We start from the raw sequence: 89,749 nt of genomic DNA, 5'->3' as shown, positions 1-89,749 counted from the left end.
TCGAGGTAACAGGAGAAAGCTACAGAAAGAAAACGTCGAAAGCAGTAACCCAGCAGTCAGTTAAGAAGTAACTGAAAGGCGGCCAGAATAGTTGACGCGTACCGGCCTGAGTAGTTGACGTCTAATAGCCCCTATCTGGGGAAATCCCTGTGAATGTATCTGAGGGTGCAACGCCAGAGGGTAAGATGAATGCAGAACACGATAACGCTATCAACGCTATATAAATCGGTAAGTTACCTTGATTTTTTTACTAATATTTAGCTGCCATTACACCATAAATCACCCGGTTTTGTTACCGCTGCGGCGGCCTGCGTATAGGTGACTGCTGTCATTTTGCAGGCTGAATCAGTGAGACTAAGACAGTTTGAAACCTGGTCGTGGGAGATAGTGAGGCAGGTAGAATAGCTCAGCAGTCAGTTTGAGCTATTTTACCCGTTAGAAGGAAGGTTTCTGGCTGAATAAGGCGCAGACCAACAGATATACGCGCTACCAGCCGTTGTTCAGTCTGCGGGCAATGGCTTACCCGCACATCTTGTCAGGCTTATTGATACGGTTTTATCGCCGTATAACCATAAACATTAACTTTATCTATCTGGCACTATGAGTATTGCTTCGCTCAGGCCCGCAATTTTTTGTAATGGGGGTGGGTATTCACGCCCCAGAATCCACAGACGCTGCTTATAATAGCGCCAATCAGCAATCCAACGAATGACCAGAAAGCAATGCGAGCCATCGCTTTAACTGCTGCATCCGCTTTTTCTTTTGCCTGCTGTTTCATTTCGGCATAATTCGCTTTCGCAGCACGGATATCCTGCTCTAATTTATCAAGACGCTGCGTAACCTGATTAATCGTTTTATCTCTGGCTGCAATAAAGTTATCTGCGGCCTGCCGTGCCTGTTGCGAATCCATCAGGTCATTGGCGGTTAATGCCTCCGTGACCTGTTTCTTGTCAATTGAAGTGGCGATTTTCTGACTACGTTGTTTTAAATTTTCCAATAGTTGCGCAATAATTGTATCGCTTTGCTCCGGAGATACCGCAATCTCTTTTATTGCCCCGGCGGTATCGTCTTTAGCGGCCTGAAGCTGAGATTTGAGATAATCTGGTTGCAGGGTCTCAATATGGCTTTTCTTCAGCGCATTAGTTATCTTTTGGTCTGTATTCATCTCATCAACATCGGTGTTAATACTCAGCTGATTAAAAACATTGTCAGTCAGTGAGGAAAGGCCTTTACCACCCGCCTGAGCAGCTGAGCTGGCAACATTCCCGCTAAAGGAAGCGACAGAACCAATGGCGCTGCCAGCCATACTGATAATTCCGCCAATAGCGGCAAAGCCAAGAACGGCAGCAATAATAAGTGAAGTGGACCAGACGAGGAAACCGTGAATTATTCCGTCTACGCCGGCAAGCCGACCGGTAATAAAAGCCCCGCAGGCCAGACTGATAAGTAATGAGACCAGCGTCCAGATTAATGCCGTGGTATCAGCACCGTTAACAATATCATCCGACTTTGGTGATATCATCGCCATACCTAAACTGGTACCGAGTAATGATAACAACAATGACACCGCCATAACGGTAAAAATACCAGCAATAATGCTGCCCCAGGAAATTCGTCTTGTTAATGCCATATCAGAAGTAAGTTCCATTTTATTCCCTCGATTAATTAATTAGCCCTATTTACCAATAGCAACTGGATTATAGTCCGTTTTATAAAACTGATAGTAAAAGTGTGGGAACTACGCTTAAATAATAGCTAATTTATTGTTTTTAAAAATATTATTTTAAATAAAAATTAAAATAGCAATCAGCATAATATTTATTGCATTAATAATAATCAGGCTATTTAAATGATCATTAAATCAATATTTCTCACATAAGATGATTCCTGCATGAGTATAAATTAATAAAGTTCCATCTCAGCAATACACTTAGTTCATGAGTAATGAAATGCCATCGCCCCATATAATGGGGCGATGGCAATCAGCTCAGATATGAAGATTTAGCGGTCTTTTACCGCGCCTTCTGTTGGCGGTTCGCTGCGCGTCGATGACGCCAGATTTCAATAACACCCGGCAGTACCGATATCAGGATAATCGCGACAATCAGATAGTGAATATTTTCCTGAACGCCCGGCAGGTTGCCAAAGAAATAACCGGCATAAGAAAACAGCACCACCCACAGAATGCCGCCGGTGACGTTATACAGCGCAAAGTGGCGGTAGGTCATTTTACCCATTCCGGCGACAAATGGCGCAAAGGTCCGGACGATCGGCACAAAGCGAGCCAGGATGATGGTTTTACCACCGTGGCGTTCATAAAACTGATGAGTTTTATCCAGATAGCTGCGGCGAAAGATTTTTGAGTCGGGATTACTGAACAGCCGCTCACCAAACAGGCGGCCAATGGTGTAATTGACCGCATCGCCAATGATAGCAGCAACGCACAGTAAAAACACCATCAGATGGACGTCCAGCGTACTATTTGGCACTGCTGCCAGTGCGCCGGCGACAAACAATAGTGAGTCTCCCGGCAAAAATGGCGTCACGACCAACCCGGTCTCACAAAACAGGATCAGAAACAAAATGGCGTAAATCCAGATGCCATACTGCGCCACCATGGCCTGTAAATGGACATCGATGTGCAATATAAAATCTATCAACTGATGAATCAGTTCCATGCGAACATCCTTCTTACCCTCTGGCGTTAATCTTCGAGGAACAGCGGCCCCATTGGGGAGTGTGGTAATGCAAACTGCTGAGGATAATCAACCGCGACAAGATAAAGCCCTGCGGCTGACGCTGTCGCCGCCGCCAGCGTGCGATCTTTTGCCGCCAGCAGCTCTGCCATCCAGCCTTCATGCTGATTACCACAGCCAATTTCCAGCAAGCTGCCAACAATATTGCGCACCATATGATGCACAAAGGCATTGGCTTTAATATCCACCACCACGTAGCTGCCGTAGCGGCGGACATTGATGAACATCAGATTACGCCAGGGTGTGCGTGACTGGCACTGAACCGCGCGGAAAGAAGTGAAATCATTTTCTCCCAGCAGGCATTGTGCCGCACGGTGCATTTTTTCTGCATCCAGAGGATGATAGAAATGCGTTACACCACGCCCCAGCACCGCCGGGCGCAGCCTGTGATTATAAATAATGTAGCGGTAACGACGTGCGGTAGCGCTGAAGCGGGCATGAAAATTCGGGTCCACCGGCTTCATCCAGCGCACGGCGATATCCTGCGGCAAATTTGCATTCACCCCTAACGTCCATGCGCCATCAGCCCGCTGCGACTGCGTTTCAAAGTGTACTACCTGCCCGGTGCCATGCACGCCGGCATCGGTACGCCCGGCACAAAACACCGTGACCGGATGATTAGCCACTTTTGATAGCGCCTGCTCAAGGCAGGCCTGTACGCTGGCCACTTCCTGCTGACGCTGCCAGCCATAATAATGGCTGCCATCGTATTCCACTCCCAGCGCGATTTTATAGCCTGTCGGCGCTGCGGTTTCCCGCACTTCAGCTATCAATACAGATACTCCTGAACCAGCTTCTCAGCTGTTTTTACCGCCATCAGCGCGCCCCCGAACACAACGTTGTCCGCCACCGTCCACATCTGCAACAGTTCCGGCATACCGTAATCGTTGCGTAGATTACCAATACTTAGCTGTGCATTGCCTGAAGCATCTGTTACCTGGGTAGGATAATCAGACTCTTCCGACAGCCCGATCTCTTCGCTGCGCAGCAAAAGCTCGCGCGCTTCCGCAGCGGACAGCGGGCGCAGGCTTTCCAGATGAACAATCTGCGCGTTACCATAAAACACCGGCGCCTGCACGGTGCTGGTCGCGATCGGCAGGCCTTCGTCCTGTAATACTTTGCGCACCTGCTCAACGATAATGCGCTCATAGCGCACGCTGCCTTCCGCATCCGGCGCCAGCGGCAGCATATTAAAGGCCAGCTGGCGGCCAAAAAAATGCGCCTCTGCTGGCACGCCATTCAGCAAGCGGGCACTCTCCCCGGCCAGCGAATCCAGCGCCGCTTTGCCATGCGCCGAAGCGGCAAGCAGGCTGGTCACCTGCAGGCGTCCCAGCCCGGCCTCATCGATCAGCGGCTTTATTGCGCTGAGCAGCTGGCAGGTCAGACTGTCGGCCACGCTGATGATGTTACGATTGCGGTAATCAGCCAGCGCCTGCGGGTTGACATCCGGCACCACCAACGGCACGTCGGGTTCAAGGGCAAACAGCCCGCTACTGTCGATGACCAGACAGCCAGCCTCGGCTGCCTCTTCGGCATAGCGCGCCGAGGCTTCGCTGCCGGCGACAAAAAAGGCCAGCTGTGCTTGCGACCAGTCAAATCCTTGCACATCGCTGACCCGCAGCGTACGCCCGTCAAAACGTATCGTTTCACCGGCGCTGCGCTCGCTGGCCAGCAGCCAGAGTTCACCTACTGGAAATTGACGTTCAGCAAGTTGCTCAATTAACGCTCTTCCTACGGCGCCCGTGGCGCCCAACAGCGCGATATTCCAGCCGTCAGACATGGTAATAACTCCAGACAGTAACTTAAAAACAGAAGGCGGTGATATTCACCGCCCTGGATTCAGACTTTTCCCGGCACCCGGCCGGTATAATTTAGCGCGCAGCCGCGCTGAAGCCTAAGGCTCTGAGCTGCGAAGCAATATGTTCATTATCGCACGTTACGTGCAATGACGACCACTCGCGGCGCTCCTGATAGTTCTTGCGCAAGCGGTCAAACTCGCCGGGGATAGCGGCCACTTTGCGTAGCGGCGCGTCATCGCGGCGCACATCATACACCAGATGGACCAAACGTTTCAGCGTTGACTGTTCGAGAGGGCCGTGCAGCTCAATAGTCGAGAAATCAGCAACCGGCAGCAGCGAATCCAGCGCCACCGGATCCGGTTTGCCAAGATATGCGCTCCAGGCCTCATAGACTTGGGTGGTACCACGCGCTTTGCCTTCAAGGGTATAGCCCGCAATATGCGCGGTCGCAATATCCACGCGCGCCAGCAGCGCTACCGATAACGCCGGCTCCGGCTCCCAGACGTCAAGCACGACGCTGAGATCGCGGCGCTGTTGCAATACCCGCAGCAGCGCCGCATTATCCACCACCGGCCCGCGGCAGGCGTTAATCAGAATAGCGCCGGGCTTCAGCGCCTGCAGACGCGCTTCATCCATCAGATGCCAGCTACGGTAAGGCCCCTCTTTATAGAGCGGCGTATGGAAAGTCAGAATGTCAGCAGCGCCAATCAGGCTATCAAGATCCTGAAAGCTTTCACTGTCACCGCGGTCTGCCCGTGGCGGATCGCAAAGCAAAGTGCGGATCCCCAATGCTTGCAGACGCTGCTGCAAGCGCGCACCGACGTTGCCAACGCCCACAATGCCAACGGTGCGATCGGTTAGTGCAAAGCCGTCGCGTTCGGCCAGCAGTAACAGCGCGGAAAACACGTATTCAACCACCGCGATGGCGTTACAGCCCGGCGCGGCGGAAAACGCCACGCCCAGCTGCGCCAGTGCCGATTCATCAATATGATCGGTTCCGGCCGTTGCGGTGCCGACAAACTTCACCGGCGTACCCGCCAGCAGTGCCTGATTAACTTTCGTTACCGAGCGCACCATCAGCCCGTCGGCATGCTGAAGCGCGTCCTCGGGGATTGAACGTCCGGGAACTGCTGTCACCTCGCCGCTGCGACTAAACAGTTCACGGGCGTAAGGCATATTTTCATCAACCAAAATTTTCACAGATTGCGTCCTGATGGTGGAAAACAGGTGGCGGATAATGCCACACAGGCAGGATTAGTTAACCCTACAGTCGTTACTCAATTTCTTTTTGCGTCCGGCACCGGTAGCGTTCGGGCGTGGTACCTGCCTGCTGCTGAAACATGACGATCAGCGCTGATGCGGAACTATAACCCAACTCCAGCGCCGTATCCTGTACGGTTAATCCCCGCTCCAGCAGTGAAATCGCGTGCAAAAAACGCAGCCGCTGGCGCCACTCGCTAAAGCCCATGGCCAGCTCAGACTGACAGCGGCGCGCCAGGGTGCGCTCGGTTGTGAACACCTTTTTTGCCCACTGCGCCAGGGTGGTACTGTCGGCAGGATTGGCCTCCAATGCCTTTAATACCGGCGCCAGCAGCTTATCCTGGCTGGTTGGCAAGTAGCTTTTTTGCGGGAGCGCGCGCTGCAGCTGATCGCACAGCACCAGGCAAAGCCGCTGCTCCTCCGCCGTCTGCGGGGTAAGCATATGACGTGCGGAGCACTCATCAATAATCGCCGTGACAACCTCGTTAACCTTCAGCAAACAGGGCTGCGGCGGCATCTGACGGCAAAGTTCTGACGGCATGTTGAAAGTGCGAAAATGTGCCTGTTTACGATTATAACTGGCGTGTTCCATATCAGGTGGCACCCATACCGGATAACCTGCCGGCGTGAGCAAACGCTGGCCGGCGATGAAAATCTCCAGAATATTATCGCGCACGAAAATCACCTGCCCCCAGGGATGGTGATGAGGAAGATATTCAGTTTGCGCGTTAACGCGCTCGTAGCGGAAAAAGACCGTTTGCGCTTCATCCGCCGCGACGGCGTGAAAGGTACGTTGCTCAGCCATTGTCATATTCAGCGTTGATTTTGTCTGATTTTAATTATCTACAGATAATAAGACAAGTTAGAATGCAGGCTGATAAACGTTGTATCAGGTGACCCATGAACTTTCTTTTTCCCCTGCTGGCGGTTTTTATCTGGTCGATAAACGCGATTGTCAGCAAACTGTCCGCGACGGCGATTGACCCGGCCGCCATCTCATTTTATCGCTGGCTACTGGCGCTGATTGCATTAACGCCCGTCGCGCTTCCCGGCGTCTGGCGCCATCGCCATGAAATTCGCCGGGTTTGGTGGCGGCTGTTTGTTCTGGGGCTACTGGGCATGGTGCTCTATCAGAGCCTGGCCTACTACGCCGCCCATAGCGTCAGTGCGCTGTTTATGGGGATTCTGAACGCGTTGATTCCGCTGCTGACCGTCTTGCTGAGCGTCGTGGTACTGCGCCTGGCGCCGACGCGCGGCATCGCCTTTGGCAGCGTCATCTCCTTCGCCGGGTTAGTGTGGCTGGTCAGCGCCGGCGACCCGCTGCGTTTATTACAACACGGATTAGGTAAAGGCGAGATGATGATGTTTGTTGCCTCAGCCTCATATGCTCTGTACGGGGTGTTGACTAAGCGCTGGTCGCTAACGCTGCCAAACTGGCAAAGTTTGTATATGCAAATTTTTTTCGGCGTACTGCTGCTGCTGCCCGGCTTTCTACGGGCGCCTGATGTCAGCCTGAACGCTGATAATATCCCACTGGTATTGTTTGCCGGGCTTGGCGCGTCGCTTATTGCCCCTTATCTTTGGATTCAGGGCGTAATGCGCCTCGGCGCCAGTAATACCTCGCTGTTTATGAATCTGATGCCGATCATTACCGCCGTCATCGCCGTCATCTTTTTGCACGAACAGCTGCACAGCTACCACTTTATCGGCGGCGGTCTGACGCTGTTTGGCGTCTGGCTGGCGCAAACGCTAAAAACCCCGCTGCGCCGCCAGGTATTAAAAACCTCAGCGGAAGCTGAATAAAACCCTTCGCTCACCCCAACGACGGCGCTGAAATCTTTTAACCTTCACCTCAGCGCCGCCTCTGTATCTTACCCAACGGGATTGCTATCATAGCGCCCTCTGTTTTGTTTGTCCGGCGCGCCCCGGATACCGCCCCATTTTCTGAGGATCCTGCCATGCAACCATTGAGTGGCCCTGGTGCGCCATTGCCGGGCAATCGCCCTCAGCTTGACGGGCAGACCCCCGCGTCGCGTACTGGCAATCAAACCGCCGTCGGCGATCAGCCGATGAGCCCCGCTCAACGTACCTCGCTGGAACGTCTGGTCGTCAAGCTGCTGGCGATCAGCTCACTGAAGCCAGCGGAAATCTGGGCAGGTATTCGCCATCAGGTTGGGGTGAAGAATGACAATGAATTGCTGTCGCGTCACTTTCCGGCGGCGGAGCAATTTCTCAACGCGCGCCTCAACGAGGCGCAAACCAGCCACGGCACCCGCCAGCTGTTGCAGCAGCTGACGGCCATGCTGCCGCAGGGCAATAATCGCCAGGCGGTAAGCGATTTTATCCGTCACCAGTTCGGTCACACCGTGCTGAGCGCATTAACGCCGGACCAGCTGCGTCAGGTGCTGACCATGTTGCAAAACGGCCAGATGGCTATTCCACAGCCAAAGCTCAACAGCCCGACCGACCGCTCTTTGCTGCCTGCCGAGCATCAGGCATTAAACCAGCAAATCGCCAAACTGGCGGCAACGACCGGTGAGCCTGCGGCTAAAATCTGGACCAGCATGCTGAAGATGGTCAACCTGCAAAGCGGCGATCCGGTACCTTCGCGTCTTTATCCGCTGTTGACGCAATACCTGCAAACACATCAGGCGCTCAGCCAGCACGGCGCGCCAACGCTCAACCTGCTGGTAGCGTCCCTGAAACAGCCGCCGGCGCCGGAGGAGCATCGGCTGCTGGAAAATACCCTGAGCCAACAATTTCAGCTGACGCCGCAGTCGCCGCTGAGCAGCGCACAAGCACAAATTTTGCTGGAGCTACTGTTTAGCCAGCGGGCAGGACGCTTGCGTGAGCAGCGGCTGGCCGACAGCGCGATCGCGCCGCAGCCGATCGTGGCCCCGATATGGAGCTACCTTCCCGGCTTTATGCAGCCGGCGACACAGCGCCCGCTACTCAGCCTCTTTATCGCTGTGGCCGTCGTTGTTCTGCTCTTCTGGATACTGCTCTAACAGCCGCAATCCGGCGCGGCCGTTTGCGGCCAGCTGCCGGGTTCAGCTCCCTGCGCCATCGGATGATTATCCCGCCGCCAGAAATCCAGCCCGCCAATCAGCTCTTTGACCTTAAAGCCGTTTGACGCCAGCTTTAATGCCCCACGGGTCGAACCGTTACAGCCTATGCCATCGCAGTAGGTAACATAAACGTGGCCGGCGTTAAGACGACTCAGGGTTTCCTCGGTCATTTCGCGGTGGGGAAAGCTTATCGCGCCGCAAATATGGCCGGCCTGATACTGTGCGGCAGAACGCGTATCGATCACCACCAGCGTTTCAATACCGGCGGCAAGATCCTGCGCCAGATCCGATGAGTCGGCATAGTAACTTAGCTTATGGCGCAGCCGGGCCGCATTTTCCTGAGCGTCCGGCGGAAGATATTGCAACACGATCGATGATTGAGACATAGCGGTTTCCTGTTGTTGATTACCCCGTCATATTACGGCACATTGGTCTTAACAATAAGACCATTTTCGCTAGCAAGATAAGACCAATGATAAACGCATCCCGCTCCCCACTGCTGGGCCTATTCCGCAGCCAACAGGCGACCAGCCGCCGCGAACAGCTGTGTGCCACCCTGCGTCTGGCGATCGCCAACGGCAGTCTGCGGCTAAATGAAAAGCTGCCATCCTCACGTCAGCTGGCAGCCGACCTGGCGCTTTCACGCGTCACCGTGGAAGCAGCCTATGCCCGCCTGGAAAGTGAAGGTTATTTGCGCCGCCAAACCGGTCGCGGCACCTTTGTCGCCATTACCCTGCCACCAGCCAGAGCCGCTGCCGCGATCAGAAATACGGGTACCTTGCCGCTCTCCGCCCGTGGAGAAAAAATCAGTCTGGCGGGAGGCTGTCAGGATCCGCCGCTTCCTGTTGCCTTTGCCGCTGGCTCGCCGGATCTCCGCACCTTTCCCCACGATCAGTGGAGAAAGCTAAGTACGCAGGTGATGCGCAGTACGCCATCTGGCTGGCAAGGTTACGGCGATCCGCAGGGGCTGCTGGCTCTGCGTGAGGCCCTTGCCCGCCATCTCAACCAGTCCCGCGGTCTGCGTTGCGCTCCGCAGCACATCGTCATCCTCACCAGTTCCCAGCAAGCGTTGCAGATGCTTTCCCTACTGCTGCTCGACCCGGACGACCGCGTCTGGCTGGAAGACCCAGGCTATCCGGGCGCCCGGCAGGCTTTTTACTGTGCAGGCGCCCGCCTTGAGGGGCTCAGGCTGGACGATGAAGGCGCACAAATCCTCGCAGCGCGCAGTGCGCCGCGTCTGGTTTATCTCACCCCCTCGCATCAATACCCCACCGGCGTGGCCCTGACGTTGACGCGCCGGCTGGCCTGGCTGGACTATGCTCGTCTCAACCACTGCTGGTTGATTGAAGATGATTACGACAGTGAATTCTGGTTCGATGAAATGCCGATGCCGGCGATGCAGGGACTGGACCGAAGTGAACGGGTGATCACCCTCGGTACTTTCTCTAAAAGTCTGTTTCCCTCGCTAAGACTGGCCTGGATGGTGGTGCCAGACGCCCTGGTTGAGCCGCTGTGCCGCTTACGCAGCGTCCTTGACGGCCACAGCGCTCAGCTAATGCAGGCCGTGACCGCCGAATTTATCAACCGGGGATATTATTCGGCCCATCTGCGCTATATGCGCCAGCTTTATGCCAGCCGGCAACGTCATCTGTGCCGGTTACTGACGGAAAAATGCGGTGATTTGCTGGCAATCGATCCCCATCACGGTGGATTACAGCTAAGCGTCACGCTGAAATTCAACGCCGACGATCGACAGCTCAGCCAGCGGGCGGCGGCGGCAGGATTGAGCCTGATACCGCTTTCCCCGCTGGCGCTAGAGCACGAAAACCGGCGTCAGGGGTTTATTTTGGGCTATGCCGCCCTGACGCCAGCGGAGATCGGCGTCGCGGTCAGCCTGCTGGCGACGCTGCTGGAGTCTGCACGATCAGCCTGATAGCGAGCAGCACGCCTGCGGCGGCGCAAACGGCGCTGGCAAGATACACCGAGCCATAGCCCAGCGAAGTAGCCAGTACGCCGGTCAACGGGCCGCTGGCGCCGTAAGCGATATCCTGAAATGCGGCAAACGCTCCCAGCGCGGTGCCTCGCACCTGCGGCGCCACCCGCTTGACCACCTCAACGCCCAGCGCCGGAAACACCAGAGAGCAGCCGCAGCCGGTCAGCGCCGCGCCCAGTAGCGCCATTAAACCGCTGCTGGCAAACCCCAGCAGCAGCAGCCCGGCGGTTTCGACCAGCAGCGAAACCAGTGCCACTTTGCCGCCGCCTAATTTATCCGGCAGACCGCCAAACAGAATACGCATCAGCACGAACGCCATGCCAAAAGCCGTCAGGGTAAAGCCGGCGTTATCCCAGTGCTGCGCGGCGAAATAGAGCGAGGTAAAGGTATTGATAACGGCAAAGCCCGTCCCTTGCAAAGCCAGCCCCAGGCCCGGCGTCATAATCTGACCAACCACGCGCCAGAGCGACGGACGCTGACCACCGTGCGGGGCAACGGCTGGCACCCGCAGGTTAAACAACAGGGCCAACAGCGGCAATACCAGACAGCCCGCGCTGAGTGCCATAAAGCCGCCCATCGCGTGCAGCCACAGGCCTATTGGCGCGCCGGCGGCCAGGGCGCCGTAAATCGCCATCCCGTTCCACGACATAACCTTGCCGGAGCGCGATGGACCAACCAGCCCCAGTCCCCAGGCGAGATTGCCGGTCAGCAGCTGGCTTTCACCGAAGCCGAGCAGTAGCCGACCGGCAACCAGCAGCGCAAATTTACCCGCAACGGGCAGCGGCAGCAGTCCGGCGAGCAGATAAGCAATACCCACCAGCAGAAAGCTGAATATTCCCTGTATTACCGAACGCTTTGCCCCGTACTGATCGGCAATACGCCCGGCATAGCCGCGGGTAAGTAAGGTTGCGAAAAACTGGATCCCGACGGCGACGCCAACCATAACGTTGTTCAGGCCAAGTTCCTGATGAACAAACAGCGGTATTACCGGCAACGCCAATCCGGCGGTCAGATAGGTAAGAAATACGGCAAATGAAATGCGTGCAAGATGGGCGTTGCCCGCCCTGCCGGGGGAAAAGCGGTTGATGACATCAGTCACATACTCCTTGTTGTGAAGGCGGCGCCATAGGGTTAATTATGACTGTCACGCAGAATACCCACGCGCCCGCCTTACTGCCCTTACGGGCTTAAAGTGGGTGCGTTGGTTAACGTGAACGCTTACGCAACACCGGGAGTGTTGTGAAATCAGAATCAGAACGGTATCAGCGCCGCTCAAACTGCGAGGCACCTGATAGCGACGGCCTGCACCATATACTGTCAAACGCCCGCAAGCAAGCGGAGATGTAAAAAAGGGAACGCCGCTGCGCTCCCTTAATATTTCCGGCGGCGCTTCTGCTACTGCAGTTTACGCATCACCAGGGTGGCGTTAGTACCGCCAAAGCCGAAGCTGTTAGACATGACGGTGGTCAGCTCACGCTCAGTCGGCTGGGTGATAACGCTCATGCCTTTGGCCTGATCATCGAGCGCTTCGATATTAATACTCGGTGCGATAAAACTGTGCTTTAGCATCAGCAGCGAGTAAATAGCTTCCTGTACGCCCGCCGCGCCCAGCGAGTGGCCGGTCATCGCTTTAGTCGCGGACAGCGCCGGGGTGTTATCGCCGAAAACCTCACGAATGGCGCCAAGCTCTTTCACATCGCCAACCGGCGTAGAGGTGCCATGGGTATTCAGGTAGTCAATCGGCGTATCCAGATCCTGCATTGCCATCTTCATACAGCGCACCGCCCCCTCACCCGACGGCGCCACCATATCGGCACCGTCTGACGTTGCGCCATAGCCGACGATCTCGGCATAAATATGCGCGCCGCGCGCCAGCGCGTGCTCCAGTTCTTCAACCACAACCATTCCGCCGCCGCCGGCGATGACAAAGCCGTCCCGGTCATTGTCGTAGGTACGCGATGCTTTAGCAGGCTCGTCGTTGTACTTCGTTGAGAGCGCGCCCATCGCGTCAAACTCGCAGGCCATCTCCCAGCATAGTTCTTCGCCGCCGCCAGCAAACACGATGTCCTGTTTGCCGAGCTGGATCTGCTCCACCGCATTACCAATACAGTGGGCGGAAGTGGCGCAGGCAGAACTGATGGAGTAGTTGACGCCGTGAATTTTAAACGGCGTTGCCAGGCAGGCTGATACCCCTGAAGCCATCGCTTTGGTCACCACATAGGGACCAACGGCCTTAAGGCCGCGCGGACCGCGCATCGCATCGGCACCGAAAACCTGAAACCTCGGCGAGCCGCCGCCGGAACCGGCAATCAAACCAACGCGCGGATTGTTCTGGTACTGCTCGTCAGAAAGGCCTGAATCCTCAATAGCCTGCTGCATGGAGAGGTAAGCATAAACCGAGGCATCACTCATAAAGCGCACGATCTTACGATCGATAAGACCCGTGGTATCAAGTTTGATATTGCCCCATACGTGACTACGCATACCGGAATCTTTCAGCTCCTGAGAGAAAGTAATACCTGAGCGCCCTTCACGCAGGGAAGCCAGTACTTCCTCCTGGTTATTACCAATGCTGGAAACGATACCCAGGCCAGTAATCACTGCACGTTTCATTCAATACCTCATCCACAACTAGTTAGGTTCTGTGACGCACTCTAGCGTACAGTTGTACGCTGAACAAGTCCGATCTGCTGTTATTGCGTAAATTTGCACGCGTTAGTTCACATAGATAGAATCACGCCAGTACCTGACAACAGAGTCAATTTTGTGAATAAGCTTTCTGTCGAACAGGCATCGCTTAGCTGGAATGAACAAGGTACACCTGTTTCCCGAGCTTTCGGCGACGTCTATTTTTCCAATCAAAACGGCCTTGAGGAAACGCGCTATGTGTTTCTCGGCGGAAATCAGCTGCCGGCGCGCTTTGCCAGCCATCCTCATTCGCTGTTTACCGTTGCCGAAACTGGCTTTGGCACCGGCCTTAACTTCCTCACCCTTTGCCAGTCATTTGCTGATTTTAGCCAGCACCATCCTCAAGCCAGGTTACAGCGTCTGCATTTTATTAGCTGTGAGAAGTTTCCGTTAACTGCGGCTGATATGGCGCAGGCTCATCAGTCCTGGCCGGAACTGGCCGTCTGGAGCAAAGCGTTACTCAGCCAGTGGCCGCCAGCGCTGCCGGGCTGTCATCGCCTGCTACTGGATGACGGCCGCATAACGTTGGATCTCTGGTATGGAGATGTTAACCAGCTAATTGATACTTTTGATGACAGTTTGCAGCATCAGGTTGATGCCTGGTTTCTTGACGGCTTTGCGCCGGCGAAAAATCCGCAAATGTGGACGCCAGCCCTGTTCGACTGTATGGCGCGCCTGGCACGAGAAGGCGCCACTCTGGCAACCTTTACCGCTGCCGGCTTCGTGCGGCGCGGCCTGCAGCAGGCCGGCTTCACGGTAGAAAAGCGCAAAGGCTTTGGCCACAAGCGGGAAATGCTGTGCGGTATGCTAAGCCAGCTGCGCCCGGCGCGACAGCGTACGCCCTGGTATCAGCGCCCTGCCGCCCGCGAGGGCGATATCGCGATTATCGGCGGCGGCATTGCCAGCGCTCTGCTGTCGCTGGCGCTGCTGCGTCGGGGACGGCGCGTTACTATCTACAGCGACGCCAGCGCGCCGGCAGAAGGCGCTTCCGGCAACCGTCAGGGCGCGCTATACCCGCTGCTTAACCCGCAGGATGAGGCGTCCGGACAATTCTTTCCGGCCGCGTTTACCTTTGCCCGTCGCTGTTTTGACGCGCTGGATTTTTCCTTTGAACACCAGTGGTGCGGCGTAACGCAGCTCGGCTGGGATGAAAAAAGCCAGCGTAAGATCGATAAAATGCTGGAAATGGCGCTACCCGCTGCGGTGGCTCAGGCCGTGAACGCCGGGCAGGTAGACCAACTGGCGGGGCTACCCATCGGCTGCGGCGGCATGCATTATCCGGCTGGCGGCTGGCTGTGTCCGGCCGAGCTGACCGCCGGATTAATCAACAGCGCCCAACAAAAGGGGCTGTTAGTACGCTGGCGGCACAGCCTGACAAGGCTGGAGGATGAAGGCGCGCGCTGGCTGCTGCATTTTGCCGATGGCGGCCAGGCTCGGCACGCTAACCTGGTGCTGACTAACGGCGCCGGCCTCAACCAGCTGGCGCAAAGTGAAATGCTCCCCGTCTATCCGGTTGCCGGACAGGTCAGCCACGTGCCGACCAACCCACAGCTAAGCCAGCTAAAGCAGGTGCTCTGCTACGATGGCTATCTGACGCCGGTCAGCCCGCAGCACCAACAGCATTGTATCGGCGCCAGCTATCATCGCGGCAGCCGGCAAACCGGATACAGCGCCGAAGACCAGTTGGATAATATCGCCCGACTGGAGAAATGCCTGCCGCAGGCCGGGTGGACGCAAACGCTGGACGCCAGCGCGGGCGAGGCGCGCTGCGGCGTGCGCTGCGCTACCCGCGATCATCTGCCAATGCTGGGAGCGCTGCCGGATTATGCACGCACGCTGCGCCAGTACGCCGATCTGGCGCAGCTGGACAACCAGCGCCAGGCCGGGCCGGCACCGTGGCACGCAGGGGCTTTCGTGCTGGGCGCCCTGGGATCAAGAGGATTATGCAGCGGACCACTGGCGGCGGAAATCCTGGCGGCGCAGCTCTGCCATGAGCCAATACCGCTCGACGCGCAAACGCTGGCGGCCCTTAATCCGAACCGCTACTGGCTGCGAAAATTACTGAAAGGTAAACCGGTGGTTCATCGCTAAAACGCCGGCGCCGCTCTGCGGGCAATAAAAATCCGCCTGGAGTGAAACGCCGCAGCGCCCCACCCGCAGGCGGAAAGATGACGTCTTTGAAGTATCAGGCGATCTGACGCGCCTGAGCAAACAGATTGTCCCACATACCGATGACTAACGCCTGGTCGCGCGGTGAAAGCTCACCGGCATGGATAGCGTTCTGCAGGCTGTTTTGCACCTGAATCTGCAGCGCTTCCGGCGTATGTTCGCCTGACTGCTCAAGCTCTGCGACGGCCAGCGTTAAATGACCACGCAGGTAGCCACTGGCAAAAAGTTCGTCGTCGCTGGCATGCTCAACCATGTCATCAATCAGAGCAAGAATGCGCGCCTCAAATTCATCAATCATGAAATGTCCTCAGTTCAGTTCTTCACACCCAGCTCAACACAACTCTTCCGGCCAGGGAAACTGCGTCGCCGTCAGCGTGGGTGTCTTGTAATATGCGCGAAGCGCGGCAATAAAGCGAGCCGGACGCGCCGGAATCCCTTTTTCCAGATAATTCATTACTTGCTGATGAACCCGGCGCTGAAACGCAATGCGGTCTGGTTCACATTCACCGTCAAGATTGTCACAGCTGACGTTAAAAGGAAAACCGGCGGCAACGCAAAATAACCATTCCAGCGCCTGTGGTTTAATTTCAACCGATTCAAATTCGTTTTGCGTACCGGCATCACGCCCGTCCGGGCAATACCAGTAACCAAAATCTACCAGCTTGCGCCGCGCTTCCCCGGCGATACACCAGTGGGAAATCTCATGTAGCGCGCTGGCATAGAAACCGTGGGCGAATACCACCCGGTTCCAGATGGAGGTTTCATCCGCAGGAAGATAAATCGGCTCATCCTCTCCCTTAATGAGACGGGTCTGAAAATCGTCCTGAAAGCAGCTGTCGAAAAGCATAATCAGCTGTTGGTAATGATGGTCGGTTTGCATCTGTGTGTTCTCAAAATCGCCCCGTCGCCCGAGGCTGACGGGTACTTCCGTGCATAATAAAGGTTCTTTTACTGAAACAGGCGATGTAAAAAGGTCGCCACCACGCCGCCATGGCTGTCATAAAGCAGCTTGGCGCTCATCAGCGCCGAAACTATCACCACCATCGGTCGGATCAGAGACTGCCCTTTACTCAACACCATGCCGGCGCCAAGGCGCGCGCCAATCACCTGGCCGCAAAGCATCACCAGGCCAACGCCCCATACCACCTTGCCGCCCAGCATAAATAGCAGCAGGCCGCCAACGTTGGAGGTAAAATTAAGCACCTTGGCATGGGCAGTGGCTTTGGCCAGGTTAAAACCGGCCAGCGTAACAAAAGCCAGGGCATAGAATGAACCGGCGCCGGGGCCGAAGAAGCCGTCGTAGAAGCCCACGCAGCCGCCAGCGACTAACGCGAAAGGCACGCCGGACAGCCGGTGCTGGCGGTCTTCACTGCCAAGGCGCGGCATCAGCAGGAAGTAAAAGCCAATGCCCATGACCAGCAGCGGCAATATCTGACGCAGTATGGCGGAGTCCACATGCTGCACCAGTAAAGCGCCGGAAACCGATCCTATTAAGGTCAGTAGAATATTGCGTTTTTGCGTCGCCAGGCTAACCACGCCGCTGCGAACAAAATAGAGGCTGGCAGAAAAGGATCCACCCACCGCCTGCAGCTTGTTGGTCGCCAGCGACTGCGCGGGAGACAAACCCGCACTCAGCAGCGCAGGAATGGTTATCAGCCCGCCGCCGCCGGCGATCGAGTCGATAAAGCCGGCCAGTACCGCCACGGCAAACAATCCTGCCAGTAAGGCAGGTCCGACAATGAACCATTCCATCTGCGCTGTTTTTCCTTAGAGAAGATGTTTATCCAGCAGAGCCTGACATGACGGAGGCAGCGGCGGCGGCTGACGTTTCACCGGCTTTGCAGCGCCCGGCTTCGGCGGCGCGAACCAGCTATCCAGCTCGGCGCCGCAGCCATCGCCCGCAGGAGGCGGCTGCTGTTCCTGACATTCGCGGCTATCGGGCGGGCAGCGTAAGCGCACGTGCATATGGGCACGATGACCGAACCACGGGCGTACTTTATGCAGCCAGTCGCGATCGCCCCCCGCTTCGGCGCATAGCTGCTTTTTAATTGCCGGCGCCACGAAAATACGCGTTACCTCGCTATCCTGCGCCGCCAGTTTGACCAGGCTGCCAAGCTGTGGCTGCCAGTTGCGGTTAACGGAACGTCCGTCCGCACTCACCAAATCGAGCGGCTGCGGCTTCAGCAGCATCGCCTCACTCCAGCGCGATTTCGGTAACTGTAGCCAGATGTCAACGTCAAGCCCGCTCTGATGACTGGCATGGCCGCTGCTGAAGCGTCCGCCTGCTGCCATACCCATATCGCCGATCAATACCTCGCCAAGCTGTAGCCCTTTCACCTGATTACTCAAACGCTGAATAAACAAAATCAGGTCGGGATGACCGAAGTAGCGCCGCTGATCCTGGCGCATTACCTGATAGTTACTGGACTTCAGCGGCAGCTGCTGCGCGCCGATGATGCAGCCGTTAGCGAACGCCCCTATCGACTGGGCCGGCCCGCTGACGGGTTGCCGGATATTTTGCCATGGCGTGGCCGCCAGCAGCGAAGTGCTGAACAGTAACGCGGCGAGTACGGACAGCGATTTCTTCATAGGGTTACCAGCGCGGCACCGAAGAATTAACCTCGGCATTCTGCGCCCGATGCCGCAATAAATGATCCATCAGGACGATGGCCATCATCGCTTCGGCGATCGGCACAGCGCGAATGCCTACGCAGGGATCGTGACGACCTTTGGTGATCATCTCAACCTCTTCACCTGTGCGGGTGATGGTTTTCCCCGGCACGGTAATGCTGGATGTCGGCTTCATCGCCAGATGGGCAATAACCGGCTGTCCGCTGCTGATACCGCCGAGAATGCCGCCGGCATGGTTGCTTTGAAAACCGCTGGCGCGGATCTCATCGCGATGCTGACTGCCGCGCTGGCCGATTACCGCAAAGCCGTCGCCAATCTCAACGCCCTTAACGGCATTGATGCTCATCAGCGCATGGGCCAGATCGGCATCAAGGCGATCGAATACCGGCTCGCCCAGGCCTGGCGGTACGTTCTCCGCCATCACCGTCACCTTCGCGCCGATCGAGTCGCCCTCTTTTTTCAGCGCCCGCATCAGCGCATCCAGCGCCTCAAGCTTGTCGGGATCGGGGCAGAAAAACGGATTTTGCTCCACCTGGTCCCAGTCTTTCAGCTCGCAGGCGACGTCACCAATTTGTGCCAGATAACCGCGCACCTGAACGCCAAAACGCACTGCCAGATATTTTTTGGCGATAGCGCCCGCCGCGACGCGCATTGCGGTTTCACGCGCCGAAGAGCGCCCGCCGCCGCGGTAATCGCGCAGGCCGTATTTCTGTTCGTAGGTATAATCAGCGTGCCCCGGCCGGAACAGATCTTTGATCGCGCTGTAATCCTGCGAGCGCTGATCGGTATTCTCAATCAGCAGACCGATGCTGGTGCCGGTGGTGACGCCTTCAAAAACGCCAGAAAGGATTTTGACCCGATCGTCTTCCCGACGCTGCGTGGTATAGCGCGAGGTGCCGGGACGACGCCTGTCCAGATCGTGCTGCAAATCCGCTTCGCTTAAAGGGATGCCCGGCGGTACGCCATCTACGATGGCCCCCAGCGCCACACCATGAGACTCACCAAAGGTCGTCACGCGAAACAGTTGCCCTAATGTATTACCAGCCATTCAAGCCTCAGTTATTTTTTTGATTACGCTTTAAATGCAGCAAAGTGATGCTGCGCGGCAACAATCTGGTCGCGCGTCAACATGAAAACACCGTCGCCGCCATTTTCAAATTCCAGCCAGCTAAAGGGAATATCGGGATACTGATCGATCATATGCACCATGCTGTTGCCGACTTCGCAAATCAGCACGCCCTGCGCGCTAAGATAATCCGGCGCCTGCGCCAGGATGCGCTTCACCAGATCGAGTCCGTCCTGCCCGGCAGCCAGCCCTATTTCAGGTTCATGGCTATATTCATCCGGCAGGTCGTCCATATCTTCAGCATCGACATACGGGGGATTGCTGACGATTAAATCGTAAGGAAGCGTTGTGAGCGAGCGAAAAAGGTCGGAGCGTATCGGCGTCACCTGGTGCTGCATTTCGTGCTGATGGATATTCAGCTCGGCAACTGCCAGCGCATCAGCGGAGAGGTCGACGGCGTCAACCTGCGCCTCAGGAAAGGCATAGGCGCAGGCAATGGCGATGCAGCCGCTACCGGTACACATATCGAGAATATGCGTGGGAGACTCAGGCAGCAGTCCGGCAAAATTCTGCGCTATCAATTCGCCGATCGGCGAACGCGGCACCAGCACCCGCTCATCAACGTAAAATTCGTGGCCGCAAAACCAGGCTTTATTGGTCAGATAGGCGACGGGAATAAATTCTTTTACCCGGCGGATAATACGTTCAACGACCCGCTGACGCTCGCTGATTGTCAGGCGAGAACGATACATGTCTTCCGGAATGTCGAGCGGCAGATAAAGCGTTGGCAATACCAGCTGTACCGCTTCATCCCAGGGATTATCGGTACCGTGACCGTACCAGAGGCCGGCGGCGGAAAAACGACTAACGGCCCAGCGCAACATATCCTGAATGCTATGCAGTTCGCTGACTGCTTCCTCGACAAAAATTTTGTCCAAATTGCCCTCCACAGGCCGGTCAATCAAGCTGGGCGTTAGTTTGCCATGAAGGGAACGCTATTTCATCGCATCTGAATTAAAAAGCTGATATTTGTTGAACGCGAACGCGCTTTTTACGGGTAAACTTAAAGGCCATCGCCACCGGGCGGCAGCGGCAAACACAAGGCATTAAGGGCGAAAATACAGTTACTGATGAGCAAAAAAAATCCTCTGAGCGCCGAAGATCGGGCTCTGTTTAACCAGCTGGTGCGCGGCACCACCAAAATGAAACAGGACACCGTTCTGCACAAGCCCGCGCCTAAGGTCAGCAAAGCGCCTTCGGCAAAGCGATTGTTGTCAGAGCAGATTGATGCCAGCCACTATTTTTCCGATGAGTTCCAGCCGCTGCTGGCAGCGGAAGGGCCAGTGCGTTATGTCCGCGCCGACGTTGACGCCTATGAGCTGAAAAAGCTGCGCCGCGGCGACTATGCGCCTGAGATATTTCTCGATTTGCACGGCCTGACCCAGCTACAGGCCAAACAGGAGCTGGGGGCGCTGATTGCCGCCTGCCGACGCGAACATCTGTTTTGCGCCAGCGTGATGCATGGCCACGGCAAGCATATCCTGAAGCAGCAGACCCCGCTCTGGCTGGCGCAGCATCCGGACGTGTGTGCCTTCCATCAGGCCCCGAAAATGTTCGGCGGCGACGCCGCGCTGCTGGTATTGATTGAGCTTGAAGAGTGGCAACCGCCCGCGCTGCTGTAGACGCTAAAGCCAAAACGCCGACGCGATAGCGTCGGCGCTGAGAGTCTGAATCAGGCGGTTATATTGCTTTTGCCAGCTTAGCCGGACTAACCTGCCACAGCAGTTTCCCCTGCGCGTACCCGGCGTCATATTCAACGCAGGCAATCGCCGAGGTGGCGAACATCGGCGGCGTCTCCTGCGGACAGAGTTCAGAAACCAGATAGCCGACCAGCGGCAGATGAGAAATAACAATGACCGATTTCACCCCTTCTGCGGCCAGCGACTGCAGGTAGCAGGCCACCAGCGCCGGATCGCCTCCCGGCGTCAGCTCGGGCAGCACCTCCCGCCCTTCCGGCAGAGGTAATATTTCACGAACTGTTTGCTGAGTCTGTTCAGCGCGCAGATAGGGACTAACCAGAACCCGCTCGATGTTCACGTGCTGATTTTTCAACCAGCCTGCCATCTGACGGGATTCGTCACAGCCGCAATGCGTAAGAGGTCTGACGGAATCACTCGCTGCATCTAACGCTGCATCACCATGACGCATAATGAAAACTTGCATATTGCACCGCTGTTGTTAAATAAAAACGCCGGTAAAGTGTTTCAAAACCGACCCTTCATTTTACAAATGAACGCTGTGTTGTACCTTAACGCCTTCATTATAGTCAACAAGCCGTTCACTTATTAAACGCTTTTCTCCCTGCTGACGCCAGGCGTCAGCAGGGCACATTTCGCTAACCCGCTGAAGCGGCATGGGTATTGTCTGACGAAGAAGTTTTGTAAAATTTTTCATCATTGCTCAGCATTGCCTGAAGACGCTGGCAGGGGGTAAATCGTGGACCATGCTGTTGCGTTAACAATGTTAACATATTGACAATATCTGAAATTCCGCACTGATCCAGATAGCGGAAAGGTCCGCCGAGAAACGGTGGAAAACCGATGCCAAAGATAGCGCCGATATCACCATCTCGCGGACTTTTAATCACCCCTTCATCCAGCGCGCGTACCGCTTCATTTAGCATCATCATCACGCAGCGCTCGGCAATCTGCTGCGGCGTTTGATGTGCTCCCGGCGTAACCTGCAGCAGCTTATAAACCTGTTCATCGCCCTTTTTCCGACCCCGGCCGCCGGCAGGATAAAGATAAAATCCGCGTCGATTCTTTTTACCTTTGCGACCGTCAGCCAGCACCCGTTCAAAGGCCTCCGGCGCAGCAAAACGTTCACCGAACGCTTCAGCCATAATTGGCAGGATCTTACTGCCCACATCAATGCCAACCTCATCCAGCAGCTGAATCGGGCCGACCGGAAAGCCAAACTTAACCAGAGCGTCATCCACCCGATCAATTGCTTCGCCTTCCAGTACGCAGCGCAGCGCCTCATTAATATAGGGAGCCAGAATGCGGTTGACATAAAAACCGGCGCTGTCCGCCACCACGATCGGCGTCTTGCCCATTTTGCGTGCCAGCGCAACGGTGGTCGCCACGGTCTGCTCTGACGTTGCTTTATGGGGAATGATTTCCACCAGCGGCATCTTATCAACCGGGCTGAAAAAGTGCAGACCGATAACCTGCTGCGGGCGCGCTGCCTGTGCCGCAATATCGCCGATCGGTAAAGAGGAGGTATTTGAGGCAAAAATAGTCTGCGCGCCGCAGCGGCTTTCAACGTCATTAACCATCTGCTGCTTGAGCGCCAGATCTTCGAACACCGCTTCCATCACCAGGTCAATTCCGGCGAATCCCCGATAGTCGGTGCCGCCGGAGATGAGCGCCATCTGCTTATTACGCTGCGCCGGGGTGATATGACGCCGCTTAACTTTACGGCTCAGCAAATCCCAGCTGTATTTCAATGCATGGTTAATTCCCTGAGTATTAATATCTTTAATACGTACCGGTAGCCCCGCTTTGGCAGCCGCTACGCTGGCAATCCCGCCGCCCATTAATCCGCCGCCAAGCACCCCGACCTTATGCAGTGGCTGAATATTGTCATCGTTTGCCTGCTCGCGTTTCATTTCACCGGTCGCAAAAAAGATGCTGCGCAGCGCGGCTGACTCCGGGGTCATAGCCAGTTCGCCAAAGGCGCGGGCCTCGGCGATATAGCCGCTACGATTTTTTTGCGCCAGTCCGGTTTCGACTACCGCAAGAATGCGCTCAATCGCCGGGTAGTTATCCTGCGCCTTAGCCTGGGCTTTTTTCGCGGCGATGTGGAATAAAACCTGACGGCCCAGCGGCGCGTTCAGCACGCGCTCGCGCAGCGGCCAGGGCTGGCGTTTTACCGCCCCTTTCAACACCATCGTCACGGCGGTTTCCAGCAGAATGCTATCGGCAACCACATCGTCGACCAGTCCCATCTTCAGCGCCTGACGTGGACGAAGCGTCTTACCCGTCAGGATCATATCCAGCGCGCGCGACGGACCAATAAGCTGCGGCAAGCGTTGAGTACCACCGGAGCCAGGCAGTAACCCCAGCTGCACCTCCGGCAGGCCGAGTCGGGTTTTATCGTTAGCGGTACAGACGCGTTTATCGCAGGCCAGCGCCAGTTCCAGTCCGCCGCCCAGGCAGGCGCCGTGGATAGCCGCCACCACCGGAAAAGGTAAATCAGCCAGCTCCTGCATAATAAGCTGCCCCTGCTCCGCCAGCGCCTGAGCCTGCTGTGCGGTTTGGCATTCAGCAATCATGTTGATATCAGCGCCAGCAATAAATGAATCACGCTTGCCGGAAATCAGCACGATGCCCGCCAGCTGTTGATGACTGCGCGCTTCGCGTATCACCGCCTGCAGCTGCGGCGCGAACGCCGCTTTCAGGGTATTCATCTTCTCGCCAGGCACGTCGATAGTGATCACCGCTACGTGGTCCAAACGGTAGTTGAGGGTAAAAGCCGATGTGGTTGTCATGAATAGCTCTCCAGCACCATCGCCGCGCCCAGGCCGCCGGCTGCGCATGCGGTAACCAGTCCCAAACCGCCGCCGCGGCGCTGCAATTCGCGCAGCGTCTGGGTAATCATCCTTGCCCCTGTGGCGGCAAAAGGATGCCCGTAGGCAATCGAGCCGCCCAGCACGTTAAACTGCTCTTCGTTAACTTCACCCAGCGCATGGGGACGATTAAGCATCTCGCGGGCAAAGCGCTCGTCGGCAAAAAGCTTGAGGTTAGCAAGGGTCTGGGCGGCGAAAGCTTCGTGCATATCAATCAGCGTCAAATCGCTGAGCGTAATGCCCGCGCGATCCAGCGCCAGCGGTGAGGCGTAAGTCGGGCCCAGCAGCATATCCTGCCAGACATCAATCGCGCTGAAGGCATAGCTCCTGAGATAGCCGAGCGGCGTAATGCCCAGCGCCTTCGCCCGTCCTTCAGTCATCAGCATTACAGCTGCCGCGCCGTCGGTGAGCGGCGTGCTGTTGGCGGCGGTAACGCTACCGTGTTTGCGGTCAAATGCCGGCCGCAGGCGGCTGTAACTTTCCATACTGGAATTGTGGCGGACATTATTATCCTGTTCTATCGCCTCGCGAAACGGCGCGGTATAGGCGGTCATCACTTCATCGTTCAGCAATCCCTGCTGCCAGGCGCGCGCGGCGCGCTCATGGGAGCGATGGGCCAGGCTGTCCTGCGCTTCACGCGTAATGCCATGGGTTTTAGCCATCTGTTCTGCGGTATCGCCCATGCGTAAGCCGGTGGAATATTCGGCGACTGCCGGAGGCACCGGCAGCAAATCGCGCGGACGCAGCTGCCTGAGCAACGAAAGTTTTTGTCCCAGTGAGCGGGCCTTGTTGAGATCAACCAGCATACGCGCCAGCTTTTTACTGACGCCAATCGGCAATACCGAGCTGGAATCGGCCCCGCCAGCGATAGCCACCTGCGCCGTGCCGGCCAGCAGACTCTCCGCCGCGTTGGCTACCGCCTGAAAGCTGGTTGCGCAGGCGCGGCTCACGCTGTAGGCATCGGTATTGACGCTCATTCCGCTGCCAAGAACGATTTCACGGGCGATATTCGGCGCCTCAGGCATCTGGACCACCTGACCAAAGACCAGCAGATCAATCACTTCTGGCGGTAACTCGCTACGCACCAGCAGTTCGCTCACCACCATCCTGCCCAGTTCCACAGCCGGAATGCCGTGGAAGGCCGTGGCCTGGCGGACAAAGGGGGTACGAAGTCCATGAGTAATAACAATCCGTTCACCGGGCTGGGAGAGTCGCGTCTGCTGGCTCATCAGTTCACCTGTTGCAATTAAAAGACCGACGGCATGGTTGCCTTAGTGGTCAGACCTGATCCTAAGTTTTATCGATAACGGGGAATTTCGCCAAGCGGCAGAAGAAAAAATTGAGAGTAAAAACACGCTTTAACAGAAAAAACGGCAGCCGGAAGCTGCCGGTTGCAGAATCAGACAGCCTAACGTAAACCCAGCTGGAAAATCAGCGCCTCAGCCTGGCAGCTAAAGGTAAAATCAACATTAAGCCATACGCCTGCGGCGTCTTGTTCAAAGCGGGGCGAAATGACGCAAGGCTCAGATTCCGCCGCCCGTGCTTTTGCCGTCAGCGCCGCCAGCGACGCTTCGGCTTGCTGACGGTCGTCATAGCGCTGGCGCCAGGAAGCGCTGCAATCAGAATTGTCCATCACGGTGCCGACATCCACACAGCAACAGGCAGCGGTCTCATTTGCGCTGCATTTATTCAGAGAATTTTTCAAATCTGGCTCCTTGACGTTACGACAGGTTAAATACTTTCTCACTGCCCTGCAGTTTACTCCTGTATTAACGAACAGGTAGCGCCCCCGCGTTTTATCGGCAAAAAAATTGATCTGCCGCATATCCGGCAAATGAATTGAAATCAAAAAGAAAGATTTTGTTAAGCGGATCGCTTTTTTAAAATCATTTGCGAAATATTTGCTAAACAATATTGCAACTTTAGCACAGGTCGGACCTATACTTGGGCCACTGGTCTGATTTGTCAGATGTATTCCAGTCCCTACAATCCGCGATCCATTGTTACCTGATGTAACATACGTTTAAAAATTAGATAAATGAGGTTGTGGTCATGAACCATAAAAACCTGTTTGCAAAGTCTGCACTGGCAGCAGCAGTGGCACTTGTTACAACAAACGTTTCAGCCGCGGGCTTTCAGCTCAATGAATTTTCCGCTGTCGGCCTGGGGCGCGCTTATTCAGGCGAAGGTGCAATAGGGGACACGGCGGCTTCCGCCAGTCGTAACCCGGCCACCATGGCGCTAATGGATCGCCCAATGTTTTCAATTGGCGCGGTTTACGTCGACCCAAGCGTAGATATTTCTGGCCGTACCGCTTCAGGCAACAGCCTGGACGCCAAGAATATTGCACCTAATCAGTGGATCCCCAATATTCACTATGTTCAGCCGATCAACGATCAATGGTGGATTGGCGCATCGGCAACCAGCAACTACGGTCTGGCGACAGAATACAGCAACAGTTATGCTGCCGGCGGCTACGGCGGTAAAACCGACCTGATGACCACCAACCTCAACCTGAGCACCGCCTATCGTCTTAACAGCCACTTCAGCTTCGGCGTTGGCTTTGACGCGGTTTACGCCCGGGCTAAAATTGAGCGCTATGCTGGCGAGCTGGGCTCGCAGCTGCCTGCGGTCGGCCTGCCTGCCGCACCGGCGGATACGCAAGTAGCACACCTTAAAGGGGATAAATGGGGTTACGGCTGGAATGCCGGTATCCTGTACGAAGTCGATGAAAATAACCGCTTCGGCTTTACCTACCGTTCAGAAGTTAAAATCGACTTTGACGGCGACTATAAGAGTAATATCCCCAGTCAGCTGAATCCGGTGGCCGGTCAGTTCGGGCTGCCATACGGCACCAGCGGCAGCACGATCCCTGGCTCTCTGACGCTCAATCTGCCTGAAATGTGGGAGCTTTCTGGCTACCATAAAGTGGCGCCGAAATGGGCTGTCCACTACAGCATGGCTTATACCAGCTGGAGTCAGTTCCAGGAGCTGAAAGCGACGGGCTCTAACGGACAGACGCTGTTCTACAAGGAAGAAGGCTACCGGGATGCTTACCGCATCGCGCTGGGAACCTCCTATTTCTACGATGATAACTGGACCTTCCGTGGCGGTATCGCCTTTGATGACAGCCCGGTTCCTTCGGATAAGCGTTCAATTTCCATTCCGGATCAGGACCGTCTGTGGCTGAGCCTCGGCACCACCTACGCCTTCAATGAAAATGCCTCAGTCGACCTGGGCGTATCTTACATGCACGGTCAGAAAGTGACGGTTAAAGAAGGTACCGACCTTGCCGCAACGCGGGCTAACGGCGGCAGACCAGTGCCTTATACCTTCAATTCTGACGGTAAAGCCTGGCTGTACGGCGCGGAATTTAACTATAAGTTCTGATCGTTTTCCGGGTAAAAAAAGACCACGTAATGTGGTCTTTTTTATTGCCGGCGATTTAATCTCCGGAGTCGATTTCTTTCAGATCGCCCTGAATAGCTGCCGCATTCGGGTTGATCTGCGGCTTCAGCTTGCCGCCGTTGGCGAGGAAATCGTTATGCTGGAAATAGGCCTCGCGCACAAAGATATAGGGATCTTTCGAATTGCGCAGAATGGCATCGGAATCCAGCAGTTCAGCACGGGTTTCAACGCCCTGCAACGCCCACTTACCTGCCGACATCCAGAAAGTCAGCCAGCTCAGCACCGGGTAAAGGTCGTCGACATAGTCGCCGCCGTCCTGACGCAGGGTAAAGCTCCCATAGAAAGGCAGCTGCGCATAAGGCCCATAGCCGACACCGTAGGAGCCAAGCGTGGTGCCAAAGCGTTCAGCGCCGGTGCGCGCGAGCTGCGGATTGGCTTTGCCGGCAACGTCAATGAATCCGCCCAGGCCGAGCACGGTGTTAAGGAAGAACCGGGTAAAGTGAATACCGGCATCGTTAGCATTACCTTTCAGGATGCTGTTAATCATGCTGGCAGATTCATCAAGGTTGCTGAGAAAATTACTGACGCCGGTGCGCGCCGGAACCGGTACATAATCGCGCCAGGCAACGGCAACCGGTCGCAACACGTAAGGATCCATCACGTTATAGTTAAAATCAAACATCACGCGGTTAAAACCTTCCAGAGGATCGGAACGGCCCTGGGGTTCATCCGCCGGTTTGGAGCTGGCGCAACCGACCAGTAAGACGCTGGCCAGCGCCAGGCCAGTCAGGCGAAAATTCATAGGGGTCTCCCTGTGCTTTAAGTCGTGTATCACTCTCACGGCTGCTGCTGATTTATCTCTACAGCCAGCTGTTGATGACCATCAAAAGGCGTTATTGCACTAATACCAATCCAGTCGCCCGGCTGCGGATTGGCGCTGCCATCACGAGAAATGCGGGCCCGAACCTGTATCTGATGCTGAGCGGAAAGCAGGCGCTCGGGCATCATGGCATTACTGTCATCAAGCGTCAGCGATAAAGGAAAATGACTCAGAGGCATTTTCTTTACTGCCACCGGAACAGGTGAAACGCCATCTGAAACGGAAATATACAATACTCCGCCCGCCGGTAACATTTTTTTGGCATCGGCGGCTAAAGAAACCCTCAACGACAGCTGATTAGCTTGCTGGCCGGCCTGGGTTCTCGCCTGCTCAATACTACGTTGAATCATCGCGGCCCGTTTATCATTCTCTGGCAATAAAGTTAACATTTTCTGCCAGGCGCCAATCGCACGATCGTATTGCTGTTGAGCGTAGGCATTAACGGCATCCAGCCCTAACAGCGCAATATTATTACCATCCTGCTGCAGCATATCGTGCAACATTACGCTGGCTTCGCGGTTATCCTGCGGGTCGGGAGAACGCACCAGCACTTCGACATAATTCAGCTTCAGCTGGCGATTTTCCGGCTGCAGCCGTAGCGCTTTTTCAAACGCCTGCCGCGCGGTTTGTCCATCGTTAAGCACCATGCCAATTCGCCCCAGCAGCATCCAGTCGTTAACGTTTTGCGGCTCCCGCTGCAAAGCGCTGCGGATACCGAGTCCGAGTTCACTGAGCTGCGCCATGGTCAGCGGCCGGGCATCGGGGTCCATCAGCTGCGCGCGCAGCGCGGGCAAATCATCCTGAACCTGTTTCCACTGCATCAGCTGCAGCAGACCGCCGGTTTTCAGATAAAAGCCCGCGCTTACCACCACCAGCAGCAGTACGCCAGGCAGCAGAACCCAGCGCGACAGGCTGTGTGCCGACGGGCGATCTTCCTGCGGGATATCGCTCAGCAACGTTTGCTGCAGTTCTGCCACCATATCCTGACGGCTGGCAATTAAACCTTCCGACTCATCTTGTTCTAATTCCCGCAGACGCTGATGATAAAAGGTGGTATTCAGCTTATCGCGATCGGTTTGCTGCTGAGGCTGGCGCTGCCAACCGGCAAACACAAATAGCGCTGCCGCTGCCAGCAATAATAACAGCAGCGTTAGCCAGAATACGCTCATGATTGTTTCCTGTTGCTTAATAGCTTATCGAGGCGACGCTGCTGCTCAGCGTCCAGCGTCGTTTCCAACTGAGATCGGCGCATACGACGACCGCGCAGGACAATCATCCCACCGCCGGCCAGCAGGAAAAACAGCGGTCCGGCCCACAGGATAAGCGTGGAAAACTCCAGCGGCGGCTGATAGCTAACGAAGTTGCCGTAGCGAGCAATCATATACTCCCTGACTTGCTGCGGCGTTTTGCCCTGCTGTAGCAGCTGATAGACTTTCAGCCGCATATCGCTGGCAATCATCGCGTTAGAATCAGCAATATTATTGTTCTGACATTTAGGGCAGCGCAGCGACTGAGTTAGCTGGCGGTATTGCTCTTCCTGCTGCGCAGAGCTGAAGTGTCGGGCATCAATGGCCGCCAGCGCGCTGACGCTAACCAGCGACGTCAGCATCAGCACGATCAATACCTTCATGTTCCCGCCTCCTGACTGTATTTTTGCCATAGCGGTTTCACCTCACTGTTCCAGACGCGCGGCGTCATATCCCCGGCGTGGCGATAACGGATGATGCCTTTGCCATCAATCAGGAAGGTTTCTGGCGCGCCGTAAACCCCCAGATCCAGGCCTAACATACCGTTGCCGTCAAACAGGCTCAGCGCGTAAGGATTGCCAAGATTGTTGAGCCAGTTAACCGCCTTAGTGCGATCGTCTTTATAGTTAAGGCCCACAACCCGCACCCCATCGGCCGCCAGCTGATTAAGGTATTGATGCTCGGCACGGCAGGTTGGGCACCAGGTCGCCCAGACGTTCAGCAGCAGCGGCTTACCGTCTATCAGCGCCGACCTGCCATATATTTTCCCGGGCTGCTCCAGCGCCTCAAGCTGAAACCGCGGCAGCGGCTTGCCAACCAGCGCTGACTCCAGGGTGGTCGGGTCATCACCGTCGGCATTACGCGTAAGCTGCCACATCAGCGCAACGGCCAGCAGCATAAACAGCACCAGCGGCAGCCAAAGAAGTTTTTTATTCATGCCGCCTCCCTGGCGACTTTTTTACGCGAGCGATAGCGCGGATCGAGCAGGCAAAGCACGCCGCCGACCGCCATAAACACGCCGCCAAGCCAAATCCAGCGAACGAAGGGTTTGTAATAGACGCGCACCGCCCAACTATCCCCGGCTATTTCTTCGCCCAGCGCAGCATAAAGATCGCGCGTCAGGCCGCCGCTGATGGCGGCTTCCGTCATCATGGTGCGCGAGGCGCTGTAAAAACGCTTTTCCGCCCGCAGCGTCGCTTCCGGTTTGCCGCCGCGGGTAACGGTAATAATCCCCACGCCACCGCTGTAGTTTGGTCCCTGCAGGTTCTGCACTCCCTGGAAGGTGAAATGGTAATTATGGATATCAACGCTGTCGCCAGCACGCATACGCACATCGCGCTCAACGCTGTAACTGGTACTAAAAGCAATACCGATCACGGTAACTGCCACGCCAAGGTGGCCCAGCACCATTCCCCAGTGGCTGCGCGATAAATGACGCAGTCCGCGCCAGAAACCGTGACGATGCGTGGCGCGCTCATGCAGCTCCATCAGCGTCAGAATAATCACCCACAGCGACATCATCAGCCCGACCACGGTCATGGCTTTAATGCGGTCTTGCATCAGCCACGGCAGCAAAATGGAAAGTAACAAGGTTGCCACCAGCGCCAGCGCCAGGCGTTTCCATAACTTCTGCGGTTCGTCGCGGCGCCAGCGCACCAGCGGGCCAATACCCAGCATCAGGGCAAACGGCGCCATCAGCCAGGTAAACATGGTATTGAAAAAGGGTTCGCCGACGGAAATGCTGCCCAAGCCCAGTTGCTTATGCACCAGCGGCAGCAGCGTACCCAGCAACACCACCAGCATGGCGGCAATCAGCAGAACGTTGTTACCCAATAAGAAGGACTCGCGCGACCAGACTTCATTTTGCACCCGACTGCGCACCTTGCCGCCTTTCAGGGCATACAGCAGCAGCGAACTGCCGATGACGATCACCAGAAATGCGAGAATAAACATGCCTCGAGCCGGGTCGGACGCGAAGGCATGAACCGAAACCAGCACCCCGGATCGAACGAGGAAAGTGCCCAGCAGGCTGAGCGAAAACGCCGTAATCGCCAGTAGCACCGTCCACGCCTTAAAGCTGCCGCGCTTTTCCGTCACCGCCAGCGAATGCATCAGCGCCGTTCCGGCCAGCCAGGGCATCAGGGAAGCATTTTCTACCGGATCCCAAAACCACCAGCCGCCCCAGCCAAGCACGTAATAGGACCAGGCCGAGCCAAGGACGATACCGCAGGTGAGAAACACCCAGGCGGCGGTGGTCCAGGGGCGCGACCAGCGCGCCCATGCGGTATCCAGCCTGCCGGTCATCAGCGAAGCAATAGCAAAGGCAAAGGCAACGGAGAAACCGACATACCCCATATAAAGCAGCGGTGGATGGACGATCAGGCCGGGGTCTTGCAGCATGGGATTCAGGTCGTGGCCGTCAATCGGATAGGTCGGCAGCGTACGGGTAAACGGGTTTGAGGTCAGCGTGATAAACAGCAGAAAGCCGAAATTAATCATCCCCATTACCGCCAGCACGCGGGCAATAGCATCCTGCGGCATCGCCCGGCTGAACAAGGCCACCAGCAGCGTCCAGGCGCTTAGCAGCAGCACCCACAGCAGCAAAGAGCCTTCGTGGGCGCCCCAGGTTGCAGCGATGCGATAGTAAACCGGTAGCAGGGAGTTGGAATTATTAACCACGTAGTCGACGCTGAAATCATTCACCACAAAAGCATGGATCAGGATGACAAAGGCCGCAGCAATGCAAACAAACAGTCCGTAGGCCAGCGGGCGCGCGGTCGCCATCAGCCGGCCGTCCTGGCGACTGGCGCCCCACAGAGGATAAATGCTTAATAGCAGCGAAAGCCCCAGCGCCAGGCAGAGCAGGAAACTGCCGATTTCTGGCATCATGAGCCTTCCCTCCCGGCGGATGATGCCTGGTAAACCGGCGTCGTGCCGTTAGGCTTTTTATTCATCGCATCTTTAATTTCCGGCGGCGTATATTTTTCGTCGTGCTTAGCCAGCACCTCTTTGGCGTTCACCAGGGTGGCGTTTTCCAGCACGCCCTGAGCGACAACCCCCTGCCCTTCACGGAACAGGTCGGGCAGGATGCCAACATACTGCACGCTGACGACGCCGTTACCGTCATAAAGTTGAAAGCTCACCGCCAGGGTTTTGGCATCGCGCTTGACGCTACCCGGCAGTACCATGCCACCCACGCGCAAACGCTGGCCGGCCTCGGGTTTCTCATGGGCGGCGCCTTTGCCATTGATAATTTCGCTGGGCGTATAGAAAAGATCGATATTAGAACGCAGCGCATACATCACCAGCGCGGTGGCCAGGCTCAGGCCAATCAATACCGCGAGGACCATTATCAGACGATTTTTACGACGGCTGTTCACGCGTTATTCTCCTGCCACTGCCGGGGGGATGCTGTTTTTTCTTTGCGCACGGCGAATGCGGCGCGCGCGCTGCTGACGCTGCTGAATTTCTTTTAGCAGCCGACGGTGAGCCAGCAAAGTGTGCGTGAGCAGAGCAAGCAGCGGTAACAGGGTAAAAGCAACCGCCAGCCAGACGTAGAAAGCGTAACCGCCCATGGCAAAAAAATCATGCCAGCTGGAAAATGCGGGAGTCATTGTCCTCGACCTCCTTTAACCAGCAGTGCAGCCACCCACGGACGACTGCACTCGCTTTGCAAAATAAGATTGCGTAGCCGCATCAGCGTCAGGGTAATAAATACCAGCAAATAGCCCAGAATCGACCAGCGCAGCGGCGAACGCATGCTGGGATCAATTGATTGCTGCAACATCCCGGAATTAGCCTGATGCAGCGTATTCCACCACTGCACCGAATAATGGATGACAGGAAGATTAACCACGCCGACCAGAATCAGAATGCCGGCAGCGCGCCCGGCGGTACGCCGATCGTCAAAGGCGTTATACAGGGCAATAACCCCCATATACAGGAACAACAGCACCAGCTCAGAGGTGAGGCGGGCATCCCAAATCCACCAGGTTCCCCACATGGGCTTACCCCAGGCGGAACCGGTTACCAGGGCGATAAAGGTAAAAATGGCCCCCACCGGCGCCATTGCGCCAGCCACTAAATCTGCCATTTTCATCTGCCAGACCAGGCCGGTAAAGGCGGCAACCGCCATCGCACCGTATACGCCCATCGACCACATGGCCGCCGGGACGTGGATATACATAATGCGATAGCTATTTCCCTGCTGATAATCGGCTGGCGCAAAGCCAAAGCCCCAGACCCAGCCCAGCAGCAGTGTTGCGACGGCCAGCAGCCCCAGCCATGGGACGAAACGCCCGCATAACTGATAAAGCCGCTCAGGCTTAGCCAGTTGATGGAACCATTTCCACATCTTTTTGCTCACATAATTATTAAATTAAAAGGGGTATTCCATTCCCTACTGACGGAGAGACGTCTGTCTGCTCCCGTTGTTTCAATGCAAACTGATGCGCAGCGCGGCGGCAATCGCAAAGGGCGATAGCGTCGCGCTCGCCAGCAAAAAAGCGCCAAGGATCGCCAGGTAGCCGCTTAGCGGCAGCCCCATGGCGGCGGCATCAATCGCCGCCGTAGCAAAAATAAGCACCGGTATCGCCAGCGGCAATACCAGCAGGCTTAACAACAGGCCGCCACGGCGAAGCCCTACGGTCAGCGCGACGCCAATCGCGCCGAGAAAGCTGAGCGTCGGCGTGCCCAGTAGCAGCGTCAGCGCTAATGCGCACCAGCTATTAAAATCTAAAGACAGCAGCAGAGCAGCCAGTGGTGATAACACAATTAATGGCAGCCCGGTTATTATCCAGTGCGCTGTCACTTTCCCCAGCGCCATAGCCGGCAGCGGCAGCGGCAGCAACAGCAGCTGTTCCAGCGAACCATCGCTAAAGTCATCGCGGAAAAGGCGTTCCAGCGCCAGCAGCGAAGCCAGCAGCGCGGCGACCCAGACCACGCCCGGCGCAATACGCGCCAGAAGCTGCGGCTGCGTGCCTATCCCCAGCGGGAATAGCGTAATAACAATCAAAAAAAACCACAGAGGATTAATGATGTCCGCGCCGCTACGAAACGCGCTGCGCAGTTCGCGCTGTACAATCAGCCAGAACATTACTCCGCCTCCGCTGGCTGCAGACGAATTTTACGCAGCGGGTAATCATCATCCGGCAAGTCCTGATGGGTGGTGAGAATCACCATTCCCCCCTCGCGGGCATGATCAACCAAACGCTGCATAAGAAAGCCCACTCCGGCTTTATCGATAGCCGTCAGCGGTTCATCCAGAATCCATAATTTCACCTGGCTTAACCACAGGCGCGCCAGCGCCACCCGCCGCTGCTGACCGGCGGACAGCGCAGCCACCGCCAGCTCCTCATAGCCCAGCAAACCAACCGACTCCAGCGCATCCCAGACGGCCTGAGTTTGCTGACCATGATGATAAAAGCGCAGGTTTTCCAGCGGCGTCAGCAGCGCTTTTATCCCCGGCAGATGACCAAGAAACAGCAGCTGATGATGAAACGCTTCCCGCTGGCGGCGAATATCCTGCTGCAGCCAGCGTACGCTCCCCTGCTCGCTACGATGCAAACCAGCAAGAATGCGCAGTAATGAGGTTTTTCCCGCGCCATTTGGCCCTTCAATCTGCAAAATATCGCCCGGATTGACGGTGAAACTCAAATTGCTAAACAGGGTACGTTCATCGCGAACGCAGGTCAGGCTGCGGGCTTCCAGCATCAAACGACATCACATTTATTAACGTTGCGCGCAACTATATCACAAGCGATTCCCCAGCCGTAGCGCTCAACCCCCTTGCTAATAGCAGCTTCATCGCTCTCCGGCCGGTCAAAGCAGTAATAAAGCTAAGAAAATGCATCTGTTATGATTTTGTTACTTTTTTGCACCAGCATTCGTTACCCAGGGCTGAGATAATCGTCACAACGCTTCAGCAAAAATTTCGCTGACCCAGTTCAAAAAAACATCCAGCCGACGCGATGCCTGTCGTTCACCGGCATAAATCGCATTGACCTGCATCGGGGTGGGTGGATAACCCGCCAGAACCTCCACCAGCTCGCCTCTTTGCAGCTGCTCTTCAAAGCGATAGCGCGGAGCCTGAATCAACCCCAACCCTTCTGCGGCCAGCGCGCCCGCGGTATCAGAGTTATCGGTCATTACCTGGGCAGGCAGCAGGCGGATTTCGCTGCGTCCGTCGCGAACAAATTCCAGCGGCATCACGTCGCCGGTTTGCGAAGAAACAAAACCCACCATTTTGTGACCATCAAGGTCGTCAATGCTGTACGGCGTACCGTGCTTCGCCAGGTAAGTCGGGCTGGCACAGGTGATCTCCTGCAGCGTACCGAGACGCCGCAGCCGCAGGCTGCTGTCTTCCGGCACGCCGACGCGGATCACGCAATCCACGCCCTCACGCACCAGATTTACAAAGCGGTCGGTCTGACCGAAGGTAATAACGATATCAGGATAGCGCTGTAAAAAGGCCGGCAGGCGCGGGACCAGAAAGGTGCGCGTCATCAGACCGGAGGCATTAATGCGCAGATGGCCGCCCGGCGCCGCTTTGCGAAACACCGTCCAGGTATCCTCAATATCGCCCAGCACCGCTCGTGCCCGACGGTAAAACTCCTCCCCCTCCGGCGTCGCTTTCACCGCACGGGTGGTACGCGCCAGCAGCTGCACGCCCGTTTCCAGCTCCAGCTGTTTGATGGCATTAGTGGCCGTGGAGCGGGCAATACCCAAATCGCGCGCCGCCTGAAAAAAGCTGCCGCCGTCCACAATCCGTACGTAAAGCTGGAGCTGCTGAACCTTATCCACGCATTTTTCCTCTGTCTGCACCGCTCGCAATTATTATTGATAGATGAATTATCATGTCAATTTCCAGACGATTATTTTTATTTTTACGACAGGTATAGTTGTTCTCAACGGTTAAACACCAACGGGAGCACTATCATGAAACACAACAAAGTAGCGATTGTTACAGGCGCATCTCGCGGGATTGGCGCGGATATCGCTCGCGGCCTCGCCGCTGACGGTATTGCCGTGCTGGTCAATTATTCACGCAGCCCTGAGCAGGCTGATGCTGTGGTGGCGGACATTATCGCCGCCGGCGGCAAGGCCGTCGCCCGGCAGAGCAACATCGCTGAAGCCTCAGCGGCGGCCAGCCTGTTCGATGAGGCAGAAGCGGCCTTCGGTAAGAAGGTGGATATCCTGGTAAACAATGCCGGGGTTATGAGCCTGTCAGCCATCGCCAACACCGACGATGAAAGTTTCGAACAGCAGATGGCTATCAACCTGGCCGCGCCTTTTCGCCTGATGCGCGAAGCAGCAACCCGGCTGAATGATAGCGGCCGTATCATCAACTTTTCGTCCAGCGTGGTTGGGCTGTATCAGCCACAGTATGGCGTATACGCCGCCACCAAAGCTGCCGTTGAGGCGCTTACTCATATACTGGCAAAAGAGCTGGGACCGCGCGCCATTACGGTTAACGCCATCGCCCCCGGACCGGTTGCAACCGAACTGTTCCTGAACGGCAAAAGCGACGATCTTATCGCGCGTATTAAGGGGATGAATCCGCTGGGCCGCCTCGGCGAACCACAGGATATTATGCAGGTCGTGCGCTTCCTGGCGAGCAATGAAAGCGGTTGGATTAACGGCCAGACTATCCGGGCAAATGGCGGGGTAATCTGATGGCCAGAATTTTAATTACTGGCGCCTCCAGCGGATTTGGCGCCATGACCGCAGAAGCGCTGGCGCGCAGCGGACACCAAGTTTTTGCCACAATGCGCAGCGTTAGCGGCCACGGCGGCGTTCCGGCGCAGAAGGTCGCCACGCTGGCCGCCGAAGGGCTGGCAATAGAAGCGATTGAGCTGGATGTTACCCGCGAGTCGTCGGTAGACGCGGCGGTAAAGCAGATTATCGCACACGCCGGCGGCATCGACGTGCTGATCCATAACGCCGGTCATATGGTGTTTGGTCCGGCAGAAGCGTTTACGCCTGAGCAGCTGGCGCAGCTGTATGACGTCAATGTCCTTGGCACGCAGCGCGTTAACCGCGCAGTGCTGCCCGGCATGAGGGCCGCTGGCGATGGGCTGGTCATCTGGGTCGGCTCCACCTCCACCCGTGGCGGCACTCCGCCTTTCCTCTCGCCCTACTTTGCCGCCAAGGCCGCAATGGATGCGCTGGCGCAAAGTTATGCGCTGGAGCTTTCCCGCTTCGGCATTGAAACCAGCATCGTCGTCCCCGGCGCCTTCACCGGCGGAACCGAGCATTTCGCCAATGCCGGCCAGCCTGCCGATAGCGATCGGGCCGATCTCTGGTGGCAGGGACCGTACGCCGGCGTTGACCAGCAAGCTCTGAAAGGGCTGGCGGCACTGGAACCGGCAGATGCTGACCCTGCCAGCATCGCCAGCGAAATTGTACGCATCGTTGCGTTACCTAAAGGCCAGCGCCCGTTCCGCAGTCATCTCGATCCGTCTCAGGACGGCGCTGAAATAGTGAATGCCGTAGCGGACCGCGTCCGCGCCCAGCTGCTGGAGCGAATTGGTTTGGCCAATCTGCTCCATGTACAACCATAAACCAGGAGAACATCATGCCATTTGTTAATATTAAGACCCCGGAAGCCGCGCTGAATACCCAGCAAAAAACCGAAATCAGCCATCGGATAACCGAGTTACTGGTGGAATATTTCAGCGAACACGCCCGCGCCCATACCATGGTCCTCATCGAAGAGGTTAAGGATGGCGGCTATTACCGTGCGGATGAGCCGTTCAGCATTCCGCCGGAGTATCGAGCGAAGTAGCGCTAGGCAACTGAAATTAAACGGTTTTTAGGTGATGAGTGCGGTGAGAAAGAAATGGCGTCCCCTGCAGGAATCGAACCTGCAACTAGCCCTTAGGAGGGGCTCGTTATATCCATTTAACTAAGGAGACAGCGGCACGTAGTATAACCCTGTCTGATAATAAAATTCATCACCTGGCGCGCCGTTTGCTTGTTTTACAGGCAGATGGCGTAAATTTACAGGGGGAACGTCGCGACAGGCCTCAGCCGTGGCGCGCAAAACGCCTGCGCCTGGCCCGCGCGATTTGTCCCATTTACAGCGCAAACAACGCCCCCATGCCAACCCTACGCGCTGGCGGCCAGCGCTTCAGCCGCCAGTAAACTGCGGTTCGGCAATGCCAGCAATCGGAAGATCAATGGCAAACAGGTCACCAGATTGCGGATAGCGGGCCAGCTCTTGCGCACTGCGATCTTCACGGGATGAGGTGACATAGAGCGTTTTTAAATCCGCGCCGCCGAACGCCACCATTGTTGGCCAGCGCACCGGCAGTGGAATGCTGGCAACGATGTCTCCATTTGCAGGATCGATGCGCACCACTTTGCCGCCGGCATACAGCGCCGACCAGTAATAGCCTTCCACATCAACCGCTGCGCCATCCGGCAGCCCGTCGGCAGCATCATCAAATCGTCTCAGCACCTCGCGGGCGCCCGGTTCACCTTCGCTATCCAGCGGGTAACGATAGAGCATGCCGTTCGGGGTGTCTGAGTGGTACATCCAGCGGCGATCGGGCGAGAATGCCAGCCCGTTAGAAATTTTAATATCGCCAGCCATCACCCGCAGATTGAGCTGATTATCCAGCCGGCACAGATGAGCGCCATTCCGGTCCTGGGGCTGCCAGAGATTACCGCACCAGAAACGGCCCCAGGGATCGACCCGACCATCGTTAAAGCGGCTTTTATCGGTGGGATCGGGGTTTTCCCCCAGCCAGCGGGTAATCCTGCCCTGCGCATCCATAAAGCACACCCCGCTGCGCAGCGCGGCAACAAAACCGCCAGCAGCACGCAAACCGAGGCAGCCAATATGCTGTTCAACCGGGAAAACATCATGATCGCCACTTTGTGGATCATAACGATGAATTGCGGGCGCAAGAATATCGAGAAAATAGAGCACTTGTTCTTTTACTGACCACAGAGGACATTCTCCCAGTTCAGCCTGAACGGCCAGAACATGCCTTAGCGAATATTTCATAAGCGCTTACTCTGATGAGGGATAAAAAAAGCTTAGTAAAAATTCAGATAATTCCAAGAAAAGATGGTATTTTTTAAAATTAATCCTATTTAATCACGACAGAAATAACCACCCTCACCGATTTCATTATTATTTTGAAATAACTTACGAAATAACTCTACAAAGCGGGCATGATTCCTCCACTTTTGACTTGTAATTTGTTAGTTATCGAAGAGGTTGAGGAGACCTTAAATGAGAAACCTGCTTAAAGCGTCTTCAGTAGTGGCTCTGGTCGTAATGCTAAGCGGCTGTATCGTTGAGCGAGGTCATCACCACGGCGGAGGATATCACCACGGATACAGCGCTGGCTACCGGGCCGGCGAGCATATGCCGCCGCCACCCAGACGCTGGTAATACAGGCGGCGAAGAATTCCCGCAGGTGGGCAAAGCCTGCACACAGCAATATAATTACAACAACATTATTAAATAAAATGAAATAAAGCCGGGCGGAGATTTTCTTCGCCCGGCTTTATTAGCTTTTGATTGTATAGTTGCATTGATACCAGGCTTTCATTAACCCCGGAATATCACTGGTTTTCGGCTTGAGGGCCTCTACCTTATCAAAACCACGCGATGTGCAATATTGCATAACATCGTTTTGCATCGCCGTTTTATCTACTTTTAACGGATTGTAGCGATATTGCACGGTATTAACTGCACGATCTTCATCAACGCGCTCAAAGGCGCCGGGCTTGTGCGACGTGCAGCCGGCCAGCAGCAAAAAGGTCAGCATGCAGGCAAATTGGCTCTTCATTATTACTCCTCTCTGGTGAATCCGTAATGCTAAACGCTGTCAGCCAAAGCAAACCATCAGAGCAATACGCAATTAAGCATAAAGTCAGATAATTTTTGCCGATTGAATTGATTTAGTAAGACAACTGCACATTTTAATCCCAGGGTGCGAGAATCATTGCCGACAAGCCAGGTTGTCCAACAAAACACCAGGAAATTGAAGCAGTTGCTTATTAGCCCGCTAATGCGGGCTTTTTTTTATCTGACGACAGCCAGCGAGTAATTAATTTATCTCTTTTATCGCTGGCAGGTTTATCGCTATGTGCCAGGGCTTATCGATCGCAGCGCACGTCGATCATCACCGGGCAGTGAGCCTGCTCGATCACTGCGGCGCTAACTGACCCTTTAAGTAAGCGGTTAAAGGACGTCAGGTGTCTGCGTCCCATGATGATTATTTCCGCATTAAGGATCTTAGCCTGATGAACGATGGTGGTAGCAGCGTCACCGGCGATCACTCTACCGCGCGCCTCAACGCCTGCATGTAACAGCTGAGCCAGCGCCTGACGCACCACCGACTCCGCACTATTTTGCTCATCCCGGCTACGAATTTCGTCATCGATGTCCTCGCCGGCCGTCAGCTCCAGCGGCGCACTAAGATTGCAGCGCTTTTCATCAACGCAGCATAGCACCATTACCTGCGCGCTCAGCGCCTGTGCCTGCTGTACCGCCAGCGCGACCACTTTGCGGGCAATTGCCGAGTTATCAATGGCCACCAGAAGGGTTTTCATTTTTTGTCCTCAATGCGTTGCGACCAGGTTGCCAATCGCCCATGGCGCCGTCGCGTTGCGATTCAGCCTCATTTTCAACAAAGCCATTGCGCCTGAGGCTCAAAGCGCGAGGTTGGTCAGCGTACTACGGGGTCGGCGAATATGCCTGTCTTAAGGCCATTTATGGTATCGCACCCGGGGATAATCTGTCAGCAACGGCTAATCCGCCGTCGCTATGACAATAAAAAAATTTACCGTCGAAACTTCTATGCGCAAAATGTGAGCGAAATCTCAGCACAATCAACTTTATTTTGCTTCGGGATGCGGGTAGATTAGTCAGCGATCCTGCCATGAGGCATTCATGGCAACCAGAATGAACAGCGACAAAGCGTCTCTTTGTACGCGTTCATGTGATCTGTTTGCGTTGCGCGGGCCTGGGATCGCCGAAGTCGCAGTCGCACAGAGGAGCTTTTTGTGAAATACGCGTTGATGGGCATTTCGTTCTTACTGGTGGTCTGGGTGGGTACTTTTTACCTGATGTTGTAACAGAACCATCCTGAAAGTGGGTCAGGTGTCCCTGACCCATTCCGGAGACCGTTAACTTTCAAGGCTCTCGCTTTTAACGCTGCCCGGCAGAATACCATCGGCACGAAACATCGACTTAATTCCCCGCACCGCCTGCCGTATGCGATCGCTGTTTTCAATCAGCGCAAAGCGCACGTGCGTATCGCCGTAATCGCCAAATCCAATGCCGGGGGAAACGCAAACTTTCGCCTCCTGCAGCAGACGTTTAGCAAATTCCAGCGAGCCGAGATGGGCATAGTGATCGGGAATTTTTGCCCAGACGTACATCGACGCTTTTGGTACCTCGACCATCCAGCCCGCTTCATGTAACCCTTTGACCATCACATCACGACGGCGTTTGTACTCGGCGGCGATGGTATGAACGCAGCTCTGGTCTCCTTCCAGCGCGGCAATAGCAGCTACCTGCAGCGGGGTAAAAGTGCCATAGTCGTGGTAACTTTTTATCCGCGCCAGCGCCGCTACCAGCTCTTTGTTGCCGACCATAAAACCGATGCGCCAGCCGGCCATATTGTAGCTTTTCGATAGCGTAAAAAACTCCACGGCCACATCGCGTGCGCCCGGCACCTGCATGATTGAAGGCGCCTTCCAGCCGTCATACACAATGTCGGCATAGGCAAGATCGTGAATCACCAGCACGTTATACTGCTTAGCCAGCGCCACGACCCGCTCAAAAAAATCCAGCTCGACGCATTGCGCGGTTGGATTCGACGGAAAGCCAAGAATCATCATCTTCGGTTTGGGATAGCTTTCGCGTATTGCGCGCTCAAGCTCAGCAAAAAAATCGATACCCTGTACCAGCGGAACCGAACGAACCTGCGCCCCGGCGATTACCGCGCCGTAAATATGGATCGGATAGCTGGGATTGGGCACCAGCACGGTATCGCCGTGATCGAGCGTCGCCAGCATCAGATGCGCCAGACCTTCCTTGGATCCGATGGTAACAATGGCTTCGCTTTCCGGATCGATTTCGACCTGATAGCGCTCCTGATACCAGTGGGAGATGGCACGGCGCAAGCGGGGAATGCCCCGTGAGGTCGAGTAACCATGGGTATCATCACGCTGTGCGACGGAGCAAAGCTTTTCCACGATATGCGGCGGCGTCGGGCCATCGGGATTGCCCATACTGAAATCGACAATGTCTTCGCCGCGCCGACGCGCAGCCATTTTCAATTCAGCGGTAATATTAAATACGTAGGGGGGAAGGCGTTCGATGCGCGAAAAACGGCGAGCAGATGAATTATCAGCCATATTATCCTCAGATGTACGTTAGCGCCCGGACCGTCCGAGCGACGCTGACCACCAGAGTGGTCGAACTTTGAACTTATCTCAATCAGGCTGATGCTGTCGAGAGGCATGATAAAATTTTTTTAAAGCGCTATCCGAGGCGACCAAACACCCAATCATTCTTCCATTTGCCGCGTAGCAGATAATTATCCCGTAACACGCCCTCCAGAAGAAAGCCGTTCTTTTCCAGAATGCGCCGCGACGGCCAGTTCCCTTCTACCACATGCGCCTTCAGCTTGTGAAAGTCACACTGCTGCAATAAATACTCGCACAGTGCCGCCAGCGCTTCGCTGCCAAACCCCTGACCATGAAACTGACTAAGAAAAGCATAGCCAACCTCAACCTGACGGTGTGGATACCATTCAGCGTTGGCGCCCAGCAAACCTATCGCTTCGCCGTTTTGCTTCTGGCGCACCACCAGACAAAGCATGTGGTAGCTGGTGACAAACCACGGCAGCAGGCGCTCGTTAAATCGTTTCTGCAGTTCTTTATCGTCAGGCACCGCACCGATCCAGGCCATACTTTGCTCATCCTGATGCACCTGCTGGAATAGCATCCAGTCTTGCGGCTGCAGCAGCGCCATCGCCAGACGTTCAGTTTCGAGTAGCATTCAGGGCCTCAAAAAATGGGAAATAATAAAAGTATATTTTTAATAACATCCCTGTTTTCGTATTTTTATTAACTTAAAAATAACATAACCAGCTCGCATTACTGTCTGACCCGCTGGATATTTACGCTTTATAGCGATTAATCGCGCTAAACAGTGGTTTAAAATGCCAGATAAAACGCGTTTAACCAACGTTAATAATTTCCTCTATTGTTTAGTCAGGTTTCCCCAATTAAGACAACAAAAGGCCAATGGCAACGGCGGGCCTGCGAGAGCCGTGATTTTTTTACCGTCAGATCAAGGCAGGTCGTCAGCTGATGAGGCTATAGCGGAGCGACGGGCGTCGCCCCGCGAAAAGATTACAGCACCCGCCCCAACGTCTGGCGCAGATGCGCGCCGGCACCCAGCAGTCCCGGCTGATCGTGGGTTATCAGATAGACAGGAATCGGGTGGACATAATCGTGGAAGCGCCCTTTATCTTCGAACGCAGCGCGAAATCCTGACGCTTTAAAAAATTCCAGAAAACGCGGCACGATGCCGCCGGCAATATAAACACCGCCAAACGTACCCAGCGTCAGCGCCAGGTTGCCGCCAAAGCGCCCCATAATGACGCAAAACAGCGACAGCGCGCGACGACAGTCCGTACAGCTGTCGGCCAGCGCCCGTTCGGACACGTCTTTAGGCTTTAAATTTTCCGGCAGGCGTCCGTCCGATTTAACAATGGCCCGATAGAGATTCACCAGACCCGCCCCTGAAAGCACCCGCTCTGCCGATACGTGCCCCATTTCGGTACGCAGCACCTCCAGAATCAGATCCTCTTCTTCGCTGTTAGGGGCAAAATCAACGTGTCCGCCCTCTCCCGGCAGGCTGACCCAACGCTTATCAACGTGGACCAGATGGGCAACGCCAAGCCCGGTGCCGGCGCCATACACGGCAATCGGCTTATCCTCCACCGGCGCATTGCCGCCAAACTGCAGAACGTCTTGCGCTTTCAGCATCGGGATCGCCATGGATACGGCGGTGAAATCGTTGATTATCTCCAGATGTTCAAAACCAAGACTGACCTTCATTTTACTGGTTGAAAACGCCCAGTCGTGGTTGGTCATCTCCACCCAGTCTTCGGTAACCGGGCAGGCAATGGCGATGCACCCGTCTTTTATCTCTTTTTGCTGTTCATCAAGCCAGGTGCGGATAACCGCTTCCAGGCTTTCATATTCTGCTGTGGAGAACGTTTTGGCTTGTGAGATGGCGCCGCTTTCGACATCGCACAGCGCAAGCCGCGCGTTTGTCCCGCCAACATCTCCCACCAAAGCATAACTGGTCATTATTGTTTTGCTCCGCTTACGTCAATTAAAGACACTATAAAATCCAGCCGGGAAAACAACAACGCCCACCGACTATAAAGGGTGAGCGTCTGTGCATTTCCATTCGCTTACCTTACCTGCATGACTGCTGAGATGACAGTCTACTAGTCTTAAATTGTTAAAAAGCAGCATTGCGATGTAATGCCGCGCTGACCGCCTGTAGCAGCGGCGGTAAATCCTGCTGCGGCAGACAGACTTCAACCAGCGTCATTTGCGATTGTTGATTTACCAGGCCCATGACTTCCTCCAGCTGCGCATGTTCATTGACTCGCCAGCTTTGTACCATTGGCGACAAGCTGAAAGCCGCCGGCAGCCCCGTCCAGTTCCACGCGGCGATATCGTTATAGCGCTGCTGCGGACCGTGAATGGCGCGCTCTACCGTATAGCCGCCGTTGTTGAGGATAAAGATAACCGGCCGCTGACCGTCACGCATCATAGAGCTTATCTCCTGGATGGTCAGCTGTGCCGAACCGTCGCCAATCAGCAAAATTATCCGCTGATGCGGCAGCGCCGTTTGCGCGCCAAATGCTGCGGGTAAAGTATAGCCAATCGATCCCCATAGCGGCTGCACTAATAACCGGCAGCCGGGCGGCAGGCGCAAGCTTGCAGCGCCAAAGGCCGCTGTGCCCTGATCGGCAAGGATAATATCTCCCGGGCGAATAAAATTTTGCATTGCCCGCCATAGCTGCAGCTGCGATAACACGCAGGCATCCGGCACGACGTCGGGCTGATGGTAACTGTCCAGCGGATCACTCAGCGTCAGTCTGACAGTGAGCTGACGCAAAACCGTAACCGCATCAACAAAGGTTATTCCGCTGAACGTCTCATCCCCCACCCGGCAGGAACAAGGTTGAATTTCAATGGTGCGCTTCCGGTCTATCTGCTGGCTAAAACCTGCGGTAAGGGTATCGCTGAACAGCGTACCGGCGAGAATCAGCACTTCAGCCTGCTCAATTGCCCGGCGGGTAACCGCATCGCTGGCGGCGCCGGCATATGTGCCCGCAAACCGCGGATGCTGTTCCGGCAGAATCCCCTTCCCCATCAGCAGGGTGGAAAATGCCAGCGGCTGTTCTTCAACCCAGCGCGCCAGCACGTCGCCGGCGCCAAAACGCCCGGCAAGAAAATCGGCCAGTAATGCAACCCGCGTGGCGCCCCGTAGCAGCTCGCTGGCGGCCACGCGGAAGGCTTCCAGCGAACGTGGGCAGGAGTCACGGTGTCCATTCATTGGCTCATCGGGCAGTGCGGCGGGCAGCGCGGCAATATCACATGGCACAACCAGGCACACCGGACGCCGGGCGCGTAAGGCGGTAATAATCACCCGGTCAATTTCCATACAAGGCTGGTCTGCTGTCAGCATTGCCTGATCGATGGTGACTTCTTTTTGCATTCTCAGGAAGCGCTGAAAATCGCCATCACCAAAGCTGTGGTGCAAAAGCTGACCCTCGCGCTGGGCCTGCAGCGGCGGCGCGCCAACGATATGAATCACCGGAACATATTCTGCAAAGCTGCCTGCGGTGCCATTAATCGCGCTGAGCTCGCCGACGCCGAAGGTCGTCAGCAACGCCCCGGCGCCGCGACAGCGCGCATAGCCATCGGCGGCATAGGCTGCATTGAGTTCGTTAGTGCAGCCTACCCAGGCGACCGACGGGTGCGCCAGCACGCTATCCAGAAACTGCAGATTGTAATCGCCGGGTACGCCAAACAGATTATCGATGCCCGCTTCGTGCAGGCGGGCCAGCAGGTAATCGCCAACGGTGCTATTCATGCTCGGACTCCAGCAAAAGAGGGTGCTATCAGTATTGGTGAATTTTTCTTCACCTGAATAAGAAATATACCGGCAGCAAATGGCAAGGCTTCGTTACGCCTCAGATTCCTCCTTAAGTGGGATTTAACCCACGCTTTACCCTAGTGTAAACGTATACACTAGAGCGCATCACCCGCTAGCCTGTTCAAAGGAAAGAGAAATGTCCTATCTTGCACGCGACGAACGATATCAAACAATGCAGTATCAACGCACCGGCCGTAGCGGTTTAAAGCTGCCGGCGATCTCGCTGGGTTTATGGCACAATTTCGGTGATACAACGCTGGTCGATAATAGCCGCACGCTGCTGCGGCACGCTTTCGATCTGGGCATCACCCACTTCGATCTTGCCAATAATTACGGCCCGCCTCCGGGCTCGGCGGAGGAAAATTTCGGCCGCATTTTACGCGAGGATTTTCGTCCTTATCGCGATGAGCTGATTATTTCCAGCAAAGCGGGCTACACCATGTGGGATGGTCCTTACGGTGACTGGGGATCGCGTAAATACCTGATAGCCAGCCTCGATCAAAGCCTGCGCCGTATGGGTCTGGAATATGTCGATATTTTTTATCACCACCGCCCGGACCCGGAGACTCCGCTGGAGGAAACGATGCGGGCGCTTGATCAGGTGGTAAGACAGGGCAAGGCGCTGTATGTCGGACTATCTAACTACCCGCCAGAGCTTGCGGCAGAAGCCTTTGCGCTCCTGCGTGATATGGGAACGCCCTGCCTTATTCATCAGCCTAAATTTTCCATGCTGGAACGCACTCCGGAGCAAGGGCTGCTACAGGTTTTGCAGCAGGAAGGCGTTGGCTGCATCGCTTTCTCACCGCTGGCAGGCGGCGTACTCACCGACCGCTATCTGAACGGCATTCCGCAGGATTCGCGCGCGGCCAGCGGCAGCCGTTTCCTGAGCCAGGATACCTTGACCGCAGACAAAATGGCAAAAGTACGCAGCCTGAATGCACTGGCAGAAAAGCGCGGGCAGAAGCTGTCGCAAATGGCGCTGGCCTGGGTACTGCATCATCAGCAGGTCACCTCGGTGCTGATCGGTGCCAGCAAAACCGCGCAGATCGATGATGCCGTATCCATGTTGAGCAATCGCACCTTTAGCCATGATGAGCTGGCCGCTATCGACGAAATAATCGCCTGACTTTTTGCCAATAACCCTATGATACTGGCCAATTACGCCACGGAATTTTCCCAAATCGATATAGTTGGCCATATTTAGGACTGTACCAGAGGTTTAGCACTGCAAATACCAGTAGTAATAACCTCACGACGGATGATAACCGTCGGTGAGGAGATACAATGAAAAAAATATTACTTGTTGCCGCACTGCTGGCAAACTTAGCTCCCGCAGCAATGCACACAGCAAAAGCCGACAGTTTTTCTCTCAGCACGCCCGGCCTTTCAATACGACTCGGTGACCGCGACCCTCGTGGCTATTACTGGGATGGCGATCGCTGGCGCAATCCGCGCTGGTGGCACGAGCGCTATCGTTGGGATGAAGGCCGCTGGTGGCGTGAAGAACAGTGGCGACGCGAACGAGACTGGCAGCGAGAGCGTGAATGGCGCGCCCACCAGCGCTGGCGGGAACATGAGCGCTGGCGTGAACATCGCCACTGGGAGCACTGGCATAACAGACACGGCTGGTAAGAAATAAACGAGGGGGGCGGCACTGCCCCCTTTGAAAGCCAGAACGCCTCAGCAGCAAAACCAGGCTGGCACAGGCGTATTACGCCGAATTCGCTAAGATGTGCTGACAATATCCCCGGCGTTATCGCAAGCTAATCCTGGGCCTGCAGAACCCGTAAGAGGTTAACCTTTCCCGGTCGCCATGCCGTACAGCAGCCAGATATTTAATGCCACCACCAGCACCACGATAACCCGGCCGACGTTTTGCATCAGCGCAGAATTCACCATGGGTCCCATCAACACTTTATCGCCGGTAAAATTAAGCAGCGGCACCAGCGCCAGAGCAATGCCAAAGCTCAGTACGACCTGGCTCATCACCAGAATTCTCGTAGGATCCCAGCCGGCGAGGATGACAAGAAATGAAGGCAGCATGGTGATCGCCCGGCGCACCCACAGCGAAATCGAAAAGTGGACAAAGCCCTGCATGACCACCTGGCCGGCCAGAGTGCCAACCACGGTTGAAGAGAGGCCGGCCGCCACCAGGCTCAGGCCAAAGACCAGCGCCGCCGCGCGTCCCAACAGTGGGTCCAGCGTCAGGTAAGCCTGATCCAGCTCCGAAATACCAGCATGGCCGCTAAAGTGAAAGGCGGCGGCGGCAGTGGCCATCATTGCCAGATTAACAAACCCGGCGATGGTCATCGCAATCGCCACATCCAGTTTGGTTGAAGAATAGCGCTCGTCGCGAGTTTCCGCATCACCGTTCTGCGTCAGGGAGGAGTGCAGATAAATAACGTGCGGCATGATGGTGGCGCCAAGTACCCCGGCGGCAAGATAGACCGCATCTGCCGTTGGCATCGACGGAATCGCCATGCCTTTAACCAGTGCTGATACGTGGGGCTGAGAAAAGAACAGTTCAATAATATAAGCCGCGGCAACAAAAAGCAGCATACCGCCGATAACCAGCTCCAGCGGCTTCTGACCGCGACGCTGTAGCATCAAAATCAATACGGTTGCTACGCCGGTCAGCACCGCGCCCTGCAACAGGGAAACGCCGAGAATAAGCTTAAAGCCGATAGCGGCGCCGATAAACTCGGCCAGGTCGGTCGCCATGGCAATGATTTCAGCCTGCACCCAGTAAAACCACACCAGCGGGCGCGGGTAGCGATCGCGGATCAGCTCGGCAAGGTTTCTGCCCGTGGCAATGCCCAGCTTTGCTGACATCAGCTGGATGACCATCGCCATTATGTTGGCCCAGACGACCACCCACAGCAGCGTATAGCCATAGCTGGCACCCGCCTGAATATTGGTAGCAAAGTTGCCGGGGTCGATATAACCAATAGCCGCAATAAACGCCGGCCCCATCAGGGCCAGTTTAACTTTTCGGTTTCCCCGAATATTTGCGTCCGCCGTGCGACTTTCCAACATAACCACCCGTTGAGTTACCAATAAAACGCTGCCGAAAGCTATCATAATGCTTGTGTGAATAACTTGCGGCTATCGCTATAATAGCCTGCGCTAAACAATATAGCCATTGCTATATTTACAGCCAAGACTAACCTTTGTCATCAAGTAAGCAAGCGTAATAACATCGTAGTTTAGGTGGAATTCATTAACAACCTGTTAGCACTTTTTTAAGACAAGTGGAGAAGATGTGATCGGGAAGAGTTTTCAGAAAACTGGATGGTCGGTGAATTGTTATATTGTGTATCTGATCTCGTTTTTGCCGCCCTCGTTACATAGAATGTGCAACGAAATATAACCTGCCTCAAGTTTACGTTTGGAGCCCCATAATGATGTTCCGCATTCTTCACTTTGTATTAGCGCTGGCGGTGGTTGGCGTACTGGCGATTTTAGTCAGTCGTGACCGTAAAAATATCCGCATTCGCTTTATCGTTCAACTTCTGGTGATAGAAGTTGTTCTCGCCTGGTTCTTCCTTAACTCTCAGGTAGGCCTGGGGTTCGTTCAGGGCTTCGCCGGGCTGTTTGATAAACTGTTAAAATATGCCGGCCAGGGCACCAGCTTTGTATTTGGCAATATGAATGAAAAGGGGCTGGCGTTTTTCTGGCTGAATGTGCTCTGCCCTATCGTCTTCATCTCGGCGCTAATCGGTATACTCCAGCATTTTCGCATTCTGCCGATTGTCATCCGCGCCATCGGTACCGTGTTATCTAAAATAAACGGTATGGGGAAACTGGAATCCTTCAACGCAGTAAGCTCGCTGATTCTGGGGCAATCAGAAAACTTTATCGCTTATAAAGACATTTTGGGGAAAATGTCAGAGCGACGCATGTACACCATGGCGGCCACTGCCATGTCCACCGTGTCGATGTCAATCGTAGGTGCCTACATGACGATGCTGCAACCGAGGTATGTGGTCGCCGCGCTGGTGCTGAATATGTTTAGCACCTTTATCGTACTGTCGTTAATTAACCCTTACACCGTCGAAAATGAAGAAGAGCTTAAGCTTAACGACCTGCATAAAGGTCAGAGCTTCTTCGAAATGCTGGGCGAATATATCCTTGCCGGCTTTAAAGTCGCGGTTATCGTCGCGGCGATGCTGATCGGCTTCATTGCGCTGATCTCCGGCATCAACGCGCTGTTCGATACGATTTTCGGCATCAGCTTCCAGGGTATCCTCGGCTATATTTTCTTCCCCTTTGCGTGGGTGATGGGCGTTCCGGCTCATGAAGCGCTGCAGGTAGGCAGTATCATGGCAACCAAAATGGTTTCAAACGAATTTGTCGCCATGATGGATCTGCAAAAACTGTCCGGCCATCTTTCTCAGCAGGCGGAAGGTATCCTGTCGGTATTCCTGGTTTCATTTGCCAACTTCTCGTCTATCGGCATCGTTGCCGGCGCCATTAAGGGTCTCAACGAAGAACAAGGCAACGTGGTATCCCGCTTTGGTCTGAAACTGCTGTACGGCTCCACGCTGGTCAGCCTGCTCTCTGCTTCCATCGCCGCACTGGTGCTGTAAGCGCACAAAGGGCCGGAAATTCCGGCCCTTTGTTATTATGAAGCGGGATAAAAAACTCAGCTCCCGATCCCCTCCCCCTGACGCACCAGTAAGACCAACACCTCTCAGCGACAAAAGATTCGCGCCCTGCGCGTGAAAACATTCTACGGAGAAAAATCTGCGAAAATCGATGTCAGGATGGCACTGACCGGAGGCGTTCAAAGAGAAATACAGTCAGATACTGCAGGCGACCTAAATAGCAGCGTTGAGAAAAAAACAGCAGAAATGAAGAAGAAATTTGGTGGAGATAAGCGGGATCGAACCGCTGACCTCTTGCATGCCATGCAAGCGCTCTCCCAGCTGAGCTATACCCCCACTCTGAGGCGCTATTCAGTTCCAAATTTGCTGGAGTAAATTTGGTGGAGCTAAGCGGGATCGAACCGCTGACCTCTTGCATGCCATGCAAGCGCTCTCCCAGCTGAGCTATAGCCCCGTACTGAATAACCGTGTCGTGTTGACGGCGGGGATAATATGAAACGCGGCTAATGGTGTCAACGGCAAAATGTGAATCTGTGCTCAATCGCTGAAAAAGCGGCCAACCAGCGTGACAGGTGATTTATCCGCGTCCATTTCCTGCCTTTTTCACCCGGACAAACCGATCGCCGTACTGAGGTTATTTCCCCTGCTGAAAAACAATAACAAATTCTGCCTTCAGCGGATGGCGGGCCGCCAGTTACGTTAACAATTGGTTAATAATCAGATAAACGTTTACTTGTGTTTGTTAAATTCACATGCAAGACTGCGCACGCTTTTTACTGCCGGACTGGCCCTGGCGCAGGATGCGCAGCTTTTTATCGGGCGCCTCCGGCGTTGTGTCTTCCCTTTCGATTTAAACAACACCTGAAAATTATGTCTTTGCATTCACCTAAAGAAATCGCCGCTGTGGCTATCCAGACTGGCATCGCGAAACACAACGTATCTGTCTCTTATCTGTTAATTCTCGGCTTTATGGCCGGCGCATTTATTGCCACCGGTTTTCTGCTGGATCTACACGTCATTAACCAACTACCCGCAGACTGGGGCTCTTTTGCCGGCCTGCTCGGCGCGTCGGTCTTCCCGTTAGGCATTATTATGACGGTACTGGCAGGCGCAGAGTTATTAACCGGTAATATGATGACGCTGCCAATCGCCTGGTTTGCCCGCCAAATCAGCGGATTCAGCGTACTGCGCAACTGGTTCTGGGTCACCATCGCCAACTTTGTCGGTAGCATTGCCGTCGCCTGGTTTTTTGGCCATGTGCTCGGCATGACGGAAGGTGATTACCTGAAAAAAACGCTGTCTATCGCCAACGCCAAAGTTAACGCCGATTTTCTCCATGCCTTTATCTCGGCTATCGGCTGTAACTGGCTGGTCTGTCTGGCGGTCTGGCTGTCGTTCGCCAGCAAGGATATGGTGGGTAAAATTTTCGCTATGTGGTTCCCGGTGATGGCATTTGTCGCGATTGGCTTTCAACACGTGGTCGCCAATATGTTTATCATCCCGGCGGCTATTTTTGCCGGCGCGCTGAGCTGGAGTGACTTTCTGACAAATTTTGTTGCAGTATTTCTTGGCAATGCCGTCGGCGGCGCCATTTTTGTCGGTCTGGCCTGGTACATGGCTTTTCGCCCACAAATCGCGCTATCTGCTGACAATCGTTAATATTTATCCCCCTGCCTGCCGGGGGGATTTCTCGATCTTCCTCTGGTTTTTTTACTCCTTATTCAACTCACATTACTCATTAGTTGTTCATTTAACGCTTTACTGTAATATTAACCAGCGTAAACAATCAGCAGCATAAAGGATTAGATTGTGAAAAAGGAATGGTTAACCCCACAGGAAATCGCCCAACAAACCGGCTATACCCGTCAGACTATCAATAAGTGGATCAATCGCGAACACTGGACTACCGCACCGCGTAAAGGGATACAGGGCGGTCGTGGCCGGAAGGTATTGATTGACGAACGCGTACGCCAGTTTCTGAAAACCTCAGCCCGTCAGGTGGCTGAAGATGGCAGTCATTATCGTCCATCCGGGCGCAAAGACCCATTAACAAACCTACTGGTTACGTCAGTTCAACAAATGACCAATGACGAGCGCGAGAAGCTAACCGCGCTGCTGTTACGAGAAGGCATTCTCGGTATGCTGAACCGTCTGGGTATTAACTGAGTATCGGTAGAAAAAATCTCAGGCCCCGGCGGGCCTGAGAAAACGCAATCACTGCTGCTCGCGGGCAGAGATCCAATTCAGCGCTTTACCGATTCGCTCAACTGAACGCGTCTGGCCAATGGCATGCACGGTGACATCCAGACCGGGTGACTGACCGGCGCCGGTGACAGCTACGCGCAGCGGCATGCCGACTTTCCCCATCCCCACTTCCAGCTCATCAGCCGTGGACTGAATAGCATGGTGTACATTTTCCGGCGTCCAGCTGCTAATCGCCGCCAGCTTGTCGCGCACCGCCTCCAGCGGCTGGCGTGCAACCGGGCGCAGATGTTTTTTCGCCGCGTCAGCATCGAACTCAGCAAAATCTTCATAGAAGTAGCGGCATGACGCAGCCATCTCTTTAAGGGTTTTGCAACGCTCGCCGAGTAGTTTAACCAGCGCCGCCAGCTCCGGGCCGCTGCGGGTATCAATATTTTCCTGCTCAATATGCCATTGCAATTGGGTGGCGACATATTCTGCCGGCAGCGTATTGATATAGTGGTGATTAAGCCACAGCAACTTTTCCGTATTAAAGGCGCTGGCGGACTTGCTGACCGCATCCAGGCTAAACCACTGCTTCATTTCATCAATGCTGAAGATTTCCTGGTCGCCGTGGGACCAGCCAAGACGCACCAGATAATTTAGCAGCGCCTCCGGCAGATAGCCGTCATCGCGATATTGCATCACCCCTACCGCGCCATGACGCTTGGACAGCTTCTTACCATCATCGCCCAGGATCATCGACACATGGGCATAAACCGGCACCTGAGCACCGATCGCTTTCAGAATATTAATCTGCCGCGGCGTATTGTTAATATGGTCCTCGCCGCGAATAACGTGCGTGATCTGCATATCCCAGTCATCAATGACTACGCAGAAATTGTAGGTTGGCGAGCCATCGGTACGACGAATAATCAGATCGTCTAATTCCTGATTGCTGAATTCGATCGGGCCGCGGATCTGATCGTCAAAGACCACCGAACCTTCCTGCGGGTTACGAAAACGCACAACGCAGGGTTCGCTGGCATCATGATGCTGGTGGCTGTCGCGGCAGCGCCCGTCGTAACGGGGTTTTTCACCATTGGCCATTTGGCTCTCGCGCAGCTGCTCCAGGCGCTCTTTTGAGCAGTAACATTTATAGGCGGTTCCCGCCTGCAGCATCTCATCGATAACTGCGTTGTAGCGATCAAAACGTTTGGTCTGATAGTAAGGACCTTCATCCCAGCCAAGGCTTAACCAGTTCATCCCATCCATGATGGCGTCGATCGCCTGCTGAGTTGAACGCTCCAGATCGGTATCTTCAATACGCAGCACGAACTCTCCGCCGTGGTTGCGGGCGAACAGCCAGGAGTAAAGCGCGGTACGCGCGCCGCCGACATGCAGATAGCCGGTCGGGCTGGGGGCGAAACGGGTTTTGATTTTCATTTACTGCTGCCTTATTACGCAAAAGCCGTCATGCGGCCATTTTTTCTGGTGAAGGAAGAACATAAAAAGTGGGTAACATTCTAACATCTGGCGGTGAATCCTCAACGTTAAGCCAGCCTGCGTCGCCGGTTTTCACTTTATAAACCGGTAACGACGCCTGCTTTCAGGCTATCAGCGTTTAAAAGGCCAACAGCCTGTTTAATTTTAAGACGAACAAACACTTTCGTTTTAAAAAGCGTTGACTCACTAGCAACTATCCCTATAATGCCACTCCACACAGCGGGGGTGATTAGCTCAGCTGGGAGAGCACCTCCCTTACAAGGAGGGGGTCGGCGGTTCGATCCCGTCATCACCCACCACTCATTTAGTGGCTTCCGCAGTGTGATAAGAGATTTGAGAAGTGGGTGATTAGCTCAGCTGGGAGAGCACCTCCCTTACAAGGAGGGGGTCGGCGGTTCGATCCCGTCATCACCCACCACTTTCTCACCAGCGAAAATCTCTTAGAAATTAGCAGTACCGAAGTGGGTGATTAGCTCAGCTGGGAGAGCACCTCCCTTACAAGGAGGGGGTCGGCGGTTCGATCCCGTCATCACCCACCACTTCGGGTCGTTAGCTCAGTCGGTAGAGCAGTTGACTTTTAATCAATTGGTCGCAGGTTCGAATCCTGCACGACCCACCATTGTAGAGAGGCGCCCTAAAGGCGCCTTTTTGCTTTTGTAAAATCGATAACTTTATTTCACCTACGGTGGATTGTTTCGTTCACCTGCCCGGCTGCTGGCTGATTTCTTCACCTTTGGTGGGTTGTTCCGTTCGCCGGTGCGGCAGGTGGCATAGTTGCCCGCCGCTGCGGGCGACCGGCAAGGGGCCATCAAACGTCATGGCCCCCTTGACTCCGGACTTCCGGCAGTTTCTGCGTGGCTGCGCCCTTCCCTCACGCATGTAGCCCGCCGTACGGGCCGTTCGCGATGCGCTCCCGACGCAGCGCTTACTTTCGCCGCCTCCCTGCGGCTCACCCTGGCGGGCTTCATTCGCTCGGCGCAGAAAAGCCTGTTAGTGCAGGTTTGCGGGAAACGGCATCCGGTTTTTAATCGATAACACCGTGGGCATAGATTTGCTGAAGGCGGCATCCGTTTTAATCAATGAAGGCGTTGGGTGCGGGTTTTTGACGACAGTGATTATCTTCTGCTTAAAAGCTAAGGTGAGGTTGCTGGTGTTTAACCCGGCGCAGACCTGCTTTTATCTTTTTACTTAAAGCGATGAAGAAGTTTACGGGGGAGGAGAAGGCCCGGCTGCTTTCAGCAGGCTCGCGGCCAGGGATGGCCGTGCGCCAGGCCACACGGACGTGCTTGTGCCGGTGCGGAAAGCAGCCGGGCCTTCTGTGACCTGGGTGCCGGGCTTACAGCAATGAGGGGCTGCCGTTTGCCAGCCGGGCGGGTGGCTGATTTCTCCACCTTAGGTGGACTGTTCCGTTCGCCTGCCAGGCAGGTGCCATAGTTGCCCGCCGCTGTGGGCGACCGGCAAGGGGCCATCAAACGTCATGGCCCCTTGACCCCGGACTTCCGGCAGTTTCTGCGTGGCTGCGCCCTTCCCTCGCTACTTCAGCCCGCCGTACGGGCCGTTCGCGATGCGTTCCCGACGCAGCGCTCACTTTCGCCGCCTCCCTGCGGCTCACCCTGGCGGGCTTCATTCGTTCGGCGCAGAAAAGCCTGTTGGTACAGGTTTGCTGAAACGTCATCCGTTTTTAATCGATAACGGCGTTGGGGTACAGGTTTGCGGGAAACGGCATCCGTTTTTATCGCTTTTTCACCTGCCCGCATATCAAGTTCGTGCATTTTGTTCCGATAACCAAAGAGGTTAATTACAAGGAGTGAGAAAATGAGCACCATTAGCAGCATTGGTAACGCCGCAGGCGGCGGTACCAGCAGCAGCGTATCTTCACAGATTGCTGCGCTTAATAAGCAAATAGATAAGCTGGAGCAGCAATTAAAAAATATCGCCACCTCCGGCGATAACAGCAAAACGGCTGATGATGAAAAGAAGATGATTCAGTCTGAGATCCAGATGATAGAAGCGCAAATTGCTCAGATTCTGGCCCAGCAGGCACAGAAAGCTCAACAGAAACAATCAGACGCCAGCAATCCCCAGCCAGCCGATGGTATTAACCGCCCGACCGACAGCAATCAGGTTGACGTTTATATCTGATCAGAACGACGGCGTCAGCTGGCGCTGGTGCGCCAGTAAAGCCGCCTGCCGACGAACCTCTTGCCAGATGGCCTCCGCTGCCGGCGTAAGAGAACGGTTCTTACGGCGAATCAGCATCAGCGAGCGGTTTATTTCCGGAACTAAGCGTCGCACCAGCAGCGGCTTGCCCTCCGGTAATGGCAAAGCCAAAGCCGGCAATATTGAAATGCCAATACCAGCTTCAACCATCGGATAAAGCGTCGCCGGATGGCCGATCTCCTGAACGATTGCCGTTTCTACCTGCTGCTGCTGCAGCGCACGATCGATAAGCACCCGGCTGCCTGAAGAATAATCCTGTAATACCAGCAAACGCTGGTTCAGCGCAGACCACGGCACCTCAGACAACGCTGCCAGCTCATCATCTTTACGGCATAGCAACAAAAATGGCTCATGCAGAATGGCTTCGGATTCAAAATCATCGCTTTGCAGCGGGCCAATCACGATGCCAAAATCCACCTCGGCATTGCGAATACTCTGCAGCACCCAGTGCTGGGGGCGGTCTTTGAGCATTATTTTTATCTCAGGATAACGCGCCTGACTTGCCGCAAGGCACTGCGGCATCAGCTGCGCGGATATGGTCTGGCTGGCCGCGACGCGAACCGTCCCGCTGCGCTGCTGACCATATCTCCGCACGTCGAGTAAAGCCGTATTCAGCTCCTCAAGCAACCTCTCCAGGCGACTCGCTAACTGCTCACCGGCTTCGGTCAGCAGCACTTCGCGCGTAGTGCGATCCAGCAAGCGAATACCGGTTTCGTTCTCCAGTTCCTTGATGCTATGGCTGACCGCCGACTGGCTAAGACCAATAGCCTGTCCGGCCTGGCTAAAACTGCCATGGCGAACTACCGCGACGAAAACCCTGAGCTGGCGTAGCGTGTAATTCATCTATTTTCCTCATGGATGAATGCAATAAATCAATTTTATTTCTAAAAGCCGGACGCGCACAATAGCGTCTATCTCTTATTTAACCAGGTATTAACAATGGGTGTATTTCGCCTTGACCCCATGATGGTCAAACTGATTATTACCGTCATGCTGGCCAGCTTTTTGCCAGCCCGGGGCGGCTTCGTGCCATTCTTTGAAGGGCTGACCACCGCCGCCATCGCCCTGCTGTTTTTTATGCACGGCGCTAAGCTATCACGGGAAAAAATTATTGCGGGCAGCAGCCACTGGCGACTTCATCTGTGGATCATGTTCAGCACCTTCGTGTTATTTCCGGCGCTGGGTCTGCTGGTAATTTGGTGGCACCCGGTAGACGTTGGCCGGGAAATCTATACCGGCTTTCTTTATCTGTGCATTCTGCCAGCAACGGTGCAATCATCGATTGCTTTCACTTCCCTTGCCGGCGGCAACGTGGCAGCGGCAGTTTGTAGCGCCTCGGCATCAAGCCTGCTTGGCGTATTTATTTCGCCACTGCTGGTCGGCTTGCTGATGGATATTCATCAGCATGGCGGAGCGATGAATGGCCTGGAGCAGATTGGCAAAATAATGCTTCAGCTACTGCTGCCGTTCGTCCTTGGCCATATCTCACGCCGCTGGATCGGCGGCTGGGTTGAGCGCCATCGCAGCCTGATCGGCCAGACGGACCAAACCTCGATTTTGCTGGTGGTTTATACCGCCTTCAGCGAGGCGGTAGTGAATGGTATCTGGCATCGGGTCGGCGTCAGCACCTTGCTGTGGATTCTGGCGGGTAGCCTGCTACTGCTGCTGGTCGTACTGGCTATAAATCTGACGGCTTCACGGCTCTTTGGCTTCAGCCGTGCGGATGAGATCACCATTTTGTTTTGTGGCTCCAAGAAAAGCCTGGCGAACGGCGTGCCTATGGCTAATATCCTTTTCCCTGCCGCCACGATCGGGATCATCGTGCTGCCACTGATGATCTTCCACCAGGTTCAGCTGATGGTGTGCTCCTTCATTGCTCAACGTTACAAAAAACAGGGGCAGAAAGCGCAGGAACAGCGCAGTGAACTAAGCGCTGACGCGCGGCAAATGGAATCTCAGGAATCCTCTTAGCCGCGCTTGAGGGGTTTAATCAGCCCCTCCAGCCCCTCAATTTTAATGGCCAGCGTCATTTGCATCAGTTCGCCCAGACGGCCGGAGGGAAACTCGCCTTTACGGGCAAACCACAGCAGATAGGGTTCAGGCAGATCGATAAGCATGCACCCTTTATATTTGCCAAACGGCATGGCCGTGTTGGCAATTTCCAGCAGATTTTCTTTTTCCATTTCAGGCACCCAGCAGGCGGATCATCTGCGCTTCATCAATAACCTCAATCCCCAGCTCTTCGGCCTTCGCCAGCTTAGAGCCAGCGGCTTCCCCGGCAATCACGATATCGGTTTTTTTCGAAACGCTGCCGCTGACCTTCGCCCCCAAGGCCGTCAGTCGCGCTTTCGCATCATCGCGGGACATAATACTCAGCGAACCGGTCAGCACCACCGTTTTACCGGCAAAGGGGCTGTCAATTTCCTCCGGCCTGATGACCTCAACCGCCGGCCAGCTGATGCCTGACTCTTCAACCAGCTGGCGAATAACCTCGCGGTTGCTTTCTTCATCCATAAAATTACGCAGATGGCTGGCAACCACGGTGCCAACGTCCGGCACGGCAATCAAATCCTCAAGAGAGGCGTTCATCAGCGGCGCCAGGGAGCCGAAATGCGCCGCCAGGTTTTGCGCCGTAGCCTCACCCACTTCGCGGATCCCCAATGCATAAAGAAAGCGCGCCAGCGTAGTTTGTCTGGCCTTCTCCAGCGCGTTGATCAGATTCTGCGCCGATTTTGGTCCCATGCGGTCGAGACCGGTCATCACGCCCGCCGTCAGGCGGAACAGATCGGCCGGCGTTTTAACGTACTCTTTCTCCACCAGCTGATCGATTATTTTATCGCCCATGCCGTCGACATCCAGCGCACGGCGGGAAACAAAGTGCTTTAACGCTTCTTTACGCTGCGCGCCGCAGATCAGCCCGCCAGTGCAGCGCGCGACCGCTTCGCCCTCCACGCGTTCAATATCAGAACCGCAAACCGGGCAGTGAACGGGAAATACGATTTCACGCGCATCGGCCGGGCGATCGCCCGTGATAACCCCCACCACCTGCGGAATAACATCACCGGCGCGGCGAATCGTCACGCGGTCGCCGATGCGCAGCCCAAGACGTTCAATTTCATCTGCATTGTGCAAAGTGGCATTACTGACCATGACTCCGGCGACCTGAACCGGTTCAAGCCTGGCTACCGGGGTGATCGCGCCGGTGCGTCCAACCTGAAACTCCACATCGCGCACCGTGGTAATTTGCTCTTGCGCGGCAAATTTAAACGCCACCGCCCAACGCGGCGCGCGGGCGACAAAACCCAGCTGCTCTTGTAAATCCTGCGAATCGACCTTTATGACCACGCCATCAATGTCAAAACCAAGGCCGGCGCGCTCAGTATCCACCTGCTTATAGAATGCCAGTACCTCTTCGGCGCTGTGGCAGAGTCGGATACGGTCGCTTACCGGTAATCCCCATTGTTTAAACTGCTGCAGGCGCTGCCAGTGGCTACGCGGCATTGAACCGCCCTCCAGCTGACCAAAGCCGTAGCAAAAGAAAGTTAGCGGACGTCTAGCGGTGATGCGCGGATCGAGCTGACGTAGCGATCCGGCGGCGGCATTACGCGGATTAGCAAACACTTTACTGCCGGTTCGGCGCGCCTCATCATTCAGCTTCTCAAAGCCAGCCTGCGGCATAAATACCTCACCACGGACTTCAACTCTGGCGGGAATATTTTCACCCTGCAGGCGCAGCGGTATCGCGCGGATAGTACGCACGTTGGCGGTAATATTTTCACCGGTAGTACCATCGCCGCGCGTTGCCGCACGCGTCAATACCCCGTCTTCATACAGCAGGCTCACCGCCAGACCGTCCAGCTTTAGCTCGCAGCAAAAGACGATATCATCGCTGCTTTTCAGCCGGTCCTGCACGCGTTTATTAAACGCCAGATAGCTGGCTTCATCGAATACGTTATCCAGCGATAGCATCGGCACTTCATGCTGCACCTGCTCAAAAGCAGCCAGCGGTGCCGCGCCCACTCGCTGCGTTGGCGAATCAGGCGTCACCAGCTGCGGATTTTGCTGTTCAAGCTGGCGTAATTCGCCCATCAGCCGGTCATATTCCGCATCGGGAATTTCCGGCGCATCCAGCACGTGATAGAGATATTCATGATGACGCAGCGTCGTACGCAGCTGATTTATCTGACTTTCAATTGAGTGCATAACTTACCATCAGCGATAAAAAACCCCCGGCTAGCGGGGGTTCAGTTAATCAAAACGCCGGTGCGGCTTACCCGTTGTTTTCGACAACGTCGCGAATACGCGCTTTGTATGTTTCCAGCTTCTGCGGCGTCATCATACGCCGTTCATCGTCCAGAACCACGCCGCCAACGTCGTCAGCAATACGCTGCGCAGATTGCAGCATCAGCTTAAAGTTCTGATTCGCGTCGCCGTAAGACGGTACCATCATAAACATTGATATCCCCGGCGTAGAAAAATCAGACATGGTGTCAGGATTAAACGAGCCTGGCTTCACCATATTCGCCAGGCTGAACAGTACCGGGCCGCTGCCCGCCGGGTTCAGATGACGATGGAAGATATTCATTTCACCAAACTGGAAGCCTGCCTGTAAGATTCCCTGTAACAGCGCTTCGCCATTCAGCTCACCGCCGGCGTGCGCCGCTACGTGCAGCACCAGCACCGTCTCTTTTTCAGCCGTCTTCTCAGGCTCAGGCTGTTGGTCATCATCGTCTGAGGCTGGTACGTCAGCGGAGAAAACGGGCTCCACCGGCGTATGACGAGCACGATCGCTATCAGGCTGCTCTCTGAGCGGCTCAATACTTTGCGCCTGAGTCTCAGAGGGGCTTAGCTCAGGTTCCCAATCAGTTTCCATATCCAGCAGCGGATCGCGTGAAGGCTGCTGTGGCGCAGCGTCCGGCGTAAACTGCGGCGCGGCAGGCTGTGGCGGCTGGCGACGGGGTTCAGGCGGCGGCGTTGGTTTTTCCTGCTGACGCACGTCGCGCGCAGGCTCAGCATGCAGATCGGGTAAAGGCTCAGCCGCCGGCTCTTTACGGCGGACGCGAACTTCTCCTACGCCCTCATCGTCTTCCCCGGCATAGTCTTCACGTTCCTGCTTTATACGTTTGTGCGGGCGATCGCGAAATACCGTAGAGCGCTCTTTACGGCTGGTCCACAAGCCGTGAAGAAGCAATGCGATTATGGCGATAGCGCCAACAACGATTAATATCAGACGCAAATCCTGCATCATTGTATTCTCTGTTGTTCCAATACCTTGCCACCACGGCAAACTTTATCCTCTAACTGTATTTGCCCCGCTTCACAAGTGCAAGTCTGGGCACTATTTTCTAACAAATAAGATCGACCCGGACCGGTTTTTTGCTGTTTTTTCGTGCAATTTGCTTCGGATTTACCAGAAAACATAGGATATGATGTAGATAATCGGACCAATAAAGGAGATTGGGCGCTAATGGTCAATCGCAGTACCTCCGCTAAACAAAGTGGAGCCCACTATTTTTTTCAGGGATGGAAGCTTATCCACCTGCCCGGAATTCGTCGCTTTGTGCTGATGCCCCTGCTGGTCAATATTGTCCTTATGGGCTGCGCATTTCTCTGGTTGTTTCACAAGCTGAATATCTGGATACCGCTGATCATGGCGCATGTCCCCGACTGGCTTCAGTGGCTGAGCTATCTGCTGTGGCCGCTGACCGTGGTGTCCATTCTTTTAGTGTTCAGCTATTTCTTCTCGACGCTGGCTAACTGGATTGCCGCGCCCTTTTGCGGCTTGCTGTCAGAACAGCTTGAAGCGCGGTTAACGGGCCAGCCTGCGCCGGATGCTGGCTGGATGGAGATAATAAAAGACACGCCGCGCATTTTACGGCGTGAATGGCAAAAGCTCGCCTGGTATCTACCGCGCGCGCTGGTGCTGCTGATTCTCTATTTTATTCCCGGTCTTGGCCAAACTCTGGCGCCGGTGCTGTGGTTTCTGTTCAGCGCCTGGATGCTTGCCATCCAGTACTGCGACTACGCCTTTGATAACCACAAGGTCGATTTCCCGCGCATGCGCCAGGCGCTACGCCAGAATAAAAGCGACAATATGCAGTTCGGCGCACTGGTCAGCCTGTTTACCTTAATTCCGCTTCTTAACCTGGTTATCCTGCCGGTTGCGGTTTGCGGCGCCACTGCAATGTGGGTGGATAAATATCGTGCGCAGCTGGGCATTTCTCACACGCGCCGCCAGTAAATTTCGCCTCCTGCCCGCCATCTGCGGGCAGGCATTTCGCCGCTTATTCCGTTTTACTTTTGCTTATTGCTGCAATACATATCTATATATGATTTCTTTACTTCCGAAGCTATCCCGAATGAGTATGCTGGTAGGGTTCCCAATATTTCATACAGTTAAGGACAGGCCATGAGTAAGATCTATGAAGACAACTCGTTAACAATCGGTCATACGCCGCTGGTTCGACTGAACCGCATCGGCAACGGGCGCATCCTGGCGAAGGTAGAATCACGTAACCCCAGCTTCAGCGTAAAATGCCGAATCGGTGCCAATATGATTTGGGACGCAGAAAAACGCGGCATCCTGAAACCCGGCATCGAGCTGGTTGAGCCCACCAGCGGTAACACCGGCATTGCGCTGGCTTACGTCGCGGCTGCCCGTGGTTATGCGTTGACGCTTACCATGCCGGAAACCATGAGCGTTGAACGCCGTAAACTGTTGAAAGCGCTTGGCGCAAAGCTGGTGTTGACCGAAGGGGCGAAAGGCATGAAAGGCGCCATTGCCAAAGCCGAAGAGCTGGTTGCACAAAATCCAGACAACGTCATCATGCTGCAGCAGTTCAGCAACCCGGCGAACCCGGAAATTCATGAAAAAACCACCGGTCCGGAAATTTGGCAAGATACTGACGGCGAAGTGGATGTCTTTATCTCCGGCGTCGGCACGGGCGGCACGCTGACCGGCGTCAGCCGCTACATAAAGAACAGCAAAGGCAAAAAAGATCTCATTACCGTTGCGGTCGAGCCTACCGACTCTCCGGTTATTGCCCAGGCGCTGGCGGGTGAAGAACTGAAACCCGGCCCCCATAAAATTCAGGGCATCGGTGCCGGCTTTATTCCCGGCAACCTTGATCTGAAGCTGGTTGATAAAGTCGTGGCCATTAGCAATGAAGAGGCGATCTCTACCGCACGCCGCCTGATGGAAGAAGAAGGTATTCTCGCCGGTATTTCCTCTGGCGCAGCGGTCGCCGCCGCCCTCAAGCTGCAGGAAGATGACGCTTTTGCCAATAAGAATATCGTGGTTATTCTGCCCTCTTCCGGCGAACGCTATCTGAGCACCGCGCTGTTTGCCGATCTGTTTACCGAAAAAGAACTTCAGTAATCGCTTAACGGGCCTGTTTTGTTCAAAAAAGCATCCACCCGGATGCTTTTTTTGTGGGTTACGTCATGTTTTTACTATAAGCCAGATTGCTTTTCTGCTGGTGGATTGGTATTTAAGCAGCCAATTATTTCGAAGCGAAAAATTAATATCGACGTCCGAATTTATCGCTGAAAAAATTTCCAGATTATTCAGCTTTCGCTTTCGGGCATAATAGGAGCAATTGAAGTCAAGCATCGCTGTTCGCTACGCTTCATACTCTTAACTTCGCGTTTTTTGTCTTGTTTATCGATCCCGACAACGCGATTTGATCGGGCTAAAGTAACGCCACCAGGCTAGACTTTAGATCCTCAACACCAAACCAATTTTATTGGGGAAACACAATGTTCCAGAAAGAAGTGACTATTACTGCACCTAACGGTTTACACACCCGCCCGGCAGCCCAGTTTGTTAAAGAAGCTAAGGCGTTCCAGTCAGAAATCACTGTCACCTCCAACGGCAAATCCGCCAGCGCCAAAAGCCTGTTCAAGCTACAAACGCTGGGCCTGACTCAGGGTACGGTAGTCACCCTTTCTGCCACTGGTGAAGATGAGCAGCAGGCGGTTGAGCACCTGGTTAAATTGATGGCTGAGTTGGAATAAGCAAGCTCTTATTCAGAACGTGCCGCATGGCCTGGCCTGCTAACCACCTGGTTATTTGATCGCGGACAGCTTGTCCGCGTTGTTGCTTTAGTAAAGTATCTAAATCACTTGAACAGCAACCTGGCGGTTAGTTTTTTGGCCGTACCGCCATGCCAGGTGGTTTAAACGATGTATCCATCGCTTAACCTCATCGGGTGATTCTCAAGATTATAAAAGGTAGGGTTATGATTTCAGGCATTTTAGCATCACCGGGTATGGCTTTTGGCAAAGCGCTTTTGCTGAAAGAAGATGAAATTGTCATCAATCGCAAAAAAATTTCCGCCGATGATACCGACGCGGAAGTTAAGCGTTTTCTCGATGCCCGCGCCAAATCCTCGACGCAGCTTGAAGCAATAAAAATTAAAGCAGGAGAAACCTTCGGCGAAGAAAAAGAAGCGATCTTCGAAGGCCACATCATGCTGCTGGAAGATGAGGAGCTGGAGCAAGAAATCATCTCGTTGATTAAAGACGAACTGGCCTCCGCCGACGCCGCCACCTTTTCGGTGATTGAAGGCCAGGCAAAGGCTCTTGAAGAGCTCGACGACGAATATCTGAAAGAGCGTGCCACCGATGTGCGTGACATCGGCAAGCGCCTGCTGCAAAACATTCTTGGTCTGCACATTGTCGACCTCAGCGCTATCCAGCACGAATCTATTCTGGTGGCGAAAGATTTAACGCCATCTGAAACCGCCCAGCTGAATCTTAAAAAGGTGCTGGGTTTTATCACCGATCTCGGCGGTCGTACTTCGCACACGTCAATCATGGCGCGCTCGCTGGAGCTTCCGGCTATTGTCGGCACCGGCAATATTACGAACAGCGTCAACAATGGTGATTTCCTGATCCTCGACGGGGTTAACAACCAAATCTACGTTAATCCAACCGCCGAGAAAATTGACGAACTGAAAGCGATTCAGAAACAGTACCAGGAAGAGAAAAACGAGCTGGCTAAGCTAAAAGATCTGCCGGCAATCACTCTGGACGGTCACCAGGTCGAAGTGGTGGCGAATATCGGTACGGTTCGCGATATCGCTGGCGCCGAACGTAACGGCGCTGAAGGCGTCGGTCTGTATCGCACCGAGTTCCTGTTTATGGACCGCGATTCACTGCCCAGCGAAGAAGAACAGTTTCAGGCGTACAAAGCCGTGGCCGAAGCAATGGGTTCACAGGCAGTTATCGTACGCACCATGGATATCGGCGGCGATAAAGACCTGCCTTATATGAATCTGCCTAAGGAAGAAAACCCCTTCCTCGGCTGGCGCGCCATCCGCATTGCAATGGACCGCACAGAAATTCTGCACGCTCAGCTGCGCGCTATCCTGCGCGCTTCAGCCTTTGGCAAACTGCGCATTATGTTTCCGATGGTTATTTCCGTTGAGGAAGTGCGCTTTTTGAAAAACGAGCTGGAAACCCTTAAAGCGCAGCTGCGTAGCGAAAGCAAAGCCTTTGATGAAAGCATCGAAGTCGGCATCATGGTTGAGACGCCCGCCTCGGCGGTGATTGCCCATCACCTGGCGAAAGAAGTCGATTTCTTTAGTATTGGCACCAACGACCTGACGCAGTACACTTTGGCGGTCGATCGTGGCAACGATCTTATCTCCCATCTCTACAACCCGATGTCACCATCGGTGCTGACGCTTATCAAGCAGGTTATTGATGCGTCTCATGCTGAAGGCAAGTGGACTGGCATGTGTGGCGAGCTGGCAGGAGACGAACGTGCTACACTGTTACTACTGGGTATGGGTCTGGACGAGTTCAGCATGAGTTCCATTTCTATCCCGCGCATCAAGAAAATTATTCGTAATACGACTTTCAAAGATGCGAAGGCATTAGCAGAGCAGGCGCTGACTCAACCTACCGCCGACGAATTAATGAATCTGGTCAACAAATTCATTGAAGAAAAAACTCTCTGCTGATACCGCGAGACGCTGACCCAAAATTACAGCTTAGGAGAAGATCATGGGTTTGTTTTCTAAACTTTTTGGCGATAAATCGGATAGCACATCAGGAACCATTGAGATCGTCGCACCGTTATCAGGCGAAATAGTAAACATCGAAGACGTTCCGGACGTAGTGTTTGCCGAAAAAATCGTCGGAGACGGTATTGCGATCAAACCTTCCGGTAACAAAATGGTTGCGCCAGTGGACGGTACGATCGGCAAAATTTTTGAAACTAACCATGCTTTCTCGATTGAATCGGATAACGGCATTGAGCTGTTCGTCCACTTCGGCGTTGATACCGTCGAACTTAAAGGCGAAGGCTTTAAGCGTATAGCGGAAGAAGGCCAGAAGGTAAGCAAAGGCGATGTGGTCATCGAATTTGATTTGCCGCTGCTCGAAGAGAAGGCCAAATCAACGCTGACGCCGGTGGTTATTTCCAATATGGATGAAATCAAAGAGCTGGTAAAACTCTCTGGCTCCGTCACCCTTGGTGAAACCCCGGTCATTCGAATTAAGAAGTAAGCAGTCAGCCAGAAACGACGACGGCACCGAAATGGTGCCGTTTTTTTTTGTTATTCATCAGCAGCCCAGTGCGGCAGGCGGATGGTCAATACCAGCCCGCCCAGCTTGTGGTTAATCGCCTGAACTTCACCGTGATGGGCCAGCACCACTTTACGCACGATTGAAAGACCAAGACCGTATCCCTTACCCATCAGCGGCGAATTAACCCTGACAAAGGGATCGAAAATGCTGGAAAGCTTATCGGAGACAACGCCAGGCCCGCTGTCCCGTACCGCAATGACCAGCCAGTCGTCCTCATTACGCAGATCGATATGAACCTGCTCTCCCTGCTGCGAAAATCGTAACGCGTTCCGTAGCACGTTTTCTACCGCGCGGCGAATCAGCTCTGCATTGCCTCGTACCGTATAGTCGTCCTGGCTATTAGCATTCAGTACGATCTCAACGCCGGGAACCTGAGCTTCGTAGCGCACATCGTCGGTGACGGCCTCAACCAGCCCCAGCAAATCGAAGTAGCGCTCGTCCGGCAGGCTGTCATAGCCGGCGCGGGAGAGCGTGAGTATTTCACCGATCATTTTATCGAGCCGCCGCGCCTCTTCGTCAATCCTGTCCAGCGAACCGGCAACGTTATCCGGCAGCTGGCGGGCAAGGCCGGTCGCCAGCTGTAACCGCGCCAGCGGCGAGCGAAGCTCATGGGAGATATCATGGAGCAGGGCTTCCCGGGCATTAATTAACACCGACAGCCGTTCAACCATGGCATCAAAGTCCTTTGCCACCACCGACAGCTCATCGTGGCGACCGCGCATGCGCGGAAACAGACGCACCGCAAGGTCGCCGGCGGAAACGCGGGAGAACCCTTCGCTGAGCTGGCGCATCGGCCGGGTCAGATTCCATGCCAGAATCAGGCTAAACAGCAGCCCCCCTACCCCTGCGAGATAAAACATCGGCATGGGAATATTGAGAATGTGAGGATGCGGCCCACCGCTAATGTCATTATCGCGACGTAAACCTTTAACGTCATAGCGCAGGCGGTAATGTTTGCCATCGGCAACGGTGACCCATTCAATCACCTCATCGGGGAACGGCCCATTGTCGTTGATATTATCCATCGGTGGCTGCGGCGCGCTTTTCGGCAGATCTTTTACCTGAATGACAGAAAAAAACCGACGGTCATCAGGCTGCCAGCCAGCCATCATATCGTTCAGCGCGCTCAGCCCACCGCGCTGCAAAACGGCGACCGCCGAGGCCATCTGTATATCGACGATGCGTCGGGCCGCCTTATATTCCGGCGGTTCACGGTGGTGACCGTAAAACTGAAATCCCAACCACAAAAGCTGGCTCACCAGAATAAAAGTAAGCCAGAAGCCAAACAGTATTTTCCAGAACAGGCGACCGCGAAAGCGCGCTTTCATCGGATGCGATAGCCGATGCTGCGCACGGTTTCAATATTGACGCTGGCCTGCGTCAGCGCAGACAGCTTCTGGCGGATATTGCTGATATGCACATCAACGCTGCGATCGTAGGCTTCCCGCTGACGACCCAGACCCTTTTCGGAAAGTTCATCTTTGGACACCACGCGCTCCGGCGAGCGTATCAGTATATCAAGCAGGTTAAATTCCGAAGCGGTGAGATCGAACGGCTTGCCCTGCCATTCGCTGGTGCGCGTGGCGGGATTGAGCGTCAACGCCTGCCACTGAACAATGCCTTTTTTGTCCTGAATGTCCGGTACGTCGTCAACGCGGCGCAGCACGGCGCGCAGGCGTGCTACCAGTTCGCGTGGATAGCAGGGCTTGGGCACATAGTCATCCGCGCCCATCTCAAGGCCGATGACCCGGTCGATATTATCCCCTTTTGCCGTCAGCATAATCACCGGCAGGCGGCGGTTTTGCTGACGGATCTGCCGCAACACATCGATACCGCTCATGTCCGGCAGCATGATGTCGAGAATAACCGCGCTGTAGTTAGCCGACAGCGCGCCCTCTACGCCCGCTTTGCCGCTCAGCACCAGCGACGCATCAAATCCTTCAGCAATCAGATACTGGCTCAGCATGGTGCCGAGCTCAACATCATCATCAACCAGCAAAATCTTCATCGGCGTTCTCCAGCAACTGATCTGCCTATTGTCACCCGATGCTGCCCGATTATCAGCCGGTTTTACGCTATTCTTACAGTTCGCCGCAGCAAGACGGGCCTTAGCTGAATACGCCGGTGGACAGGTAGCGATCGCCCCGATCGCAAATAATAGCAACGATTTTACTTCCCGGCAGCGCATGGGCAATACGCAACGCACCGGCAACCGCCCCGCCGGAACTGACCCCGCAGAAGATCCCCTCGCGGCTGGCAAGCTGACGCATGATGTCTTCGGCTTCGCCCTGACCGATATCAAGAATTTCATCAACCAGCTCAGGGCGGAAAATACCGGGCAGATAGGCCTGCGGCCAGCGGCGAATACCGGGAATATTACTGCCCTCAGAGGGCTGCAGGCCGACTATTTGCACGCTATCGCTTTGTTCTTTCAGATAGCGGCCAACGCCGGTAATGGTGCCGGTGGTACCCATGCTGGAGACAAAATGCGTCAGTACGCCGCTGGTTTGCTGCCAGATTTCAGGACCGGTGGTCAGATAGTGCCCCAGCGGATTATCGGGATTATTAAACTGATCGAGCACTTTCCCTTCACCACGCGCCGCCATCTCCTGCGCCTGGTCGCGCGCGCCTTCCATGCCAGTCTCGCGGGACACCAGAATCAGCTCGGCGCCGTAGGCCGCCATGGCCGCACGTCGTTCTTCGCTCATATTATCGGGCATCAGCAGCCGCAGCTTGTAGCCCTTCATTGCCGCAATCATCGCCAGCGCGATACCGGTGTTACCGCTGGTTGCCTCAATTAGCGTATCGCCGGGTTTAATCTCATGGCGGGCTTCGGCTTGCAGGATCATAGACAGCGCGGCACGGTCCTTTACCGAACCGGCAGGATTATTACCTTCAAGTTTTACCCAGATTTCACTGCCATTATCCGGCGTCAGGCGCTGTAGCTGGACCAGAGGCGTGCTGCCGATAGTTTTTTCAAGCGTCGTCACGATAGGTTCCTGACAAGCAAAGTGGACGGATAAAAAAAGGCCAGGCAAAACCTGACCTCCTCTGAGATAAAAAGAAAATATCAGGCGCTTTGCGCAAAGGCAACCTGACGTAGCGGCGTTTCACCATGATAAACCCGCGCCTGCTTCAGACCAACGTACAGCGTCTCACCGCGCAAAGGCGCAGTTTGCGAACCGTCAAACACCACGCTAAAAGGCTCGGCGTCCCACCCCTGAGGCTGCAGCTGCAGCTGCCAGAAGTGCCCTTTCGGACTGGCTTCGATCACCCGCGCGGCCAGCGGCGTATCCGGCGCTTGCTGTCGGCTTACGTCCACTTCCCACGGGCGCAGGAAGAGATCAACCTGCTCCTGCCAGGCGGGCGTGTAACCCAGCGGCCAGCGCTGGCCGCCGACGGAGAATTGCGAGCCCTGCACCTGACCGTCGAAACGATTAACCTCGCCAAGAAATTCCAGCACAAAGCGGGTGGCTGGCTCGCGCCATACGTCCTGCGGCGATCCTATCTGTTCAATGTGCCCCTGGCTCATCACCACGACGCTGTCCGCTACTTCCATCGCCTCTTCCTGGTCGTGAGTCACGAACACGCTGGTAAACTTCAGCTCCTCATGGAGCTGGCGCAGCCAGCGGCGCAGCTCTTTACGCACCTGCGCATCCAGCGCGCCAAAAGGTTCGTCAAGCAGCAGAATCTGCGGTTCAACCGCCAGCGCACGCGCCAGCGCCACCCGCTGCTTCTGCCCGCCGGAAAGCTGGGCAGGATAGCGGTTTGCCAGATGCGCCAGCTGCACCATCTCCAGCAGCTGCATCACCTTTTGCCGGGTGGCCGCTGCCCCCGGACGCTGACGTCGCGGCAGCACCGTCAGACCAAAAGCAATATTATCGAACACCGTCATATGGCGGAACAGTGCATAGTGCTGGAAGACGAAGCCGACCTGACGATCGCGGGCGTGCAGCCGGGTTACATCTTTGCCGTGAAAGCTCAGCGCGCCCTGCGTTTGACTTTCCAGACCGGCAATAATGCGCAGCAGGGTAGTTTTGCCGGAGCCAGATGGCCCGAGCAGCGCTACCATTTCCCCGGAGGGAATATCCAGAGAAATATCATGCAGCACTTTCGTTGAACCAAAAGCTTTACTGATATGATTGATTTCAATACTCATTATTAACCTCCTGCTGCAAGCGCTGGCGCTGGCTTTCCAGCCGCCACTGCAGTGCGCTTTTCAGAAACAGTGTCAGGATCGCCATCAGGGTCAGCAAGGCCGCAGCGGTAAACGCGCCCACGGTGTTGTAATCCTGATGCAGTAATTCAACCTGTAATGGCAGCGTATAGGTTTCGCCGCGTACCGACCCCGAAACCACCGATACCGCGCCAAACTCGCCAATCGCACGCGCGTTGGTCAGCACCACGCCATACAACAATGCCCAGCGAATATTGGGCAGCGTTACGCGGCGAAACATCTGCCAGCCTGAGGCGCCAAGCAGCACCGCAGCCTCATCCTCGTGACTTCCCTGACTTAACATTACCGGCACCAGCTCGCGCACGACAAAGGGACAGGTAACGAATACCGTCGCCATCACGATGCCCGGCCAGGAAAACATCAGTTGCAGATTGTGCGCATCGAGCCAGCCGCCTATCGGGCCATTAACGCCCCAGAACAGCAGATAGATTAGCCCGGCAACCACCGGCGATACGGCAAACGGAATATCAAACAGCGTCAGCAACAGCTGGCGTCCGGGAAAGCTAAAGCGCGTCACCAACCACGCCAGCAGCGTGCCAAACACCAGATTAACCGGAACGGTAATCAGCGCCACCAGCACCGTCAGCCAGATGGCATGCAGCATATCAGGATCGCCGAGGTTTGCTAACGCCGCGCCCAGTCCGTTAGCCAGCGCCTGCACGAAAATAGAGACCAGCGGTACCACCAGCAGCAATAACGACAGCACAATGCCGAGGGCGATCAATACCACCCTGCCCCAGTTAATCCGATCGTGCGCCATAATCCGTGAGCTATCTGCCATCAGTGGCCTCCAATGCGGCGGCCGAAGCGGCTTTGTAAGGTGTTAATAGCAAACAGCAGCAGCAGCGATGCGGCCAGAATAACCGATGCAATAGCGCTGGCCGCCGGGTAGTCGAACTCCTGCAAACGGACAAAAATCATCAGCGAGGTCACCTCAGTCTTCCAGGCAATATTGCCGGCGATAAAAATCACCGCGCCAAACTCACCCAGGCTGCGGGTAAAAGAGAGCGCCGTTCCTGCCAGCAGCGCCGGGGCGACTTCAGGCAGCACCACGCGCCGAAAACTCTGCCAGGGCGTGGCGCCAAGCGTTTCTGCCGCCTCTTCATACTCCGGCCCGAGCTCCTCAAGCACCGGCTGCACGGTACGCACCACGAAGGGGACGCTGGTAAACGCCATTGCGACCGCGATGCCAAGCCAGGTGTAGGAAACTTTCAGACCGAACCATGCGTATAATCCGCTGCCCAGCCAGCCATTGGTGGAAAACAGGCCGGCCAGCGTCAGACCGGCTACCGCCGTCGGTAAGGCAAACGGCAGATCCATCAGGCCATCCAACAGGCTGCGCCCGGGAAAGCGGTAACGCGTCAGGATCCACGCCATCAGCATGCCGAAGAAAGCGTTAAAAATTGAGGCCACGCCGGCAGCGAGCAACGTGACCTTATAGGCGGCAACGATCTGCGGGTTGGTGATTACCTGCCAGTATTGCGCCAGCGTCATCTGCGACAGCTGCATCAGCAGCGCGCTGAGCGGCAGCAGCAGAATCAGGCAGGTAAAAAACAGACTGCTGCCGAGACTGATGCCAAACCCTGGCAGCACGCGTTTACTGCTGGCAAATAGCATTTTAATGTCCCGCAGCTAACAATTTATCCAACTCGCCACCGCTGGCGAAGTGGGTTTTCATCGCCTGATCCCAGCTGCCGAACTGATCCTCGACCTTGAACAACCGGGTTTGCGGGAAGCGCGTTTTATTTTCTGCCATCAGCTCGGGATTATTTACCCGGTAGTAAAAGCCGGTAATAATCTTTTGCGCTGCAGGAGAATAGAGGTAGTTAAGATAGGCTTTTGCCGCCGCGCTGGTATTGTTGCGCTCAACGTTTTTATCAATCCAGCTCACCGGGAACTCCGCCAGAATATCGCTTTTCGGCACCACCACTTCATAGCCCTGATCGGCATACTGATTGCGAATAGTATTCACCTCAGACTCAAAGCTGATCAGCACATCGCCCAATCCGCGATCGACAAATGTGGTCGTGGCACCGCGCCCGCCGGTATCAAAAACCGCCACGTTTTTCAAAAACTGGGTCATAAACTGCTGGGTTTTAGCGCGATCGCCGCCATCAGCCTGGCTGGCAGCACCCCAGGCGGCCAGATAAGTGTAACGGCCGTTGCCGGAGGTTTTTGGATTAGGGAACACCAGCTTAACGTCGTTTTTGACCAGATCGCTCCAGTCGTGGATATTTTTAGGGTTACCCTTGCGAACCAAAAACGCCATCGTCGAGTAAAACGGCGAGCTGTTATTGGGCAAGCGCTGCTGCCAGTTGGCGGGGATCAGGTTGCCGCGATCGTGCAGGATCTGCACATCGGTAACCTGGTTATAAGTAACCACGTCGGCTTTTAGCCCCTGCAAAATGGCCAACGCCTGCTTCGATGAGCCGGCGTGAGATTGCTTAATGGTTAATTTGTCATCAGGGTGCTGGCTATCCCACTGTTTTTCAAAAGGCCCGTTCAGGGCGACAAACAGTTCGCGCGCGACGTCATAGGAGCTATTAAGTAATTCCGTTGCCTGAACGCTACCTGCCAGCATCAGCGTTAAAGCCGTTGCGCTGGCTATTTTTTTTATGGTTATTTGCGTCATTTTGCACCCTGTGTGTCAATCCGGCTGTATGTGTCAGGATGCCAGTTTATTTATAACACAGGGGAAAGTTGTAACGGTTTTATATACTCTTTAGTGATTTAAAAGCGTAAAAAGCTATAAGCTGCTGGCATTGGATATGCAAAGGCCTGGTAACAGGCAGCCAGCGCCAGCGGCCGGCACTACGGCAGGCCCGGCGTTGAGCCGCCGCACTGTCAGAACCGTGATCAGCTCTGCCAGATGATTTTATTCAGGCGCCATTTTTTCAGGGTAGCATTATCCGGCATCAAACCTTCCGGGCCGTGCCACTCACCGGTAAACTGATACCAAATGTGCTGGCTGCCGGGCGCCTGACAGCGCACATCACTGCCCTCGCGATCGCCCGCCAGTTTACAGGCGCCAAAAGCTTCGCTGTACAGCGTACTGAAGGGCACGCCTAATTTCACACCGCCAGGGCCGCTCACCTTATCGTCCATCACGACCACCCGGCTAACGCTGCTCTGGCCGCTGATTTCCATTTTCACCTTGCCATCGCTGAGCGCCTGCCAAAACGTACTCACCTTGCCACCGTCGCCGCGCATCCCTTTACGCAGGTGATAGTCGCCACCCAGGCTCTTGCTGATGGCCGCTTCCGTCATTGGCGTCGCGGCAGTTATCTTTCCGACCCCCTGCTCAGTCACTTCCGGCGTGGAACCGAACCAGCTGACCGGATTAAGCGCAGACCAGTGCCACGACAGCGGGTTATACCAGCTGGCGCTATCTGCAGCGGGAGTGGATGTGCCGGAACCTGCGCAACCGGCCAGCAGTATGGCGGCACAAACAGACGCCAGGGAAACAGACTTCATGAATACTCCTTTCAATCAAAGGCGCGATCGCCGAACTGCTTTGAGTCTGGCGGCGGCAAAAAGTTTACTCCGCATGGTTAAAGCGCGGATTGAAACAGTCGCGCAGCCGACGATCCAACAGCAGCCAGACCAGCGCCAGCAGATCTGCGATGCCCGTCAGTATCATCCACGGCGTAACCAGCGCCATATCCTGGCTGGCGGCGAAACACTGATGAATAAAAGACGCCAGCAGCGCAGCCGCTAATACCCAACGCCAGCCGCGCCAGATACGCGGAAAGCGCTGGCGCCAGCCGCTAAGCAAAAAGCCAATCGCCGCCGGAATCCCCCATATCAGACCGACCCACAGGTCGCCCGGATCCGGATAGAACAGCGCCAGCATCGCACTGGCCTGCTGACGGGAAGCGCCAGCCAGAACGAACAGCACCCAGCTGCGCGCCTGCAGCAGCAATATCAGCCAGTAAGATAAAGGAAGCCTGAGCTGCCCTTTGGCATCCCAGGCATCGGGCGGGTATTTCAGCATGATGTGGAATTAATATTCGCGATCTTCTATCAGGCGCTTGCCGAGGGTGACGCTGTCAACCATGTCATAATCCAGCTTTTCATAAAAGCCGATGACCGCATCGTTTTCCTGGCGCACCATCAGGTTGATCTTCGGGCAGCCGCGCGCAATCAGCTTTTTCTCCAGCCGGTTGACCAGCGCATTAGCGATACCGCGACCACGGTAGTCCGGATGCACGCCGAGATAATAGGCGGAGCCGCGATGGCCATCATAGCCGCCCATCAGACTGCCGACGATTTCACCGCCGACCACCGCCACCAGAAAGAGGTCGGGGTCGTAGCTCATCTTGCGCTCGATATCCAGCTCGGGATCGTTCCACGGGCGCAGCAGATCGCAGCGGTCCCACAAAGTGATAACCTCTTCAAAATCGTCCTGCTGAAACGCGCGGATTTCCATGGCTTATATCCTGTTAAGTCGCAGATTCTGCTGATTATCACGCATTCTCGCCGATGCGCAAGCCTCGTTGGTCGCAGAGGTAAAAAAACCCGGGCTATTTGTCAGCTGAAATAAAAAGTAAATACCTGAAATACAACGGACGTCGCGTAATCACAAACGTTACGATATAACAATGAGCAGTGTTTATTAACGGACGCCATTGTGAAACCGATTAAATTTCTCACGCCCCTTGTTTCGCGTCGCCAACTGCTGCTTTGCGGCCTGGCGCTGGCGCTGACCGGAACAAAATCTGCTTTTGCCAGTGCAGAGCATTCCCGGCTGCGGCTGACTGGCAACCATAGCCAGCCGAAACGCCCCGCTGCCGGCGGGAAAAAGATTGTGATGATCGATCCCGGTCACGGCGGTATCGATCCCGGCGCCCTGGGCGAAGAGGGGTCGGAAGAAAAACACGTGGTGCTGGATATTGCCCGTCATATCCGCACGCTGTTGCAGCACCATCCCGCAATTGAGGTTCGGCTAACCCGCGATAGCGATCATTTCATTCCGCTTTATGAGCGGGTTGAGATAGCCCATCAGCACGGGGCCAATCTGTTTATGTCGATTCACGCCGATGGCTTTACCAGTCCGAGCGCCCACGGCGCCTCAGTGTTCGCCCTGTCTAATCGCGGCGCCAGCAGCACCATGGCGAAATATCTGGCCAATCGCGAAAACGCGGCGGATAAGGTCGGCGGAGCCCAGGTGGAAGCCAAAGATCACTATCTGCAGGAGATTTTGTTCGATCTGGTGCAGACCGACACGATAAAAAATAGCCTGACGCTGGGCAAGCACGTTCTGAATCAGATAAGGCCAATCCATCCCTTGCACAGCCAGCATACCGAGCAAGCCGCTTTCGCGGTGCTGAAATCACCCTCGATCCCGTCGGTTCTGGTCGAAACTTCATTTATTACCAATCCGCAGGAAGAACGCCTGCTGGATACCACCGCCTTCAGGCAGAAAATAGCCAGCGCCATTGTTGACGGCATCATCAGCTTCTTTGACGAAGTTGACGGCAACGGCAGGCGTCCGGAACGATGAAATAGCGTATAATCACCGGGTCATTTTTTTAGCAAGCAAGGAAACCATGAGTTCTCCCAATATCGCCAGGGTCAAACAGTTCCTGTTACAGCTACAGCAAGATATTTGTCAGCAGCTCGCCGATGAAGACGGCAAGGTCGGATTCCACGAAGATAGCTGGACGCGCGCGGGCGGCGGCGGCGGACGCAGCCGCGTACTGCGTCAGGGCGCGGTGTTTGAGCAGGCCGGGGTCAACTTCTCGCACGTCCATGGCGAGCAGATGCCCGCCTCCGCCACCGCCCATCGGCCAGAGCTGGCAGGCCGGAGTTTTGAAGCGCTGGGCGTGTCGCTGGTGGTGCATCCTGAAAGCCCCTACGTGCCGACCAGTCATGCCAACGTGCGGTTTTTTATCGCGGAAAAGCCCGGCGCCAGCCCGGTATGGTGGTTCGGCGGCGGCTTTGATCTGACCCCTTTTTATGGCTTTGAAGAAGATGCTAAGCACTGGCATCGTACCGCTCACCAGCTCTGTCAGCCTTTTGGCGATGCGCTCTATCCACGCTATAAGAAATGGTGTGATGAATATTTTCATCTGCCTCATCGCAACGAACAGCGCGGCATTGGCGGCCTGTTTTTCGATGATATGAATACGCCAGATTTTGCACACTGTTTTAATTTTACCCAGGCCGTAGGGCGCGGGTTTCTGGAGGCTTATCTGCCGATCGTCGCCCGGCGCAAGCACCTTGCCTGGGGAGAGCGTGAGCGTCAGTTCCAGCTCTATCGCCGCGGCCGCTACGTTGAATTCAATTTGGTGTGGGATCGCGGCACCCACTTTGGCCTGCAAACTGGCGGGCGCACCGAGTCCATTCTGATGTCAATGCCGCCGCTGGTACGCTGGGAATATGACTACCAGCCGCAGCCCGGTTCGGAAGAAGCCAGACTTTATAGCGAATTTCTGCCGGTAAAAGAGTGGATTTGATGCTGCCTGATGGCATGCCCCGGCCAGATTGCAGCCGGGGGCAGGCGTTAATGGCGGATGCGGGCGCAACGCGAGGCCGCCCGCCCGTAACCCACTATAGCGGCGCGGTTTGCGCTTCAACCACCGCCAGCGCGACCATATTAACAATGCGGCGTACCGAGGCTATCGGCGTCAGAATATGCACAGGACGGGTCATACCCATCAGCACTGGCCCCACCGTCACCCCTTCCGAACAGGAAACGCGTAGCAAATTGTAGCTGATGCGCGCCGCCTCCATGTTCGGCATGATCAGCAGATTCGCCGAGCCTTTCAGCGGGCTATCCGGCATCAGGTCTTTACGGATACTTTCCAGCAGCGCCGCATCACCGTGCATTTCACCGTCCACTTCCAGCTCCGGCGCCCGCTGCTGGATCAGTGCCAGCGCTTCGCGCATTTTCCGCGCCGAAGGCGCATCAGAACTCCCAAAGCTGGAATGGGAAAGTAGCGCCACGCGCGGCTCGATGCCAAAGCGACGAACGGTTTCCGCCGCCAGTAGCGTCAGCTCCGCCAGCTGCTCCGCCGTAGGATCGGCGTTGACGTAGGTATCGGCGATAAACGTATTGCCCCCCGGCAGCAGCAACGCGTTCATCGCGCCAGCGACTTTTTGCTGCTTACGGTAGCCAAATACGTCTTCCAGTACCCGGAAATGCTCATGGTAGTCGCCGATGGTGCCGCAAATCAGCGCATCCGCTTCGCCGCGATGCACCATAATCGAGCCAATCAGCGTAGGATTGCCAATCAGCGCGCGCTGCGCCTGCTCGGCGGTCACTCCGCGACGCTTCATGATTTGATAGTATTCGTTCCAGTAAGCCTTAAAGCGTGGATCGGACTCGTTATTCACCACTTCAAAATCTTTGCCGGGCTGAATTTTCAGCCCCTGTTTTTTCAGACGCATTTCAATAACGCCTGGACGACCAATCAGCACCGGCTTTGCCAGGCCGAGGCTAATCAGCTCCTGGGTGGCATGCAGGGTGCGAATGTCCTCACCTTCCGCCAGCACCACCCTTTTAGGTTCTTTGCGCGCCTGGGCGAAAATCGGCTTCATAAACAGGTTGGTTTTGTAGACAAACTCCGCCAGCTTATCTTTGTAGGCTTCCATATCCTCAATTGGACGGGTCGCCACGCCGGAATCCATCGCCGCCTGCGCTACCGCGGGCGCGATCTGCACAATCAAGCGCGGGTCGAAGGGTTTAGGGATCAGATACTCCGGGCCGAAGGTCAGATCCTGGTCGACATAAGCCGAAGCCACCACATCACTCTGCTCCGCCTGCGCCAGTTCAGCGATGGCCTTGACCGCCGCCAGTTTCATCTCTTCGTTAATCGCCGTGGCGCCAACGTCCAGCGCGCCGCGAAAAATAAACGGAAAGCACAGCACGTTATTAACCTGATTGGGATAATCCGAGCGGCCAGTACAGATAATGGCATCGGGGCGCACTTCTTTTGCCAGCGGCGGCAGAATTTCCGGCTGCGGATTTGCCAGCGCCAGGATCAGCGGGTCACGCGCCATAAGCTTAACCATCTGCTGGCTAAGGGCGCCGGGGCCGGAACATCCGAGGAAAATATCGGCGTTTTCAATCACCTCTTCCAGCTTGCGCTTGCCATTATCCGCCACGGCGTAGGCCGCTTTGGTCTCCGCCATATTCTCTTCGCGCCCCTGATAAATAACGCCTTTAGAGTCGCACACGGTGATATTGTGCTTCTTCATTCCCATCGCTACCAGCAGGTTCATGCAGGCTATCGCCGATGCTCCGGCGCCCGACACCACCAGGCGCACGTCGGAAATATTCTTTTTCACCACGCTCAGACCGTTAAGCACTGCGGCGCTGCAAATGATCGCCGTACCGTGCTGGTCATCATGAAACACCGGGATGTTCATGCGCTCGCGTAATTTTTTCTCAATATAAAAGCATTCCGGCGCCTTAATATCTTCGAGATTGATACCGCCAAAGGTTGGCTCCAGCGCTGATACCACCTCGATAAACTTATCGGGATCGGTCTGGTCGACTTCAATATCAAAGACATCAATACCGGCAAACTTTTTAAACAGCACGCCTTTGCCTTCCATCACTGGCTTGCCGGCCAGCGCGCCGATATTTCCCAGACCGAGCACCGCCGTACCGTTTGAAATCACCGCCACCAGATTGCCGCGCGCGGTGTATTTATGTGCCGCCAGGGGATCATCGGCAATTTCCAGACAAGGTGCGGCCACGCCCGGTGAATAAGCCAGCGCAAGATCGCGCTGCGTCGCCAGAGGTTTGGTCGGGGTTACCTGAATTTTCCCCGGAACCGGATATTGATGAAAATCCAGCGCACTCTGGTTCAGTTGGTCGTCCATTCGCTACTCCTGTTGTCATGTTACCTGGTTGATAACTATAGAAGCGAAACAACACCACAAACTACGACAGGGGACGAAAAAATGACAACGCAGGCTCACTATTGGGCTTTTGTTGTCATTCGGATAAGGTTCGCCGCCCGCAGAAATGCAGCGTCAGAGGCCAGACGCCCGGAGGATAAGGAAAAAATGGCGAAGAAGACAACGCAGGCCAGACGGTAACTGGTAACGGTTACCCTGCCAGCGCAGCCTGGCGCTAACAGGCACCACGGCGCGCTCAAACAGGTTAAGCGCAATGTCTGCAAAGGCGAGCGGCTGGCGCGTGTATTTTCGGCTTAATCCTGGCGGCGAGGATTAAGCCTGTTGCGTCATATTGAGGATGGTGCGGATGTTCTGGGCGGTGGTGGCGATAATATCAATAGCGCCGGTGCGCAGCGCGCCGAGTATCGCCATCGCCTTGGTGTTTTCAGCGGCAATGGCGATCACGCAGGGGATTTTGCGTAGCTCTTCAATGCTCAAACCAATGACGCGATCGTTCATCACCGTATCAACGTGCTCGCCCTGGGCATTAAAAAAGTCATAGCCTGCGACATCGCCGGTGACGCCCTGATTGAGGCTGGCATCAATGATTTCATGGGGGGTAAACCAGCCAAGTTTAACCATATAGCTGTTTTCATTCATGTCGCCGATACCGACGATGGCTACGTCCGCTTTACGCGCCCGATCAAGGGTCTCTTTGATGGTGCCATTTTGCATAAAAGCATCTCGCAACGCGCGATTTTCCACGTAGGCTGGCGCATACAGCGTTTCGCTGTTGCCGCCGAACTTGCGCGCCATGCGGCGGCTAATATGATCGGCATTAATCGCATCGCCGGGACGATGGGTACCGCCAATGCTGCTGATAAAATGGCAGTAGCGCACCGGCACCTGGCCGGGGTAGTCAGCAACCGCAGCGACGTTACGTCCCTGACCAATCGCCACAACGTTATTTTCCTTCAGGGACTGACCAAGGTGGGAAGACACTAACGCGGCGACCTGGCGACGCTGCTCTTCTTCATCCTGATTATCAAGGGCAATCAGCGCCCGCTGCATATGGGGGAAGCGATTGAGCAGCTGCTGCTCAAGTCGGGTGCTGAATACCGGATGATAGCGGACGTTAATTTCAACAATGCCCTCTTCCTTCGCGCGTTTTAACAGGCGTCCTACCTTAATTCGTGAAATACCAAACTTACGCGCAATCTCTTCCTGGGTTATTTCATCCTGATAGTAGGCTACCGCAATTTCGGTCAGCAGTTCGGTATCCTGAGAAAGCGTGTTTTTTTCCATCCGATCTCTGTTCTCGCCAGGTTGATGCCTGAAATATCAAGCGGGGCTGGCGCGCAACCGCCGCCAGTAAAGGAGGATTTATAACACCGATGCGGCTTGTTTCGCCAGATATTGACGCACAAGCCGCCGCGTTAATCACGCTATCAGCGACGGATAGCGTCGATTTTCAGCATCCGGGCAATAACGATATCCAGCTCTTTCTGGTCAAAAATCTGTTTCCAGTCAGGCTTAACGATCTTCTCACGACCATATTCCATGGCAATCATACAGGCATCGGAAAACGGGTTAGTGGCGCGGAAGGCGACCGCCAGGGCAATCTGAATATGCCCGTATAGCATGGCTTTTGCCGCTTCCTCCGGTACGCCGGAATGTTTGACCGTTTCATCCAGCGCTTCTTTCATAAAGGCGCCGACCATGCAGGCTACGGTTTCCACCAGCGTCGGCTCCAGATAGGCCAGTTGGGTAACGGTTACCCAATGGACCTCTTCAACCGGTCCATACATGACGCTAATAACCTTGCTCAGCTCGGCTTTTTCCTCGGTGCTGCCGGCTTCAAAAGAGGCCGCAACGTGCTGAATAGCAGCGACGCCGCCAAAAGCATCGGCGTGTTCTTCTTTGGTATAGCGCTGCAAAAATACCGATGGATGGCAGGGATGGGCAACCGCATAGCGAATGTCAGCACGCTGGGCGATCAGATTGGCATAGGCTGCTGCCGGGTCAAGCGTCAGTAAAATTGCGCCGGACTTCATCTGCGGCACGATCAGTTCTGAAACCTTGCCCAACACGATATCCGGCACCGCCAGAATAACCACATCGCTCAGCGGCACGACGCTGGCAGCGTCAGAGAGCTCGCGCCCCTGCGCCTTTACGTTTTCCTGCGCCGGCGGTGAATTTTCGCTGTAAAATACCTGGTAATCGCTTTTCTGAAAATTAGCGGAAATGCGCATTCCCATTTTTCCGCCGGCACCAATGACGGTGATGGTCTTTAATTCACTGCTCATGATTGTTGCTCCTGATCTTGTTTACTACGTAAAAAATCGATGCTGTGTTGCGTCCAGATCGCTTCCTGCTGGCAGGTTTTTTCCGCGTTTTCCTGCCAGGGTAGCCAGTGTTCGACGATCTGGTTAATGCCTTTTTGCTGCGGTCGAACCCGGGCAATCATGGCATCATAATCAAGCAGTCCTTCTCCCAGCGGACAGCCTGCCAGCGTAAAGCCGACCCAGCCATCGCGTCTTGAGAAAGCGAAATCTTTCACATGCAGATTCAGTACCCGGTCAGCGGTGTTTTCAATCACCTGCTCTGGTAATTCCAGGGCTGCGACGCAGTTGGCAGGATCCAGGCAAATCCCTAAATAATCAGAGGGATGATGATTAATAACCGCCATCAGGGTGTGACTTTTTACCTGCTCATAGGTTTCCAGACAGAGTGCGACCCGCTGACGCTCAAAGGCGGGCAAAATCGCGCCCAGCAGCGCAGAAGCCTGCTGTTCAGTCGGGCGCTGAGTGGCGCTGTTAAACATCGAACGAATAACGCGGGCGCCAAGAATTTGCGCAATGTGCAGGTAGCGCGTCAGCTGCGCGCTATCCAGTCCGCGGGTTCCCAGCTCCAGCGTCATGCCAAGTTGGTCAGCCTGACGACGAAGCGCCTGCAGCTGCTCATCAGACCAGCTTTCAATGGGGGCGTAATCACAAATCTGGAACAGTGAAACGCCGAGGTCGGCGGTTTGCTGCAACATCTGCGCCAACGACAATGGCTGAGGCACCTGCTGCGATGCCCGCCAGAAGTAGGCATAGGTACTCAATCCAATGGCCATCTGCTTTCTCCTTAACTTAGCGAGCGATTAACCAACGCGGCAGCTTCATCAATAATCTGACGCAGCGCTACCGGGTCGTGGGCAAAACGCCCAAGAAATAGTCCTTCAACGTCGCCGTCAAGCCGCTGCAACAGACCCGGTCCGGCGCTGCCGCCATAGATAATCCGCAGTGAAATGCCCTGCGCGGTGAGTTTTTTCAGCCCGGCGCACACGGTTCGGATATAGTCATCCGGCGCCGGCTGAGGCGCGCCAATAGCCCACTGCGGTTCATAGGCGAGAATCACCTCGCCCTGTAACCCCTGCGCCCGCGCATCCTGTAAATAGGCTTCCACCTGCTGCGTGCAGACCGTGATGGCCTGCTGTGGATCGACCCGATCCGGCTCGCCGAGGCATAGCACCGGCGTCAGGTCATGGCGCAGCGCGATGGCGACTTTGGCGGCGATAGTGGCATCATCTTCGAAGAAATAACGGCGACGCTCGGCATGGCCGATCTCCGCCAGGCTACAGCCGATCTCCGCCAGCATGCTGGCGCTGACTTCACCAGTCCAGGCGCCGTTTTCTGCATGGCAGATGTCCTGCGCGCCCACACGCACCGGCGTATCGTTAAAGATGGCTTTAATCGCGGTCAGCGCGGGAAAGGCGGGCAGAATAAATAAACCGACCTCCCCGCTCTTTACCGCCGGATGCTGGCGGGCAATCCCGGCCACCGCCTGGCTCCAGTTCAGGGTTTGCTGATAGCCGAAATACATTTTCAGACTAACGCCAAGCCAGATTGCGGGCTGAGTCATGCCGCACCTCCCTGATTGCTTTGCAGTAGCTTACCGACGGCCTCAACGATCAAAGCCAGCGATATTGCACCGGCATCAGGGGTGCCCAGGCTCTTCTCTGCCAGCGGACGCGCCCGGCCCATTTTCGGCAACAGCTGCGCGGTATCCTGGGCGCTTTGCTGCGCAACCGCCGCCGCCGCGAGCCAGGCATCGACCAGCGAGGCCCCTTGCGCCACCTGCTGATTGAGCGTATCGCTGAACGGCACCAGCACGTCAACCATGGTCTTATCGCCGGGTTTGGCTTTACCAAAGTGCATAATGCCCTCTCTGGCATGAGTAACCCCCAGCGCTACGCGTTCGGCATCCGGCGCCAGTTCATCGCCCAATGCCGTACCCAGTGCATTCAGCGCCACGCCCCAGAGCGCGCCGGAGGTTCCCCCGGCCTTATCGGCCCAGGCATCGGCGGCGCGGCACAGCAGGGTTCCGGCGCCGGCATCGCGCCGGGCAACTTCACGCGCTTTTTCCACCGCGCCATTCGCCCCGCGCGCCATGCCAATACCGTGATCGCCATCGCCAGCCACAGCATCAATACGGCCAAGTTCCTGGGCGTTGTCATTGATGGTTTGCGCAACGGTTTCCAACAGCGCCAGCACGCAGCGAGCGGATCGTTTTGCCGCATCAGAAGCGGGCGGAATATCTTCCTGCACCACCACTTCGCGTTCTGCGGCGCTCAGCGGCTCCGCCTTTATTACGCTGCCTTTACGGTAGGCCGGCGTGTTACAGGGGGCACGCCAGTATGTTTCCAGGTCAGCGTCCAGCCACATCAGCGTCAGGGAGGCGCCAGCCATATTGAAGCTGGTGACGAATTCGCCGACGTCGGGTTCGACTGCCTCAATACCATGCTCTTGCAGCAGTTGGGCTATGCGACGGTAAACCACAAACAGCTCTTCATATTTCACCGACCCCAGGCCGTTAAGGATCACCGCACAGCGCTGCCCTTTCGCTTCGGTCACGCCCGGTGGTAATTCCTGTAGCAGACGCTCAACGAACAGTTCCGCCAGCGCATCAGCACGCGGCACCTCGGTATCACTGATCCCCGGCTCACCGTGGATCCCCATCCCCAGCGCCATCGTGCCTTTGGCGACCTCAAATAGCGGCTGTTCCGCGCCTGGCAACGTGCAGCCAGAAAAGGCCACGCCCAGCGAACGAGTACGTGCATTAGCCTGGCGCGCCATCGCCGTCACTTCGTCCAGGCTCAGCCCGGCTTCGGCGGCGGCGCTGGCGACTTTGAACACCGTCAAATCACCGGCTACGCCGCGACGCTTTTCAATCTCTTCAGGCCTGGCGCTGGAAATATCGTCGGTAACGGTAACGATCTCACAGGGAATGCCTTCAGCCTTCAGGCGTTCGCAGGCCTGACCAAAGTGCAATACGTCACCGGCATAGTTACCAAATGTGAGCAGCACGCCGGCGCCGTTTTCTGCCGCGCGCGCGACGTTATAAATCTGCTGGGCAGACGGCGAGGCAAACAGGTTGCCCATCGCCGCGCCGTGCGCCAGCCCCTGACCAACCAGCCCGGCAAATGCCGGATAGTGGCCAGACCCGCCCCCGATGACAACCGCCACCGTTCCTGGTTGGCTGCGGGTGCTACGCACCACGCCGCCGGAAACCTGGCGCACTTTGTCGGCATTTGCGGCGACAAAGCCTTCAATTAATTCACTGGCAAAGGCCGAGGGCTGGTTAAACAAATAGGTCATTGTGAATGCTCCTGTGCAAGTTGGGCTGGCTTGCTCTTACCGCTGGCGTTAAGCAACAACATCAGCAGCGCCGAGAGCAGCATAAATCCGCCCACAACCATCATTGGCAGGGTGTAACTGTTGGTGGCATCGTGCAGCATGCCGGTGAGATAGCCCGCAGAGAAACCGGCGATATTCCCTAAGGTATTGATCAACGCAATCGCCGCCGCCGCCGAGGCGCCGGTCAAAAACTGCGTCGGCAAAGTCCAGAAATTAGGCAAGGCGGCAAAAATGGCGCTGGCGGTGATTGAAATCACCAGAATCGTCGCCATCGGCGTATTCATATACAGCGCCAGCGGTACGCTGATGCCGCCCGCCAGCGCAGGCAGCGCGATATGCCAGGTTTTGCAGCCGCGACGCGAGGCATCTTTCGACCAGAAAAACATCACTACGGCGGCAATCAGGTAAGGCACGCCGGTAATGACGCCCTTCTGCATCACGTTAAAGGTGGTGCCGAACTGCTGCTGGAAGCCGCTGATAATGGTCGGCAGGAAAAATGCCAGCGCATACAGGCCGTAAATAAAGCCGAAGTAAATCAGGCACAGCATCCAGACGCGCCCATTAGTCATTACGGTTCGCACGCTGGGATGATTAACATCGCTTTTACGCTTATTCTCTTTTTCCAGCTCGCTAATCAGCCAGCGCTTTTCTTCCTTATCCAGCCATTTGGCATCACGCGGTGAATCAACCAGCCAGAACAGCGTGACCGCGCCAATCAAAATTGCCGGAATTGACACCCCCAGGTACATGATGCGCCAGCCTTCCATGCCAAACAGCCCGTGCTGTTCAATCAGCGCGGCCGCCAGCGGCGCGCCAAATACCACGGTCAGGGGCTGCGCCAGATAGAAAAGTGACAGCACCTTACTGCGATGGCGGGCCGGTACCCACATACTGAGATAAAGGATAGCGCCGGGGAAAAATCCTGCTTCGGCAATCCCCAGCAGAACGCGCAAGGTGTAAAGACCCGGCAGGCTGCTCACCCAGGCAAACAGTAAAGAAACAATCCCCCAGCTGATCATGATGCGCGCCAGCCACTTACGGGCGCCAAAACGATGCAGAGCCAGGTTGCTTGGCACTTCCAGCAGGATATAGCCAATAAAGAACACCCCGGATGCCAGGCCAAACTGAGCGGCGGTGATGCCCAGATCCTGGTTCATACCGTTGGGACCGGCAAAGGAAATGGCGGTACGGTCGAGGAAGTTGATAAAGAACATCAGTGCGACGAACGGGACCAGTCGCAGTGAGATTTTGCGGATCGCACTGGTTTCAACCGCCGAAGAGGAAGCCTGAATACTCATTTTTCACCTCCGGCCAGGCAGGTAATGCTTTTACTGGTATCAGGCAATCTGTTACCGGCGGCAATCAGAAGCGGGTGTTGTAAAAAATAGAAAAGGCTGTAACGCATGATTGAGTCCTCGTTGGGTCTTCTTGTCTGTATTATCACTGCGCGAACAAATGAACATTACTATTATAAATGTTCAAAACCCAACAGCCCGCCTGAAAACTGTGATCCTGCTCATGAAGTTTCATTATTCGCCGTTTTCTGCCCTTACTTACCGATTAATCCGCTTCACTTTGCTAATTTACGGGCACCAATAAGCAAATATTAAAAAAACAAATGAACAGGTATTGAACATATGAGCGATGTTGTGGCAGGCTAATTCCCTACCCGACAGGATCGTTGTCAGCAGTACAGCGACCTCAATAGAAACCTGAGGAGTGAGCGATGAAATCAATTGCGATTGGCGCCGATGACGCGGCGCTTGAACTGAAAAATCTGATTAAAGCTTTTTTGCAGGAAAAGAATATCGCGGTATCTGATTACAGCAGCGATGCCCGGACGGACAATACCATGTACCCGGACGTCGCCTACAGCGTCGCCACAGCCATCAAAGAGGGTCAGTTCGAACGCGGCATACTGATCTGTGGCACCGGAATCGGTATGGCAATCGTTGCCAATAAAGTACCGGGCGTGCGCGCTGCGCAGTGTCACGATACCTACTCTGCCGAGCGGGCGCGTAAAAGCAACAACGCCCAGGTTATTACCTTGGGTGCGCGCGTCATCGGGCCTGAACTGGCAAAGACCATCGTCAATGCCTGGCTGAATTCAGAATTTGAAGGCGGCGGCTCAACGGCTAAAGTTGACAAAATCGGCCATTACGAGCAACAGGCTCAGGCAAAATAAGCACTGATTGTCACGGTACAAAGTCCCAGGGTCACGTGCCTTCTGCTAAGCTTAGTGAACTGACAACCAGCTCCCTGACGTCGGATGTCGTGCATCTTCAGGCTGCACGATTTTCGCGCTGCTGAAATACCAGACGCTGTTCCTTTTTCGCGTAACGTTGATCGCAGCGGTGGATTAATTACGCTTGCTGAATCGGGTAAGCCCATCGCAATAATCAGAAAAAGCGCATTTTCATCTTCATGAGCCTGGTGCAATGTGTTCGTTTGTGAAAATTATTTCGCAATTAAATGAAATTGCGTATCAAGGAGTTAAGAGATGAACCAGCTAGAAGCATTAAAACAGTACACCACCGTGGTCGCGGACAGCGGTGATATTGAGTCTATCCGGCACTATAACCCTGAAGACGCTACCACCAATCCGTCGCTGATCCTTAAAGCCGCCGGGCTTGACTCATATAAGCACCTGATTACCGATGCTATCGACTTCGCCAAAAAGCAGGGCGGCAGTAAAGAAACGCAGATTATCAATGCCAGCGACAAAGTCGCCATCAACCTTGGCATGGAAATCCTGAAAAGCGTTCCGGGCCGCGTCTCTACCGAAGTTGACGCCCGCCTCTCGTTTGACCGCGGCATGTGCGTCACCAAAGCGGAAAAGCTGATCCGCATGTACGAAGACCACGGTATCGACCGCTCGCGGGTACTGATCAAGCTGGCCTCGACCTGGGAAGGCATTCGCGCGGCGGCTGAACTGGAAAAAAACGGCATTAACTGCAACCTGACGCTGCTGTTTTCGTTTGCGCAGGCGCGCGCCTGCGCCGAGGCCGGCGTATTTCTGATTTCGCCTTTCGTTGGCCGCATTTACGACTGGTACAAT

The 89,749-nt window shown here is 55.2% G+C and carries 88 protein-coding genes and 7 tRNA genes (1 of these 95 running past the window's edge); 31 read left to right on the top strand and 64 right to left on the bottom strand.

The genetic code is table 11. From position 1 onward, the window contains the following. Nucleotides 1–616: 616 nt before the first annotated feature. The 6 genes from BTJ39_RS15895 to BTJ39_RS15870 form a co-directional block, all read right to left on the bottom strand. Entirely contained in the window at nt 617–1,648 is a 1,032-nt protein-coding gene (locus tag BTJ39_RS15895; protein ID WP_078003665.1) for a CAP-Gly protein, read from the bottom strand. Nucleotides 1,649–2,012: 364 nt separating this feature from the next. After that, nucleotides 2,013–2,678: a DedA family protein gene (locus BTJ39_RS15890; protein WP_078003664.1), complete on the bottom strand. Its 666-nt coding sequence runs from the start codon at nt 2,676–2,678 to the stop codon at nt 2,013–2,015. Between the two features lie 26 nt (nt 2,679–2,704). After that, nucleotides 2,705–3,517 carry a tRNA pseudouridine(38-40) synthase TruA gene (truA, locus tag BTJ39_RS15885; RefSeq protein WP_078003675.1) on the bottom strand — a complete coding sequence of 271 codons (813 nt, stop codon included), beginning with the start codon at nt 3,515–3,517 and terminating at the stop codon, nt 2,705–2,707. An 8-nt stretch (nt 3,518–3,525) separates the two neighbouring features. Beyond that, nucleotides 3,526–4,536 (bottom strand): aspartate-semialdehyde dehydrogenase, encoded by a 1,011-nt coding sequence (locus tag BTJ39_RS15880; protein ID WP_078003663.1) that lies wholly within the window; start codon nt 4,534–4,536, stop codon nt 3,526–3,528. Nucleotides 4,537–4,627: 91 nt separating this feature from the next. Next, nucleotides 4,628–5,755: a 4-phosphoerythronate dehydrogenase PdxB gene (pdxB, locus tag BTJ39_RS15875; protein WP_078003662.1), complete on the bottom strand. Its 1,128-nt coding sequence runs from the start codon at nt 5,753–5,755 to the stop codon at nt 4,628–4,630. A gap of 73 nt (nt 5,756–5,828) precedes the next feature. After that, complete coding sequence (locus BTJ39_RS15870) at nt 5,829–6,620, bottom strand: AraC family transcriptional regulator (RefSeq protein ID WP_078003661.1); 792 nt, start codon at nt 6,618–6,620, stop codon at nt 5,829–5,831. A gap of 95 nt (nt 6,621–6,715) precedes the next feature. Between BTJ39_RS15870 and BTJ39_RS15865 the strand changes: the two genes are divergently transcribed. Both BTJ39_RS15865 and flk read left to right on the top strand, forming a co-directional pair. Beyond that, nucleotides 6,716–7,618 carry a DMT family transporter gene (locus BTJ39_RS15865; protein ID WP_078003660.1) on the top strand — a complete coding sequence of 301 codons (903 nt, stop codon included), beginning with the start codon at nt 6,716–6,718 and terminating at the stop codon, nt 7,616–7,618. A 155-nt stretch (nt 7,619–7,773) separates the two neighbouring features. Beyond that, complete coding sequence (gene flk, locus BTJ39_RS15860) at nt 7,774–8,823, top strand: flagella biosynthesis regulator Flk (RefSeq protein ID WP_078003659.1); 1,050 nt, start codon at nt 7,774–7,776, stop codon at nt 8,821–8,823. On the opposite strand, the gene BTJ39_RS15855 is transcribed toward flk, so the two are convergent. Continuing rightward, the gene (locus tag BTJ39_RS15855; RefSeq protein ID WP_078003658.1) at nt 8,820–9,269 is read right to left on the bottom strand and encodes a rhodanese-like domain-containing protein; all 450 of its coding nucleotides are present in this window, start codon (nt 9,267–9,269) and stop codon (nt 8,820–8,822) included. The two genes, flk and BTJ39_RS15855, sit on opposite strands and share 4 nt — an antisense overlap. Nucleotides 9,270–9,355: 86 nt before the next feature. Between BTJ39_RS15855 and pdxR the strand changes: the two genes are divergently transcribed. Next, the gene (gene pdxR / locus BTJ39_RS15850) at nt 9,356–10,816 is read left to right on the top strand and encodes a MocR-like pyridoxine biosynthesis transcription factor PdxR (RefSeq protein ID WP_078003657.1); all 1,461 of its coding nucleotides are present in this window, start codon (nt 9,356–9,358) and stop codon (nt 10,814–10,816) included. Here pdxR and BTJ39_RS15845 read toward each other — a convergent pair. Both BTJ39_RS15845 and fabB read right to left on the bottom strand, forming a co-directional pair. After that, a complete protein-coding gene (locus BTJ39_RS15845; RefSeq protein WP_422386041.1) occupies nt 10,773–11,975 on the bottom strand; it encodes an MFS transporter in 1,203 nt (400 codons plus the stop codon). The genes pdxR and BTJ39_RS15845 overlap by 44 nt on opposite strands. A 296-nt stretch (nt 11,976–12,271) precedes the next feature. Then, nucleotides 12,272–13,489 carry a beta-ketoacyl-ACP synthase I gene (gene fabB / locus BTJ39_RS15840; RefSeq protein ID WP_078003656.1) on the bottom strand — a complete coding sequence of 406 codons (1,218 nt, stop codon included), beginning with the start codon at nt 13,487–13,489 and terminating at the stop codon, nt 12,272–12,274. A gap of 153 nt (nt 13,490–13,642) precedes the next feature. On the opposite strand from fabB, the gene mnmC reads away from it, so the two are divergent. Next, the gene (gene mnmC / locus BTJ39_RS15835) at nt 13,643–15,655 is read left to right on the top strand and encodes a bifunctional tRNA (5-methylaminomethyl-2-thiouridine)(34)-methyltransferase MnmC2/FAD-dependent 5-carboxymethylaminomethyl-2-thiouridine(34) oxidoreductase MnmC1 (RefSeq protein WP_176110339.1); all 2,013 of its coding nucleotides are present in this window, start codon (nt 13,643–13,645) and stop codon (nt 15,653–15,655) included. A gap of 94 nt (nt 15,656–15,749) precedes the next feature. Here mnmC and BTJ39_RS15830 read toward each other — a convergent pair whose 3' ends face one another. From BTJ39_RS15830 to prmB, 6 genes are all read right to left on the bottom strand, one after another. Next, on the bottom strand, nt 15,750–16,031 hold the full coding sequence (locus BTJ39_RS15830; protein ID WP_078003654.1) for a YfcL family protein: 282 nt from the start codon (nt 16,029–16,031) through the stop codon (nt 15,750–15,752). Nucleotides 16,032–16,064: 33 nt separating this feature from the next. Then, nucleotides 16,065–16,613, bottom strand: a complete 549-nt coding sequence (locus tag BTJ39_RS15825) for an elongation factor P hydroxylase (protein ID WP_078003653.1) — start codon at nt 16,611–16,613, stop codon at nt 16,065–16,067. Nucleotides 16,614–16,681: 68 nt separating this feature from the next. Then, nucleotides 16,682–17,485: a sulfite exporter TauE/SafE family protein gene (locus tag BTJ39_RS15820; protein ID WP_078003652.1), complete on the bottom strand. Its 804-nt coding sequence runs from the start codon at nt 17,483–17,485 to the stop codon at nt 16,682–16,684. 15 nt (nt 17,486–17,500) lie between these two features. Further along, nucleotides 17,501–18,322 (bottom strand): penicillin-insensitive murein endopeptidase, encoded by an 822-nt coding sequence (gene mepA / locus BTJ39_RS15815; RefSeq protein WP_078003651.1) that lies wholly within the window; start codon nt 18,320–18,322, stop codon nt 17,501–17,503. Between the two features lie 4 nt (nt 18,323–18,326). After that, on the bottom strand, nt 18,327–19,412 hold the full coding sequence (aroC, locus tag BTJ39_RS15810) for a chorismate synthase (RefSeq protein WP_078003650.1): 1,086 nt from the start codon (nt 19,410–19,412) through the stop codon (nt 18,327–18,329). Nucleotides 19,413–19,435: 23 nt separating this feature from the next. Next, a complete protein-coding gene (gene prmB, locus BTJ39_RS15805) occupies nt 19,436–20,368 on the bottom strand; it encodes a 50S ribosomal protein L3 N(5)-glutamine methyltransferase (protein WP_078003649.1) in 933 nt (310 codons plus the stop codon). 192 nt (nt 20,369–20,560) lie between these two features. On the opposite strand from prmB, the gene smrB reads away from it, so the two are divergent. After that, a complete protein-coding gene (smrB, locus tag BTJ39_RS15800; RefSeq protein WP_078003648.1) occupies nt 20,561–21,112 on the top strand; it encodes an endonuclease SmrB in 552 nt (183 codons plus the stop codon). 58 nt (nt 21,113–21,170) lie between these two features. Here the strand turns inward: smrB and sixA are convergent, their stop codons facing one another. The 4 genes from sixA to BTJ39_RS15780 form a co-directional block, all read right to left on the bottom strand. Further along, nucleotides 21,171–21,653 carry a phosphohistidine phosphatase SixA gene (gene sixA, locus BTJ39_RS15795; protein ID WP_078003647.1) on the bottom strand — a complete coding sequence of 161 codons (483 nt, stop codon included), beginning with the start codon at nt 21,651–21,653 and terminating at the stop codon, nt 21,171–21,173. Nucleotides 21,654–21,825: 172 nt separating this feature from the next. Next, nucleotides 21,826–23,982, bottom strand: coding sequence for a fatty acid oxidation complex subunit alpha FadJ (gene fadJ, locus BTJ39_RS15790; RefSeq protein WP_078003646.1), 2,157 nt, complete (start codon nt 23,980–23,982; stop codon nt 21,826–21,828). After that, entirely contained in the window at nt 23,979–25,289 is a 1,311-nt protein-coding gene (fadI, locus tag BTJ39_RS15785; protein WP_078003645.1) for an acetyl-CoA C-acyltransferase FadI, read from the bottom strand. The genes fadJ and fadI overlap by 4 nt, the downstream gene beginning before the upstream one ends. 179 nt (nt 25,290–25,468) lie before the next feature. Then, nucleotides 25,469–25,765 carry a YfcZ/YiiS family protein gene (locus tag BTJ39_RS15780; RefSeq protein ID WP_176110337.1) on the bottom strand — a complete coding sequence of 99 codons (297 nt, stop codon included), beginning with the start codon at nt 25,763–25,765 and terminating at the stop codon, nt 25,469–25,471. A 347-nt stretch (nt 25,766–26,112) separates the two neighbouring features. Between BTJ39_RS15780 and fadL the strand changes: the two genes are divergently transcribed. Then, the gene (gene fadL, locus BTJ39_RS15775) at nt 26,113–27,450 is read left to right on the top strand and encodes a long-chain fatty acid transporter FadL (protein ID WP_078003644.1); all 1,338 of its coding nucleotides are present in this window, start codon (nt 26,113–26,115) and stop codon (nt 27,448–27,450) included. Nucleotides 27,451–27,505: 55 nt separating this feature from the next. Here fadL and mlaA read toward each other — a convergent pair whose 3' ends face one another. The 11 genes from mlaA to BTJ39_RS15720 all read right to left on the bottom strand — a co-directional run bounded on the left by mlaA (nt 27,506) and on the right by BTJ39_RS15720 (nt 36,396). Further along, nucleotides 27,506–28,270, bottom strand: a complete 765-nt coding sequence (gene mlaA / locus BTJ39_RS15770; protein WP_078003643.1) for a phospholipid-binding lipoprotein MlaA — start codon at nt 28,268–28,270, stop codon at nt 27,506–27,508. Between the two features lie 35 nt (nt 28,271–28,305). Further along, a complete protein-coding gene (gene ccmI / locus BTJ39_RS15765; RefSeq protein WP_078003642.1) occupies nt 28,306–29,517 on the bottom strand; it encodes a c-type cytochrome biogenesis protein CcmI in 1,212 nt (403 codons plus the stop codon). Then, nucleotides 29,514–29,978, bottom strand: coding sequence for a cytochrome c-type biogenesis protein (locus BTJ39_RS15760; protein ID WP_078003641.1), 465 nt, complete (start codon nt 29,976–29,978; stop codon nt 29,514–29,516). The genes ccmI and BTJ39_RS15760 overlap by 4 nt, the downstream gene beginning before the upstream one ends. Next, nucleotides 29,975–30,532 (bottom strand): DsbE family thiol:disulfide interchange protein, encoded by a 558-nt coding sequence (locus BTJ39_RS15755; protein WP_078003640.1) that lies wholly within the window; start codon nt 30,530–30,532, stop codon nt 29,975–29,977. The genes BTJ39_RS15760 and BTJ39_RS15755 overlap by 4 nt, the downstream gene beginning before the upstream one ends. Then, entirely contained in the window at nt 30,529–32,484 is a 1,956-nt protein-coding gene (locus tag BTJ39_RS15750; RefSeq protein WP_078003639.1) for a heme lyase CcmF/NrfE family subunit, read from the bottom strand. The genes BTJ39_RS15755 and BTJ39_RS15750 overlap by 4 nt, the downstream gene beginning before the upstream one ends. Continuing rightward, nucleotides 32,481–32,975 carry a cytochrome c maturation protein CcmE gene (gene ccmE / locus BTJ39_RS15745; RefSeq protein WP_078003638.1) on the bottom strand — a complete coding sequence of 165 codons (495 nt, stop codon included), beginning with the start codon at nt 32,973–32,975 and terminating at the stop codon, nt 32,481–32,483. The genes BTJ39_RS15750 and ccmE overlap by 4 nt, the downstream gene beginning before the upstream one ends. A 3-nt stretch (nt 32,976–32,978) precedes the next feature. Further along, on the bottom strand, nt 32,979–33,209 hold the full coding sequence (gene ccmD / locus BTJ39_RS15740; RefSeq protein WP_078003637.1) for a heme exporter protein CcmD: 231 nt from the start codon (nt 33,207–33,209) through the stop codon (nt 32,979–32,981). After that, nucleotides 33,206–33,949: a heme ABC transporter permease gene (locus BTJ39_RS15735; protein WP_078003636.1), complete on the bottom strand. Its 744-nt coding sequence runs from the start codon at nt 33,947–33,949 to the stop codon at nt 33,206–33,208. Before BTJ39_RS15735 ends, ccmD begins: the two co-directional genes overlap by 4 nt. Before the next feature lie 81 nt (nt 33,950–34,030). Beyond that, entirely contained in the window at nt 34,031–34,690 is a 660-nt protein-coding gene (gene ccmB / locus BTJ39_RS15730) for a heme exporter protein CcmB (protein WP_078003635.1), read from the bottom strand. Next, nucleotides 34,690–35,307 carry a cytochrome c biogenesis heme-transporting ATPase CcmA gene (gene ccmA / locus BTJ39_RS15725; RefSeq protein WP_078003634.1) on the bottom strand — a complete coding sequence of 206 codons (618 nt, stop codon included), beginning with the start codon at nt 35,305–35,307 and terminating at the stop codon, nt 34,690–34,692. The genes ccmB and ccmA overlap by 1 nt, the downstream gene beginning before the upstream one ends. Nucleotides 35,308–35,505: 198 nt before the next feature. Further along, nucleotides 35,506–36,396, bottom strand: coding sequence for a LysR family transcriptional regulator (locus BTJ39_RS15720; RefSeq protein ID WP_078003633.1), 891 nt, complete (start codon nt 36,394–36,396; stop codon nt 35,506–35,508). A gap of 135 nt (nt 36,397–36,531) precedes the next feature. Between BTJ39_RS15720 and BTJ39_RS15715 the strand changes: the two genes are divergently transcribed. Genes BTJ39_RS15715 through BTJ39_RS15705 form a run of 3 tightly spaced genes read left to right on the top strand, consistent with a single transcriptional unit; the run spans nt 36,532 to nt 38,380 of the window. Then, nucleotides 36,532–37,269, top strand: coding sequence for an SDR family oxidoreductase (locus BTJ39_RS15715; protein WP_078003632.1), 738 nt, complete (start codon nt 36,532–36,534; stop codon nt 37,267–37,269). Next, on the top strand, nt 37,269–38,156 hold the full coding sequence (locus tag BTJ39_RS15710; RefSeq protein WP_078003631.1) for an SDR family oxidoreductase: 888 nt from the start codon (nt 37,269–37,271) through the stop codon (nt 38,154–38,156). The genes BTJ39_RS15715 and BTJ39_RS15710 overlap by 1 nt, the downstream gene beginning before the upstream one ends. 14 nt (nt 38,157–38,170) lie before the next feature. Then, complete coding sequence (locus BTJ39_RS15705) at nt 38,171–38,380, top strand: tautomerase family protein (protein WP_078003630.1); 210 nt, start codon at nt 38,171–38,173, stop codon at nt 38,378–38,380. Nucleotides 38,381–38,435: 55 nt separating this feature from the next. Here the strand turns inward: BTJ39_RS15705 and BTJ39_RS15700 are convergent. Together BTJ39_RS15700 and BTJ39_RS15695 are read right to left on the bottom strand one after the other, a co-directional pair. After that, a tRNA-Arg gene (locus BTJ39_RS15700) sits at nt 38,436–38,510 on the bottom strand. Nucleotides 38,511–38,725: 215 nt separating this feature from the next. Then, nucleotides 38,726–39,607 (bottom strand): SMP-30/gluconolactonase/LRE family protein, encoded by an 882-nt coding sequence (locus BTJ39_RS15695; protein ID WP_078003629.1) that lies wholly within the window; start codon nt 39,605–39,607, stop codon nt 38,726–38,728. A 231-nt stretch (nt 39,608–39,838) separates the two neighbouring features. On the opposite strand from BTJ39_RS15695, the gene BTJ39_RS24890 reads away from it, so the two are divergent. Beyond that, nucleotides 39,839–40,000: a hypothetical protein gene (locus BTJ39_RS24890; protein ID WP_176110335.1), complete on the top strand. Its 162-nt coding sequence runs from the start codon at nt 39,839–39,841 to the stop codon at nt 39,998–40,000. Nucleotides 40,001–40,118: 118 nt separating this feature from the next. On the opposite strand, the gene BTJ39_RS15690 is transcribed toward BTJ39_RS24890, so the two are convergent. Then, complete coding sequence (locus tag BTJ39_RS15690; RefSeq protein WP_078003628.1) at nt 40,119–40,400, bottom strand: hypothetical protein; 282 nt, start codon at nt 40,398–40,400, stop codon at nt 40,119–40,121. Between the two features lie 310 nt (nt 40,401–40,710). Continuing rightward, nucleotides 40,711–41,166, bottom strand: coding sequence for a universal stress protein (locus BTJ39_RS15685; protein ID WP_078003627.1), 456 nt, complete (start codon nt 41,164–41,166; stop codon nt 40,711–40,713). Nucleotides 41,167–41,619: 453 nt separating this feature from the next. On the opposite strand from BTJ39_RS15685, the gene ypdK reads away from it, so the two are divergent. Then, nucleotides 41,620–41,691: a membrane protein YpdK gene (ypdK, locus tag BTJ39_RS25435; protein WP_139356363.1), complete on the top strand. Its 72-nt coding sequence runs from the start codon at nt 41,620–41,622 to the stop codon at nt 41,689–41,691. A gap of 51 nt (nt 41,692–41,742) precedes the next feature. Here ypdK and alaC read toward each other — a convergent pair whose 3' ends face one another. The 4 genes from alaC to BTJ39_RS15665 all read right to left on the bottom strand — a co-directional run bounded on the left by alaC (nt 41,743) and on the right by BTJ39_RS15665 (nt 46,750). Then, a complete protein-coding gene (gene alaC, locus BTJ39_RS15680; RefSeq protein ID WP_078003626.1) occupies nt 41,743–42,978 on the bottom strand; it encodes an alanine transaminase in 1,236 nt (411 codons plus the stop codon). A 127-nt stretch (nt 42,979–43,105) separates the two neighbouring features. Then, nucleotides 43,106–43,624: a GNAT family N-acetyltransferase gene (locus BTJ39_RS15675; RefSeq protein WP_078003625.1), complete on the bottom strand. Its 519-nt coding sequence runs from the start codon at nt 43,622–43,624 to the stop codon at nt 43,106–43,108. A 356-nt stretch (nt 43,625–43,980) separates the two neighbouring features. Further along, complete coding sequence (gene glk, locus BTJ39_RS15670; RefSeq protein WP_078003624.1) at nt 43,981–44,946, bottom strand: glucokinase; 966 nt, start codon at nt 44,944–44,946, stop codon at nt 43,981–43,983. A gap of 157 nt (nt 44,947–45,103) precedes the next feature. Next, nucleotides 45,104–46,750, bottom strand: coding sequence for an alpha-keto acid decarboxylase family protein (locus BTJ39_RS15665; RefSeq protein ID WP_078003623.1), 1,647 nt, complete (start codon nt 46,748–46,750; stop codon nt 45,104–45,106). Between the two features lie 199 nt (nt 46,751–46,949). On the opposite strand from BTJ39_RS15665, the gene mgrA reads away from it, so the two are divergent. Together mgrA and BTJ39_RS15655 are read left to right on the top strand one after the other, a co-directional pair. Further along, a complete protein-coding gene (mgrA, locus tag BTJ39_RS15660; protein ID WP_078003622.1) occupies nt 46,950–47,939 on the top strand; it encodes an L-glyceraldehyde 3-phosphate reductase in 990 nt (329 codons plus the stop codon). 158 nt (nt 47,940–48,097) lie between these two features. Next, nucleotides 48,098–48,445, top strand: coding sequence for a DUF2502 domain-containing protein (locus tag BTJ39_RS15655; protein ID WP_078003621.1), 348 nt, complete (start codon nt 48,098–48,100; stop codon nt 48,443–48,445). A gap of 162 nt (nt 48,446–48,607) precedes the next feature. Here BTJ39_RS15655 and BTJ39_RS15650 read toward each other — a convergent pair whose 3' ends face one another. After that, nucleotides 48,608–49,849, bottom strand: a complete 1,242-nt coding sequence (locus tag BTJ39_RS15650) for an Nramp family divalent metal transporter (RefSeq protein ID WP_078003672.1) — start codon at nt 49,847–49,849, stop codon at nt 48,608–48,610. 368 nt (nt 49,850–50,217) lie between these two features. Between BTJ39_RS15650 and BTJ39_RS15645 the strand changes: the two genes are divergently transcribed. Then, entirely contained in the window at nt 50,218–51,402 is a 1,185-nt protein-coding gene (locus tag BTJ39_RS15645) for a NupC/NupG family nucleoside CNT transporter (protein WP_078003671.1), read from the top strand. A gap of 278 nt (nt 51,403–51,680) precedes the next feature. On the opposite strand, the gene BTJ39_RS15640 is transcribed toward BTJ39_RS15645, so the two are convergent. Together BTJ39_RS15640 and BTJ39_RS15635 are read right to left on the bottom strand one after the other, a co-directional pair. Further along, a tRNA-Ala gene (locus BTJ39_RS15640) sits at nt 51,681–51,756 on the bottom strand. A 42-nt stretch (nt 51,757–51,798) separates the two neighbouring features. Continuing rightward, nucleotides 51,799–51,874, bottom strand: a tRNA-Ala gene (locus tag BTJ39_RS15635). 416 nt (nt 51,875–52,290) lie between these two features. Here BTJ39_RS15635 and BTJ39_RS15630 point away from each other — a divergent pair. After that, complete coding sequence (locus BTJ39_RS15630; RefSeq protein ID WP_078003620.1) at nt 52,291–53,079, top strand: formate/nitrite transporter family protein; 789 nt, start codon at nt 52,291–52,293, stop codon at nt 53,077–53,079. Nucleotides 53,080–53,229: 150 nt separating this feature from the next. Beyond that, nucleotides 53,230–53,586, top strand: a complete 357-nt coding sequence (locus tag BTJ39_RS15625) for a YfeC-like transcriptional regulator (RefSeq protein WP_078003619.1) — start codon at nt 53,230–53,232, stop codon at nt 53,584–53,586. 48 nt (nt 53,587–53,634) lie between these two features. Here the strand turns inward: BTJ39_RS15625 and gltX are convergent, their stop codons facing one another. Then, nucleotides 53,635–55,047: a glutamate--tRNA ligase gene (gltX, locus tag BTJ39_RS15620; RefSeq protein ID WP_078003618.1), complete on the bottom strand. Its 1,413-nt coding sequence runs from the start codon at nt 55,045–55,047 to the stop codon at nt 53,635–53,637. Between the two features lie 283 nt (nt 55,048–55,330). On the opposite strand from gltX, the gene BTJ39_RS15615 reads away from it, so the two are divergent. The 4 genes from BTJ39_RS15615 to BTJ39_RS15600 all read left to right on the top strand — a co-directional run bounded on the left by BTJ39_RS15615 (nt 55,331) and on the right by BTJ39_RS15600 (nt 55,726). Beyond that, nucleotides 55,331–55,406: transfer RNA gene (locus BTJ39_RS15615), tRNA-Val, on the top strand. 43 nt (nt 55,407–55,449) lie between these two features. Further along, nucleotides 55,450–55,525, top strand: a tRNA-Val gene (locus BTJ39_RS15610). Nucleotides 55,526–55,570: 45 nt separating this feature from the next. After that, a tRNA-Val gene (locus BTJ39_RS15605) sits at nt 55,571–55,646 on the top strand. 4 nt (nt 55,647–55,650) lie between these two features. Further along, nucleotides 55,651–55,726 (top strand) — tRNA-Lys (locus tag BTJ39_RS15600). 919 nt (nt 55,727–56,645) lie between these two features. On the opposite strand, the gene BTJ39_RS15595 is transcribed toward BTJ39_RS15600, so the two are convergent. After that, nucleotides 56,646–56,942 (bottom strand): hypothetical protein, encoded by a 297-nt coding sequence (locus BTJ39_RS15595; RefSeq protein WP_078003617.1) that lies wholly within the window; start codon nt 56,940–56,942, stop codon nt 56,646–56,648. Here BTJ39_RS15595 and BTJ39_RS15590 point away from each other — a divergent pair. Continuing rightward, the gene (locus BTJ39_RS15590; RefSeq protein WP_078003616.1) at nt 56,923–57,249 is read left to right on the top strand and encodes a FlxA-like family protein; all 327 of its coding nucleotides are present in this window, start codon (nt 56,923–56,925) and stop codon (nt 57,247–57,249) included. The two genes, BTJ39_RS15595 and BTJ39_RS15590, sit on opposite strands and share 20 nt — an antisense overlap. On the opposite strand, the gene BTJ39_RS15585 is transcribed toward BTJ39_RS15590, so the two are convergent. Then, on the bottom strand, nt 57,250–58,170 hold the full coding sequence (locus BTJ39_RS15585; RefSeq protein WP_078003615.1) for a LysR family transcriptional regulator: 921 nt from the start codon (nt 58,168–58,170) through the stop codon (nt 57,250–57,252). It abuts the gene before it with no gap. A gap of 96 nt (nt 58,171–58,266) precedes the next feature. Here BTJ39_RS15585 and BTJ39_RS15580 point away from each other — a divergent pair, with 96 nt between their 5' ends. Next, the gene (locus tag BTJ39_RS15580) at nt 58,267–59,298 is read left to right on the top strand and encodes a bile acid:sodium symporter family protein (protein WP_078003614.1); all 1,032 of its coding nucleotides are present in this window, start codon (nt 58,267–58,269) and stop codon (nt 59,296–59,298) included. Here the strand turns inward: BTJ39_RS15580 and BTJ39_RS15575 are convergent. The 3 genes from BTJ39_RS15575 to zipA form a co-directional block, all read right to left on the bottom strand. Beyond that, nucleotides 59,295–59,510, bottom strand: a complete 216-nt coding sequence (locus BTJ39_RS15575; RefSeq protein ID WP_078003613.1) for a DUF3820 family protein — start codon at nt 59,508–59,510, stop codon at nt 59,295–59,297. The two genes, BTJ39_RS15580 and BTJ39_RS15575, sit on opposite strands and share 4 nt — an antisense overlap. A 1-nt stretch (nt 59,511) precedes the next feature. Next, nucleotides 59,512–61,530: an NAD-dependent DNA ligase LigA gene (gene ligA, locus BTJ39_RS15570; RefSeq protein ID WP_078003612.1), complete on the bottom strand. Its 2,019-nt coding sequence runs from the start codon at nt 61,528–61,530 to the stop codon at nt 59,512–59,514. Between the two features lie 67 nt (nt 61,531–61,597). After that, nucleotides 61,598–62,575 (bottom strand): cell division protein ZipA, encoded by a 978-nt coding sequence (zipA, locus tag BTJ39_RS15565; protein WP_078003611.1) that lies wholly within the window; start codon nt 62,573–62,575, stop codon nt 61,598–61,600. A gap of 219 nt (nt 62,576–62,794) precedes the next feature. On the opposite strand from zipA, the gene cysZ reads away from it, so the two are divergent. The 5 genes from cysZ (at nt 62,795) to crr (ending at nt 67,842) form a co-directional block, all read left to right on the top strand. Further along, nucleotides 62,795–63,568 (top strand): sulfate transporter CysZ, encoded by a 774-nt coding sequence (cysZ, locus tag BTJ39_RS15560; RefSeq protein WP_078003610.1) that lies wholly within the window; start codon nt 62,795–62,797, stop codon nt 63,566–63,568. 168 nt (nt 63,569–63,736) lie between these two features. Beyond that, a complete protein-coding gene (gene cysK / locus BTJ39_RS15555) occupies nt 63,737–64,705 on the top strand; it encodes a cysteine synthase A (protein WP_078003609.1) in 969 nt (322 codons plus the stop codon). Between the two features lie 380 nt (nt 64,706–65,085). Continuing rightward, nucleotides 65,086–65,343 carry a phosphocarrier protein Hpr gene (gene ptsH, locus BTJ39_RS15550; protein ID WP_078003608.1) on the top strand — a complete coding sequence of 86 codons (258 nt, stop codon included), beginning with the start codon at nt 65,086–65,088 and terminating at the stop codon, nt 65,341–65,343. Between the two features lie 224 nt (nt 65,344–65,567). Continuing rightward, complete coding sequence (gene ptsI, locus BTJ39_RS15545; protein ID WP_078003607.1) at nt 65,568–67,295, top strand: phosphoenolpyruvate-protein phosphotransferase PtsI; 1,728 nt, start codon at nt 65,568–65,570, stop codon at nt 67,293–67,295. Between the two features lie 43 nt (nt 67,296–67,338). Continuing rightward, nucleotides 67,339–67,842 (top strand): PTS glucose transporter subunit IIA, encoded by a 504-nt coding sequence (gene crr, locus BTJ39_RS15540; protein WP_078003606.1) that lies wholly within the window; start codon nt 67,339–67,341, stop codon nt 67,840–67,842. A gap of 50 nt (nt 67,843–67,892) precedes the next feature. On the opposite strand, the gene BTJ39_RS15535 is transcribed toward crr, so the two are convergent. The 10 genes from BTJ39_RS15535 to BTJ39_RS15490 all read right to left on the bottom strand — a co-directional run bounded on the left by BTJ39_RS15535 (nt 67,893) and on the right by BTJ39_RS15490 (nt 76,589). Beyond that, the gene (locus BTJ39_RS15535) at nt 67,893–69,251 is read right to left on the bottom strand and encodes an ATP-binding protein (protein WP_078003605.1); all 1,359 of its coding nucleotides are present in this window, start codon (nt 69,249–69,251) and stop codon (nt 67,893–67,895) included. Continuing rightward, entirely contained in the window at nt 69,248–69,931 is a 684-nt protein-coding gene (locus BTJ39_RS15530) for a response regulator transcription factor (RefSeq protein ID WP_078003604.1), read from the bottom strand. The genes BTJ39_RS15535 and BTJ39_RS15530 overlap by 4 nt, the downstream gene beginning before the upstream one ends. Before the next feature lie 100 nt (nt 69,932–70,031). Next, nucleotides 70,032–70,913 (bottom strand): cysteine synthase CysM, encoded by an 882-nt coding sequence (gene cysM, locus BTJ39_RS15525; protein ID WP_078003603.1) that lies wholly within the window; start codon nt 70,911–70,913, stop codon nt 70,032–70,034. 80 nt (nt 70,914–70,993) lie between these two features. Beyond that, on the bottom strand, nt 70,994–72,082 hold the full coding sequence (gene cysA / locus BTJ39_RS15520; protein ID WP_078003602.1) for a sulfate/thiosulfate ABC transporter ATP-binding protein CysA: 1,089 nt from the start codon (nt 72,080–72,082) through the stop codon (nt 70,994–70,996). Next, entirely contained in the window at nt 72,072–72,941 is an 870-nt protein-coding gene (gene cysW, locus BTJ39_RS15515; protein ID WP_078003601.1) for a sulfate/thiosulfate ABC transporter permease CysW, read from the bottom strand. Before cysW ends, cysA begins: the two co-directional genes overlap by 11 nt. Continuing rightward, nucleotides 72,941–73,777, bottom strand: coding sequence for a sulfate/thiosulfate ABC transporter permease CysT (gene cysT / locus BTJ39_RS15510; RefSeq protein WP_078003600.1), 837 nt, complete (start codon nt 73,775–73,777; stop codon nt 72,941–72,943). The genes cysW and cysT overlap by 1 nt, the downstream gene beginning before the upstream one ends. A gap of 1 nt (nt 73,778) precedes the next feature. Continuing rightward, complete coding sequence (locus tag BTJ39_RS15505; protein WP_078003599.1) at nt 73,779–74,792, bottom strand: sulfate ABC transporter substrate-binding protein; 1,014 nt, start codon at nt 74,790–74,792, stop codon at nt 73,779–73,781. A 224-nt stretch (nt 74,793–75,016) separates the two neighbouring features. Beyond that, nucleotides 75,017–75,634, bottom strand: a complete 618-nt coding sequence (locus BTJ39_RS15500; RefSeq protein ID WP_078003598.1) for an RpoE-regulated lipoprotein — start codon at nt 75,632–75,634, stop codon at nt 75,017–75,019. 64 nt (nt 75,635–75,698) lie between these two features. Continuing rightward, on the bottom strand, nt 75,699–76,154 hold the full coding sequence (locus BTJ39_RS15495) for a DUF2919 domain-containing protein (protein ID WP_078003597.1): 456 nt from the start codon (nt 76,152–76,154) through the stop codon (nt 75,699–75,701). A 9-nt stretch (nt 76,155–76,163) separates the two neighbouring features. Then, nucleotides 76,164–76,589 (bottom strand): GNAT family acetyltransferase, encoded by a 426-nt coding sequence (locus BTJ39_RS15490; protein WP_078003596.1) that lies wholly within the window; start codon nt 76,587–76,589, stop codon nt 76,164–76,166. A gap of 201 nt (nt 76,590–76,790) precedes the next feature. On the opposite strand from BTJ39_RS15490, the gene amiA reads away from it, so the two are divergent. Beyond that, the gene (gene amiA / locus BTJ39_RS15485) at nt 76,791–77,663 is read left to right on the top strand and encodes an N-acetylmuramoyl-L-alanine amidase AmiA (protein WP_078003595.1); all 873 of its coding nucleotides are present in this window, start codon (nt 76,791–76,793) and stop codon (nt 77,661–77,663) included. A 46-nt stretch (nt 77,664–77,709) separates the two neighbouring features. After that, nucleotides 77,710–78,618, top strand: a complete 909-nt coding sequence (hemF, locus tag BTJ39_RS15480; protein ID WP_078003594.1) for an oxygen-dependent coproporphyrinogen oxidase — start codon at nt 77,710–77,712, stop codon at nt 78,616–78,618. 94 nt (nt 78,619–78,712) lie between these two features. Here hemF and maeB read toward each other — a convergent pair whose 3' ends face one another. The 7 genes from maeB to BTJ39_RS15445 all read right to left on the bottom strand — a co-directional run bounded on the left by maeB (nt 78,713) and on the right by BTJ39_RS15445 (nt 87,989). Continuing rightward, the gene (gene maeB, locus BTJ39_RS15475) at nt 78,713–80,992 is read right to left on the bottom strand and encodes an NADP-dependent oxaloacetate-decarboxylating malate dehydrogenase (RefSeq protein ID WP_078003593.1); all 2,280 of its coding nucleotides are present in this window, start codon (nt 80,990–80,992) and stop codon (nt 78,713–78,715) included. A gap of 351 nt (nt 80,993–81,343) precedes the next feature. Beyond that, complete coding sequence (locus tag BTJ39_RS15470) at nt 81,344–82,315, bottom strand: sugar-binding transcriptional regulator (RefSeq protein WP_078003592.1); 972 nt, start codon at nt 82,313–82,315, stop codon at nt 81,344–81,346. A gap of 143 nt (nt 82,316–82,458) precedes the next feature. Beyond that, nucleotides 82,459–83,316: a phosphogluconate dehydrogenase C-terminal domain-containing protein gene (locus BTJ39_RS15465; protein ID WP_078003591.1), complete on the bottom strand. Its 858-nt coding sequence runs from the start codon at nt 83,314–83,316 to the stop codon at nt 82,459–82,461. After that, nucleotides 83,313–84,128 (bottom strand): sugar phosphate isomerase/epimerase family protein, encoded by an 816-nt coding sequence (locus tag BTJ39_RS15460; protein WP_078003590.1) that lies wholly within the window; start codon nt 84,126–84,128, stop codon nt 83,313–83,315. Before BTJ39_RS15460 ends, BTJ39_RS15465 begins: the two co-directional genes overlap by 4 nt. A gap of 11 nt (nt 84,129–84,139) precedes the next feature. Beyond that, the gene (locus tag BTJ39_RS15455) at nt 84,140–84,916 is read right to left on the bottom strand and encodes a triose-phosphate isomerase family protein (protein ID WP_078003589.1); all 777 of its coding nucleotides are present in this window, start codon (nt 84,914–84,916) and stop codon (nt 84,140–84,142) included. Further along, the gene (locus BTJ39_RS15450; protein ID WP_078003588.1) at nt 84,913–86,652 is read right to left on the bottom strand and encodes a dihydroxyacetone kinase family protein; all 1,740 of its coding nucleotides are present in this window, start codon (nt 86,650–86,652) and stop codon (nt 84,913–84,915) included. The genes BTJ39_RS15455 and BTJ39_RS15450 overlap by 4 nt, the downstream gene beginning before the upstream one ends. Then, nucleotides 86,649–87,989: an MFS transporter gene (locus BTJ39_RS15445; RefSeq protein ID WP_078003587.1), complete on the bottom strand. Its 1,341-nt coding sequence runs from the start codon at nt 87,987–87,989 to the stop codon at nt 86,649–86,651. The genes BTJ39_RS15450 and BTJ39_RS15445 overlap by 4 nt, the downstream gene beginning before the upstream one ends. Nucleotides 87,990–88,417: 428 nt before the next feature. On the opposite strand from BTJ39_RS15445, the gene rpiB reads away from it, so the two are divergent. Next, complete coding sequence (rpiB, locus tag BTJ39_RS15440; protein ID WP_078003586.1) at nt 88,418–88,876, top strand: ribose 5-phosphate isomerase B; 459 nt, start codon at nt 88,418–88,420, stop codon at nt 88,874–88,876. A gap of 315 nt (nt 88,877–89,191) precedes the next feature. Further along, nucleotides 89,192–89,749, top strand: the 5' portion of a protein-coding gene (tal, locus tag BTJ39_RS15435; protein ID WP_078003585.1) for a transaldolase. It continues 393 nt past the right edge of the window; only the first 558 of its 951 coding nucleotides appear in the window; its start codon is at nt 89,192–89,194; its stop codon lies off the right edge, out of view.

It is taken from the genome of Izhakiella australiensis (assembly GCF_002006995.1).
Lineage (GTDB): Bacteria > Pseudomonadota > Gammaproteobacteria > Enterobacterales > Enterobacteriaceae > Izhakiella > Izhakiella australiensis.
The sequence above is the reverse complement of the archived record's forward strand: the minus strand, read 5'-3'. Positions and strand labels throughout refer to the sequence as shown.

What these genes read in the sequence shown, in the direction of transcription:
- BTJ39_RS15895 (WP_078003665.1), bottom strand. Translation starts at nt 1,648, where the DNA reads ATGGAACTTACTTCTGATATGGCATTAACAAGACGAATTTCCTGGGGC.
- BTJ39_RS15890 (WP_078003664.1), bottom strand. Translation starts at nt 2,678, where the DNA reads ATGGAACTGATTCATCAGTTGATAGATTTTATATTGCACATCGATGTC.
- BTJ39_RS15880 (WP_078003663.1), bottom strand. Translation starts at nt 4,536, where the DNA reads ATGTCTGACGGCTGGAATATCGCGCTGTTGGGCGCCACGGGCGCCGTA.
- BTJ39_RS15870 (WP_078003661.1), bottom strand. Translation starts at nt 6,620, where the DNA reads ATGGCTGAGCAACGTACCTTTCACGCCGTCGCGGCGGATGAAGCGCAA.
- BTJ39_RS15865 (WP_078003660.1), top strand. Translation starts at nt 6,716, where the DNA reads ATGAACTTTCTTTTTCCCCTGCTGGCGGTTTTTATCTGGTCGATAAAC.
- flk (WP_078003659.1), top strand. Translation starts at nt 7,774, where the DNA reads ATGCAACCATTGAGTGGCCCTGGTGCGCCATTGCCGGGCAATCGCCCT.
- BTJ39_RS15855 (WP_078003658.1), bottom strand. Translation starts at nt 9,269, where the DNA reads ATGTCTCAATCATCGATCGTGTTGCAATATCTTCCGCCGGACGCTCAG.
- pdxR (WP_078003657.1), top strand. Translation starts at nt 9,356, where the DNA reads ATGATAAACGCATCCCGCTCCCCACTGCTGGGCCTATTCCGCAGCCAA.
- fabB (WP_078003656.1), bottom strand. Translation starts at nt 13,489, where the DNA reads ATGAAACGTGCAGTGATTACTGGCCTGGGTATCGTTTCCAGCATTGGT.
- BTJ39_RS15830 (WP_078003654.1), bottom strand. Translation starts at nt 16,031, where the DNA reads ATGATTGATGAATTTGAGGCGCGCATTCTTGCTCTGATTGATGACATG.
- BTJ39_RS15825 (WP_078003653.1), bottom strand. Translation starts at nt 16,613, where the DNA reads ATGCAAACCGACCATCATTACCAACAGCTGATTATGCTTTTCGACAGC.
- BTJ39_RS15820 (WP_078003652.1), bottom strand. Translation starts at nt 17,485, where the DNA reads ATGGAATGGTTCATTGTCGGACCTGCCTTACTGGCAGGATTGTTTGCC.
- mepA (WP_078003651.1), bottom strand. Translation starts at nt 18,322, where the DNA reads ATGAAGAAATCGCTGTCCGTACTCGCCGCGTTACTGTTCAGCACTTCG.
- aroC (WP_078003650.1), bottom strand. Translation starts at nt 19,412, where the DNA reads ATGGCTGGTAATACATTAGGGCAACTGTTTCGCGTGACGACCTTTGGT.
- smrB (WP_078003648.1), top strand. Translation starts at nt 20,561, where the DNA reads ATGAGCAAAAAAAATCCTCTGAGCGCCGAAGATCGGGCTCTGTTTAAC.
- sixA (WP_078003647.1), bottom strand. Translation starts at nt 21,653, where the DNA reads ATGCAAGTTTTCATTATGCGTCATGGTGATGCAGCGTTAGATGCAGCG.
- fadJ (WP_078003646.1), bottom strand. Translation starts at nt 23,982, where the DNA reads ATGACAACCACATCGGCTTTTACCCTCAACTACCGTTTGGACCACGTA.
- fadI (WP_078003645.1), bottom strand. Translation starts at nt 25,289, where the DNA reads ATGAGCCAGCAGACGCGACTCTCCCAGCCCGGTGAACGGATTGTTATT.
- fadL (WP_078003644.1), top strand. Translation starts at nt 26,113, where the DNA reads ATGAACCATAAAAACCTGTTTGCAAAGTCTGCACTGGCAGCAGCAGTG.
- mlaA (WP_078003643.1), bottom strand. Translation starts at nt 28,270, where the DNA reads ATGAATTTTCGCCTGACTGGCCTGGCGCTGGCCAGCGTCTTACTGGTC.
- ccmI (WP_078003642.1), bottom strand. Translation starts at nt 29,517, where the DNA reads ATGAGCGTATTCTGGCTAACGCTGCTGTTATTATTGCTGGCAGCGGCA.
- BTJ39_RS15760 (WP_078003641.1), bottom strand. Translation starts at nt 29,978, where the DNA reads ATGAAGGTATTGATCGTGCTGATGCTGACGTCGCTGGTTAGCGTCAGC.
- BTJ39_RS15755 (WP_078003640.1), bottom strand. Translation starts at nt 30,532, where the DNA reads ATGAATAAAAAACTTCTTTGGCTGCCGCTGGTGCTGTTTATGCTGCTG.
- BTJ39_RS15750 (WP_078003639.1), bottom strand. Translation starts at nt 32,484, where the DNA reads ATGATGCCAGAAATCGGCAGTTTCCTGCTCTGCCTGGCGCTGGGGCTT.
- ccmD (WP_078003637.1), bottom strand. Translation starts at nt 33,209, where the DNA reads ATGACTCCCGCATTTTCCAGCTGGCATGATTTTTTTGCCATGGGCGGT.
- BTJ39_RS15735 (WP_078003636.1), bottom strand. Translation starts at nt 33,949, where the DNA reads ATGTGGAAATGGTTCCATCAACTGGCTAAGCCTGAGCGGCTTTATCAG.
- ccmB (WP_078003635.1), bottom strand. Translation starts at nt 34,690, where the DNA reads ATGTTCTGGCTGATTGTACAGCGCGAACTGCGCAGCGCGTTTCGTAGC.
- ccmA (WP_078003634.1), bottom strand. Translation starts at nt 35,307, where the DNA reads ATGCTGGAAGCCCGCAGCCTGACCTGCGTTCGCGATGAACGTACCCTG.
- BTJ39_RS15715 (WP_078003632.1), top strand. Translation starts at nt 36,532, where the DNA reads ATGAAACACAACAAAGTAGCGATTGTTACAGGCGCATCTCGCGGGATT.
- BTJ39_RS15710 (WP_078003631.1), top strand. Translation starts at nt 37,269, where the DNA reads ATGGCCAGAATTTTAATTACTGGCGCCTCCAGCGGATTTGGCGCCATG.
- BTJ39_RS15705 (WP_078003630.1), top strand. Translation starts at nt 38,171, where the DNA reads ATGCCATTTGTTAATATTAAGACCCCGGAAGCCGCGCTGAATACCCAG.
- BTJ39_RS15695 (WP_078003629.1), bottom strand. Translation starts at nt 39,607, where the DNA reads ATGAAATATTCGCTAAGGCATGTTCTGGCCGTTCAGGCTGAACTGGGA.
- BTJ39_RS24890 (WP_176110335.1), top strand. Translation starts at nt 39,839, where the DNA reads ATGAGAAACCTGCTTAAAGCGTCTTCAGTAGTGGCTCTGGTCGTAATG.
- BTJ39_RS15690 (WP_078003628.1), bottom strand. Translation starts at nt 40,400, where the DNA reads ATGAAGAGCCAATTTGCCTGCATGCTGACCTTTTTGCTGCTGGCCGGC.
- BTJ39_RS15685 (WP_078003627.1), bottom strand. Translation starts at nt 41,166, where the DNA reads ATGAAAACCCTTCTGGTGGCCATTGATAACTCGGCAATTGCCCGCAAA.
- alaC (WP_078003626.1), bottom strand. Translation starts at nt 42,978, where the DNA reads ATGGCTGATAATTCATCTGCTCGCCGTTTTTCGCGCATCGAACGCCTT.
- BTJ39_RS15675 (WP_078003625.1), bottom strand. Translation starts at nt 43,624, where the DNA reads ATGCTACTCGAAACTGAACGTCTGGCGATGGCGCTGCTGCAGCCGCAA.
- glk (WP_078003624.1), bottom strand. Translation starts at nt 44,946, where the DNA reads ATGACCAGTTATGCTTTGGTGGGAGATGTTGGCGGGACAAACGCGCGG.
- BTJ39_RS15665 (WP_078003623.1), bottom strand. Translation starts at nt 46,750, where the DNA reads ATGAATAGCACCGTTGGCGATTACCTGCTGGCCCGCCTGCACGAAGCG.
- mgrA (WP_078003622.1), top strand. Translation starts at nt 46,950, where the DNA reads ATGTCCTATCTTGCACGCGACGAACGATATCAAACAATGCAGTATCAA.
- BTJ39_RS15655 (WP_078003621.1), top strand. Translation starts at nt 48,098, where the DNA reads ATGAAAAAAATATTACTTGTTGCCGCACTGCTGGCAAACTTAGCTCCC.
- BTJ39_RS15650 (WP_078003672.1), bottom strand. Translation starts at nt 49,849, where the DNA reads ATGTTGGAAAGTCGCACGGCGGACGCAAATATTCGGGGAAACCGAAAA.
- BTJ39_RS15645 (WP_078003671.1), top strand. Translation starts at nt 50,218, where the DNA reads ATGTTCCGCATTCTTCACTTTGTATTAGCGCTGGCGGTGGTTGGCGTA.
- BTJ39_RS15630 (WP_078003620.1), top strand. Translation starts at nt 52,291, where the DNA reads ATGTCTTTGCATTCACCTAAAGAAATCGCCGCTGTGGCTATCCAGACT.
- gltX (WP_078003618.1), bottom strand. Translation starts at nt 55,047, where the DNA reads ATGAAAATCAAAACCCGTTTCGCCCCCAGCCCGACCGGCTATCTGCAT.
- BTJ39_RS15590 (WP_078003616.1), top strand. Translation starts at nt 56,923, where the DNA reads ATGAGCACCATTAGCAGCATTGGTAACGCCGCAGGCGGCGGTACCAGC.
- BTJ39_RS15595 (WP_078003617.1), bottom strand. Translation starts at nt 56,942, where the DNA reads ATGCTGCTAATGGTGCTCATTTTCTCACTCCTTGTAATTAACCTCTTT.
- BTJ39_RS15585 (WP_078003615.1), bottom strand. Translation starts at nt 58,170, where the DNA reads ATGAATTACACGCTACGCCAGCTCAGGGTTTTCGTCGCGGTAGTTCGC.
- BTJ39_RS15580 (WP_078003614.1), top strand. Translation starts at nt 58,267, where the DNA reads ATGGGTGTATTTCGCCTTGACCCCATGATGGTCAAACTGATTATTACC.
- BTJ39_RS15575 (WP_078003613.1), bottom strand. Translation starts at nt 59,510, where the DNA reads ATGGAAAAAGAAAATCTGCTGGAAATTGCCAACACGGCCATGCCGTTT.
- ligA (WP_078003612.1), bottom strand. Translation starts at nt 61,530, where the DNA reads ATGCACTCAATTGAAAGTCAGATAAATCAGCTGCGTACGACGCTGCGT.
- zipA (WP_078003611.1), bottom strand. Translation starts at nt 62,575, where the DNA reads ATGATGCAGGATTTGCGTCTGATATTAATCGTTGTTGGCGCTATCGCC.
- cysZ (WP_078003610.1), top strand. Translation starts at nt 62,795, where the DNA reads ATGGTCAATCGCAGTACCTCCGCTAAACAAAGTGGAGCCCACTATTTT.
- cysK (WP_078003609.1), top strand. Translation starts at nt 63,737, where the DNA reads ATGAGTAAGATCTATGAAGACAACTCGTTAACAATCGGTCATACGCCG.
- ptsH (WP_078003608.1), top strand. Translation starts at nt 65,086, where the DNA reads ATGTTCCAGAAAGAAGTGACTATTACTGCACCTAACGGTTTACACACC.
- ptsI (WP_078003607.1), top strand. Translation starts at nt 65,568, where the DNA reads ATGATTTCAGGCATTTTAGCATCACCGGGTATGGCTTTTGGCAAAGCG.
- crr (WP_078003606.1), top strand. Translation starts at nt 67,339, where the DNA reads ATGGGTTTGTTTTCTAAACTTTTTGGCGATAAATCGGATAGCACATCA.
- BTJ39_RS15535 (WP_078003605.1), bottom strand. Translation starts at nt 69,251, where the DNA reads ATGAAAGCGCGCTTTCGCGGTCGCCTGTTCTGGAAAATACTGTTTGGC.
- BTJ39_RS15530 (WP_078003604.1), bottom strand. Translation starts at nt 69,931, where the DNA reads ATGAAGATTTTGCTGGTTGATGATGATGTTGAGCTCGGCACCATGCTG.
- cysA (WP_078003602.1), bottom strand. Translation starts at nt 72,082, where the DNA reads ATGAGTATTGAAATCAATCATATCAGTAAAGCTTTTGGTTCAACGAAA.
- cysW (WP_078003601.1), bottom strand. Translation starts at nt 72,941, where the DNA reads ATGGCAGATAGCTCACGGATTATGGCGCACGATCGGATTAACTGGGGC.
- cysT (WP_078003600.1), bottom strand. Translation starts at nt 73,777, where the DNA reads ATGCTATTTGCCAGCAGTAAACGCGTGCTGCCAGGGTTTGGCATCAGT.
- BTJ39_RS15505 (WP_078003599.1), bottom strand. Translation starts at nt 74,792, where the DNA reads ATGACGCAAATAACCATAAAAAAAATAGCCAGCGCAACGGCTTTAACG.
- BTJ39_RS15500 (WP_078003598.1), bottom strand. Translation starts at nt 75,634, where the DNA reads ATGAAGTCTGTTTCCCTGGCGTCTGTTTGTGCCGCCATACTGCTGGCC.
- BTJ39_RS15495 (WP_078003597.1), bottom strand. Translation starts at nt 76,154, where the DNA reads ATGCTGAAATACCCGCCCGATGCCTGGGATGCCAAAGGGCAGCTCAGG.
- BTJ39_RS15490 (WP_078003596.1), bottom strand. Translation starts at nt 76,589, where the DNA reads ATGGAAATCCGCGCGTTTCAGCAGGACGATTTTGAAGAGGTTATCACT.
- hemF (WP_078003594.1), top strand. Translation starts at nt 77,710, where the DNA reads ATGAGTTCTCCCAATATCGCCAGGGTCAAACAGTTCCTGTTACAGCTA.
- maeB (WP_078003593.1), bottom strand. Translation starts at nt 80,992, where the DNA reads ATGGACGACCAACTGAACCAGAGTGCGCTGGATTTTCATCAATATCCG.
- BTJ39_RS15470 (WP_078003592.1), bottom strand. Translation starts at nt 82,315, where the DNA reads ATGGAAAAAAACACGCTTTCTCAGGATACCGAACTGCTGACCGAAATT.
- BTJ39_RS15465 (WP_078003591.1), bottom strand. Translation starts at nt 83,316, where the DNA reads ATGAGCAGTGAATTAAAGACCATCACCGTCATTGGTGCCGGCGGAAAA.
- BTJ39_RS15460 (WP_078003590.1), bottom strand. Translation starts at nt 84,128, where the DNA reads ATGGCCATTGGATTGAGTACCTATGCCTACTTCTGGCGGGCATCGCAG.
- BTJ39_RS15455 (WP_078003589.1), bottom strand. Translation starts at nt 84,916, where the DNA reads ATGACTCAGCCCGCAATCTGGCTTGGCGTTAGTCTGAAAATGTATTTC.
- BTJ39_RS15450 (WP_078003588.1), bottom strand. Translation starts at nt 86,652, where the DNA reads ATGACCTATTTGTTTAACCAGCCCTCGGCCTTTGCCAGTGAATTAATT.
- BTJ39_RS15445 (WP_078003587.1), bottom strand. Translation starts at nt 87,989, where the DNA reads ATGAGTATTCAGGCTTCCTCTTCGGCGGTTGAAACCAGTGCGATCCGC.
- rpiB (WP_078003586.1), top strand. Translation starts at nt 88,418, where the DNA reads ATGAAATCAATTGCGATTGGCGCCGATGACGCGGCGCTTGAACTGAAA.